The organism is Gordonia amarae NBRC 15530, assembly GCF_000241345.1.
In the GTDB taxonomy this organism is placed as follows: domain Bacteria; phylum Actinomycetota; class Actinomycetes; order Mycobacteriales; family Mycobacteriaceae; genus Gordonia; species Gordonia amarae.
The window spans coordinates 1-112,388 of record NZ_BAED01000006.1 but is presented as its reverse complement, the minus strand read 5'-3'; the positions used below and the strand labels follow the sequence as shown (position 1 = coordinate 112,388).

The following is a 112,388-nucleotide window of genomic DNA, read 5'->3' as shown; positions in this document are numbered from 1 at the left end:
TGGCCCGAACATCACCCGATTGCGCGGAGTCGGCCCCGGATAGGAATGGGCGGCAGGATCGGGCCACGGTCCGTCCTCCGGAGACCCGTACGCCTCGACCTCGACGATCCGCGCGACGACGTCCCCCACCGTGAGGATCGAACCGAGCACCCGGCTCGCCGCGGTGACCGGGTCTGCGTCCTGGAGGTCCTCAACATCCACGCCGCCATATTCTGCCCGGTCTCATCCGCAGCCGCCGCCACCACCGCAGTCACCGCCGCCGCTGAATCCCCCACCGCCACCACCACCGTCGCCGCCCAGCACTTCACGTCCGGTGAATCGCGTGATGTGGATGGGTACGACGAACGCCACGTAGAGCGCGGCGATGGCGAGCACCACCGCCCCGGTGAGCTGGGCGTCCGCCGCGACGGTCCACCGCTCCTCCCAACCGACTTCCAGGAGCGCGGCGGCGCCGGCACCCAGGAAGCTGAAACCGAGTAGCCACGCGACAATCAGCGCGATGTGGATCATCATCCACTTCACGCCACGTCGATTCTTCCGGACCATACCTGATCGAATGTACGCCGCCGGCACACAGCCGCAACCCCACGCAGTGCCACAGAAGGCAAGAAGCCCGCTGCAAGCAGCGGGCTTCTTTCTGCTCCCCCAACTGGACTCGAACCAGTCGTGGTATACCTGGTCAAGGCGATAAACAGCAGGTCAGAGCGTTGTAGTACCCGCACGATAGTGCAAGATTCCGCACGTTTTGGCATCCTGAGTACCGCACGAGTACCGCGACCGCGCGGCACTCGCCCGACCGGGAGGACATCGCAGGTGGCACGCGAATCGTGGGGCATCATCGACAAGCAGCGCAGCGGGCGATACCGCGCGCGCTACACCCACCAAGGCGAGCGCCACACCGCCCCGCACACCTTCGACACCAAGGACGCGGCTCGGACCTGGCTCTCTCGACAGCGCATCGCCATCGCCGACGGGACGTGGGTCCACCCCGAGGAGGCCAAGAAGCGGGCCGAGACCGAAGCTGCCGAGGCCGCGCGCAAACAGATCACCGTCGACGAGTACGCCGAGCAGTACATCGAGCGCCGCTTCAACGCTGGCAAGCTCGGCGGCAAGACGGCCTACGACTACCGGCTCTACTGGCACGGCCCCCGGCCGAAGTCCAAAGGCCAGCGCGCCACCGCAGGCGGCCGCCTGCACCACTTCGCCGGTTGGCCGATCGGCGACATCGCCTACGAGGACGTCTGCGACTGGCACGACGAGCAGATGGAGAGTGGCGCGCTCACCCAGGTCACCCGCTGCTACGAACACCTCAAGACCGTGATGCTCGACGCGGAGGACCGCGGGCTCATCGACCGCAACCCGTGCCGGATCAAGGACGCCAAGGTGGCCACCGGCAAGAAGCGCACTCCACCCACCGACGCCGAGCTGCCCATCGTCATCGACGCCATGCCGCTCAGCCTGCAACCGCTGGTGATCCTCGCAGCCGCAGTGGGCGGTCGATTCGGCGAACTGACCGCCTTCCGCAAACGCGACTTCACCGTCGAGTACGACGACGACGGCGCGGTCGAGTGCGTGCGGGCCACCGTCGCCAAGGCGATCACCTACGTTCCCAAGGAGGGCCGCTCGGAGAAGGGCCCCAAGACCGAGGCCGGTAACCGCCAGGTGCCGTTCTTCGGCCACGACGCGCTCATCTTCGCCTCACACCTGTCGACCATCGACGATCCCGACCAACTGCTGTTCACCGACGCCACCGGCGACGCCCCGCTGCCCCACGGCAGCTTCACGTGGCACTGGATCAAAGCGAGAAAAGCAGCGAACCGCCCTGACCTCCAGTTGCATTCGTTGCGCCACTACCACGGCAGCAGGTACGCGCAACTGTCCGGTGCTTCGCTAGCCGAGGTGATGGCTCGACTCGGCCACGTCAGCGTCACTGCAGCGATGCGGTACCAGCACGCTGGGACACGGGCCGACGAGCTGGCCCGCCGCGCCGCCCGATAATGGTTGTGCCACAGTCGATTTCGTCGGTACAATCGACGCTATGAGCACCCGACCGACCGCGCCCCGCGAATCCGCCGTCGAGCGGCATCTCGTCCAGCGCTGCGCCGAGATCGGCGTCCTCTGCTTGAAGTTCACGTCACCAGGACACGTCGGCGTCCCCGACCGAGTCCTGATGGGCCATGACGCCAACGGCGACTCGGTGACCCTGTTCGTCGAGGTCAAGCGGCCCGGCGAGGTGCCCCGCCCCAACCAGGTCGCGACGATCCAGAAGATGCGCGACCACGGCCAGCACGCGGTCGTCGCCGACAGCAAGAGCCAGGTCGACGTCCTGCTCGACGACTACTTCACCCGCCCTGCGGTTCCGATCACCGAGCGCGACCCGCACGACGCGCCTCTGCCCGGTCGCGCTGGCCACATTGTCACGTCCTTGTATTAACTACCCATAGTGGGTATATTGAAGGAGTCACATTCATTCCACCACAGAGGGATTCAGCGCTATGGCACGCAAAACGTGGGACGTCTACCGGTACGAGTGGTTTGCGAGCGACGGAAAGGCGTGGCGCAACCAGCGCGTCACCGCCTACCCCGCCCGCTGGGCCGCGGTGACCGAGCACGTCGACTACGACCCCGACGACCAGGCGGCCCTGCGCGCTGCCACCGACCCGCTCAAAGCCACGATCGACGCCGAGCGTGGGCGCAAGGGCGGAAACAACCGCCCCTACGCCTATTCGCGTCACTTTGAACGCATCGCGTCGGTGCGGACGCGAAAGGAGGCGCAGCGCCTGGCCGATCTGTACAGCCGGCTCTACGCGGGCTCGCTGCAACCCGCGCGCTATGCCGCAATCCTGAAGCGCTCCGGACTGAAAGATTTTGCGGCCCTGGTCGATCCGGCGAACCGCTCGATCGTCCGAAAGGCCAGCCGCGCCTTCGCGGAGGCGCTTGACATCCATGGCGCCGACCTGGGTTACGCCACCACGCAGGCCGCCGCCGACGTCGCGTGAGCCCGCGAGGCCGTCAGCCGTTCGAGCCCACCCCACCGCAGCGCCACCTGCTGCGGCGGGTGGAGCGGGCCGCAGCCCGCCTGCGCACCGCCCAGACCGCCAACACCGATGCGGTCCGGGCGGCCTTGGACGACGGCATCCCGGCACAGGTGGTCGCCGACGCGGCCGGGCTGGGGGTCAACACCGTTCGGCGGATCAAATACCAAGCGGGGGTTGACGATTGAACACGATCCCTACACCAAGAATGACCCGGCCGGAGGCCGGGTCATTCTTGGTGTTACATCCCCGCTACGCGGGGAAGAGGTAGTGCTATCGGATAACCACCACACTGCGTGGCAATTTCGATTCATCCCCGAGTGACGGGGAAAGTTCATCCGCTCCTTGAGTGGAATGCCATTATTGTAATTCATCCGGGGCCATCCATGCAACTGTTCGGCGTGCCTCGCCTCCAAACCAGGCGGCATAGCCGCCGGCAGCTGGCCTCCTCGACCAATCGAGGAGGTCTTCTCATGTCCGCACCCACCACCATCACCGACCCCTGGATCGAGCGCTTGATCCAGTCAGGCCATCTGGCCCCAGGCGCTCGCGGGCTCACCCGCGAGGCCGCAGCGCGCCAGTACAACGAGGCCAACGCCCTGACCCCCGAGGACGACGACTACCTCTACACCCCGGGGCAGGCCCAAGCGACCGCCCGCGACGCGCTGGCCGTCATCGGCATCGACGTCGATCCCGACACCCGCGTCGTGCTCACCGACGGTCGCGCCGGCCCCCGGGCCGGCGCGTACCTGCTCAACGTCGGCCAGATCGAGTTCGCCGTCGAGCAGCATCGCCTCACCACCGGCGAATCCCTGTCCGCCGACGCGCTGATCGAGGCTCTGCCGTGGGAATGACCGCCACCGCCGCCGAGGACCTCATCACCCGCGCCTGGGACGTCGCCGAGGCGCGCCGCCTCACCGGCGATCATCGCCTCGTGCAGGCGATCTGGGCGCTGGAGGACGCCATCGACCACAACACCACCGACCCTGGCCACGCGGCCCAGCGCGTCGAAGCAATGATCGGAGAATTGCCATGACCGCCACCCACAGCCCACGGATCGACGAGCCGCGCGTGTGGATCGGCTGCCTCGCCTGTTACAACGAGGGCCGTTTGCGAGGCGACTGGTTCTCCGCGGCCGAGGCCGCCGACGTCGCCCCGCGCCAGATCCACGGCGGCCGGACCACCTCGCACGAGGAACTCTGGGTCTTCGACCACGACAACATCCCCGTCGACGGCGAGTTCGCACCGATGGACGCGACCGGCTGGGCCGAGGCCTACGACGAGCTGGACAGCCCCGAACAGTGGTCGGCGCTGTGCGCTTGGGTCCGCTCGGGATCATACGTCGCACAGGGAGATACTGACCTCCCGTGTGTCGGCGATTTCGAGGAGCGGTACGCGGGAGAGTGGGACTCGTTCCGCGACTACGCATTCCAGCTCGCTGAGGATCTCGCATTGTTCGACGGCCTCGATGACGACCACGTCGCCGTCAGGTACTTCAACTGGGACTCGTGGATCTCCGATCTGGAGAGCGACTTCACCGTCGTGCCCACAGGTCGCGGAAGCCGCTTCATCTTCCGCGACCTCTGACTGTCGTACCCCCGCGACAGGATGGCGCGGTGCCGCCCGTACTGCTCACCGTCGCTGCCCGCGACCTGCGCGTCGGGGACCGGATCGTCGACTTCACCGACGACGCCGACGCCGGGATCACCGACGTTGAGGTGATGGCCAGCGGCGGCCTCATGCTGTCGCTGGTCGTCATCGACCACGACGGCCAGGACATCGCTGGCAGCACTGCCTTCATCGCCCATCCCGACACCGCGTACACCGTCCAGCGCCGCGTATCCCGATAGAGGAGGCAATTATATTCTGCGAGAGTGCATTCCAGCGAATCAAGTTCGCAGAATTGCGCCGGGGCGACGTACTGATCGACATCCCTAACATGCTGGCCGTCGTGACCATCGCCGGACCTGTCCGCGTCGACGGCCCGGGCCCGGGCCTGGCCCTGATCACACTCAGGACCTACACCCCCGGCGGGGCGAGGATTGGCACCCGCGACCAGGCCATCGCCATCGTCGACGACCTCGACGCCACCCGCCTCGTCGCGGTCCGCGACAGTCCGCGATGGCGGCCGGACCCTCGGATCGCCACCATTGACCATTTGATGGCGCGCATCGGGCCGATCGACCCGACCGGCACGAGGAGTGAGGAGTGACTGATGGGAACCTTCGACGAGCTTGAGATCGACGGAATCCGCTGGCAGACAAAGGCATTAGGCAAGCACATGGGCGTCCGCCGCCCCGGCGACGAGGTCGAGGTGCGGCGGGTGGCCGGCCCCGACGATCCCGCAGACGTCGCCGCCTACGCCTACGACGACCTGCCCGGGCGCTACGTCGTACAGGTCCAGGCCATCGAGTACGCCCTGGTCGAGAACGGCCGCTTGGTTGGCCTGGCCACCGCCGCCGACCGCGAGCAGCTGAGTGACGCCACCTTCGACTGCCACGGCCGTGACGAGCATGACCTGCTCACCTACGACGGCCCGTTCGACCCCCGCCGCCCGCGCCGGGCGATGACCCCGGTTCACCGGCGCCCGCTGCCAGGATCGCCGGAAGACACTGCCTTCGAACAGGCGCTCGACGAACCGACCGGTGACGACGCACCCGACGCGTAGGATCGAACTCGGAATCACCGGTACCCCCTTCACCGGCTCGCGAAGGCCCCGACCGCAACTCGGTCGGGGTCTTCGTCACTCCGATCGTTCTTGCACTTAGGCGTGTCGATGCCCGCGTCCCACAACTCGCGCTCGCATGCCGGGCACCAAGTCATCCACGCGTCCAACCGCACATCGGAGGGAACACCATGTCCGACATCACCGCACCGACCGGCATCGACGCCGCCGAACTCACCCTGCTCGTCGGCGAGCCCGGCGCTCGCGCCTACGACGCCTACCCGATCGACCTAGCCGACCGAGCTGAAGCTCAGCAGGCACTGTCCGACCTACCAGCGGAGGCCACAGCGCTGGTCGGCATCGAGTTCGACGATCCCGAGGAGTCCGGCAACCGCATCGTGCTTGCCGACGAAGGTCTCGACGCTGCACGGTTCGTCGACAACCATGGACACCGCCTGGCTCCGGATCACGTGCTGCCCCGACTCGACTCGCTGAGACGAGTCGTCCTCACCGCCGCGCGATGACCCAGACTGGCTGTCGACCCCCGTTCCGAAATCAGTGCGAGAGCCGACTTTCCACCCTCTCGGGCGACATCGGGCGTACCGCACCGCTCCTGTCGGTGCAGTCCACTACGGTTAGCGCATGAGCAGCACCATCGCCACCACGTCGAACAGGACGGGCAGCCTCAACGCGGCGAAGAAGGCCAAAAACGACGAGTTCTACACCCAGTGGGCCGACATTGAGCGGGAGATGAACGCTTACCTCGACTACGACCCGGACGTCTTCCGCAACAAGACGATCCTACTGCCGTGTGACGACCCGGAGTGGTCCAACTTCGCCAAGTACTTCGCGCTGCACTTCCACGACTACGGCCTCAAGAAGCTCATCGCGACGTCCTACGCACCGGACAGCAACCCTGACCTGCTTTCGTACCAACCCACGCTCTTCGAGACCGAGGCGCCGCAGTTCGACGAGGTCAAGACGCATGCCAATGGCAAGCTATTCGTGCTCGACCGCGACCTCAACGGCGACGGCATCATCAACATCGACGACCTGCAGTGGGACTACCTCGCCGGTGACGGCGACTTCCGCTCGGCCGAGGTCACCGCGCTGCGGGACGAGGCCGACATCATCATCACCAACCCGCCGTTCAGCCTGTTCCGCGAGTTCGTGAGCTGGCTCGTCGCCGCCGGCAAGCAGTATTCGGTCGTGGGCAACAGCAACGCGACTACCTACGTCGAGATTTTCCCGCTCATTCAGCGCAACGAGCTGTGGAAGGGCGCCACTGCCAACAACACCGACATGGTGTTCGGCGTGCCCAAAGGGGCTCCGGTGAAAGAGTCCGACCGGCTCAAGGCCGAGAAGCTCGGCTACCCGCCGACCGACGACTACGACTTCACCCGACTGGGTAACTCCTGCTGGTTCACCAACATCGACCACGGCCGCCGCCACGAGCCCCTGCAGCTCATGTCGCTGAGCGACAACACGAAGTTCTCCAAGCACAAGGAGATCCGCGGCGTCGGCTATGAGCACTATTACAACTTCCCCGAAGCCGTCGAGGTCCCCTTCGTCGACGCCATCCCTTCCGACTACGACGGCATCATGGGCGTTCCGATCACCTTCCTGGACAAGTACAACCCTGACCAGTTCGAGATCCTCGCGCACGGCGACGACATGGAGGGGTTGCGCAAGCTCGGCGTTGGCACTCTAGGTGAGGATTTCGTCAAGACCTACTACGCCCAGGGCGGCACCGGCGGCAACAGCCCCGGCCACCGCAGGCTCGGGCTCACCAGGCCCACCTACCACACCGCCTACAAGCGGATCATGATCCGCCACAAGGCAGGCGCCTGATGAAGACGACACTGCACCAGTTCACCGTCGCGACGGTTCTCGAAGGCTTCCACTTCAACGAACTGGAGGGCAAAGGGCTCTACGGTTTGGCCGGCAAGCTCACCATCCAGCCGGAGTACCAGCGCAACTACATCTACGGTGAGACGCCTAAGGAGAAAGCAGTCATCGACTCGGTGCTCAAGGGGTACCCCCTGGGCCTGCTCTACTTCAGCGTCGCCGATGACGGCCAGCTCGAAGTGCTCGATGGCCAGCAGCGAATCACCTCGCTCGGCCGGTTCACCACCGGCCGGTTCGCGATCCAGTGGGAAGGCAAGGAGCAGACGTTCGGCTCCCTACCCAAAGAACTTCAGGACCGGATCAACGAGCACAGTCTGTTGGTCTACGAGTGTGAGGGCACCGAGCCCGAGATCAAGCAGTGGTTCCAGACGATCAACATCGCCGGCGTCCCACTGAGCCCGCAAGAACTCCTCAACGCCATCTATTCCGGCGCATTCGTCACAGCGGCCAAAGCGGTCTACTCCAACTCCGCCAATGCCAACATGCAAAAGTGGCTGAGCTACGTCAAGGGCGACCCCAAGCGCCAGGAGGTGCTGGCCACCGCGCTGGCCTGGATTTCCGCTCAGCAGGGCGTCGAGATCGACGGGTACCTCGCCGCCCACCGCCACGACACCGACTGCGCCCAGCTCCAGGCATACTTCAACGAGGTCATCTCCTGGATCAACCAGGTCTTCACTCGCTCACCTGACCCTGAGATGCGCGGCCTGGAATGGGCGAGGCTCTACGAGGCCTATCACAGCCACCACTTCGACCCCGCCGTCGTTGACGACCGCATCGAGGCCCTGCGCGCCGACGAGGCGGTCAAGCGCAAGCGCAACGTCTACGAGTACGTGCTCACCGAACTTGCCCCCGGCGTCGACCCCGCCACCCAGCTCCTGGAGGTGCGGCTGTTCGACGCGGACGTCAAGAAGGCTGCCTACGGCCAGCAGACTGCTGCGGCCAAGAGTGCCGGCATCTCGAACTGCCCGACCTGCGCCGCCGGCAGCAACGCCAATGCTAAGCGGATCTACAAGCTCGGCGAAATGGAGGCCGACCACGTGACTGCGTGGAGCAGGGGCGGCGCCTCCACGCTGGCCAACTGCGAGATGCTCTGCATCGTGCACAACCGCGCGAAGGGGAACAAGTAATGACCCGCCGCCGTTCCTCCGAGCCATCGGTTCGTAGCCGAGGCGGCCATGCCTACTAAGGGTGACAGCCTGCCCACAGTGTGGAATCAGCCGCCGCACACCAAGGTCAAGCACGACATACTCACTCGCTACCTAGCGGCGTGGTTCGGCATATTCGGGTCGTCTCGCCGACACAGCGCTGTGAACGTCCTGGACGGTTTCGCCGGCCCAGGCTGCTACGAGGACGGCGAACCGGGCTCTCCGGTGCTAGCGCTCAACACACTTCTCAACCACCAGTCCTTCGGCAATTTCGACACCACGCGGTTCACGTTCGTCTTCAACGAGTGGGACCCGCAACGCTTCGCCTCGCTCCGGGAGGTCCTCGCGGAGGCGAAGGTGTCGAAGTCCCCGTGGCCGGCAAACGTGCACGTCCTTGAGAGCAACCAGAATTTCCAGGACCTCGCCCGTCAGCTGCTGGACTCCGTCGGGCCCAACAAGCAGCTCGCGCCCACATTCGCGTTCATCGACCCGTTCGGGTACCGCGACGTGCCCATGTCCACGATCCGAGACCTAGTCAGTCACCGGTCGTGTGAGCTGTTCATCTACTTCGACTTCAACAGCGTCAACCGTTTCGCCACCGCTGGCAACGTCGACGAGCACTTCTCAGGACTGTTCGGGTGCGACGAATTCAAGAATGCCCCGCCCGAGGGCCTCGCGCGCGCCCAGTTCATCCACGACCTCTACGAGAAGCAGCTGCGCAAAGAATGCGACTTCGCCCATGTCTGCAGCTTCAGGATGATCAACTCCAGCGGGCACACCGGCAGCTACCTCTTCTTCTGCACCCGTGACGACCAGGCGTACGACAAGATGAAGCAGGCGATGTGGGCGCTCGCGCCCGGAGGTGCCTACGCGTTCGACGACCGCCTCGCCGGCCAGGAAGTCCTCTTCGGCAACGACGCCAACACCGGCCCACTCCAGGACGAGCTGGCCCAACACTTCGCGGGCCGGACGATCCCCGTCGAGGAAGTCATCCGGTACGTCGTCACCCAGACACCGTTCCACAGCGGCCAGGTCAGGACCAAGACCCTCAAGCCGATGCAGAAGGCCGGCCGCATTACCTCGCCGAATCAGAAGCGCAAGAACACTTTCCCCGACGGGACCCTGATCATCTTCCCGGTGCTGGACTGATCAGGCCGAGACGCTCGCCAGCTCCGGCATGTCGTCCCATGTGCGTCCGCCCAGTTCGCGACCGTTGGCCTTGGGCGTACGCCCGCCCCACTGCTTGAAGAAGAACGCCACCCCCGCCTCGACGCACTGGTCGCGGATCTCCTCGACCCACGCCGGGTCCATCGGACGCGCTCGCGGGCCCGACTCGCCGCCAGCGATCACCCAGTCGATCCCGCTGAGGTCCAGACCCGGCAGCGCGGTCAACAGGGGCTCGCACGAGAGGAACCTCGTCGCCGCCGGCACTGACCGCAGATGGTCGATGCGATCGACGACGTCTGCAGATTCCACCGACACGCCCATCCAGAGGTTGTCCGGCCAGTCGAGCCTGTCGGCGACGCGCGCGAGGCGGTGCGCGCGCTTGGTCAACACCTGGTAGGTGTGCTGCGGAGTCGCACGGATGACGTCGAACACGTCCTCGATGAAGTCCAGCGGCACCTTGGCATGGAACAGGTCGCTCATTGAGTTCACGAACACGACCTTCGGCGCCCGCCAGCGCAGCGGCTGCTCCAGTGCGCGCGGATGGATCGCGACACCGAATCCCGGTCCTGAGGTCCGCGGATCGCCATCGTTCTGGTACTTTTCGGCGCCCATCGCCTTGAGCCGCTTCGCCAGGGCGAGCGCATAGCAGTTGTCGCACCCCGCGGCCACCCGGTCGCAGCCCGTGACTGGGTTCCAGGTGACCTCGGTCCACTCGATCGCACTGTTGGTCGCCACAGCCCCACCTTTCACACCAGTCACAGGAAGTCTGTACGGCATCCGCCCATCTGGCAACCCCCGGGAGCGCCCATGCCGCGCGCCCGAGTCGAGCGACGGGTACGGGTCAACGCAGGAATGCGTCGTCTATCCAATCGTCGCCGCGGTAGATGGCGTCGGCCATCATTCCCATCGACGTAAACCCCGTCGCCTGCAGCGGCCCCTCGTCGCCCGGCTCACCGTCCGACACGAACGAGTCCTGCTCAACGTCAGCTCCGCGCCCGACCTTCAGGAACTTCATCCGGCCGGCATCGCGGATGTGTACCGCCACGGTCCCGCCGTCAGGGAAGTAGTGCTTCAGCCTCTCAACCACGACGTCGTCGGCGGGATCATCGTCGATGCACGTCACAGTGTTGCGCACCCACGGATACTCCACGTCGCGGAACTCCGCTTTGCGATTGTGCTGCGCGAACCCGAACGTTGCGACAGTGCGCGGGTCCCGCGTCACGTGCCGAGCGTCCCATTGGTTGGCGAGCTGCTTCATGAAGTAGTCGTAACCGGAGTCCACCAGGTCTCCGTCGCCGGCGTAGAGCTGCCTGACGACGGAGGTCTCGACGTCGTCGGGACCGGGCCCCGTGCGCACTCGGTTCACCACTGCCCCCGGCTCGACCGAGAAGGAGTCCATCACGTACCGCACCGGGGGCTCGCCGGTGGCACGGAAGGAGTCGACGTCGCCCTCGCGCGCGACCAGCTCGATCGTCCAGTCGTAGTACTTGCCGCCGCGGACCCCGTACCGCACGTGCAGTTCGGTGTTCACCGAGTTGTCGTTGCCATAGGGACCCAGCGACCCGGCGAACTCGTTGTACTCCATGCCGGCTGTCGGCACCTTGTAGGGCTTCTTCTCAGTCACGCCTCGAAGGTAGCGCTGGCCACCGACAATCACCGGCCCGCACCGTCCGCAAGCCGGTCGTTGACCGAGACACGTCAACACGCACTGCCCGGCCGGCGAATCCGCAGGCCGGACAGTCTCATAAGACCCGTACGGACACAGTCGCGCTGAGGGTACCTCTAACGTACAATGGACCCATGAAGATCGGCTACGCGCGCTGCTCGACCGACGAGCAGGACCTCACCGCCCAGATCGATGCTCTCGCCAGGCTCGGCGTCGAAGAGGCGCACCTCTACACCGACCCCGGCTACACCGGCACCAATCGCGACCGCCCCGGGCTGCGCGAGGCCCTGGCCGCTGCGAGCCGCCCAGGCGACGAGCTGGTGGTGACCAAGCTCGACCGATTGGCGCGCAGCGTGCCCGACGCCCGCGACATCGTGAAAGGTCTGACCGAGAAGGGCGTCAAGCTCCGAATCGGCGAGAGCCTGCACGACCCCGAGGACCCGACCGGGCGACTGCTGTTCAACGCGCTGGCCATGGTCGCCGAGTTCGAGGCCGACCTGATCCGCGCTCGTACGCGCGAGGGCATGGCTGTCGCCAAGGCCAAGGGCCGGCTCAAGGGCAAGAAGCCCAAGCTGCCGATCAACCAGGAACGCCGGCTCGTCGAGCTGTTCCGCGCCGGTGATCACACCGTCGGTGAGCTGGCCGAGGACTTCGGCGTCAGTCGGGCGACGGTGTACCGGGCCGTCGAGCGGGCGGTCGCCGCGACATGACCACGGACGACCAGGAGCCGCTGGGATCGCGAGTGCCGTTGCCAGAGCCTCTCCGGCGGCAGCTCGCCGAGGTTCAGCGGCAGCTCGCCGACATCGCGCCCAAGATCACCCTTGTCGACAGCGCCGTTCGAACAGCGATTCAACCGCTCATCGGGAAGCACTCGCCGTTCGCCAAGTACGTGGAGGAGCAGAACGCGATTCTGGCCAGGAGCATCCAGCCCTTGATCGACGCGCGAGCGATCTGGGGCGAACAGCTCGCTGCGCAGCAGCAAGCGATCTCCAAGAGCCTCGGCCCAGCGTTCGAGGCCATGCGGCGGTACTTCCTGCCACCGAACCTGCAGCACATCCAGCACTTCGACGTCGATCAGATCAAGGCCGTGGTGAGCGATGACGGCATCGCGCTGTACGGGGTGCCGCGGCTGGCAATCGCCAAGGCAATCATCGACGCACCCGATTCTGCTGCCCGTCGGAAAGTCCTCGAAGACCACTGTTCGGAGATCTCCGTGGATTGCCGCAACCTCGCCGAGAACTACGCATGCGAGGCCATCGTCAAACTCCAGCCTTACGCGATCGAGGCGCTGGACGCGTTCGATGCCGGGCTACACGCCGCCGCGCAATCGCTGGCCGCCAACCTGGTCGAGTCCGCGCTCAACGTCCGGTTCGGCGACGACAGGTACAAGTACACGCCGAGCAAGAAGAACACGACCAAAGAGGCTTACGACGAGTTCACTGTTCGCGAGTTCATCGCTTTCGGCCCGGTATGGGAGACCTACCAGCAGTACTTCGTCCGCAACGGTGATCCGGTACCCGAGACATTCAGCCGCAACGCTACCGCGCACACGGTCGACGAGGTTCAGTACACCAAGGTCAACGCCGTCCAAGGACTTATGATCGCCTGCGCCCTTCTGTACCGACTCGACGAGGAGAACGCCGCCCTGGAGCAGACCGCAGCAGGGGTGACAGGGCAGCTACGTGACTGACTCGCCGTCCGTTTCGGAGCTTTCCGGTTCAGCGGTCGGTTCGGAAACCTCACTCAGTGCCATTGCCTTGACTGCCGCGATCTCTGACACGTCGGCACGCATGGCCTTCTCTGCGTTCTCAACCCACGTCTGCAGTTCGGAGGCGACAAAGCCCTGGACCGTCCGCTCCTTCTTGTCCTTCCTGTCCTTCTTGTCAAGGTGCTCGATTCTGTAGTCGCCCACGAGTGACAGCGCGTCTTTCGCTCGCTGCCATGCTCCGCCTTGACGCCCCGCGGGCTCATAGATTGGCTCACCAGGGTTTCCGTCGGTCGTTGTCGTCGGCGTCGTCTCGCACGTAACGCTGACAAACCACATCACCCACGCGATGTGAATCCCGACGTGCCAACCCAGCAACTGGCGATACCGCAACGACTGGCCGAGCCAGTAGTTGCGCTTCGAGTACTGGTTGAGAATCAGCGTCAGCTGCGCGAGCGAGGCGTCGACCACGTAGAACTGCTTGAACAGCTCTGGGTCGATCTTCGCGATCGCTTGCCCTTCGATTCCCCCCGAGCCTGCGTCTCTCTCCTCCTCGGTGTCCGATCGCCCTTCCGGCTTCGTGCGTGACGGCGAGCGCCCGTACTCCCACCACTCGAACTCCGCGTCCGAGAGCGCCGACCGCGCATCCGCGCCCACGCCAGACGTGACCGCGCGATGAACCTCTCGCGCCTCCTTGTTCCGGGCACTCCAGCGACCGACCAGGAACAGCGTCAACGTGAGAACTGCAGGCGTGACCAGAGCCACGAGGGGCCAGAGATATGAGTCCGCAAGGTTTCCATCGGCAGCAAGGAGCATGCCCTATTTGACCAACCTCGCGATCGCGGCGCCTCGGAACGCTGCTTCCAATCCTCCGCCCCCGGCGCAGCCGTCGACGGGCAAGGATCGGAGCGGTCACGAAAGTCACAGTCGCATAACGGATTTGGACCCGTGTGGTAGGATTTGGCGCGGTTTTGGAGCAGAGGGCAGAGCTATGCCTTCAGCACGCCCCTCCGTCGCGATTCCAGCCCTGGCATACTCCTTCTTTCGCCGGTAAAAACTCTCCATGCACGCATCAGCGCAGTTCATCAGGGTTGTCCGGTCCTTCGAATAAACGACCTGAATACCCCTGACGCTTGCGCCCGACCGATCGGGCAATATGCTGTTGCTGTTGTTGAATGTCGGCCTAGGCCGACATTTGCCCATGTGAAGACGAGGGGAGACATGCAGGGGGTCTACGAGACGAGCCTCATGGGACGATGGATCGGTGCCAGCACCCGCCCATCGCCTCACCTCGCAGCAAGTGCGGGTGCGCGCCGTGCGTCGTGAGGCGCTCGGGACGGCGATCCGCGAGGCGCGCAAGGCCAAGGGGCTGACCCAGGCGCAAGTCGCCGAGGCGGCCGGGCTCGCCCGGTCGACGGTCATCGAGGTCGAGCGGGGACAGAAGTCGCTCTCCTCGGACGCGCTCTGGAACCTGGCCGTCGCGCTGGACACACCGCTCTCGGCGATCATCGCCGCGGCCGAGGCCGACCCCGGCCTCAAGGCCACGCTCAAGCCCGAGCAGTAGACCCACCCCTGCGATTCTCCCCTCCTTCCGACCGAAGGAGGCACGACACATGCTGGTCGAACTGCCGCCCTCGGCGCGGCGTCACCACGAACACCCCATCACCAACACGACCCGCTGCGCGGCAACAGCTTCCGCGCTGCGCGAGGCGGCGCCCTACATCGCCGCCATGCTCACCGCCGCGGTCCTCGGCTTCGCCCAGCTTCTCGTCATCGACGCCTGGGGGCAACGTCGCGGGGCCGACCTGCGCGACCTGCTCGGCAAATGGGACGCCGACTGGCTCACCGGCATCGCCGACCACGGCTACCTTCGAGTACCCGGACGAGACCCGTTTGAGTCGGTGGCCTTCTTCCCCGGTTACCCGACACTGGTCCGCGTCGTTGCCGCACCGCTGGTGATCTTCGACGTCGGCGACGCGACGTTCCTTGCCGCCATGATCGTCTCGATCACCTCGTCGATCCTGCTCGCCGGCGGGCTGGCCCGCCTGGTCATCGACGTCGCCCAGCGACTGCGGCCATGGCCGCTCGACGTCGGGACCCGGGTCGTCCTGTCGGTCGCGGCCACCGCCATCACGTTCGGTGCGCCGATGAGCGTCATGTACTGGATGCCCTACAGCGAGGCGATGTTCACCGCGCTGGCGGTGTGGGCGCTGGCCGCGATCCTGCGTCGCCGATACCTCGCCGCCGGCATCCTGGTGCTGTTCGCCGGGCTCACCCGGCTGACCGCCCTCGCGCTCATCGCCACCCTGTGCGCCGCCGCGCTCGTCGAGCTGTGGCGCTACCTGCGCTACCGAAAGGCGTTCGCACCAGCACGGTTTCCCGTGCCCGCGGTGATCGCGCCGGTGATCGGCTCGGTCGGCATCGCCGCCTACCTGTCATGGTCGAGCTACCGCACGAGATCGGCCGGCGGCTACTTCGCCGTCCAGGACAAGGGGTGGGGATCTGGCTTCGACTGGGGAGGCTCCACCTGGGAATGGCTGCAGCACAACACAATCATCCCCGCCACCGACCCGAACTCGATCGGCTTCGCGATCTCGTCCTGGTCGATGATCCTCGCTGCCGCGCTCTGCGCGGTGACCGTGTGGCCGCTGCTGCGCCGTCGCCTGCCCTGGCAAATATGGGTAACTGCCACCGCGGCGGCGGCCATCGTCCTCGGCTCCGGCGGCACCATGCACGCGCGCCCCCGGCTGCTGCTGTTCGCCACCATGCTGCTGCTCGTGCTCCTCGCGGTCCTCGCGATCGACTGGCTGACACGTCAGCACAGCTGGAGGCTGCACGTCGGCGTCGCCTCCCTCACCGCGGCCATCGGCCTATGGAGCGTCCTCGGCTTCGCCGCGTCCGGCCACATGCTCATCGACTTCGACTACGGAATCTGACAGAAGAAGAGGAAACACATGCCCGGAATCGACCTGTACGCGATCTACAACCTCGACAGATCCAGGCCACCTGAGGTGCTCGCCGCGCAGTTGACTGACGCGTTGAACCGCACCGATCCACGAGATACCGTGCTCCGCAATAGGATCGAGACGGCGCGCGCAGTCCTCGGAGATCCGCAGCGTCGGGCGCACTACGATCACCGGCTGACCCGGCCCCAGCCCGTCACCGAGGAGGAACTCTCTCGGATCGCTGGCCGGCCGGTGCCTACCGCACCCCGGACCGGTCTGGCCGCCGCGTTCGCCTCGACCCAGGTTCGCCTGCTCGCTGGAGTCGCCATCGTGCTGGCCGTGGTCCTGGTCGTCGTCGTCGCTGTGCTCGCCAGCGGTGGCGACGACGCGAGCACGACTCAGGCATCCGACCGAGGTGCCACGTCAGCGAGCCCCACCCGCGCGGTCGAGTCCTCGGCGAGCCCAAGCAGTGCGACTAGCGCCGACCGGTGGAACTGCCGCCCCGTTCCCGCCAACAAGGTGTACGACACCCTGAACGAGGCCGTACCGAGAGCGACGTTCGTCATCGAGCGCACCGTCGACCTTCCATCCACCTTTAGCGGACTGCGTCGGGTCACCTTCAGCGACAACGGCGACTTCAGCGACAGGTTCAACTACGAGGGCCTCAACCAGCTGGCCGACGGCTCTGTCGCCGTCAGCCTCAACCAACCACCTCAGACCGTCCTCAATATGTACCGCCAGGAGCGGGCGGCAGTGGCCGTCGTGACACCAGACGGCAGCGTCGCAGACCGTGGAGTCGTAGCCGCCGACGCACGCCCGCGGCGCGCGGCCGGAGGCCATTCTCAAGTTCGGGCGCAATTGGACATCGCCGGTCAACCCGCCGACTACACCAGCTACGGCGGTCGAATGATCGGCGCCATCAACTCGATCACCGACCCGTCGGTCGTGTTCGTGTTGCTGCCCGAGTCCGACAAGCTCTACATCGGCGGACTGTTCGACCTCGGAAGCACTCCGATCAGCGATGCCGTCGCGGCGTGCCACCAATGACACCCCTCATAAGAGTCCATCAACAAAGGAATGAGATGAATACTCAGAGCAGATTCCGCAAGACCATCACCGCCACTGCGGCAGCCGGAGCCATCGCCGCCGGCACCCTGGCCGGCACCGCCCTCGGGGCCGGTGACGCCGCCGCCCGCGTCAACGCCGGGAAGTACACGTGGACCGTCACCAAGTCCATCAACGGTGCGCGGGGCGCCTACCCGGTGACGATCCGAGGCAACGTGCTCACGCTGAACTTGCCCGGCACGATCATCGGGGCCTCGAAGCGCGCGCGCCTGCATCCCACGCGCACCGGTGCATGGATGGACTACGGCGGAAATCGATATACTTTCTCCCGCAAGGGAAATCGGTACGTTGGCCAAGAACTGTGGCTGACCATCAACGGCGCCGTCGTCGGCACCACCACGCTGACCCCGCGGCGCTGACCGCATTCCGCACAAAGCAGAACCCCCGCACCGAGATCCGGTGCGGGGGTTCTTGTCTCGCTGGTCAGCGCAGGTGCGCCCACGTGCTGCCGTTGATGGTGACGCTGTAGATGCCGTTTTCGCCGTCGTGCAACCCGACCGACTGGCCGGCAAGGGTCGTGCGCGCGCCGTCCGCCGTCGGCGCGAGGCGGCCAGACAGCCCGGCCACGCTCAGGACGCCGTCGCGGACGGTGACCGGCACCGTGGCCACCGGCGGCGACGTGACGGGCGGGACCGGGTTTACGATTTCCGCGACATAGTGCCCGTCCGGCACACCTGCTGTGTCGGCGGCGGCAGTGCCCGTGCCCAGCGCCAGTGCACCTGCGGCAGCGCCGGCCAGAGCGGTGGCGGCGACGATGTTCTTCATGTTCTTCATGTGATTCTCCTTGAGACAAGTTGCTAGTGCGTTGATTTCGGTGTGCGGACCGGCGCGGCGTCACTTGCTCGGGACGGGGCTGCTGCTGGCCGCATCACCTCCCTCCGAATGCTCGCGCGCCTGTGCCGGCGTCTGCGCGACCCGCAGACGCAGAAGTTCTGTGCCGTCGGCGTTCACGGCGTACACCACGCCGTCCTCACCCGCCGCGGGTTTGAGCATCAGCAGCTTCGTCGGCGCGTCCGGTGCCTCTTCGGCGCCGTCAGCCATGACCAGATAGCCGCCCTCCGGCACTGACTCGCACGCTCCGCGCATGTCGCGATCGGTGCCATCGCCCTGGCCGTCGCCGATGACTGCCGGTTCCTCGCCGGTGATTCCCACGGTGGTCTTCCACCACGTGCTTTTACCGCTCTGGGAGTCGACCGACGTACCGCTGACATACACACCAAGGCGGGGGTCGCTCAATTGGAGCATGACGATTTCGCGGGGCTCGCCCTTCTCGCGTTTTGCCACCCGTTCGCGAAAACCCGCTGGTAGAGCGGTCTTTCCGACGGTTTGCAGTTGGTATTCGGGCAGCTCCTCGCCGTCCCACTGCGCGCCCCTCACCGCGGCGATCGGGCAGCGCTGGCCGGTCAAGAACTCACCCTTGGCGCTGATCGCTTCGGCCTTCTTGCTCTCGACGGCCGACGAGACGGCCACCGACTTTGAGCTGATCGCCGCCTTGACGTCGTCCGTGGTGTTCTGATTGCCCAACTCGTGCATGCCGTACGCGACGCCGCCACCGACCAGCAGGACCAACGCGGCGGCACCGGCGATCAGACCCTTCGGCACCTTCGACCCGCTCGACGCGGGTGCGGTCACCGGTGCGGGGGAGGCATTCTCGGCCGCCGGCTGCGCTGGCGCGGCAGCAGGCGCCTCGACCACTTCCTCCTCGACGATTTCGACGTCGTCGCCCAGTGCGGCGACGTCCTCGGCAGACAGCTCGTTGCCATGCTCGTCGACATACTCGAACTCGTTGTCAGGCATCGGGATTCCCCTTCTTGATGACTCGGCGCACGACCTTCTTGACCGGTGCGGGTTGTGACTGTGCGACAGACGCGGGCTGCGGCGCGACCACCGGGGCCGGCACCGACGTCTGCGCCTTGAGCGCGTCGGGGTTGATCACCCCACGCTTCTTGAGCGGGTCGACGTAGGCCTTGAGGAAGTTCGGCATAACGATGAACGCGCCGATCAGCGCCGCACACCCGGCCGCGATGTAGAGGTTCTTGAAGACCGTCAATGCCGAGATCATTCCGGCCCGCAGGACCAAGAAGGCCACGGCGTACGCGAAAGCCAGCACGACGATGCGCAGCATCCCCGCTCCGGTCATCCACGCCCGGTACTCGCCCGCGACGCGGGCCAGCATCCCCTTGGTCTCGGTGAACGCGTCCGCGCCGGGATCTTTGGCCGGCGCGGTGATCGCGCCCTTCGCCCAGAGCATCTTCGCGATCTGCACGATCATCACGGCCACACCGGTTCCCGCCAGTTCGGCGTAGCCGGAGTCGGCCACGCTCCACGCCAGCGCCCCGACGCCGGCGAAGAACAGGATGACCGCGACCAGGCGCACGACCTCGCTCGCGCCCGAGGTCATGTTGATCTCGATCTGCTGTGGTGCGGTCATCGTTGGTCCTCCTCAGTTCCTTTGTCGCCCTTGCCATCCACGACCCCCGGCACCACGATCGCCGCGATGCCGACCGCCACCGCCGCGCCCGACGCCCACCGCCACGGCCCGCCCAGGGCAATGCCGAGCACGATGGCGGCGATGCCCGCGAGCACGGCCAGCGCGATCAGCGCGCCGAGCCAGAGGGATTGTGGCGCTTGTGGTTTCATGTCGTCCCCGTCCTTCTCCTGGTCCTCGATCGGTGTGGTCGTCGGTAGCGGTTCTGCAGTCCCGAGCAGTTCAGCGAGGGTCGTCATGCCCGTCCTCCTCGTCGTCGTCATCGACGGTCGGCAGGTCCGCGTCGAGGTGATCGGACAGCGACACGTCCTCGTCGTCCTCGTCGTCGACGGACAGCTTGGCCACCGGAATCTCACGCTTCGGCGCCACCGGCTCGGTCGTCGGCTGCTCGACCGGATCGCCCTCGTCCTCGGGAGCGAGCTTGTGCTTCTTGGTCGGCACGTAGAACGATCCGTCCTTGTTCTTCTCCGGCGGGGCGACGGCACCCTTGGGCACCGCGGCCCAGCCCCAGGCCCAGATCAGATATGCCACGGCGCCGACCGCGACGGTGAGCTGGAAGGTGGCCCACGCGACGATCCCGCCGACACCGATCCAGTCGCCAGGGAAATACCGTCCGACCCCGAGCCAGATGCCAATTCGCGGCCAGTCGGTGGCGAACCACCGCACGAGCACCGCCACCGCGGCCACCGCCGCCCACGGCCACCAGATCAGCCGGCCGACCCGCGGCGAGACCCACCGCACCAGAGCCTCATAAACCCACCGGCCCACGACGAGGCCGACGCCGGCGGCCACCGCGACCAGCGCCGCGCCGAACAGCAAAGCACCCTTGGCGACCCAGCCGCGACCTTCTTTGCCCATCACCCTGCGCCACAGCGCCGGTGTGATCTCGTCCTGGGCCACCGCCTCGCCCACCCCGACGTCGCTGCGCGTCGCTCGCCGCGCCTCGCGGGCGAGGATCTCGGCCCGGCGACGGGCACTGGTGCCGGCCCGGCTCTTACCCATCAGATATGCCGCGCGCTCGCGGTACCACGGTGCCGCGCTCATCGGGCGACCCCCGCTGTCGACGCCTGTGCGCCGCACGATCCGTCGGTGCCGTCGGCGATGCCGCCGCCGACCAGCATCCCGACGACGAAGATCGCCGCGGCCATCGCCAGCTTGAGAGCGGTGCGCCCGCTCACCCGTCGACGTTGCTCCTTCGCCATCTCGTAGCCTTCCTTTCGATACCCCCTCGGGGTATGGGTCAGTGATGACCCAAACATACCCCCAGGGGGTATAATCGTCAACACAAAGACCCCCTCTGACCTGGGGAAACTACTGAAAGGAAAAGTCCATGACTCTCGACGCCCGGCAAGTTGTGCCGCTGACCAGCGACGACCTCGACGCCCTGCGAAGCGCCGCGGAAACTCGCGAAATTACGGCGGGACTGTTCGCCCGCGCGCTGGTCCGATACGCCATGGCGCGCCTCGACGACCCCGACCTCCATGCGGTGATCGACGCCGAGAAGACCGAAGCCAAGGACCGCATCTCCGACGGCGCCCGCCGTGCCGTCAGCCAGCGATGGGCGAAGTGAGATGGCACTCGCTGATGTCCCGTACGCCGGAATGGTCAACGGCAGGGCCGTCGAACATGATGCCCCGCACCTGCTGGTGTCGGGCCGGACCGGATCAAGCAAAACTCGTTCGGTGCTCTCGATCCAGGCGGCCACCTGGGGCCGACGCCCCGTTGTGTGCGTGTCGTCGAAGGGCGACCTGGCGGCGATGACCGCCGGGCAGCGACGACGGTACGGTCCGTGCTATCTCATGGACTTGGCCGGTGAGGTCACCGACGCCGAGGTCGACTGCCTCGGCCTGACCCGTGTGTCCAGCGACCCGTGCGCCCTCATCACTGATGACGACAGTGCTATCGACCTGGCCGGGCTGCTCCTGGAGATCGGATCGCTGGGTGCCGGCGACGGTAAGAGCGGCGGGGGAGACAGCTTTTGGATGAGCCTGGCCGAAGGACCGCTCGCAGCAATCTTGCAAGCGGCCGGTTGGTATTTCGACCCCGAGACCGGCAAGGACGTCTGGGGCGGCGGCATCCGGTGGGCGCGCGCCGCGGCCCAGACCATTGGCCTGATCACCGATACTCCACCCGAGGAAGACGCTCCGCTCGACCTCTCGACCCCATCATGGGACACCGCGGTCCTGCGCTGCGCCACCATAGACAGCCTGCACGGAGACTCGCTCGTCGCCGCCAAGTCGCTCGACCCGAAGCAACGGGACAGTATCGGCATCAACATGCGCGTGGCCACCAAGGCGTGGTCACTGCGCCGTGTTGCCGGGCAAGGCGACCTGCCACCGTTCACACCCGACATGCTCCTGACGCCCAATGGGCCGGCGACCCTGTATGTGACCTCACCACTGACCGGTGCCGCGGCACCCGCCGCGACCGCCACCCTGACCTCGATCGTCAACCACTGGCGCCTGGCCGCGGGCAAGATCCCGACACTGCTCATGGTGATCGACGAGTGCCCCTCGACAGCGCCGTTGCCCAGGCTCGGCGCCTGGATAGCAGATCTCAGGAGTTATGGCGTGCGGATCGTGGCGGCCTGTCAGGCGAGTTCGCAGTTTGCCCCGAGGTGGGGTGACGCCGGACTGCGCATCCTGAGGGACACATTCCCCGGCGTCCTCATTCTTCCCGGCGCGCCCGAGAAGGAAATCCTCGAACAAGCCGCGTGGAGCACCTTGCCCGAAGAACGGACCACTGCGTCCGTCGACGCCGGCGGTCGTGCGTCGCACGCCCGCGACCGCACCCAGGGCGTCGAGGGCTCCGAGCTGCTCCCCAGGGAGAGGGGCACCGCGTTGCTCATCATCGGCGGGATGCCCAAGACGATGGTCGATCTCGTCGACATCAGCCACACCGACGTCGCACCGTAGATCGATCACCGACAACACGAGACCCCGGCACCAATGCGGTGCCGGGGTCTCGTCCTCTATGTGCTCTGCTCACATGCTCAGCCCGGCCTCCTGGGCCTGCGCTTGCCGCTGCGCGGCCACCTTGTTGGCCGCCGCGACCTTTTCCCGTGCCGCGGCCACCCGTTCGGCCCGGGCATCGGCACCCGGTGTCGACCGGGTCGACTGCGGGTCCTGGCCCCGGACTTGGCCGGCCTCGTCGCGCCGCTGCGCCTGTGTCCGCTCGACCTTCTCGGCCTCCTCGCGGCGCTGCGCCGCACGGTCACCACGGGCCCGGTCCTCGGCCTCGGCGACCGCCTCCTCGCGCATCCGGCTCTGCCGTTCACGCGATGCGCGGAGCTGCTTCTCGGCCTGACGGTATTCGTCGCTGTCCGCCGCGTCCTCGCCATAGCGGTGCGCGACCGCCTCCGCACCGCCTGGCTGCGCGAGCATCTGCCGAATGCTCGACACCTTCTGCGCGTCCAGATCCTCGATCGTCGCCATGACTTCTATCCCTCCTCGTCGGCGCGGGCCCGAGCGGCCTGCACTCTGTACTCGGCGGCCTTGGCACGCAGCGCCTTCGCCTTGCGCCGATAGTCGTCGGCGGTGTCCAGGGACCGAATGAAATTCGGACTACCACCCCCGTACCACCGCGCGCTGCGCTCATAGCGCGCGTCCGCCTGCGCCTCATAATCAGCCGCCTCGGCGTCCAAAAGCCGCGCTTCTGTTTCTAACGAGTGCCTCACCATGTCGTCTTCCTAATCCTGTCCGTATGACTGGTCGTGGTCCTGCTGCCCGGCGATCTTCGCCGCGTCGGCGTTCTTTTCCTGAGCCGCGGCGGTCTTCTTCAGGGCCGCCTCCCGTCGCTCACCCTCGGTCTGCCTGAAGTTCTTCGGCCCCGCCCGCCCGAGCGCGTGCTGGCGCTGGTAGTTCGACTGCCCAATGTCGGCGAAGTGCTGCAATGCCGTATGCGGCGCAAACGTCCTCTCGTCGGCCTTCATCGCACCCAAGATCCAGCGGTTCATGCCGCGCTCGGCCGCGTCGCGATCGAACGCATTGACCTCGGCCCACCGCGTCTCGACCTCCTGACGCTTACGCTCCAGCTCGTCGTCGGTCTTGCCATTGGCTTCCTGACCTCGACGGACCGCCGCTTCGTTGAGTTCAAGCTGGCGCTCGCGGTCGGCGAACCCCGCCTCGACCTCGGTACGGACTGTGGTCCGGTAGGCGTGACCGTGCTCGCGCTCCCACGCCTCGGCGCCGGCGGTAACGCCCTCAGCGTGCCCCGCCGCGTATCCGTCAATACGAGCCTGACTCCTGATCCGCTCCGCCGCAATGTCGGCGTCGGCGACAATCGTCTGCGCCGCGGCGTGCGCGGTGGCGGTGATCCCACCCGCTTCGGCGTGCGCTTCCTGCATGACGACCATGGCCTCGCCCTTCGCCTCCTCCGTGATCAGTGCGAGCCGGGCCACCTCGGCGTCGATCCCGGCCTCGCGCTGGTCCAGCGCCGCGGTGCGGGTGGCCACCGCGGCCTCGCCACGAGTCAACCCCTCGACATAACCGCTCTCGGTCGCCGTCTCGTGGGCGGCGACGAGATCACCCTCCGCCTCCGCCGCGCGAATGCTCGCCTCGACCGACTCGTCACGCATCGCCTCGGCCTCGCCCATCACCGCACCGACGTCGGCCATCGCGTACTGGACCTCGGTCTTGGCGTGCTGGAGATCCTTGTAGTCGGCAAGCCCAAGATGCCGATCGTGGCGCGCCTCGTCCCGTTCAGGATCGACCTCGTATCCGCGCGCGACCATGTACGCGCGAAGCCCCGCCTGATTGCGCGTCATCTTCGCACTGGGGCCGTCCTTGACCATCTTCGGTTTGCCATCGTCGCCCATCACGGGCTGACCCGACTTGTCGAGTTGCGGGACCATCGGGTCCTTCGGATGTCGGCCGAATGCTCGGCTGTAACCACTCTTCAACGCGTCGGGGTTCTTCTTGCTGGGGTAGGGCTCGAAAGGGTCGGAGAGCAACTGGATGTGCGGTCGGCTCTCGTCCAGATTGATGCTGTAGCCGTGCATCGCGTCGTGCCCGCCCGGCAGAACTTCCGCTTGAAAATCAAGCCAGTCGCGGAAGTACCGCATCGCTTCCTCGCGGCGATCCTCGCGGATCTTGTAGCGGGGGAGCATCACCGGCTGCCCGGCTCGCGGACCCTCGGTGTAGACCTTCGGCGTCCCGTTCCCGTCGACGGCCTGATACTCGGTACCGTCCGGTTCGCAATACGCCCAGGGGAGCTGTCCGACCGTCGTCAGCGCCACGCGGTTGCCGTCCTTGGGCGCTGCGCTCATCCGAGCCACACGGTCGTCGCCATACTTGACGACTTCGGCGATCGACCTCGTCTCGCGCCATCCGCCCGCGCCGTCGTTGACCCGATCGATGTTGTGCTTCGTCATCGCCGTGTTTATCGCGGGGTTTCCCGCGGCGTACTGCGCGATGGCCTTCGGCCCCGCGGTCTTGCGCTGCGCCTCCCAAGAGATGTTCGCCCGCGCCGCCGAGTCTGACGCAGCGCCCTCGCTGCACACCTCGGCGTAGTTCATGCTCGCCGCGCTGCGCTGGCCCTGGCCTTCGGCCATGACGCCTCCTCACTACGTTCGTCGTCGGCACCGTCCGGTGTGGTGGGGCCCCGCTCCGCTATCGCTACGCCCCCCACCACGCCTGCCGCCGCGAAGCTCCGCTCCGGGCGGATACCGGCGGCAGGCGCACCATCGGCGGGGACCCCTGGCCCCACCGATAATACCCCTACCCCCTACCGGTATCAACGCCCGAACCGGACCTTCCTATGCGCCGTAGGAGGGGTCGGTCGCTTCGCTCCCTGCTCGCTTCGCTCGCCCCTCCCCGTCGCCCCTGCGGGGGGCGGCACGTCCGCGCTGCGCGCGGAAAGGGCATGGGGCGCACCAACCCTCGATCCCGGCCTATTCGGCGGGACCATCGGGACCTGTGCTCAGCCCGCTGGCCGGCCTCGACCACTCGCTCGCTCGCGGTCGTCGGCAGGCCACCGGCGGAGAGGCGAGGCCCTGCGACGTCGGGCTGTCCACCGCCGCACCGACTCTCGCCACGACCACCGGCACCGGTGCGCCGACCCGGCCCGCCCGCGTCGCCCGGGTCGTGACGGCGGCATCGGAACGGTCGTCGTGGACTGGGCTCGGAGAGCCGTTGCGAGACGGCGGAATTGAGCACCGAACTTTTCTGACGAGTAATTTCGGACAGCCATGTCGGCTACGTTGGCCTCCACTGACGGCTGTTGATAGCCGATTATGTTGGCTATCAACGCCTTCACACAACGATGTTGGCTACGTTGGCCTTTCGTGGCGGCTCTCAATGGTCGACACTGTTGGCTATCAAGGCCTCTACCGCAACACTGTTGGCCACGTTCGCCTCTACTGTCGACCCTCGGTAGGCGACAATGCTGTCCCCGTTAGCCTCCACCGTCACCGAAAACTGTGCCACGACAGCTGAAAAGACCCCCGCCTGCCAATCGGCCGGCGGGGGTCTGACGGTCTCGGGGGTCTACCGCACCGCGGTCAGCGCCGGCCGGTCGGCGCCCAACCCGATGGCCGTGGCGTAGTCGGACCGCTGCTTGGCCGCTTTGAGCCACGCCGCCACCGGTGTTCGGCTCGGTCCGTCCGGGGCCATCGCCTCGCTGATCCGGCGGGCACTCAACCCGTCCAGGCCCAGACGCAGCGCCCGTTCGACGATGGCCGGTTCGGCTGACGTACCGACCTCGGCGATGACAGCCACTGTCACGGCGGACAGGTCCAGCCCGGTGCCATCGCCGGTGTCCATGACAGCTGCCTTGACACCGGTGTCCATGACAGGCGAGGTGTCAGCCGTGACACTCATCTCGGTGTCACGGACACCCCCATCGGTTGTGTCAGGAACACCGGTGTCAGCCGTGACACCGGTGTCAGCCGGGGTCGTCATGCTCGACATGGCAAGGTCGGTGAGGGTGTCCACGCCCAGGTCAACAGCCTGGACACTCGGTACGGGCGCGGTGTCAGGATCTGTGTCCAGCACGCCGGTGGACACCTGGACACTCGGCCTGGATGCCGTCTCAGGATCTGTGCCGACCACCGTGTCCACCGGCCTGACACCAACAGTGTCAGGGCTGAAGCCGTCGTTGACGGCCTGTCCACGGACAGATGTCACGGGCACCGGCCCCGCGGTGTCCAGGTGTCCACCAGCGGGCCGCCCGGCCGCCGCGGCCTCGCCGCCAACCTCATCGCCCGAAGTCGCCGCCACCCCGACGGGCGCGCCGACGGCGACCTCGTCGGGCCAACTCGACGGCAACTCGTCGAGCTTCATCTTCACCTCGGCGAGCACGACGCCGAGCGTGCCGACGACGATGCCGGTGTCGGTCAGCACCGGCAGCATCCAGGCGTCCGACGCCGGCATGGCCAGCCGCACAGCCATCTCGGTCAGCGCGTTGAAGCTGCGCCAGAACGCGACGATGAGCATCACGCCGCTGGCGGTCACCAGCAGCCCCTGCATCGCGGTCACCCACCACCGGCCGGTGCGCCACGAGCGGATCATGATCAGCACTGCCTCGGTCATCACCAGACCGGCGAACGGGAAGAAGCCGGCCACCGCGACGGCGAAGGCCCTCATCCACGCTGTCGCCCCGTCACCCATCGCGTCGAGCGCGTGCGCACCGTTGACGACGACCGAGGACATGGTGAACAGCCAGACCAGCACCCACATGAAGATCCGGCCATGATCGGCGCGCAGTCGATCCCACAACGTCACGGCGGCCGCCTCCTTCATCTCGTTGCTCATGCCAGCACCGCCGCTCGGGTGGCCAACCCCTTGATGCGCTCGGGCCGGAACCCCGACCAGTGCTCGTCGCCGGCCACCACGACCGGTGCCTGGAGGTATCCCAGCGCCATGACGTAGTCGCGGGCCTCGTCGTCCTGACTGATGTCGACGACGTCGTAGTCGATGCCGGCCTTGGCCAGTGCCGCGTATGTGGCAATGCACTGACCGCAGGCCGGTTTGGTGTAAACGGTGATCATGCTGTGCTCCTTCAGGCGTAAGGATCGCTGGTCGGGACCTCGGCCAGGGGAGGCAGATCGGGGGGCCACAGCGTCGCCGCCGGTGCGTTCACGTCGACCACCACCGGCTCGGCTACCCGAGTGGGTTTGTCCGGTACGGCCGGGACGATCGACCGCGGATCGATGAGGACAGGCGCCAGCGGCGTCGACGGTCCGTCGGCTGCCGTCCGTACCGAACCCCACTTCGGTCCAGGCGTCGGTCCCGGCACCTTCGGCGCCGCAGCCGGCGGTTCCGGCGGCTCGACCATCTCCCACGCCTTACGGACCTGCTTGCCCATGACCCGGCGGCGGCCATCCGCCCGCCGGTATCGCGGGTGCGCGTCCATTGCGGCCTCGATCTTGGCGACCGTCGGCGCGTCACGCATCGAGAGCTTGTTAATGTCCGACAGCTCGTGGATGTAGAGCAGGAGCAGATCGACGGACACCATCGATACGTCGACCGGAGTACCGGTGTGCCACTCGCCGCGCAAACCCTGCCCGAACGCCGCCTCGGACACCTCCGCCGAAACCCTCGGCTCGTCCAAAAAGTCCCACACGGCCGCGCGCACCGGGTCGTCGAGGTGACGGTCGCGCACCGCCGACGCCTGCGCCTCGTACTCGTCGCTGTAGTCCAGACGCTCGCCGCGCCGGTACCGGTCGCGCGCCTCGGCCAGAAGCAGATCCATGCGTTCACGGCACAGGTATTCATCGGTGATGACGTCGGTCACCACGAGAATCCAATAACGCCGGTTGCCGGTCGCATCGAGCAGGAATTCCTCGAGATTGGTCGTGCCGGCCAGGATGAATTGACGGCGGACCGTCTCATCGACCTTTCCGTATGGGGCGCGCCACGTGTCCGCGCGGCCCGTCACGAACGCCTTGATCGCAGCCTGATCGGCTTTTTTCCGCAGCTTGTCCAGTTCGTCGATCAGCGCGATCGCCGCTTCGTGGGCCGTCGCCAGCAGATCCTTGTTCTCCGAGGCGCTCGGGACCTCAGACAGCTCGGCGATCGGCAGATCCGGCGGCGGAATCGACCGGAAGAACGAAGTCTTCCTGAAACCTTGTGCGCCATGCAGCACCAGCATGCTGTCGACCTGGCAGCCGGGTTCGTAAACCCTCATCATGATCGACAGCCAAAAGTTCAGAAACGTCTGTCGCACATACGCACTGCCCGCGTCGGCGACCATCGGCAAACACTCCGGGATGCGCTCGACGCCGTCCCACGCGGGTAACGCGTCGATGTGGTCGCGCCACGGCGAGAAGGGATGCGACCCCGCGTGCGCCGTCCGCGCCGTGTTAATCGCGCGCTCCGACAGCGACGCGTGTTCGCCGCCGAAATACCCGTTCATCACCTCCTCGATCTTGGCAAGATCGTGGTTGTCGACCGGCCGCAGGATGCTGCCCGCCGGCCGCCACGGCGGAAGCGCTCGCCAGGCCAGACGGTGGCCCATCTCATTCACACCCAGATGCTTGAGCACCGGGTCGCGTTCGAAGATCAGCGAGGTATTTGCGTGCGAACGGACCACCTCCGTCCGCTTGTCATCGCCGGACCCGACGGTCTTCGTCTTCAGCGCCTTCGTGATCGCCGCGCGCTCGCGCTCGATTTCCGCTTCGGTGTATGGTGTCATTGTCTTTAACGTCCTTCCCTGGACACCACGGAGCCCGTCGCCAAACATGACTCCGTAGAACGCCACCCATGCGGTGGCGTTCTGTCGTTTCGCTATCTATGTGTCGCGCGGCGGTTTACGCCGCGGTGCTGCGCTGCTTCATCTCCTCCACGGCCGAGGCTGGAATCCGGAATCCGTGATTTGGTGCCACCTGGTACGCGCCCGGCACCAAGCCCTTCCTGAGCCACTCCCACGCGGTATAGCGGGCGACGCCCATGCGCCGCGCGAACTCGGGCGTGGAGATCGTGTCCGTGTCCTGCGCCATCTCGATCACCTCCTTCCGCTGCCGGTGTCTTACGCCGTCGACGCTAGGCAACACGACCCACATTGTCCACCGACCGCGAACATAACCGCGCAGGTCAGGACCCATTTTCAGCGCGCCATCACCCCCATTCAGGGGCCTCGATCGCGCGCTGCGAGTTTCTCGTTCACCCTGTTCGTCATGCGCCGAACTTTTTCCAGGGATTCCGCCCCACGGCCGCAGTCGACCCGCTCACAAACACGCTGTGTGATTTGCATCACACGTCGGAGGTGGCCGAAGACGCGGGGCGGCCGCCGGCAGATCCGGCCACCCGCCCAGCCCCGGGGGCGGGGCTTCGCCCCGCCTGGGTCTAGTTCAGAGGTGGTCGACACAGAAGGAGATGCGACCGGGCTTCGATCGCGGTTGAGGTGGTCGACACAGAAGGAGTTGCGACCGGGCTTCGATCGCGGTTGATGCGGTCGACACAGAAGGAGTTGCGACCGGGCTTCGATCGCGGTTGATGCGGTCGACAGAGAAGGAGTTGCGACCGGGCTTCGATCGCGGTTGATGCGGTCGACACAGAAGGAGTTGGCGAGACACTGAGACACGGTGTGACAACGGTGTCTCACCTCGTGTCTCACTCATCGTCGCAGGTCAGAGGCCAGAAACGACGCTACTGAGCCACCTGAGACGCATTTTCCCTATAAACCCAAATGACGACCGCATCGAACGACGGCATCTATCGACTTCTGTATGAAGTCTTGGGAAGTGCGTCTCAGGTGGCTCAGTAGCCCAGAAATACCGAACTACCTGCAGCAATACCTGAGACACCGATTGTCTCAGGGGTGGCACAGGTGTCTCACCACACGTCACAGAGATTGACTCGAATCACTTCAGCCTCAACCGCAGAAGGAGTTGAGATCGGCCATCGAGGTGGTCGACGGTGTCCTCGACGCGACCCCCCGAGGCCCTTTGCTTCGGGGGGTGGTCACTCGCCGAGTCTCACTCGCCGTAGATGTACGCCCTCAACGAGGCCGCCGGGACCTGGACGACGACGCCGCGCTTGCGCGGGCGCAGCGTCTGCAGGTCGCCAGCGGCGATGAGCCGGTCGACGGTGTCCTCGCTGATGGCCAGCCGCTCGGCGACTTCGCTCTTGCGGAACACGCGCAGATCATCGGTGTTGGAAATGGGTTGCATCGGACGACTCCGGTAACAACCTCGACTCGCTGATCGAGGTGCTACCGGGGCCAATCGGTGCCCCGGCCCGGCGACGCTCGCCTTCTGGCCACGTGTAGCGGGCCGGCTCCGTCGCACCGGTCCGTGACGGCCGAAGGCCGCCAACCGCGCAATCCACACCGCGGTCCAGGCAGTCCCTCCGGCCGCGAAGGATGGTCGCGGCCGATGCGTGCGCATCATCAGGACTCTTCCACTATACCGAGAATCCGCAACTTTCGGTGTCTTCCGAGTACCGCAGGAGTACCGCGGTCGGTACCGCAAGTCGCCCCAGAAAGCAGAAAACCCGCCGTCACCAGCGGGTTTGTCTTGCTCCCCCAACTGGACTCGAACCAGTAACCGTTCGATTAACAGTCGAATGCTCTGCCAATTGAGCTATGGGGGATTGTGTTGTCGATCCGTGTAGCTCCGGCGCTCGCCGGTGTCACCCGAACCGAGAGATGACTCTAGCCTATGGATGATCCAGACAACAAAACGCCTGTTCAGAGTTGATTTTCAACCGCAACGCCCGACCGGGGTACGGCACCGGCAGCCGACGAGCCCCGAAGCCCGGGGAGCCCACATTGTCAGCTCACCGGGTTTCGAGGCTCGCAGCCTCACACCTCAACCACCGGGGCGGGCGCGTCATGGTGGGGAGTGCGGGGCTTGAACCCGCGACCAATCGATTATGAGTCGACGGCTCTAACCAACTGAGCTAACTCCCCAGGCATCGACACAGTACCGGACACCACGCCACCGGCCCCGCACCCACTCCCCCGCCCGACCGTCCACCAGGCCGGGAACCCGCCGGATCGAACCTTGTGACCCTGCTCTCTCCGACCGCCCGTGCGTGATGTCGTCCTTCGTGAACTGCGCGTAGACGGTATGCGCCGCACACTGACAGCACTGGTTGACGCCCCAGCCCGGGCGGCCGGTTCTGGAGGGAGACAGCATGACCGGAACGATCAACTACATCTGGGGGAAAGTCCGCCCGACACCCGATCAGTGCACCGGACAGCACACCTACGCCGGGGGTTGCGTGTACAACTCCGACGACCCGCACCGGCCGATGTTCCCGGAGGAACTGCGGCCGGGTATCCGGTCGTCGCGGGCGGCCTGACAGCCGCCGAGAACTCCCCGCTCCAGCCTCCCCGCAGGCGGGTGCCGCGGTCCAGTGGCGGACGCCGTTGATCCTTGAGGACCTTCGGCGGGCGTCGCCACGGCCAGAGGTCACGAATCGCCCGCGAGCGCATATGCCGACCACCGGACGGCGCACGATGAGACCAGCCCGACCTTACGAGGGTCGACGTCCAGATGCGCAACAGTCGATCGGAGGAGGCAACATGACACTCGCCGGGACACCAGTCAATGGGACATCAACCGCGGGGACATCAACCGCGGGGACATCGACCGCGGGAACATCACGCTCAGGGACCTCACGGCCGGGGTCGGGACTGGTTCGCCGCTTCTCCGACCTGACCCTCGCCGACGCCGACGACGCAGGCGGCAAGGGCGCCAACCTCGGTGAGGTTACCGCCGCGGGACTCCCCGTGCCGCCGGGCTTCGTCCTGCTCACCGAGTGCTATCGGCATTCGATGGCCGCGGCAGGTGTCGACCGCAGGCTTGCCGCACTACACACCACCGCGCTCGGCGCGGCCACCGACGAGAAGCGGCTGCGGCAACTCTGCGCGCAACTGCAGGACATCGTCGCCCAGGCGGGGGTGGCACCCGATGTGCGTGAGCAGGTCGTCGCCGCCTATCACGACCTCGGTGACGACACACCGGTTGCGATCCGCTCGTCGGCCGCAGGTGAGGACGGCAAGGACGCATCGTTCGCCGGAATGAACCGAACCCTGACCAATGTCGTCGGCCCCGACGCCGTCATCGGCGCCGTGGTGCAGTGCTGGATGTCGCTGTTCGGGCCGCGCGTCGTCTCCTACCGCGCGGGCCGCGGTTTCTCCGACGAACCCGCGATGGCGGTCGTCGTGCAGAAAATGGTTCAGTCACAGCAGGCGGGCGTCGCCTTCACCGCCGATCCCAGCAGTGGCGACCACGACAAGCTCGCCATCGAGGGCGCCCTCGGCCTCGGCGAGGTGGTGGTGTCCGGGTTGGTGCAGCCGGACACCTACATCGTCGCCAAGGACGGTCTGACCGAGTTGTCCACCCACGTCGGTCACCAGGACTTCCGGCTCGTTCGCGGCAACGACAGCACCGATCGCCGCGAAGATCTGCCACCTGAACTCGCTGACCGCCAGGTGCTCGACTCCGCGGAGTTACGTAAGGTCGCGCACCTGGCCGTCGACGTCGAGAACCACTACGGCAGTCCGCAAGACCTCGAATGGGCGGTCGACACGGCCGACGACGTGTGGCTGTTGCAGACCCGCCCGATCACCGCCCTGAACGACTCCGCGACCCCCGACGGAACGGTCCTCGTCCGCGGTATGTCGGCGGCGCCGGGCACCGTGGCCGGCAGGGTGCATGTACTGCATGATCCATCCGAGGGCAGCGACCTCGCCGACGGCGAGATCCTGGTGGCGCCGATGACCAATCCCGACTGGCTGCCCACGTTGCGGCGGGCGGCCGCCATCGTCACCGACGCCGGCGGCATGACCTGTCACGCCGCGATTGTCGCCCGCGAACTGCGCATCCCGTGCATCGTCGGCACTCGTAGCGCCACAACAGATCTCGATGACGGATCGATGGTCACCGTCGACGGCGCGCACGGCCTGGTGCGTTCCGGCGACGTGACGAAGCCGGCACCCACCTCACGGGTCACCGTCACCGAAGCGGCAACCCCCGCGGCGCCCATCACCGGGACGAAGGTATACGTGAATCTCGCCATGCCCGACACCGCGGAGTCCGTTGCGGCACAGGATGTCGACGGCGTCGGATTGCTGCGTGCCGAGTTCATCCTCACCGAATCGCTCGGCGGCCGTCATCCGCATGATCTGATCGCCAGGGGCGAGGGCGACACCCTCGTCGATGCCCTCGCCGAGTCAGTCGGCCGGATCGCCACGGCATTCGCCCCACGCCCGGTCATCTACCGCACCAGCGACTTACGCAGCAACGAGTACCGATCGCTGATCGGCGGCGACGGCTACGAGCCGGCCGAACACAATCCGATGATCGGCTTCCGCGGCTGCCTGCGCTATGTCACCGATCCCGCACTGTTCAACCTCGAACTGCGGGCGCTGGCCCGGGTCCGGGAACAGTGCCCCGAGCTGGGCCTGATGACCCCCTTCGTCCGCACCAAATGGGAACTCGAACGCTGCCTTTCGCTGATCGACGACAGCCCCTTGGGCCGGCAGCGCGGCCTGCGGCGCTGGGTGATGGCCGAGGTGCCGTCGGTGGTGCACTGGCTGCCCGAGTACGTGGGCATGGGCATCGACGGCGTGTCCATCGGCAGCAACGACCTGACCCAGCTGATCCTGGGCGTGGACCGGGACTCGGAGATCTGCGCCGACGCCTTCGACACCGCCGATCCGGCAGTCATGGACGCGATCGGCCAGATCATCTCCACCGGGCGCCGACTGGGCATCACCACCTCGCTGTGCGGGCAGGCCCCGTCGACCGACCCGGCGTTCGCCGAACGGCTCGTCGAACTCGGCATCACGTCGGTCTCGGTGAACCCCGACGCCGCCCCGGCCGCCCGCCTGGCGATAGCCCGCGCGGAACAGCGACTCCTGCTGGAGGCGGCGCGGCGCTGATCACCTCGACAACAAATCCTGGGTCACGAGGCCCCGGCCGGCACCGTGTCCGGGAGGGCGGACGAGCGTCGCACACAACTCCGACAAGTCCGGCACCCGGCCTGTGAGTTCCGTCAACAGGCTGGAATTCGCCGAATCGGTAAGCGTAGCCTTCGCTTCATGCACACTTCGTTCACACCTGCTCGCCGGGCCGCGACAGCCGTCCTCGCCACCGGCATCGCACTCGGCGGACTCGTCGCCGTCGACTCGGCGGCCGACGCCGCTCCGCGCCCTACGGTCTCGGTGTCCAAGACGAGCAACCTCAACCCGAACGGCGAGTGGCTCACCGTCAGCGGCAAGGGCTTCTCGGGCAAGAACTTCGGCATCTATGTCGGCCTGGCCCAGGACAACAAGTACGGCCCCACCAAGCAGAACTCGTTCGGCGAGACCAAGTGGCTCAAGCCCAACGAGATCCGCGGCGGCAAGTTCACCACCCGGATCAAGGTGAAGGCGGTGTCCGGCAAGATCAACTGCAAGGTCAACCGCTGCTCGATCCGCACGCTGTCGGCGCACGGTGTGCCCGACCGCACCCAGGACACCAAGACCCCGGTCAGCTTCCGGGCGTTCTGATCTCAGCCCGCCGGCGACCACGAGCACAGCGCGCGGTCGCCGGCGGCTCAGTCCCCTTCGAGCAGACTGCGCCGGTACGACTCGAGCGCGACGAGATCACCGAACACCGCGTTGTAGCCGTCGGGGTCGTCCCCCGGTGACATCCGGCGCAGGCGCGACTTGATGTCGGCGATCTGCGCGCCCACCCACACCTCCTGCAACCGGGCGAGCACGCCGGTGACGTACCGCGGGATCGCCGACTCGTCCACCGCCATCGACTCCACGGCGAGTTCTGTCACCAGTGAACCCACCACCGGGTCGTCGACGCGGTGGGTGACGGCGTCGGTCCACTCCACCCCGCTCAGTCCCGCAGCGCAGCCCCCCGATTCGGCGATCGCCGCCCGGATCCGCGCGTACGACGGATCGGTGAAACAGTCCTCGGGCAGCGAATCGAAGATGGTGCCCGCAATCCCCGGATACTGCAGCGCCGCCTTGAGACCCTCGCGCTGCGGCCACAGCCGGGGGTCGTCCGAGCGTGGTGCGACCCCCATCGGCATCGTCTCGGCCTCGGGCCGGGCAGTGCGACCCCGAGCCGGACGCTGATCCTTACGCCCGCCCGCCTTGCCGTTCTTGGTGCTCTCCTGCCGCACCCGGCGCAGGACCTGGGCCACGTCCTCCCAGCCCACCCAGCCCGACAACTGGCGCGCGTACTCGTCGCGCAGGCTGACGTCCTTGATCCGGGCGACCACCGGCACGGCGTCGCGCAGTGCGTGGACCCGCCCCTCGGCCGTATCCAGATCATGTTCGGACAGCAGCGCTTTGATCGCGAACTCGAACATCGGCACCCGCCGGGCGATCAGATCCCGCACGCCACCGTCACCGCTGCGCTGGCGCAGTTCACACGGGTCCATCCCGTCGGGTGCGATGGCGACGAAGGTCTGCCCCGAGATACTCTGTTCACCTTCAAAGGCTTTGAGCGCGGCAGCCTTTCCCGCATCATCACCGTCGAAGGTGTAGATCACCTCGCCACGGAAGTACGAGTCGTCCATCATCAGCCGGCGGATCAGCGCCAGATGTTCCTCGCCGAAAGCCGTGCCGCAGGAGGCAACCGCGGTATTCACGCCGGAAAGATGCATCGCCATCACATCGGTGTAGCCCTCGACGATCACCACCTGATGCCCCTTGGCGATGTTCCGTTTGGCGTGGTCCAGACCGAACAGCACCTGAGACTTCTTGTACAGCATGGTTTCCGGCGTGTTCATGTACTTGCCGAGATTGTCGTCGTCGAAGAGTTTGCGGGCGCCGAAACCGATCACATCGCCGCCGAGATTGCGAATCGGCCACAGCAGCCGGCGCCGGAACCGGTCAACCGGACCCTTGCGACCCTCGGTCGACAGACCCGCCTCTTTCAGCTCTTCGAACGTAAACCCCTGTGACAACATCGCTTTGGTCATCGTGTCCCAGCCATCGGGGGCGTACCCGCACCCGAAGTCGCGGGCCGCGCCCGCATCGAAGTCGCGTTCGGTCAGGTAGTCGCGGGCCTTCTGCGCGGCCGGGGTCTGCAACTGTTCGGCGTAGAACTTCTGCGCGGCGGTGTTGGCGGCCACGAGACGGGCCCGGGTGCCGCGGCTGACGGCGATGGCGGTGCCGCCGCCCTCGTAGTTGATGCGGTAGCCGATCCTGTCGGCCAGTTGCTCGACGGCCTCCACGAACGTGATGTGTTCCTGCTTCTGCAGGAAGGAGAAGACGTCGCCGCCCTCCCCGCAGCCGAAGCAATGAAACAGGCCGCGGTTGGGCCGGACATGAAACGACGGCGACTTCTCGTCGTGGAACGGGCACAGCCCCTTCATCGAGTCGGCGCCTGAGCGCCGCAGTGCCACATAGTCGCCGACGATCTCCTCGATGTGTGTCCGCTCGCGGACCGCGGCGATGTCACGATCGGGGATTCGTCCAGGCACGCCGCCCATTGTAGGACCCGCGCCGACGCCTCAGACCGCGTGCCGGTCGGGTGACCTGCACCACACAACCCGACCCGGGGGGCCACGCCACACGATACGGTCTTACCCGTGCCCGATAACACCCCGAACGCATCCGATCTCACCGTCGAAGAGCAGGCCCAGCTGACCAGTGGACAGGACTTCTGGACCACCAAGGCGGTTGCGGGAGTCCCGTCGATCATGGTCACCGACGGCCCGCACGGCCTCCGCAAGCAGGAAGGCGCCAGCGACCACCTCGGCGTCTCCGGGAGCATGCCCGCCACCTGCTTCCCGCCGGCCGTGGCGCTGGCCCAGACGTGGAATCCCGACCTGGCCCGCCGGGCGGGCAGCGCCATCGCCGACGAGGCACGGGCACAGGACGTCTCGGTGCTGCTCGGCCCCGGCATCAACCTCAAACGCTCCCCCCTCGGCGGCCGCAACTTCGAGTACTTCTCCGAGGATCCGGTGCTCACGGGCCACATGGCCGCAGCCTTCGTCGACGGTGTGCAGAGCCGGGGCGTGGGTACCTCGCTCAAGCATTTCGCCGCCAACAACCAAGAGTCCGACCGGATGCGGGTCAGCGCCGACATCGACGAACGCACCCTGCACGAGCTGTATCTGCGGGCCTTCCGCCACGTCGTGCGCACCGCGCAGCCGTGGACCGTGATGTGCTCGTACAACAAGATCAACGGGGTGTACGCGTTCGAGAACCGCGAACTGCTCACCACCATCCTGCGCGACCAGTGGGGCTTCGGCGGGCTGGTGGTCAGCGACTGGGGTGCCGTCGCCGACCGGGTGACCGCCGTCGCGGCGGGCCTCGATCTCACGATGCCGTTCGGCGGCGAGGACGGTGATGCGAAAGTCGCCGCGGCCGTCGCCGACGGAACGCTGCATGCCGGCGATCTGCTCGCTTCGGCCGGCCGGGTGATCGAGCTGGCCGTCAAGGCCCGCGAGGCCGCCGCGGCCGTACCCGGTTCCGGCGCCGTCGATCTCGACGCCCATCACCGACTGGCCCGCGAGATCGCGGCCCAGGCCGTCGTGTTGCTGCGCAATGACGACGACCTGCTCCCGCTCCGGCCGGACGCCGACATCGCCGTCATCGGCGCACTCGCCGCGCAGCCGCGCTACCAGGGCGGTGGATCCTCGCACGTCAACGCCACCCGCGTCGACGCCCCACTCGACGCGATCCGCTCGGTCACCGGCCGCGACACCCCGTTCGCCCCCGGCTACAGCACCGGTCCCGACGCCGCGCCTCTGCTCGCCGACGAGGCGATCGCGGTGGCCGGGGCCGCCGATACCGTGGTGCTGTTCCTCGGTCTGGCCGAAGGACAGGAATCGGAAGGCTTCGACCGCACCACCATCGACCTGCCCGCCGACCAGATCGCGCTCGCGGTACGGGTTCTCACGGCCAATCCGCGCACCGTCGTCGTGCTCTGCCACGGTGGGGCGCTGCAGGTCTCGGTGATCGACGCACCCGCGGTCATCGATGCCGCCCTCGGCGGCCAGGCGCTCGGCTCGGGCCTGGCCGACGTTCTGTTCGGCGCTATCAACCCGTCCGGGCGACTCACCGAGACCCTGCCCCGCCGCATCGAGGACACGCCCACCTACCTCAACTTCCCCGGCGAGCACGGCCACGTCACCTACGGCGAAGGACTGTTCATCGGATACCGCTGGTACGACGCCCGCGCCCTCGACGTGACCTACCCGTTCGGGCACGGACTGTCGTACACCACCTTCGACTACGACGGCCTGACGGTCGACGCCGAACCGGATGGAATCCGGATCACGTTGCGGCTCACCAACACAGGCACCCGCGACGGCCGCGAGATCGTGCAGGTGTACCTGTCCGCCGACGACTCCGCGGTGACCCGCCCGCCGCGCGAACTCAAGGGTTTCGCGAATGTCGGGGTGGCCGCGGGCGAGTCGGTGCCGGTGTCGGTGTTCATCCCGCGCGACGATATCGCCTACTGGGACACCAGGGTTCACCGGTACGTGGTCGAATCGGGTTCGTATACCGTGCATGTCGGTGCGTCGAGCCGCGACATCCGGCTCACCTCCACCGTCGATGTCACCGGTGACGTGGTGCGGATTCCGCTGACCCTGCAGTCCAGCATCGGCGAGGTGATGGCCGACCCCGGTGCGGCCGAGGGCATCAGACCGATCACCGACGCCATGTTCGGGGTCACCGGTGGCCCCGAACAGGACGGTGAGGATCACTCCGGTGCGGCACTGGGCGTCGACATGGTCAAGATGATGTCGTCGGTGCCGATCGGCCGTCTCGTCGACTTCTCCGGCGGCCTGCTGCCCGTGGAGTACCTCCAGGGCATCCTCGACAGTGCCAACAACCCCGAGGCGAACAACCCCGACCAGGCCGATCAAGTGAATGACGGCCCTGTCGCGACGTCCGATTCGGGCGTATAGCGGAATCATGAGCAACACGCGACTGATGATCGCCCTCGGTGCCACGACCGTCCTGCTGATGGCAGGCTGCACCAGCGACGACGGAAGCTCCGGCGGCCCGTCGACGGTGACGGTGACGTCGACGCGGGACGGCACCGTCACCCCGAGCGACCCACCGCCGGCGACGGGGATCGGTTCGGGCACGGGCACCGCCGAACCCGCCCCCACGGGCTCGGTGCCGGTCTCGCACCCCGCGTCGAGCGGTGCGCGACTGAGCGTCACCGGGGTCCGTGTCGGGCACCACAACGCATTCGACCGGGTCGTGTTCGACCTCGGCGGCACGGGGACCCCCGGCTGGCGGGTCGACTACACCGATTCACCGGCCCAGCCGGGCAGCGGCAAACCGATCACCGTCAGCGGTGACAGCGTGCTGCAGGTGATTCTCACCGGGCTCGGCTATCCGATGGACACCGGCGTCGAGGAGTACTCCGGCCCCAACCCGATCACCGGGGTTCACAACGTGCCGCAGGTACACCTGACCGGCGTGTTCGAAGGTGAGGCCGTCGGTTTCATCGGCATCAACGGCGAGAGGCCCGCCGTCCGGGTCACCGCGCTGACCAACCCGACCCGGCTCGTCATCGACATCGCCCACGCCGGGTAGGGCTCGGCAGCACTATCCCAGGTGCGCCTGGGCGCCCGAGTTCTGTTTGTCGGTGCGTTCCAGGCGGCCCTCGGTCATCGACGCGATCTGGTCGACGATCACCCGCATCCGCGCGGTGTCGTTCTCGGCCGCCTCCCACATCGGGACGAGGATCGGGTCGAGGCCGCCGGGTGCGGCGACGGTCAGCCATTCGGCGACGCGGTGGATCCGTTCGCGCTGGCGAGCCTGATTGGCCTTGTGCCGTTCGTTGGAGAAGATGTAGCGCAGCGCAAGGGTTTTCAGGGTCGCCACCTCCGCCGCCACCAGCGGGTCGACGACGAGGTCGGCCTCGTAGCGGCTCACCGGTTGCCGGTCCACCGCAGCCCGGGTGCCCTCGATGGCCGCGGACGCGAACCGGCCGATCAGTTCACTCGTGAGCCGTTTGAGTGCCACCGACGCGTCGAGCGAGGCGTCGAACGCGCCGACCGCCTTGACGATCTCCATCTTCGACAGCCGTTGGGAGGCGTCGATCAGGGCGTTCTCGTCGAGACCGTCGAACTCCATCATCCCGATCTCGGCGAGCGCGCGCTGATCGCTCGGGTCGGCGAGGGTGCGCAGGTCGATGCGGTTGGCGAGGATGCCGTCCTCGAGGTCGTGGACCGAATAGGCGACGTCGTCGGACCAGTCCATCACCTGTGCCTCAAGGCATTTCTTGTCGGCCGGGGCGTCCCGGCGGATCCAGTCCAGGATGTGCTTGTCGTCGTCGTAGGCGCCGAACTTCACCTTCGGCGGACGCCGCGTCCACGGATACTTCAGCGTGGCGTCCAGCGACGCCCGGGTCAGGTTCAGACCCGCACTGGCACCGTCGGCGTACAGGATCTTGGGTTCGAGGCGGGTGAGGATCCGCAGGTTCTGCGCATTGCCCTCGAACCCGCCATGGTCCGCCGCGAACGCGTTGAGCGCACGTTCCCCGTTGTGCCCGTACGGCGGATGCCCGATGTCGTGGGCCAGACCGGCGAGTTCGACGAGGTCGGGTTCGCAGCCCAGGCCGATCGCGATGCCGCGACCGATCTGGCCCACCTCCAGCGAATGGGTGAGCCGCGTGCGGGGCGTGTCGCCCTCCCGCGGACCGACCACCTGGGTCTTGTCCGCGAGCCGGCGCAGGGCCGCGCAGTGCAGGACCCGGGCCCGGTCACGGGCGTAGTCACTGCGGTGGTCGGTGCGGGTGCCCGGAAGGCTTGCCACCTTCGCCGCCTCCGGAACGATCCGTTCGACGGCCTCCTCGCCGTAGAAGGCGGTGGCCGGTGCGCCGGGGGCGAGAGCCGGATTAACCATGCCCCCAGTATCCACGTCTGTCGGTATCCATAACCCGGGCCGTCACCGCCCGGGTGCACCCTGCCGTCAGTCGTTCACCCAGCCGCGGGCGACGACGAAATCGGTGACCCGGCGCCGGATCGCCACGATCTGCGCGGCGGTCAGGTCGTCGGCCGAATCGAGCAGCAGCTCGGTGATCTCCTCGGAGAACGCCGCGGCGTCGAGCGAACCGCCCCGTTGCCGGCGCGGACCGCGGTCGTGGCCCCTGTCGTGTCCCCGATCGTGATTGCGGTCGTGGCCGCGGTGGCCGCCGTCGCGCTCCTCGCGACGGTGCGCACGAGCACCGGCGCCGTCGTCGGCGGCGGGTTCGGTCACGGCCACATTGGTCGCCTTGGAGCCGCGGTCGGTGTCTTCGACATCGAACGACACCTTGGCGCCCGGCTTGAGCAGACCTTCATCGATGTCGATGTCGTTGATGTGCAAGAACACATCGGCACCACCTGAGTCCGGCGCGAGGAATCCGAAACCCCGGTTCGCGTCGTAATGGACAACCTTGCCGCTCTCGGCCATAACTCACTCACTCACTCTCACAATGTTGCGGACACCACGGACCCCTTGTCCTCCGCAACACCGGCATCAGGATCAGAAACTGCTGCGTCAACTATGACAGAATACCGTCGGCAGCGGCGACTCAACGATTCTCAAAATGAGACACCGCCGCGCCGGCGTGTGGTCGCGAACCCTCAGGCCCCGACGAGCTTGCCGCCGAGATACTCGACGACCTTGTCGAGTGCGACCCGCTCCTGACTCATGGTGTCGCGTTCGCGGACCGTGACGGCCTGATCGTCAAGGGTGTCGAAGTCGACGGTCACACAGAACGGTGTGCCGATCTCGTCCTGGCGGCGGTACCGCTTGCCGATGCCCTGCGCGTCGTCGAATTCGACGTTCCAGTGCTTGCGCAGCTCGGCCGCCAGATCGCGGGCCTTGGGCGAGAGCTTCTCGTTGCGCGAGAGCGGCAGCACCGCGGCCTTGATCGGCGCCAGCCGCCGGTCGAGCTTGAGCACGGTACGGGTGTCGGTGCCGCCCTTGGCATTCGGCACCTCTTCCTCGACGAGGGCGTCGCACAGGAAGGCCATCAGCGAACGGGTCAGGCCGGCCGCGGGCTCGATGACGTACGGCGTGTACCGGTCGCCGGAGGCCTGGTCGAAGAACGACAGGTCCTCGCCGGAATGCTCCGAATGTGTCGACAGGTCGAAGTCGGTGCGGTTGGCCACGCCCTCGAGTTCGCCCCACGGATTGCCCGCGAAACCGAACTTGTACTCGACGTCGACGGTCCGCTTGGAGTAGTGCGACAGCTTCTCCTTCGGATGCTCGAACAGGCGCAGATTCTCCGGGTCGATGCCGAGATCGACGTACCAGTTGAAGCGCTGATCGATCCAGTACTGATGCCACTGCTCGTCGTCGCCCGGCTTGATGAAGAACTCCATCTCCATCTGCTCGAACTCGCGGGTGCGGAAGATGAAGTTGCCCGGGGTGATCTCGTTGCGGAAGCTCTTGCCGATCTGGGCGATGCCGAACGGCGGCTTCTTGCGGGCGGTGGTCATCACGTTCTTGAAGTTGATGAAGATGCCCTGCGCGGTCTCGGGCCGCAGGTAGTGCAGACCCTCCTCGGTCTCGATCGGGCCGAGGTAGGTCTTGAGCATCATGTTGAAGTCGCGGGGCTCGGTCCACTGGCCCTTGTTGCCGCAGTCCGGGCACACGATCTCCGACATCGGCACCGACTCGGGATCGTCGATGCCCTTCTTCTCGGCGTACGCCTCCTGCAGGTGGTCCTGCCGGTGCCGCTTGTGGCAGTTCAGGCACTCCACCAGCGGATCGTTGAACACGGCGACGTGTCCGGAGGCCACCCACACCGGGCGGGGCAGGATCACCGACGAGTCCAGGCCGACGACGTCCTCACGGCCGGTGACCATCGACCGCCACCACTGGCGCTTGATGTTCTCCTTGATCTCCACGCCCAGCGGGCCGTAGTCCCAGGCGGAGCGTGTTCCGCCGTAGATCTCACCGCACGGGTACACCAGGCCCCGGCGTTTGGCGAGATTGACGACGGCATCGACTTTCGACTGCGGGGCCACGGTTAACTGATCTCCGATGGGTAGTGGGGTGAACGGCAACCCATACAGGGTACCGCCCGATTCTCCGGCCCCGGCCCGCACCGTCCCGGATGAAAATCATTTCCTTTAAACTGGTCGGAGCACCCCACCCGACCAGCCCGGAAGGATCTGCGATGAGCACCTCGGCAACCCCGGAGGACCTGGCCGCCCGTGAGGCGGCAAGCGAACTGCTGCGCGCCCTGGCCTCGCCCACCCGGATCGGGATCGTGCTGGCCCTGCGTTCGGGGTCGAGGTGCGTGCACGAACTCGTCGGCGCGCTCGGCCTCAGTCAGCCGCTGGTCAGTCAGCATCTGCGGGTGCTCAAAGATGCCGGCGTGGTCCGCGGCCGGCGCAGCGGCCGGGAGATCATGTACGAACTCGTCGACGATCACCTCGCGCACATCGTCACCGACGCCCTGATCCACGCCACCGAACCCCGCGACCCCGCCGACGGGGCGGCAGCCGGTGCCACGGGGACGCGGACTGCCGGGACACGAGCGCACAAGTGACCACTCCCGGCAACAGCGATCCCGACACGGCCAAGTCCGGTCCGGTCACCGGTGTGCGCTCCACCCGTCAGCGGGCGGCGATCGCCGACGCCCTCGCGGCCTCCGACGATTTCCTGTCGGCGCAGGAGTTGCACGAACAGCTCAAGCAGCGCGGTGAATCGATCGGGCTGACCACGGTCTACCGCAACCTGCAGGCCCTGAGCCAGGGCGGGCAGATCGACGCACTGTGGGACGGCTCCGGCGAGACCCGCTACCGGCACTGCTCGGCCGGTCACCACCATCATCTGGTGTGCCGATCCTGTGGCACCACTGTCGAACTGCAGGCCGATCCCGTCGAGGAGTGGGCGGCGCGGGTGGCCGCCGAACACGGATTCACCGGCATCAACCACACCGTCGAGGTGTTCGGCTGCTGCCCCTCGTGCAGCGAGGCGCTCTAGCCCGGTACCCCTACCCCAGCACCCCTAGCCCAGCATCCCTAGCCCAGTGCTTCTGCGAGATCCGCGCCCGAGGACAGCACGATGTGCAGCAGGGTCAGCAGCGCGTCGTCGTCGAGGGTCCCGGCCGGGAACGTGTAGTACAGCAGGACGTCGGTGATCGGTTTGCCGGGGTCCGAGCGCCGCAACGCCCCGAAACTCAGTCGCGCGTCGGCGGTCTCGACCATGTCGCGCAGCGTCTCGGAGTTGGTGACCCGATCGGCCACCAACTGGATCACGCTCACCACGTCGAGTCCCGGTGCCAGCGACAGCGCCCGCAGCGAGGCACGCGTGTGGCCCACCGTCAGCACCACGGACTCGGCGTCGGCGCTCACCACCTCGCCGAGCTGATCGACGATGGCGGCAACCCGGTTCACCAGGCCGCCGATCTCGGTATCCCCCACTACAACTCCCCCGTCACTTCTTGACCCCGCCGAAGCGCCGGTCGCGTTCGGCGTATTCCAGGCACGCGGCCCACAGGTCGCGGCGATCGAAATCGGGAAACAACTTCTCCTGGTACACCATTTCGGCGTACGCCGACTGCCACAGCAGGAAGTTGGAGATCCGCTGCTCCCCCGACGGCCGTAGGAACAGATCCACGTCGGGCATGTCGGGCTCGTCGAGGTATCTCGCGAACGAGGCCTCGGTGATCCGTTCCGGGTCGATCTCGCCGCGTGCCGCCCGGCGCGCGATTTCCCTTGCGGCGTCGGCGATCTCGGCCCGACCACCGTAGTTGACGCACATCGTCAGCGTCATCACGGTGTTGCCGGCGGTCAGTTCCTCGGCCACCTCGAGTTCGCGGATCACGCTGCGCCACAACCGGGGCCGACGTCCGGCCCAGCGCACCCGCACCCCCATCTCGTTCATCTCGTCGCGGCGGCGGCGGATCACATCCCGGTTGAAGCCCATGAGGAACTTCACCTCGTCGGGGCTGCGCGACCAGTTCTCCGTCGAGAAGGCGTACGCCGACAGCCACTGCACCCCGAGCTCGATGCAGCCGCATACCGCGTCCATGAGCACGGCCTCGCCCCGCTTGTGTCCCTCGGTACGCGGCAGGTCGCGGTCCTGGGCCCAGCGGCCGTTGCCGTCCATGACGAGCGCGACATGGCGGGGCACGAACTCGGCGGGGATCGCGGGAGCCACGGCGCCGCTGGGATGCGGGTCGGGCGGCCGGACCTGCCTCACGGGTTCAGTCACCCGCCGCCCCGGACGTAACGCCATCTTCTCGGCTCCTCTCCTGGCGTCCTAAACCCCACCGATAGCCGTCACCATCGCAATAATTGACGTGCCGACCCGTATCGGTGGGGTTTACGACGGCTCGGACCCCACACTATGCGGCGCCGACCGTTCGATGAGCGGCAGGGTTCGCAGCTGCCGCTCCAGATGCCACTGCAGATGCGCCGCGGTCAGCCCGCTCGCCTGCCGGCGCACCGAATCACCCACCCCGGCGGTGGCCTCCCAGTCGCCCCGGTACAGCGCCTCCATCAACTCCAGTACGCCTGACGCCGGCGTCGCGGCACCGGGCGGACGGCACAGCACGCACACCGCCCCGCCCGCGGCCACGTGGAACGCCCGGTGCGGCCCGGGACGCCCGCAGCGCGCACACTCACCGAGCGAGGGCATCCACCCCGCATACGACATCGCCCTCAGCAGGAAGGCGTCGAGGATCAGTTCCCGCGGCCGCCGGTCCTCGGCGAGCGCCGACAACGCCCCCACGGTCAGCTGGTGCAGCCGCGCCGCGGGGGCACGTTCCTCACCGGCGAGCCGCTCGGCGGTCTCGACGATCGCGCAGCCGGTGGTGTACCGGCCGTAGTCGGCGGCGAGTTCGTCGCAGAACCCGTGCAGCGTGTGCGCCTGGGTGATCGTGTCCAGGTTCCGGCCCGGATACAAGTGCAGGTCGACGTGCGCGAACGGTTCGAGCCGGGCCCCGAACTTGGACCGGGTACGCCGGATGCCCTTGGCGACCGCCCGGACCAGTCCGTGCTCGCGGGTGAGCAGGGTGATGATCCGGTCGGCCTCTCCCAGCTTGTGGGTGCGCAGCACCACCGCCTCGTCCCGGTAGAGCCGCACGGCTCAGAGTCCCCAGCGCCGCACGGCTCAGAATCCCATGCGCCGCAGCTGTTTGGGGTCGCGCTGCCAGTCCTTGGCCACCTTGACGTGCAGGTCCAGGTACACCTTGGTGCCCAGCAGTTTCTCGATCTGCGTGCGGGCGACGGTGCCCACCTCCTTGAGGCGGGCACCCTTCTTGCCGATGATGATGCCCTTCTGGCTGTCACGCTCGACGTACAAGATGGCGTGCACGTCGACCATCGGCGGCTGGTCGTCGCGGCGGTCCTCGCGGTCGATGACCTCCTCGATCACCACCGCCAGCGAATGTGGCAGTTCGTCGCGGACGCCTTCGAGGGCGGCCTCACGGATGAACTCGGCCATCAGGACCTGTTCGGGTTCGTCGGTCAGTTCCCCGTCGGGGTAGAAAGCCGGGCCGGGTTCGACGAGCGAGACGAGCAGGTCGCTGAGCACGTCGAGCTGTTTGCCCGACTTCGCCGACACCGGCACCACCTCGCTGTCGGGGCCGAGCAGCTCTGCCAGCGCGATGAGCTGCTCGCCCACCTTGTCGGGGGTGACCCGGTCGATCTTGGTGACCACACCGAGAACCGTTGTGCGCGGGGCCATCTCCCGGACCTGCTTGACGATCCAGCGGTCGCCCGGGCCGATCGGTTCGTCGGCCGGGATGCACACCCCGATCACGTCGACCTCCGAATAGGTGTCGCGCACAAGATCATTGAGCCGCTGCCCGAGCAGGGTGCGGGGCCGGTGCAGGCCGGGGGTGTCCACCAGAACAAGCTGGGCGTCGTCACGGTTGACGATGCCGCGGATGGTGTGCCGGGTGGTCTGCGGCCGGTTCGAGGTGATCGCGATCTTCTCACCGACGAGCGCGTTGGTGAGCGTGGACTTGCCCGTGTTGGGCCGGCCCACGAAACAGATGAAGCCGGACCGGAACTCCCCGGACGTCGGTTGCGGACCGGTCATCGCGGTGCCACCTCCGTCACCACGGTTCCCGCCGGATCGGTGATCAGCGTGTACGCGGCCGGGCTGATCTCGGAGACCAGCTCGAGCCCCGGATCCCCCTCGTCGCCGCCGACGATCACCGCCGCCTCGAACGCCCGCGCGCCGCTCGACAGCGCGGTGGCCGCCGCCACCTGCAGCGCGGTGAGCGTGAGGGCGGCGGTCGTCACCGGTGCACCGGCATAGGTCCGGCCGTCGCCGTCCCGCACCGCGGCGCCCGAGCCGGCCTCGGCGCGGGCGAGCGCGCCCCGGGCCAGCACGATCAGTTTCTCATCCTCCGGGACGGGTGTGCTCATCACTGTTCCTTGCTGTCTACGCGATCGCTGCGGGAGTCGGCCTCGGCAGCCTCCCGGGAACGCTCCTGATCGGTGGTGTCGTCGGAGTCGGGTGCGTGCACGCGGCTCACCAGAACTGTGGTGATGCGTTGGCGTCCCTGATGATTCGGTCCGCCCTCGGCCGTCAGCAGCAGCCCCTCGGCCTCCACCTGGGCGCCGGGCAGCGGCACCCTGCCGAGCTTGAGACCCACCAGACCGCCGACGGTCTCCACCTCGTCGTCATCGATGTCGAGGTCGAACAGTTCCCCGAGATCCTCGACAGGCAGGCGGGCCGAGACCCGGTACTCGCCCTCGCCGAGTTCCTCGATGGGCGCGACCTCGTCGGTGTCGTACTCGTCGGTGATCTCGCCGACGATCTCCTCGAGCACGTCCTCGATGGTGACCAGCCCGGCGATGCCGCCGTACTCGTCCACCAGCAGCGCCATGTGATTGCGGGTGCGCTGCATGTCGGCGAGCACCTTGTCGAGCGGTTTGGAGTCGGGGATGAACTCTGCCGGCCGCATCAGCTCCGACACCAGGACCGGGGATCCGGGGACGAACTGGTCGGTCGGCCGGATTCCCACCGGACCACCCGAGGCGGTCAGCGAGTGGGCCACCAGGTCCTTCAAATACACCACGCCGAGGATGTCGTCGGGATTCTCCCCGATTACCGGTATCCGTGAATGTCCTGATCGCACAGCCAGATTCGCCGCCTGCGTCACGGTCTTGCCGGCCTCGATCCAGATCATCTCCGGACGCGGAACCATCACCTCACGGGCGTTGGTGTCACCGAGATCGAACACCGACTGGATCATCCGGCGCTCGTCGGCGGCCACCACACCGCTGGCCTCGGCCATGTCGACCACCTCGCGCAGCTCCACCTCCGTGGCGAAGGGGCCGTTGCGGAATCCCTTGCCGGGGGTGAGCGCGTTGCCGACCAGGATCAGCAGCCGGGTGATCGGCTTGAACAACACCCCGAGTGTCTGCAGCAGGAACGCCGACGCCAGCGCCAGCGAGTAGGCGTGCTGGCGGCCGAGGGTCCGCGGTCCCACCCCGACGGCCACATAGGAGATGACCGACATCGCGGCCACCGTCACCAGCAGGCCCCAGCCGACTCCGAGGCCGGAGTCGGTGAGCACCACCGCGATCAGGGCGATGGCCGTCGCCTCGCACGCCACCCGAAGCAGGACGGCCAGTCCCACGTAGACGCCGCGGGCGTCGAGGATCTTTTCCAGCCGCGCGGCGCCGGCCCGCTTGTCCTTGACCAGGTCCTCCACCCGGGCCGCCGAGACGGTCGACACGGCGGCGTCGATGGCGGCGAACACTCCGCCGACCCCCATCGCGATCACCGCCGCGACGACCAGCCATAAGTCGCCGGGCGCGCTCACCGCCGGTCCTCTTCTGTGGACTGGCCGGCGGGGGCGCCGTCGGCGCCCGAGGTGAAGCCGATGTTGTTCAGCAGCCGGTCGTCCTTGGCGGACTGCCGTGCGCGTTGTGCCACCCGGTGCCGTTCGGCGTAGAACTCGTCGATGATCTTGGCCTGCAGCCCGAACATCTCGCGTTCCTCGTCGGGTTCGGCGTGGTCGTAGCCGAGCAGGTGCAGCACGCCGTGCACGGTCAGTACCGACAGCTCGTGCTCGAACGAGTGCCGGGCCTCCTTGGCCTGCCGGGCCGCGAACTCCGGGCACAGCACGATATCGCCGAGCAGCGCCGGTCCCGGTTCGGAGCTGTCGGGTCTGCTGCCCGGCACCAGCTCGTCCATCGGAAAGCTCATCACGTCGGTGGGCCCGGGCAGGTCCATCCACTGCACGTGCATGTCGGCCATCGTGTCCAGGTCGACGCACAGCACCGACAACTCGGCCGCCGAGTTCACGTCAAGGGCTGCGATGGCGAACCGGGCCGCGTCCAGGATCAGCTGGTCGGGCACCTCGACGCCCGACTCGTTGGCGAATTCGATGGTCATGGGCGCCGTCCCTGATTTGAGGCGCGTCGCGCCGCACGATTGCCCGACAGCTGCGACTCGGCCCGGCCGTAGGCGTCGACGATGTCGGCGACGAGCCGGTGCCGGACCACGTCGGCGCTGGTGAGCTGGGAGAAATGGATGTCGTCGATGCCGTCGAGGATGCGAGTGGCCGCGGCCAGTCCGCTCTGTGAGGCACCGGGCAGGTCAACCTGGCTGATATCGCCGGTGACCACGATCTTGGAGCCGAAACCCAGCCGGGTCAAGAACATCTTCATCTGCTCGCCGGTGGTGTTCTGCGCCTCGTCGAGGATGATGAACGAGTCGTTGAGCGTGCGCCCGCGCATGAACGCCAACGGTGCCACCTCGATGACCCCTGCCTCCATGAGCTTGGGAATGTTCTCCGGGTCCATCATGTCGTGTAGCGCGTCGTACAGCGGCCGCAGGTACGGGTCGATCTTCTCGCTGAGGGTGCCGGGCAGGAAGCCGAGCCGCTCCCCGGCCTCGACGGCGGGCCGGGTCAGGATGATGCGAGTGACGGCCTTGGACTGCAGCGCCTGCACCGCCTTGGCCATCGCCAGATAGGTCTTGCCGGTGCCGGCGGGGCCGAGCCCGAACACGATGGTGTGCTTGTCGATGGCGTCGACGTAGTGCTTCTGGTTGAGCGTCTTGGGCCGGATCGTCTTGCCGCGCCGCGACAGGATGTCGAGCGAGAGCACCTCGGCCGGCGAGTCACCGGTGTTCTGCGACAGCATCGACACGCTGCTGCGGACGAGATCCGGGGTCAGCGGGGTGCCGCGCCGCACCAGGTCGAGCAGTTCGGTCAGCACCCGCTCGGAGCCGGCCACATCCGCGGGGGCACCACTGAGCGTGACCAGGTTGCCGCGGACATGGACGTCGGCGGGCAGCAGCTTCTCGAGTGCGCGCAGGTTCGCGTCGTTGGTGCCGAGCAGAGCGAAAACTACGTCAGGAGCTATTTCGGTGGTCGACGTGACCGCAGACGGCCGGTCGGTGTGTCCGGACGAATCGGGGTTGTCGTCACTCACGTACTGAATCACTCCTTGAGAATCTGCTGCGAAGAATCTGTTGCTGTGCGGCACTGACGAAGGCCAGTCTAACCCCCGTCAACGCACAACCCGGACTCAATATCGGCGCTCAATAGCGGCGTGCTCAGATACCGAGCACACGTGCGGTTTCCCTGTTCGCGCGGCTGCGCGGATCACAGAACGCGCTGTGTCCCTCACCGGGAACCACCACCAGTTCGGCGGACTGCCCGCGCTCGGTCATCAGCTCGACGTAGCGCCGGCTGACGATGAGCGGGATCGCCTCGTCGTCGGCGGTGTGGATGGCCACCACGTGCGCGCCGAACGGTTCCTGCGCCGACGGCGACGCCTCGCGGTACAGGTGCGGCGCATCCTCGTACGGCCTGCCGATCAGGGCCTGGACCGACTCGCTGCCGCCCCGGGCCGCGGCCTCCAGGTTCAGCGCCGCGGACTGGGCGACCACCGTGCTGATGGTGCAGTTACGGGTCCGCGCGCCGAGCTGAGCCGTCGACCAGACCGCGAGCTGACCGCCCGCCGAATGCCCCACGACGGCGACCTGCGACCAGTCGACCCGCAGGGCGACCCGCGCGTCGAGCGCGGCCAGGACGAGGTCGTCGAGCGCTTTGATCGCGGCGAGCACGTCGCGCCCGGTGCCCGGCCAGCCGCCGCCCGGTTCACCGACCCGCCGGTACTCGATGCTCCACACGAGCGCGCCCAGCTCGGCGTACTGCCGGGCGATGGCCGACTGGATGGTCAGCGAGAACTCATCGGACCAGTAGCCGCCGTGGATCAGCACGATCGGCCGGAGGCGCCGCGTCCCGTCGCCCGCGTCGGCGGCGTGGTAGAGGTGCCCGAACTGCGACGGGGCGTCGCCGTAGACGACCTTCACCCGGGTGACGGGTGTCCGGTCCGCGCTCATCGGCGTTCCTCTCTCATCTGGGCCACCTGGGTGTCATGACCCCGATCGCGCCCAGCGCGACGGCCGCCGCGGTGGCGGTCCGCAGCACCTCTGGGCCCAGCAGGACGGCAATGGCCCCGAGCGCCGTCAGATCCGCCAGCTCGGTCTCATCGATCCCGCCCTCGGGGCCGACGACCAGCACGATCTCCTTGGCCGAGGCCAGCGGCAGCGATGCGAATCCGGTGGTGGCCTCCTCGTGCAGCACTGCGACGACCCCGCCCGCGGCCATCACGGCCGCGCACCGGGACCGCACGTCGGTGGTGCCCGCCAGGTCGGTGATCTCCGGGACCCAGGCCCGCCGGGCCTGCTTGGCGGCCGCCTCGGCGGCCTGCTCCCACTTGCGGATCCCCTTGTCGGACTTGCCGGTCCAGCGCGAGACGCACCGGGCGGCCTGCCACGGCACGATACGGTCGGCGCCTGCCTGGGTGGCCAGATCGACGGCCAGCTCCGAACGTTCGGCCTTGGGTAGCGCCTGCACCACCGTCACCGTCGGCCGCGGCCGGTCGGCGTAGGTGAAGGTACGGACCACGGCGCGCAGTTTGTCCTTGCCGGCGACATCGACGACCTCGCAGTCGCCCACGGATCCGCGGCCATCCCCGACCCGGATCGTCTCGCCGACGCGCACCCGCGCGACGGTGACCGCGTGCCTGCCCTCCGGCCCGCTCAGCAGTACCTCGGCACCGGCGGACGGCACCGAGTCCACCCAGAACAGTGGGGCGCCCATCGGGTCAGCGGGCCGCGAACGCGTTGCGCAGGCGCGAGAAGAAACCGCCGGGCGCGGTCGCGACCGACGCGTCGACGACGGCCGGTTCGACACCGCTCAGGTCCTGGAACGCCCGCAGCGCGTCGGCCTGGGCCGCATCGAGCCTGGTGGGCACCACCACGTCCAGGTGGGCGTGCAGGGTGCCCCGGACACCGGTATTCAGGTGCGGCATGCCCTGGCCGCGCACCTTGACCACGTGCCCGGGCTGGGTTCCCTGCGGGATGGTGATCTTCACCGGATCACCGAGGATCGACTCGACCGTGACCTCACCGCCGAGAGCGGCGTCGGCGATCGGGACGGTGACGGTGCAGTGCAGGTCGTCCTTGTCGCGCACGAACACGTCGTGACGTTTCTCGGCGATCTCGACGTACAGGTCACCCGCGGGACCACCGCCGGGCCCGACCTCGCCCTGGCCGCTGAGGCGCACCTGCATGCCGGCCTCGACACCCGCCGGGATCTTGACGGTCATGGTGCGCCGGGACCTGACGCGCCCGTCGCCGCCGCACTTGCCGCATGGATCGGAGATCACCTCACCGACACCGTGACAAGTGGGGCATTCGCGCACAGTCATCACCTGGCCGAGGAAGGAACGCTGCACGGCCTGGATCTCACCGGCGCCGTGACAGATGCCGCAGGTCACCGGCTTGGAGTCACCGGCAGTTCCGGCGCCCTTGCACTGGTCGCACAGGATCGCCGTGTCGACGGAGATCTCCTTCTGCGCGCCGGTGGCGCATTCGGCGAGGTCGAGTTGCACGCTGACGAACGCGCGCTCACCGGGACGGACCCGGCTCTTGGGGCCGCGGCTGCCGCCGAACCCGCCTCCGCCGCCGCCGAAGAACGCCTCGAACACGTCGCCGAGGCCACCACCGGCGAAGCCGCCCCCGAAGCCGCCAGCGCCCGGACCGGCCAGTGGGTCACCGCCGGCGTCGACGATGCGCCGCTTCTCCGGATCGCTCAGCACCTCGTAGGCGGTGCTGACCTCTTTGAACTGCTCCTCCTGGCCCGGATTGACGTCGGGATGCAGTTCGCGTGCCTTCTTGCGATAGGCGCGTTTGATCTCCTGATCGCCTGCGTCCGGAGAAACCCCCAGGATTCCGTAGTAGTCACGTGCCACGGTTGTCTTCGCCCTCAGTTCTTACACAGTTGTCTCGGTGCCCGGCATGCGGAAGGGCCCGGATGTCTCCGCGCCCCGGCCGGGTCACCGCTCGGCGAGTACCTCGCCCACGTATTTCGCAACGGCTGCCACCGATGCGATTGTTCCTGGATAGTCCATCCGTGTGGGGCCGAGCACACCCACTCCGCCGAACACGGTTCCCGATGCACCGTACCCGGTGGACACGACGGCGGTGCCCCGCAGGTTCTCCGTCTGCGTCTCCTCACCGATCTGCACGGTGACCCCGCCCACCTGCTGGGTGTGGGCGAGCAGCTTGAGCACCACCACCTGCTCCTCGAGGGCTTCCAGGACCGAGTCCATGCCGCCGAGCAGTGGGGTGAAATCCGAGGCCGACCTCGCCAGGTTGGACGTGCCGCCGAGGATGAGCCTGTCGTCACCGCGTTCGACGAGCGTCTCCACCAGCACGGTGGCCACCCGGACCACGTGCTGGCGGATATCGTCGGGCGCCTGGTTGGCCAGTTCGGCCACGGCCGCCGACGCCGCCTCCAGGCGCTGACCGTGCAGTGCCGTGGAGAACATGTCGCGCAGCCGGGAGCTGTCCTGTTCGTCGATGTCGCAGGAGAGGGTCACCATGCGCTGCTCGACCCGCCCGTTGTCGGTGATGACCACCAACAGCAACCGCGACGGTGAGAGGGAGACCACCTCGAGGTGGCGGACCGTCGCCGCCGACAGCACCGGGTACTGGATGATCGCGACCTGCCGGGTGAGCTGGGCGAGCAGCTTCACCGACCGGCGCAGCACGTCGTCGAGGTCGACGCCCGAGTCGAGCACCGACAGGATGGCGCGGCGCTCGGCCGGGGAGAGCGGTTTGACCTCGCTGATGCGGTCGACGAACAGCCGGTAGCCCTTGTCGGTGGGGACGCGACCGGAGCTGGTGTGCGGTTGCGCGATGTACCCCTCGGCCTCAAGGACGGCCATGTCGTTGCGGACCGTGGCGCTGGACACGCCGAGCTTGTGGCGGTCCACCAGGTTCTTCGACCCGACCGGCTCCTGGGTGGAGACATAGTCGGTGACGATCGCACGCAGGATCTCGAACCGCCGATCATCGGTTACCGACACCGCACCAACCTCCTCGCCCTGCCTCGCCGAACCGCTCCGGCCGCACCCGGCCGGAGCGCAGCCAGACCTCCATCTTACGAAACGGCACCAGCACCGCCGGTTACGTACACTCCCCAGTGACCGGGCAACCGTGACCGAGACGAGGAAGGAGCACAGGGCGCAATGATCTTCAAACGGGTTCGGGACGGTAAGCCGTATCCCGACCACGACGTGTCGGGGCGGACCTGGGCCAGCATCCCGCCGCGTCAGTTCCGGCTCGACGAACTGTCCACCACGACGACGGTGCTCGCACTGGACCGGCTGCTCAGCGAGGATTCGACGTTCTACGGGGACCTGTTCGCGCACGTCGTGAAATGGCAGGGCGAGCTGTATCTGGAGGACGGGCTGCACCGTGCGGTGCGGTCGGCGCTGCGGAACCGGAACGTGATCCACGCCCGGATGCTCGACCTCGACGCCTTCGACCCGACCAATGGCCCGGTCGAGGAGCAGATGCGCGAGGCCGACACCGGTCCGGTGGTCCGTCCCCCACGCGCCGCCCCGGCGCAATCGCGCGCAGAGCAACTGCCCGCGTCCGACAAGCGCCGCATCCGCCGCGGCTGGCAGACACCCAACTGGTGACCGCCGGGCCGCCGCGGCCGGTGGTCACCGCTCGCCGCGGCGGGCGAGCAGCCGAATCCAGTCCCGGGAGGCAGCGGGGTCGATCACGTCATCGATCTCGTAGGTGGTTGCCGCGTACAGCGCCTTGCCCCGCTCGTAGGCCAGCGCCACCAGGTTCGCGAACAGCGCGTCTCGTTCGGCCGGATCCGCCGCCTCGAGTTCCTTGCGGAAACCGAGCCGCACCGCCCCTTCCAGGCCCATCGGCCCCACTTCGCCGGTCGGCCAGGCGACGGTGAACTCGGGGGCGTGGAACGAACCGCCGCCCATCGCCATCGCCCCGAGCCCGTAGGCCTTGCGCAGGATGATCATGCCGAACGGCACGGTCAATCGGGCCCCGGCGACGAACATGTTGCCGAAGCGGCGCACCGTCGCCTCGGTCTCCGAATCCGGACCGACCATGAATCCCGGTGTGTCACAAAGCATCACCAGAGGGATCCGGTGACCTTCACACAGCTGCAGGAAGTCGGCGGCCTTGTCGGAGGCCTCGGCATCGATGGCGCCGCCCAGATGCAGGCTCGAATTGGCGACGACGCCGTAGGCCACCCCCTCGACACGGATCAGCGCGGTCACCACACCGACGCCGTAGTCGCGCCGCAGTTCGAGCACCGAGCCGGTGTCGGCGATCGCGTCGATGACGGCGCGGACGTCGTAGGCGCGCAGCCGGTTCTCCGGCACCACATGACGGGCGTGCCTCGGGTCCGGGGCGGTCCAGTCGGCCACCGGCCCCTGGAAGTAGGACAGGTATCTGCGGGCCACGTCCACCGCCTCGGCCTCGTCTTCGGCGACGACGTGCACCACCCCACCCCGCACCTGGATGCCGATCGGGCCGATCTCCTCGGGCCGGTGCCGGCCGAGGCCGCCGCCCTCGATCATCGCCGGACCGCCCATCCCGATGTTCGCGTCGGGGGTGGCGATCAGGACGTCGCAGGCGCCGGCGAGCGCGGCGTTCCCGGCGAAGCAGCGGCCGGAGACCACCGCGACGGTCGGCACCACGCCCCGCAGCCCGGCGATCGCGCGAAAGGTGTTGAGGTCCAGCCCGAATGCACCGTTGGCGTCGGTGTCGCCGGGGCGCCCGCCGCCTCCTTCGGCGAACAGGACGAGCGGGATCCGTTTGCGCCGCGCCACCTCGAGCAACCGGTCGGTCTTGGCGTGGTTGCGCATGCCCTGGGTGCCCGCGAGCACGGTGTAGTCGTACGACATCACCGCCGTGGTGGCCGCGTCCGTGCCGTGCACATCGGCACCCACTGTGGCGACGCCCGCGACGAATCCGTCGCCGGGGGTGTTGGCGATCAGATCCTCCTCCGACCGCCTGCTGCGCTGGGCGGCCAGCGCCAGCGCCCCGTATTCGACGAAGCTGCCCTCGTCGATCAGATCGTCGATGTTCTCCCGCGCGGTGCGGCGCCCGGCCGCGTGCCGTTTCGCCACCGCCTCGGGGCGGGCCGCGTCGGTGGTCTTGTGGCGGCGGTCGAGTGTCTCGGCGAGATCGGGCCGGATGTGGTCGAGGTCGAGGGCGGCGACGGCCGAATCCTGCCCAGCCGCATCGGCCACGTGGGCGACGGCGAGCGGATCCCCCGCCCGCACGGTCGCACCGGCCGCCACCAGCGACTCGATGATCGTCACCGGCTGCTCCGCCATGACCACATGCTGCATCTTCATCGCCTCGAGCACGGCCACCGGATCACCCGCGGGCACCGTCGTCCCGCCGACGGGGGCTTCGACCACGACGCCGGTCAGGTGCGCCCGTACCACTGTGTCACCGGTCGCGGCGTCGACGACGGGTTCGGGTCGCGACGCCGGCGCAGCCGCCGCGATGTCCCCGATCCGCCGCTGCAGGTATGCCGTCGTCACCGGGCCGGAGGTGAACTCGCCGTCGACCAGGACCGACTGCAGCGCAGCGATATTCGTCTCCACCCCGGAGATCGTGAAGTCGGTGAGGGCACCGGCGGCCTTGCGGCAGCACGCGCCGAAGTCCGCTCCCCGGGTGTGCACGATCACCTTGGCCAGCAGCGAGTCGTAACGCGCCCCGATCGCCAGTCCCGGCCGACCGAAGGTGTCGACCCGGATGCCCGGGCCGGTCGGCGGGCAGAAGCCGGTGAGCGTTCCCGACGATCCGAGCACCTCACCGTCGGCGGACATCGTCTCGGTGTTGACCCTGGCCTGCACGGCGATGCCCCGGGCTGCGGCGGGTGTCCCCGACACCGATCCCGGTCGCGCCGAAACTCCTTGCGGCAAGGATAGTTCCGCTATTCCCGCACCGAGCGCGATCCGCAGGCCCGCCTCCACCAGGTCCACCCCGGCCACCTCCTCGGTGACGGTGTGCTCCACCTGGATCCGCGGGTTGACCTCCAGGAAGACGAACCTGTCACCGGCAACCAGGAACTCGACGGTCGCCAGACCCCGGTACCCGTTGCGGGCACACAGGTCGGCCGCCGCCCGGTGCAGCGCGGCCCGCAGTTCGTCGGCGAGCCACTGCGCGGGGGCGACCTCGATGAGCTTCTGCCGCCGGCGCTGCACGCTGCAGTCCCGGTCGCCGATCGCCACGGTCACCGTCTCGCCGTCGGCCCCGGGTGCCGCCACCACCTGCACCTCGATGTGACGTGCCTCGGGCAGCAGTTCCTCGGCGAACAGGTCGCCGTTGCCGAACGACGCCCGAGCCTCGGCCGCGCACATCCCGAACGCCGCGGACACCTCGCCGGCGGCGGTGACCGGCCGCATGCCGCGGCCACCCCCACCGGCGACGGCCTTGATCATGATGCCCGCGGGGTGGGCCACCAGAAACGCGGTCGCGGCGGCCTCGTCGATGCCGGACGCGGTGGCGGCCAGCACCGGAACCCCCGCGTCGACAGCCGCGGCGCGGGCACTCACCTTGTCGCCGAAGGTGCGCAGCACCCGCGGATCGGGCCCGACGAACGTCAGGCCAGCGTCGGCACAGGCCACGGCGAAATCGGCGTCCTCGCTGAGGAATCCATATCCCGGGTGCACCAGATCCGCGCCGTGGGCCCGGGCGGCGGCAACCAGCGCGGCCCGGTCGAGATAGGCGGACGGACCCGAACTCTCCAGCGCCACAGCCGTTGTCGCGGCGGTGACGTGCGGCAACCCCGCATCGTCGGCCGCGTAGACGGCGACGGTGTCCATCCCCAGTTCGGTTGCGGTGGCGATGATGCGCAGCGCGATCTCACCCCGGTTGGCCACCAGTACCCGCGACATCCGTTCTCCTCATCTGCTCCGCTGGGTGACGGTCCGCCACCCTTGAACTTGAAATCAGCCTCAACTAACATTCCAGTCTAGTGGGTGACTTATGTCACTCGCCCGGATCATCATCCGTAGCACCCACCTTCGGGGCACTGTCGCCGACCAGATAGAGGGTTCTCCACAAATGAGCACAGTTCAGACCGTCACCGGTTCCATCGACTCCGCCGACATGGGCAAGACCTTTGTCCACGAGCACATCTTCGTCCTCGGCGAGGAATACCGGCAGAACTACCAGTACGACTGGGACGAGGAGCAGAAGATCGCCGACGCGGTCCGTGACCTCAACGAGCTCAAGGGCCTGGGTATCGACACGATCTTCGATCCCACCGTCATCGGCCTCGGCCGCTACATCCCGCGCATCCAGCAGATCGCCGCGCAGACCGACCTCAACATCGTCGTCGCCACCGGCCTGTACACCTACAACGAGATCCCGTTCCAGTTCCACTACAGCGGCCCCGGACTGCTGTTCGACATTCCCGAGCCGCTGGTCACCCTGTTCACCCGCGACCTCACCGAGGGCATCGCCGACACCGGCGTGCGCGCGGCCTTCCTCAAGTGCGCCATCGAGGAGCAGGGCCTGACCCCGGGCGTGGAACGGGTGATGCGCGCCGTCGGCCAGACCAGCGCGCAGACCGGCGCCCCGATCACCGTGCACACCAATCCGCACACCCAGTCCGGACTGGTCGCCCAGAAGATCCTCGCCGAGGAGGGTGCCGACCTCACCAAGGTCGTCATCGGACACTCCGGCGACTCCACCGACCTCGACTACCTGATGAAGGTGGCCGACGCCGGTTCCATCCTGGGCATGGACCGCTTCGGCCTCGACGTGCTGCTGCCGTTCGAGGACCGCATCAACACCATCGTCGAACTCGCCAAGCGCGGCTACGCCGACCGCATGGCCCTCGCGCACGACGCGTCCTGCTTCATCGACTGGTTCGACCCCGAGGCCAAGGCCCAGACCGTGCCCAAGTGGAACTTCCGGCACATCAGCGAGGACGTGCTGCCGGCGCTGACCGAACGCGGCGTCACCGACGAGCAGATCACCACGATGCTCGTCGACGTTCCCCGCCGCTACTTCGAGTGAGCCGTACGCTCCCCACACACAGCTACACACCAAGGAGTCATCGTGGCCAATCCTGTTGCCGCACTGTGGCGTAACGCCGAAGAAAGCCCCGACCTGGTCGCCGTCCGCGACGGTGAGCGCACGCTCAGCTACTCCGGTCTCCGCGACCGGATCGCCTGCCGCGCCCGCGAGTTCTCGGCGCTGGGCGTCAAGCCCGGCGACCGGGTCCTGTTCATCGCCCCCTCCGTGCCCGAGTTCGTGGTCACCTATTACGCGCTGCACACCGTGGGAGCCACCGTCATCACCATGAACGTGATGTCGACGGTGCCCGAGATCGACTACGTCGTCGACGATTCGGGACTGACGACGATCGTCGCGTGGCACGCGAGCGCCGAGGCGGCTGAGCATGTCGCGCGGGCCCGTGAGCTGCCGTTCGTCGAGGTCGGCGCGTTCGAGAACGATCCCGACACGCCCGCCGCCGACGCGGTGGCCGCGGGCTACGTCGAGCGGGACGAGGACGACGAGGCGGTCATCCTCTACACCTCCGGCACCACCGGCAAACCCAAGGGCGCCGCGCTGACCGTCAGCAACCTGAACTCGGTGCCGACCTCGTTCCACTCGGCGCTGGCGCTCGAGGCGGGTGAGCGGTGGGCCACCGCGCTGCCGCTGTTCCACTGCTTCGGTCAGGCCGTGGTGATGCACAACGCGCTCACCTGGAAGGGCACCCTGTCGCTGCTGTCCCCGTTCGCCCCCGACGTGTTCATGGACCGCTTGCGCGACGAGCACATCACCATCGCGTGCGGTGTGCCCACCATGTGGAACGCGATGCTGCAGGCCGCCGGTGACCGGCAGGCGAGCGATTTCGCGGATCTGCGCCTGGCCTGTTCGGGTGGCGCGTCCCTGCCGGGTGAGGTGCTGCGTGAGTTCTCCGAGCGGTTCGGGTGCACGATCCTCGAAGGGTACGGGCTCACCGAGACCGCCGGAGCCACCACGTTCAGCGACCTGAACGAGGGCCCCAAGGTCGGCACCATCGGCAAACCGCTGCCCGGCTACACCGTCGAGATCCGCGACCCCGACGGCAACGTGCTGCCCGCCGAGGCCGTCGGTGAGGTGTTCATCCTCGGGCCGTCGGTGATGAAGGGCTACTGGAACCGGCCCGACGCCACCGCGTCGACGCTCCAGGACGGCTGGCTCGCCACCGGAGACCTCGGATCCACCGACCCCGACGGCAATATCCGGATCGTCGACCGCAAGAAGGACCTGATCATCCGCGGCGGGTACAACGTGTACCCCAAGGAGGTCGAGGAGGTCCTGTACACCCACCCCGACATCGTCGAGGTCGCGGTCATCGGTGTGCCCGACGATCACTACGGTGAGGAGATCGCCGCAGCCGTCGCCCTGCGCCCCGGCGCCACCGGTGACAGGGATACCTTGCGCGCCTGGTGTAAGGAACGGCTCAGCGCCTACAAGGTCCCGCGCATCATCGTGTTCGTCGACGCCCTCCCCAAGGGTTCGACAGGCAAGATCCTCAAGCGCGCCATCGACATCGACGCCCTCACCTCCGCCACCTGACCTCCGGTCTCAGGGATCAAGACAGCTTGATCCCTGAGACCGAAACGACGAAGGAGCGAGGGTCTCGAAGGGTCCGGCGACCATTCGCCGCCTGACGCAACCAGCACGAGACCCGTCAGCCGGCCCCATCCGGCCGGCGCATACCGATGGCGTTGGCCCACAGTCGCGTCGCCGTGGCCACCAACTGATCGATGTCGGCTCCCGAACCGAGCGCGAACGCCTGATAGGCCATCCGCGAGACCATGCCCGACAACGCCTCGGCCGCCGACTTGGCATCGATGTCGGGATCGGCGAGACCACGCTCCTGCAGGCGGGCTATCTGACGGGCATTGCGCTCGGAGAACGCACTGCCGCGCATCAGGCGCTGCTTGCGGAACTCCGGGCTGTTGGCGGTGACCTGTTCCAGGACAAGCCGCAGCCTGGCGTTGCGGCGGTACGCCTCGAAGTACGCGCGGTTGGACGCCTCCAGCACCGCGATCGGGTCGGCGTCGTCATCGAGGTGCGGATAGCCGGGGTGCAACATGTCCTCGTGCGCCTCGCTGAACACGGCGTCGAGGATCTCTTCCTTGCTCTGGAAGTACGTGTAGAACGTTCCGGTGGAACAGTTGGCCTCGGCAGTGATGTCGGTGAGCCGCGATTCCTGGAACCCGTCCCGCTCGAAAACGCGGCGCGCGGCGGCGACCAGGGCATTCCTGGTTCGCTCGCCGCGCGCGGTCACGGGCTGTTTGGGCTTGTCCACCGACTGCCCTGCCAGCGACGGCAAAGGCCGCGTCGGTTCCGGCGCGCTCTGCGTTGTCATATCGGACATCATCTCAGTCCCCGCCCGTTATGAGAAACGCTCAGATTCCGGCAGCGTCGGCAACATCGAGTGCTGCTTCAAGCATCGAGTCGACGACGGTGTTGGTGGGCACGCCGCCGGCGGCCCGGTTCGACGCGTTGTCCTGCACCCGCTTGAGGATGCCCTGGGCGATGATCGCCACCTTCCACAGCCCGAGCGCCTGCCAGTACTTGAGCGCCTTCGGGTCGCGGCCGGTGCGTTCGACGTAGTCGGCGGCCAGCGTCGCGTGGTCGGGGAAGCCGTCGAGCAGTTCGACCGGCGCCGCGCTGAGCTGCGGCCCACCCCGCGAGGGCCAGTAGGCCAGGGTGCTGCCGATATCGGCGAGCGGGTCACCGAGCGTCGACAGTTCCCAGTCGAGCACCGCCTTCACCCGCGCGGCGGCCGGGTCGACCATGATGTTGCGGATGTGGAAGTCACCGTGCACGAGGCGCACCTCGGTCTGCGCCGGTGCGTTCGCCAGGAACCGCCGCGTCAGGTCATCGACGGCCGGGATGTCACGCGTCTTGGACTTCTCCCATTGCGAACTCCACCGTTTGATCTGACGCTCCGCGTACGGCTTGTGGCTGGCCAGGTCGGACAGCCCGACGGCGTCGAGGTCCACCTCGTGGATCTTGGCCAAGGTGTCGACCATCGACTTGCCGATGGAACGCCGCTGCTCCACACTCAGCGCCTCGGCCACCGGCAGACCGTCCAGGACGGTGGCCTCGACGTATTCCATCACCACCAGCGGGGCGGGACTCACCGCAGTGTCGGTGCACACCCCGTGGACGTGGGGCACGGGCACCGGCGTATCCGCGAGCGCCGACAGGATCCTCGCCTCGCGCACCACGTCGTGTGCCGACGCGAGGAGGTTGCCCACGGGCGGGCGCCGCAGCACCCACCGTGAGTCCCCCGCGGCGAGCAGATAGGTGAGGTTGGATTGCCCGATACCCACCCGGGTCACCGTCACATCGTCGGGAATGTCGATCGCGTTGCCGCGCGACCATTTCCCGAACTCCGCCGGATCCAGTTCCGGAATCGTGGCCAATCCTGCCGAACTATCGCTCACCGCGTCTCCCCATCATGATCACTTCCCACCTGTGTCCCCTACGGTGCCTGCTCAGTAGCGCGCCGACAAGACGTCGTCGGACACACCCGGCACCGTTTCGGCCTGCGCCTTGACGTACGGACGCAGTTCGCGCCGCGCGATGGCGCGCTTGTGCACCTCGTCGGGTCCGTCGGCCAGCCGCAGGGTGCGCAGGTGCGCGTAGAACGCGGCCAGCGGCACGTCGTCGGTCACGCCCATGCCGCCGAACACCTGGATGGCCCGGTCGACGATCTTGAGGGCCACATTCGGGGCTGCGACCTTGATCGCGGCGATCTCGGTGGCGGCCTGCTTGTTGCCCACGGTGTCCATCATGTGGGCGGCCTTGAGGGTCAGCAGCCGCACCATCTCGATATCGATGCGCGCCTCGGCGATCCAGTCCTGGATGTTGGCGCGGTCGGCGAGCGGGGCACCGAAGGTGGTCCGCGAGACGGCGCGCGCGCACATCAGGTCTAGCGCGCGTTCGGCCATGCCGATGGCGCGCATGCAGTGATGGATGCGGCCCGGTCCGAGCCGTGCCTGCGCGATCGCGAAACCTTCGCCCTCGCCCTTGAGCACGTCCGTCAGCGGCACGCGCACGTTGTCGAAGATCAGCTCGCCGTGACTTTCGCGGTCGACGTAGCCGAAGACGTTGAGGTTGCGCAGGATCGTCAGACCGGGGGCGTCGGTGGGCACCACCATCATCGACTGCTGGCGGTGGGTGGGCGCAGTCGGGTCGGTCTTGCCCATCACGATGAGCACCTTGCAGTCCGGGCGAACCGCGTTGGAGGCGAACCACTTACGGCCGTTGAGCACGTACTCGTCGCCGTCGCGTTCCATCCGCAGCTCGACGTTGGTGGCGTCCGAGCTGGCGACGGCCGGCTCGGTCATCGCGAAGGCCGAGGCGATCTCACCGTCGAGCAGCGGCTTGAGGTACTTCTCCTTGTGCTCGTCGGTGCCGAAGAGGGTGAAGACCTCCATGTTGCCGGTATCGGGGGCGTTGCAGTTGAACACCTCCGGCGACCACGGCACGCGGCCGGTGATCTCGGCCAGGTGCGCGTACTCGAGGTTGGTCAGGCCGGGACCCCATTCGGCGTGGGGGTGGAACATATTCCACAGTTCCGCGGCCTTGGCCTTCTTCTTGAGGTCGAGCAGGATCTGCGGGGTGGCGTGCGGGCTGCCCTGCGCGGCCAGCTCACGCATCTGCTCCTCATAGACGGACTCATTGGGGTAGATGTTCTCGTCCATGAATGCGAGCAGCCGCTGCCGGTAATCCTCGGCCCGTTCGGACGGTTCGAAAAGTGTGTTCACGTCGTCTCCCGATCTCCTCAAGTGGTGTTCAGTTGTCCATCAGTGTGTTCTGGTAGCGCTGCATGCCGCGCAACCAGCGGTCATAGTCGGATCCCTTGTGCCGGTACATATCCAGCACCTCCGCGTGCGGCAGGATCAGGAAGCGTTCGTCAGCGATCGCGTCGAGGACCGCGGTGGCCACCTCGTCGGTGGTGAGCACCCGGCCGGCGCTGGTGACCGCGCGCTGCATCAGCGCCTCGTCGGAACCAGCGGGCGCCTGCTCCTTGGGCCGCAGCAGGTTGGTGTCGACACCCATCGGGCACAGGCAGCTCACCTTGACTCCGCGCGTGCCGTAGGTGGCGCTGAGCCATTCGGCGAAGCCGACGGCGGCGTGCTTGGTGACCGAGTAGGTGGCGGACCCGAGCTGGGTGAGCAGACCCGCCGCCGACGCGGTGCTGACAAAGTAGCCACCGCCGCGTTCGACCCACCCCGGTACGAGGCGGCGGGCGGCGCGCACATGCGCCAGGATGTTGACGTTGAGCGCGGCGTCCCACTGCTCGTCGGTGGCCTGCAGTCCGGGGCCGCCCCCGATGCCCGCGTTGGCGAAGTAGTAGTCGACCGGCCCGAAGGTGCTCTCGGCGAGCGTGACCACCTCCTCGATGTGGTCGTCCGAGCCCGCGTCGCCGGAGGCGAAGGCCACGGTATCCGACGGCAGACTCGCCGCGACCCCGGCGACCGCATCCTTGTCGATATCGGTGAGGACCACTTTGGCGCCGCCTGCCACCAGCGCCCTGGCCAGACCCGCCCCGATTCCGCCACCTGCTCCTGTGATCACAGCTACTTTGCCGTCAACCTGCATGACGCAACCGTAGTTGAATCCACCTTCAAGTTCAATAGCGGCTGTGAAACACCTCACCGGGGCGTGTCGCAACGACCATTCGGTGGACCCGGTTACGCGGTGAGGATGTCGCGGACAATGCCGTCGGCGAGCAGTCGTCCGCGGTCGGTGAGCACGAGCCGGCCGGGTGCGGCCTCCAGCAGGCCCTCGCGCACGAAATCCTGTGCTCGCGAGTGCTCGACGTCCGTCAACTCATTGATAGGAAGTCCTGTGCTGCAACGGATCTTCAGCATCACCCGCTCGGTGTGCCGGTCATCGGCGGTGAGCGTCTCACTGTCGGCGACGGGCAGGACGCCGTCGGCGAGCGTGCTCGCATAGCGCGAGGGATGCTTGTGGTTCCACCAGCGCACCCCGTTCACATGCGAGTGGGCGCCCGGCCCGATCCCCCACCAGTCGGCGCTGTCCCAGTAGGCGATGTTGTGCCGGCACACCGACTCCGGAGCCGACGCCCAGTTCGACACCTCGTACCAGCGCAGCCCGGCAGCGGCCAACCGGGAGTCGATGAGCTGATAGCGACCGGCGAGCACGTCGTCGTCGGGGGCCGGCAGTTCGCCGCGACGCACCCTGCGCGCCAGCGCGGTCCCGTCTTCGACGATGAGCGCGTAGGCGGAGACGTGGTCGACTCGGGCGGACAAGACCGCGTCCAGGCTCGCACGCAGGTCGTCGTCGGATTCGCCGGGGGTGCCGTAGATGAGGTCGAGGTTGACGTGGCCGAAACCGGCGGCGCGCGCCTCGCGGGCGGCGGCGACAGCCCGGCCGGGCGTGTGTGTGCGGTCCAGGACGGCCAGCACATGCTGAGCGGCGGACTGCATACCGAGCGAGATCCGCGTGTAGCCGGCCTCGCGCAGGCCGGCGAAGAACTCCGGCGACGTCGACTCCGGATTGGACTCGGTGGTGACCTCCGCGCCGGGGGCCAGCTCGAAGGAGTTCCGGACGTCGCCGAGCAACCGGGCCAGCCCGGACGCCCCGAGCAGCGAGGGGGTGCCGCCGCCGACGAAGATGGTCGACACCGGCCGGGCCGGGCGCAGCGTCGCGGCCGCGATGTCGAGCTCGCACGCCACCGCCTCGTGCCACGACGCCGGGGAGGCCGACGATCCGAGCTCGCCCGCGGTGTAGGTGTTGAAATCGCAGTAGCCGCAGCGCGAGGCGCAGAACGGGACGTGGAGATAGAGCCCGAAACCCGTCGACGCATCGGCCGACCCGCACGCCGCGGCGACCTCGGGCACCACGGGTACCGTGATCTTGTCGACGGTGGCCTTGTCGACGGTGGCCTTGTCGATGGCAGAACTCACCCGCCCATCATGCGCCGAGTCCTGCGACTATCCCCAATCCCGCGCCTCGCCCGCCCCGATCTGCCTTTTGCATCATCGTGAGGAAAAATAAGCCCAAGTAGACGCAGCGGGGCCTCGCGTGGCACCATGGAGGGCGTGACTTCCCCCGGGGTGTGGCTGACCATGCGTCGCCACATTGATCTCAAGCGCGTAGCCAGCGCATCCTGTCGTCCTTAGACGACGTGTGACTGTCGCGGACTCCGCACGCTGCCAGGCGCAGCGCCTCGTGATTCACCACGACAGGTTATCGGCCCCGAACTGTCCCCCGCTCGCGGGATGCCGCCACGTGATCTCAGCCCATTTGATCGTGACTTGATACGGCGCTGCGCGCCGACAGGAGAATTCATGACGTCGACCACGGATGCCCTCACGGCTTCGGACAGCCCCGAGCCCGCCGACGGCACCCCCGCGGACGCCGGTTCGGCGTCCGATACCGCCGCTGCCGGGACCAGGCCACGTACCCGGCCCCGCGCCCCGCGTACCGCCGCCAACGGTGACACCCCGGTCCGTCAGCGCACCCCCCGCACCCCTGCCGCCGACGGCGAGGCCGCACCTCGCACCCGGACGCCCCGCGCCCCGCGCGCCGCCGCCGACGGTGACGCGCCCGCCCGCAAGCCCCGCCCGGTCAAGCGCCGCGCCGAGGGCCAGTGGAAGCTCGGCTACCGCGAGCCGCTCAACCCCAACGAGCAGGTCAAGAAGGACGATCACCCGCTCAACGTGCGCGCCCGCATCGAGAACATCTACGCCAAGAACGGTTTCGACTCGATCGACAAGCAGGACCTGCGCGGCCGGATGCGCTGGTGGGGCCTGTACACCCAGCGCCGCGAGGGCTACGACGGCACGTTCACCGGCGACGAGAACATCGATCTGCTCGAAGACAGCCACTTCATGATGCGGATCCGCTGCGACGGCGGCGCGCTGTCGGCCGAGCAGCTGCGCACCCTCGGTCAGCTCTCCACCGAGTTCGCCCGCGATACCGCCGACCTGTCCGACCGCGAGAATGTCCAGTACCACTGGATCCGCATCGAGGACGTCCCCACCATCTGGGAACGCATCGAGGCCGTCGGACTCAAGACCACGCAGGCCTGCGGCGACTGCCCTCGCGTGGTCCTGGGGTCACCGCTGGCCGGTGAGGCCGTCGACGAGGTCCTCGACCCCACCCCGGCGATCGATGAGATCGTGCGCCGCTACATCGGCGACAAGAACCTGTCGAACCTGCCCCGCAAGTTCAAGACCGCCATCTCCGGCCTGCAGGACGTGGCCCATGAGATCAACGACGTCGCGTTCATCGGCGTGGTCCACCCCGAGCATGGCCCGGGCCTGGACCTGTGGGTCGGCGGCGGCCTCTCGACCAACCCGATGCTGGCCCAGCGGGTCGGCGCGTGGATCCCGCTCGACGAGGTGCCGGACGTGTGGGAGGCGGTGGTCTCGATCTTCCGCGACTACGGCTACCGGCGCCTGCGCTCCAAGGCGCGGCTGAAGTTCCTCATCAAGGACTGGGGCATCGAGAAGTTCCGCCAGGTCCTCGAGGACGAGTACCTCGGCCGCAAGCTGATCGACGGTCCCGCACCCGAGCCGCTCAAGGCCCCGCGTGATCACGTCGGCGTGCAGAAGCTCAAGAACGGTCTCAACGCCGTCGGTTTCGCCGCCATCGCCGGCCGCGTGTCGGGCACCAAGCTCACCGCCATCGCCGACGCCGCCGAGCGGGTGGGTTCGGACCGGATCCGGTTCACCCCGTACCAGAAGCTGATCGTGCTCGACGTGCCCGACGACAAAGTCGACGAGCTGGTCGACGAGCTCGCCACTCATGGCCTGTCCGGCCGCCCGTCCAACTGGCGCCGGAACCTCATGGCGTGCAGCGGCATCGAGTTCTGCAAGCTGTCGTTCGTCGAAACCCGCAAGCGCTCACAGGATCTCGTGCCCGAGCTGGAGCAGCGCCTGGCCGACATCAACGACAAGCTCGACGTGCCGATCACCGTCAACATCAACGGCTGCCCCAACTCGTGCGCTCGCTCGCAGATCGCCGACATCGGTTTCAAGGGCCAGCTGGTCGAGGACGACAACGGCGGGCAGACCGAGGGTTTCCAGGTGCACCTGGGCGGAAGCCTCGGACTGGACTCCGGTTTCGGTCGCAAGCTGCGCCAGCACAAGGTGACCTCGGCCGAGATGGGCGACTACGTCGACCGGGTCGTGCGCAATTTCATCGAGCAGCGTGAAGAAGGTGAACGGTTCGCGCAGTGGGCCGTTCGCGCGGACGAGGAGGCACTGCGATGACCACCGGAACCATCACCCGGACCGGACGGCGGCACAGCGAGGATGAGCTGCGCGCGCTCGCCGAGCAGGGCGCCGCCGAACTCGGCCCCGACGCCACCCCCGAGGAACTGTTCGCCTGGACGGCGAAGACTTTCGGCGACAACTTCGTGGTGGCCTCCAACATGCAGGACGCCGTGCTGGTCGATCTGGCCGCCAAGCATGTCGACGCCGGCCTGCTCGACGGCCACAAGCTCAAGATCCTGTTCCTGGACACCGGCTATCACTTCGCCGAGACCATCGGCACCCGTGACGCGGTGGAGCAGGTGTACGGCGTGGAGATGGTCAACATCCATCCCGAGCACACCGTCGCCGAGCAGGACGAGCTGCTGGGCCGCAACCTGTTCTCCCGTGACCCCGCCGAATGCTGCCGGCTGCGGAAGGTGGTGCCGCTCAAGGCGAATCTGGCGCGGTACGACGCCTGGGTGACCGGCATCCGCCGGGTCGAGGCACCTACCCGCGCCAACGCCCCGCTGATCACCTTCGACGAGGGCTTCGGGCTGGTGAAGATCAACCCGATCGCCCCCTGGTCCGACGAGGTCATGCAGGACTACATCGACACCCACGGTGTCCTCGTCAATCCCCTTGTCGACGAGGGTTATCCGTCGATCGGCTGCGCCCCCTGCACGGCCAAGCCCGAACCCGGATCCGACAAGCGCAGCGGCCGGTGGGCCGGCCGCGCCAAGACAGAATGTGGGCTGCACGCATGACCACCATCGATACCAACAGGGCAGGCGCCGACGTGTTCATCGACGACGTAGAGAACGACGAGTTCACCACCCTGGACGCACTCGAATCCGAGGCCATTCACATCTTCCGTGAGGTGGCAGGCGAATTCGAGCGCCCGGTGATCCTCTTCTCCGGAGGCAAGGACTCCACCGTTCTGCTGCACCTGGCGCTCAAGGCCTTCTGGCCCGCGCCGCTGCCGTTCGCGCTGCTGCACGTGGACACCGGCCACAACCTGCCCGAGATCATCGCGTTCCGTGACGAGATCGTCGAACGGCACAACCTGCGCCTGCATGTGGCCTCGGTCGAGGAGTACCTGGCCGACGGCCGGCTCACCGAGCGTCCCGACGGCATCCGCAATCCGCTGCAGACCATCCCGCTGCTCGACGCGATCACCGAGAACCGGTTCGACGCGGTGTTCGGCGGCGGTCGCCGCGACGAGGAGCGTTCGCGCGCCAAGGAGCGGATCTTCTCGCTGCGCAACGCCTTCGGCCAGTGGGATCCCAAGCGTCAGCGTCCCGAGCTGTGGAACCTGTACAACGGCCGGCACGCGCCGGGCGAGCATGTGCGCGTGTTCCCGCTGAGCAACTGGACCGAGCTCGACATCTGGCGGTACATCGCCCGCGAGCAGGTGCTGCTCGCCCCGCTGTACTACGCCCACGAACGTGAGGTGTTCGAACGCGACGGCATGTGGATGACGTCCGGTTCGTGGGGCGGCCCCCGCGAGGGTGAGACCGTCGAGGTCCGCAAGGTGCGCTACCGCACCGTCGGCGACGGCTCCACCACCGGCGCGATCCTTTCCGACGCCGACACCAACGAGGCCGTCCTCGATGAGGTCGCGGCGTCCCGACTCACCGAACGCGGTGCCACCCGCGGCGACGACCGCGTCTCCGAGGCCGCCATGGAAGACCGCAAACGCGAAGGATACTTCTGATGAAACACGTCCCCGATCTGCTGCGGATCGCCACGGCGGGCAGCGTTGACGACGGCAAGTCCACCCTCGTCGGCCGGTTGCTGTACGACACCAAATCCGTTCTGGCCGACCAGATCGACGCCGTGACCCGTGCGTCCGTCGACCGCGGCCTCGACGGCCCGGACCTGTCACTGCTGGTCGACGGTCTGCGCGCCGAGCGCGAGCAGGGCATCACCATCGACGTGGCCTACCGCTACTTCGCCACTCCCGCACGCTCGTTCGTCCTCGCCGACACCCCCGGGCATGTGCAGTACACCCGCAACACCGTGTCCGGCGCATCCACCGCACAGCTGGTGATCCTGCTGGTGGACGCCCGCAACGGCGTCGTGGCGCAGACCCGCCGCCATGCCGCGGTGATGGCGCTTCTCGGTGTGCCGCAACTGGTTCTGGCGGTCAACAAGATCGACCTGGTGGACAATCCCGCCGAGGTTTTCGCGCGGATCTCGCAGGAGTTCGGTGAACTGACCCGCTCGCTCGGCTGGGCCGACGACCAGATCATCGAGATCCCGGTGTCGGCGCTGCACGGTGACAATGTGGCCATCAAGTCCGACAAGACGCCGTACTACAACGGCCCGACGCTCATCGAGCATCTGGAGACGGTGCCGAACGTGACCGACCGCCGTCAGGTGGGCCTGCGGTTCCCGGTGCAGTATGTGATCCGTCCCCGCACCGCCGAATACCCCGACTACCGCGGCTACGCCGGGCAGATCGCCGCCGGCCGGGTGTCGGTGGGCGACGAGGTGGTGATCCTGCCGTCGGGTACCCGCACCACGATCAGCCAGATCGACACGCCCGATGGTCAATTGGCCACCGCGCACACCGGGCGCAGCGTCACCCTGCTGCTCGCCGACGACGTCGACGCCTCCCGCGGCGATGTCATCGCCGCGGTCACCGACGCGCCCGAGCCGATTCAGCAGTTCACCGCCACGGTGTGCTGGCTGGCGGAGAAGCCGCTGCGCCCCGGCGCCCGGCTACTGCTCAAGCACGGCACCCGCACCACCCAGGCGATCGTCGGCGGCCTCGACGCCCTGTTCGATGAGCAGAACCTGTCGCTGGTCGACGCGCCGAACACCGTGGAACTCAACCAGATCGGCCGCATTTCGGTGCAGACCGCGGAACCGATCGTCGCCGACGACTATCAGGTGAACCGGGAAACCGGCAGCTTCCTGCTGATCGACCCGCAGGGCGGCAACACTCTGGCCGCCGGTCTGGTGGGCGACGCACTGTCGCCGCTGCACTTGCAAGAAGCCGAACTCGTCTGACCTGCTGTGCATTTCGAATCTCCGACACTGGTACTCGTCGCGCACGGCAGCCGTGATCCCCGGTTCGCGGCCACCGCGCGGCGGGTACGGTCGGCGGTCGCCGCGGCGATTCCCGGTATCGACGTCGAACTGGCGTATCTGGATCTCAACGATCCGGCGATCGGTACGGTGATCGCCGGGTCCGGCGATTGTGTGGTGGTCCCGCTGCTGTTCGCCGAGGGATTTCACTCCAAGATCGACCTGCCGGCGATCATCGCCGATCACGCCGGCACCGGGCAGCGGGTGATCCAGACGCCGGTGATCGGTGCGCGTTCGCTGACCCGCGCACTGGCCGACCGGTTGGCGGAAGCGGGCCTGGGTGCTGATGACGGTGTACTGCTGTGCTCCGTCGGATCCTCGGATGCGGGTGCCGACCAGCATGTGCGGCGCCGCGCCATCGAATTGTCGACGCTGCTGCACCGGCCCGTCGACGTCGTGTTCGCCACCAAACTCGGTGCGCGCGATCACGCGTTGAGATCGTCGGTCCGGCGCATGAAAGCGGCTGGGGCACAACGCATCGTGCTCAGCCCTTATTTCCTGTCCGCCGGCCTGCTCACCGAACGCGTCGACGCCGCACTCGACCGCCTGTGCCCCGACGCCCTGGTCGCCGGTCCTCTCGGCGCCCACCCCGCCGTCATCGACGCCGTCGTCGAACTGTACGCCGAGGCCACGGCCGTGTCCCGTCCCTTCGCCGGTGGCGACCCGGCTGCGGATGTCGCGGACGTGGTGCTCGCCGGAGGCTTCGGGACCTGCTGAGGTCCGGGGCCGGGAAGGCATAGGCTCACAGCATGCGGGATTTCATCGTCGACGTCGACGGCGCACAGCTCAAGGGCACCGCCTCCGACGCCCCGACTGTCGTGTTGGTGCACGGCATGGCCGGTGACCGGTACGACTGGGATGTCCTGGTCCACGCGCTCCCCGACCGATTCCCGCTATTGCGCTACGACCTGCGCGGTTTCGGCGAGTCGGCAGCGACCGACGGCGTGGAGTTCTCCCACTCCGATGATCTGATCGCCGTCCTCGACGCCCAACGCATCGACCGCGCCGTGCTCGTCGGAGTGTCGATGGGCGGCGCGATCGTCGCCAACACCGCCCTGAACCATCCGGACCGGGTGTCGGGACTGGTGCTGATCAGTCCGGCACTGACCGGCTGGCGCTGGTCCCGCGACTGGCGCACCCGCTGGAAAGACGTCGCCGTACTCGTACAAGCCGGCGACCTCGACGCCGCCCGTGACCTGTGGTGGTCGCACCCCATGTTCGACGCCGTCCGCGAGACCCCTGGCGCCGGTGATCTGCGGGAAGCATTGAACCGCTATCCCGGCCGCCAGTGGCTCGGCGACGACCAGCGCCGCGAACTCCCCGACGCCGAACGCCTACACGCCCTGACAACACCGACCGTCCTGTTCAGCGGCGGCCGCGATGTCGAGGACATGCGCCTGATCGCCGACGTCATCGCCGCCGCCGCACCGAACGTCGACCGCATCGACTTCCCCGACGCCGGCCACATGCTCCACTGGGAACGCCCCGCCGACGTCGCCGCCGCCATCCCGCAACTTGCCTTGACTGAACCCTTCGCCGGTTGAGCCCATTGCCGGTTGAGGTGCGAGGAGCGCTAGCGACAAGCCTCGAAACCCGGTGAGACAACACTGTCATCTCACCGGGTTTCGAGGCTCGCAAGCTCGCACCTCAACCGGCGGGGTGGTCCACTATTCGAAACAGGTGCGGGTCCTGCTCAGACCGCCGTCAGCGCGGGCACCTTCGTCGCGCGGGCGTAGATCTGTTCGCCCGTAACCAGATTCAGTGCGTTGGCGTCACCTCGGGTGATCTGTGCGGCGAACTCCTCACCGGAGGCCAGCGAGGTCAGTTCCACGCGGGTCTCAAAACCGAGATGCACGACGCGGTCGACGGTGGCCTTGATGACCCCGGTGTCGAGTTTGGCGTCGGCGGCGGGCAGCGCGAGTTCGGGGTTGCGGCCGATGCGGATGTCGTGCGGACGCACCAGTTCCCCGTTGAGCCGGACGGTCTGCCCGAGGAACGAGGCGACGAACTCGTTGGCCGGGCGGTCGTACAGGTCGTCGGGTGAGCCGACCTGCTCGATGCGGCCCTTGTTGAGCACCGCGATCCGGTCGGACACGTCGAGCGCCTCCTGCTGGTCGTGGGTCACCAGCACCGTGGTCACACCCACCTCCTCGTGCAGGCGGCGCAGCCACTTACGCAGGTCGTCGCGGACCTTGGCGTCGAGGGCGCCGAAGGGCTCGTCGAGCAGCAGCACCTGCGGGTCCACCGCGAGCGCCCGGGCCAGCGCCATACGCTGCCGCTGGCCACCGGAAAGCTGTGCCGGGTAACGCTTCTGGAAGCCGGCGAGCCCCACGATCTCCAGCAGCTCGTCGACCTTGGCGTCGACCTCGTTCTTGGGGCGCTTGCGGATCTTCAGACCGAACGCCACATTGTCGCGGACGGTGAGGTGCTTGAACGCGGCGTAGTGCTGGAACACGAAGCCGATGTCGCGCTTCTGCGGCGACGCGGTGGACACGTCGTTGCCCTTGATCACCACGGTGCCCGAGTCGAGGGAGTCGAGGCCCGCGATGGCCCGCAGCAGCGTCGACTTGCCGGAACCGGACGGCCCGAGCAGGGAGGTCAGCGAGCCGTCGGGGATCTCGATCGACACGTCGTCGAGTGCGGCGAAATCTCCGTAGCGCTTGTTGGCGCCGATCACCTGAATGGACATGTCACACACCTTCCTTGGAGCCGGCGGCCCCTGCGAGAACCGCTGTGCCGGCGGAGGAATTGTCGCCGCCCGATGCGGCGGATTCTGCTGTGCCCGCCGACCCGGTAGCTCCCGGGGTGGCGGTGTAGGACTGGCTTGCCTCGGCGAGGCGGCCCTTGGCGCGGTGTTCGATGAAGGTCATCGCGACCAGCACCAAGATGGCAACGAACATCAACAGGGTCGCGGCGGCGTACGCGCCGAACTCGTTGTAATCGTCGGTGTAGCGCGAGTGCACCAACAGGGTCAGGGTCTGCGAGACGCCCGGGAAGTTGGACGAGACCATGGTGACCGCGCCGTACTCGCCGAGCGAGCGGGCGATGGTCAGCACCACGCCGTAGGTCAGGCCCCACCGAATCGCCGGGAGGGTGATCCGGGAGAAGGTCTGCCAGGCGTTGGCGCCGAGGGTGGCGGCGGCCTGTTCCTGTTCGGTGCCGATCTCACGGAGCACCGGCTCCACCTCGCGCACCACGAATGGCAGGGTGACGAAGATGGTGGCCAGCACCAACCCGGGGAAGCCGAAGATGATGCGGAAGCCGAGACTTTCGATGCCGCCGAACCAGCCGCCGTGTCCCCACAGCAGGATCAGCGCGACACCCACCACGACCGGCGACACCGCGAACGGCAGATCGACGACCGCCTGCAGGAAGCCCTTGCCGGGGAACTTCCCGCGGACCAGGGCGAGCGCGGTGGCGATACCGAAGATCACGTTCAGCGGCACCACGATCACCACGATGAGCAGGCTCAGTTGCAGCGCGGAGATGGCGGCGGGGGTGGTGATCCAGTCCCAGAATTGGCCGAAGCCGTGTTCGAAGGAGCGCCAGAAGATCAACGACACCGGCACCACGAGCAGAATGAACAGGTAGACCAGGGCGACGGTCCGCAGACTCAGGCGGACCCAGGGAGCGATTTTCACTGGTCCTTCTCCTCTCGGACGGACTGCCGCCTGCCGACGATCCGCAGGATGAGCAGTGCGATGAACGCGATGGCCAGCAGGACCACCGAGATGGCGGCCGCGTTGACCGGCTCGTCGACCTCGATCTGCTGCTGGATGTACTGAGAAGCCACCTGCGTCTCGCCGGGGATGTTGCCGCCGATGAGCACGACCGAACCGAACTCGCCGATGGCCCTGGTGAAGGCCAGGCCCGCACCGGTGAGGATCGACGGCAGCAGCGCCGGCAGCACGATCTTGGTGAAGGTGGTGATGTTGCTGGCGCCGAGCACCGCCGCGGCCTCCTCGACGTCCTGGTCGAGTTCGAGAAGCACCGGCTGCACCTGCCGCACCACGAACGGCAGCGTGACGAACGTGAGCGCGACGACGAGAGCGGGCTGGGTGGCGTTCAGCTGGATGTCGAGCGGGCTGTTGGGTCCGTACAGCGACAGCAGCACGAGGCTGGCGACGATCGTCGGCAGCGCGAACGGCAGGTCGATGATGGCGTTGACAAAGGCCTTGCCGGGGAATTCGTCACGCACCAGCACCCACGCGATGAGGGTGCCGAAGACCACGTTGATCAGCGCGACGATCAGCGACACCCACACGGTGATCCGCAGGGCGTCGACGGCGGCGTCGTCGGTGATGGCGTCCCAGAAACCGCTCCAGCCGTTGTCGAAGGACTGCACGGTGATCGCGGCGAGCGGCAGCAGGACGATGACGCTGAGCCACAGCCAGGCCACCCCGATCTGGGCGGGCGAGACACCGCTGAAGGTGCGTACCCTGCCCAAGAAGCCTCCCGGTACGCCGGATCCTCCCGGTGCCGCCGCACCGGCGGATGTGTGTTCGGTTGCGATACTCACAGTCGCCCTCCGGAGTTGTAGATCTTGGTGATGGCACCCTTGGAGCCGAACAACGCGCCGTCGACCGCTTTCCATCCGGTCAGGTCCTTGCCGTCGTTCTTGGCGGCGGTTCCCTGGCCGAGGACCTTGCCGAGTTCGTCGATGGTCCACAGCGTGTCGATGTGGCCGGGGAACAGGCCCACCGTCTCGGTGACGATCTCGGGCACGACCGGCCGGAAACCCTGCTTGGCCCACAGGCGCTGCGCCTCGGGGGTGAACAGGAAGTCGACGAACGCCTTGGCGGCGGTCTTGTGGTCGGAGGTGTTCACCACGGCCACCGGATTCTCGATCTTGAAGGTCTGGGGCGGCAGCACATAGTCGACCTGCTGGCTCTTCGGCGATGTCGCGTTCTGCCGCTTCAGCATGATCGCCTCGTTCTCGTAGCTGATCAGGACATCACCCTGGCCCTGCTCGAACGCGGTGGTGGCCTCACGGCCCGACTTGGGCACCACGGTGACGTGGTCGCGGATCAACTCACTGACATAGTCGAGGCCGGCCTGCACGTTCTGGCCGCCGTTGCTCTTGGCCGCGAACGGCGCGAGCAGGTTCCACTTGGCCGATCCCGAGCTGCCCGGGTTGGGCGTGACCACCTGGACACCCGGCTTGAGAAGATCGTCCCAGTCCTTGATGTTCTTGGGGTTGCCCTTGCGCACCACCAGCGACACGACGGAACCAAACGGCGTCGACTTGTAGGGAGCCTGGTCCTGCCAGTCCTTGTCGACGACGCCCTCCTTGACCAGGCGGGTGATGTCGGGTTCGACGGAGAAGTTCACCACGTCGGCCGGCACTCGTCGCGCCACCTTGCGCGACTGGTCACCGGAGGCGCCGTACGACTGGGAGAACCCCACCTCGCGGCCTTCGTCGGTCTCCCGGAATGCGGGGATGATCAGGTCGAACCCGGCCTTGGGGACGGCATAGGCGACGAGATTGACGTGCTGGCTGCCGCTGGAGATGTCCTCCCCGCCCGGCTCGTCGGTCGATCCGCCGCCACAGGCGGTCACGGCGCCGGCCGCGCAGAGCGCAACCAGTCCGGTCGCCATGGCACGCCATGATCTGGCCCTTCTGTTCATTGCTCTCCTCACCGGCGATCGGGCCCCCACCGTCGGGGACCCACTGAAGACTGATGCCGATACAAGCTAGCAATGTCGGCGCCGGACGCGGCGCCTTGAAATCATGCTGAACAGAACCCCTGTGACCAGGGAATATCAGCGGGTGAGCAACCAGGCGATGATCACCAGAACAATGAGGGCGACCAGCGCCATCGTCACACGTGAACGGATCATCGGCTACAGCCCAGTCCCATCGTCGTCGAGAAACCGCCGCCGGTCGACCAGACCGGTCACCGCCCCCACCAGCAGGTTCAGCAGCACCGCGGCCCCGACGGCCAACGGCACCACCACGACGAGAGTCACCAGCAGCTGCGGCACGAACGACAGTCCGGTCAGCCACTCCTCGACGCCGTCCCACCAGTCCAGGAAGGAACTCACGTCATCTCATCTCGTCGGTCCGCTTCCGGGCGGAGGTTTCACTCATCCTGATTGCAACACCGGCCCGCCGAGTGGCAGTCCGGTCGCTGGCCATGATACTTCCACCCCGACCACCCATCGTGATCCCTGAGCCCGACGCAACCCGAAGCACCGCAACCACCCCTCTCGATCCCCGACACCACAGCGACAACAGTCACCGCAACCACCCCTCTTGATCCCTGAGGCCGAAGCGACGAAGGAGCGAGGGTCTCGAAGGGTCCGGTGACGTGACGTCCTGACGCAGCCACCTCGCACGAGCCGCTCCTCAGGAAACGGCCAGCCCCCGGCGCCGGAGCAACGGATCGATGCCCGGCGTCCGGCCGATCAGCTCGCGGTGCGCGACCAGCGGATCCACACTGTCCCCACGCGACAGCGTCGAGGCGACGAACCGGCGGCCGTTCTCCCGCCGCAGCCCGCCCTCGGCGAGGAACCACTGTTCGGTCTCGGCGTCGAGGATCTCCGACCAGATGTACGAGTAGTAACCGGCCGAGTATCCCCCGCCGAAGATGTGGTTGAAGTAGGCGGTGCGGTACCGGGGCGGCACGAGTTCGGTGGCGAGCCCGGCGTTCTCCAGCGCCTGCCGCTCGAACAGCTCCACGTCGGTGACGGCCTCGGCCTCCTCGGAGGTGAGCCGGTGCCAGGCGAGGTCGAGCACAGCGGCCGCGAGATATTCGACGGTGCCGTGGGCGCTTTCGGTGTTCGCTGAATCCCGTGCGGCCTGTGCCAGTTCGGCCGGGATCGGCTCGCCGGTGCGGTAGTGCCGGGCGTAGTTGGCCAGTACGTCGGGGTGCAGCGCCCACATCTCGTTGACCTGCGACGGGAACTCCACGAAGTCACGCGGCACGGACGTGCCCGATTGCGACGGGTACTCCACCGACGACAGCAGCCCGTGCAGGGTGTGCCCGAACTCGTGGAACAGCGTCGTCAGCTGGTCGGTCGAGAGCAGACACGGCTCGCCGTCGTCGGGCTTGGTCAGGTTCAGCACGTTGACGATGACCGGCGTGCTGCGCAGCGCCGCCGACTGGTCGACGATGCTGTTCATCCACGCCCCGCCGCGTTTGGACGGCCGGGCGTAGAAGTCACCCAGGTACAGCCCGACACCGTTGCCCGCGTCGTCGTGGACCTCCCACACCCGCACGTCGGGGTGGTAGCCGCGCAGGTCCGGTCGCGGGGTGAACCGCAGCCCGTACAGCTTGCCCGCGGCGTAGAACACGCCGTCGTTGAGCACCCGGTCGAGTTCGCAGTAGTCGGTGAACACGCTCAGGTCGACGGGAGCCTTGTCCTTGCGTTCCTGGGCCAGCCAGTAGGTGACGTCGGCGGGGCCGAGAGCGCCACCAGCAAGTTCGGTGAGCCGGTCCAGTTCGGCCGAGCCCGCCCGCATCGCCGAGGCGGCCAGCTCGGCCAGCAGTTCATCGACGGCCGCGGGATCGGGCGCGGTCTCCTCGGCGATCACGTAGTCGGCGTGCGTCGCGTACCCGAGCAGTGCGGCGCGCCGTGCCCGCAGCCGCACGATCTCCAGCACGATCTCGCGGGTGTCGAAGTCGTTGCCGCGCAGGCAGCGCCGCACCGAGGCGTCGAAGACCCGTTGCCGCACCGCGGGATCGGTGAGCGAGGTGAGCACCGACTGACTCGTCGGAAGTTGCAGCGCCAGCAGGTACTTCCCGTCATGCCCGGCGTCTGTGGCGGCGCGGGCGGCCGCGGTGATCTCCCCCGCCGACAGTCCGTCGAGTTCGGCCGCCGAGTCGACGAGCACCGCCGAGTCGTTGGTGTCGTCGAGCAGCAACTGCGAGAAGGTGGTGGTCAGATAGGCCAGCCGCGAGGAGATCTCGCGCATCTGCGCCTGCCCGCCCGCATCGAGTCCCGCTCCCGACCGGACCGCGCTGCGGTACTGCTTGTCAAGGAGCCGGCGCTGCGATTCGGTCAGCCCGAGCTCGTCGGCCCGCTCGTGCAGCGACGAAATCCGGGCGAACAGCTCGGCATTCATGGCGATCGTGTTGGCGTGATCGGTGAGCGCCGTCGACAGGTGCTGCGCGATCTCGTTGCGCCGCGGATTGGTGTCCGGGCCGACGAGGTTGAAGAAGATCCCGCTCGCACGCGCAAGGTCCCGCCCGCACAACTCCAGCGCCTCGGCGGTGTTGGCGAACGTCACCGGTTCCGGGTTGCCGGCGATCGCCTCCACCTCGGCGAGCTGCGTGGCCATGGCCGCGGTGAACGCGGGCAGGAAATCGTCGTCGGCGATCGACGCGAAGTCCGGCAGACCGTGCGGCAGCTCCGACTGTGCGAGAACGGGATTCATCTCACTTGCCCTTCGGCTTGTCGCCGGACTGATCGGTCGAGAGCGCGGCGACAAATGCCTCCTGCGGCACGTCGACGCGGCCGATCGTCTTCATCCGCTTCTTTCCTTCTTTCTGCTTCTCGAGCAGTTTGCGCTTACGCGAGATGTCACCGCCGTAGCACTTGGCGAGGACGTCCTTGCGGATGGCCCGGATGTTTTCGCGCGCAATGATCTTGGATCCGACGGCTGCCTGGATGGGCACCTCGAACTGCTGACGCGGGATGAGCTCTTTGAGTTTGAGCGCCATCTTGTTGCCGTAGGCGTAGGCGGCATCCTTGTGCACGATTGCGCTGAACGCATCCACCGCCTCGCCTTGCAGCAGGATATCGACCTTCACCAGATCCGCCTCCTGCTCACCCGCCTCCTCGTAGTCGAGGCTGGCGTAGCCGCGGGTACGCGACTTGAGGGCGTCGAAGAAGTCGAAGATGATCTCCGCCAGCGGCATCGTGTACCGCATCTCCACGCGGGTCTCCGACAGGTAATCCATGCCGCCGAGATCGCCGCGCCGGGACTGGCACAGTTCCATGATGGCGCCGATGAACTCGCTCGGCGCGATCACCGTCATCTTTACGACGGGTTCGAAGATGGTGCGCGACTTGCCTTCCGGCCAGTCCGACGGGTTGGTGACGACATGTTCGGAACCGTCGTCCATGATCACCCGGTACACCACGTTGGGTGCGGTGGAGATCAGATCCAGGCCGAATTCGCGCTCGAGGCGTTCGCGGGTGATCTCCATGTGCAGCAGCCCGAGGAAGCCGCACCGGAAACCGAAGCCCAGCGCCACTGACGTCTCCGGCTCGTAGGTGAGCGCGGCGTCGTTGAGCTGCAGTTTGTCCAGGGCCTCACGCAGCACCGGGTAGTCCGAACCGTCGACCGGGTACAGACCCGAGTACACCATCGGCCGCGGTTCGCGGTATCCGGTGAGCGCCTGAGTGGCACCGCCCCTGGCGGTGGTGACGGTGTCACCGACCTTCGACTGCCGCACGTCCTTCACACCGGTGATGAGGTAACCCACCTCGCCCACGCCCAAGCCTTTGGACGGTTTGGGTTCGGGCGAGACGATGCCCACCTCAAGCAGTTCGTGGGTGGCGCCGGTCGACATCATGGCGATCTTCTCGCGCGGCACGATCTTGCCGTCGACGACGCGCACGTAGGTGACCACGCCGCGGTAGGTGTCGTAGACGGAGTCGAAGATCATCGCCCGCGCCGGCGCGTCCGGGTCGCCCTCGGGTGCGGGCACCTGCCGGATCACCTCGTCGAGCAGTTCGGCCACGCCCACACCGGTCTTGCCCGACACCCGCAGCACGTCCTCGGGTTCGCAGCCGATGATGTGCGCGATCTCACCCGCGTAACGGTCGGGATCGGCCGCGGGCAGGTCGATCTTGTTGAGCACCGGGATGATGGTCAGGTCGTTGTCCATCGCCAGGTACAGGTTGGCCAGCGTCTGCGCCTCGATGCCCTGGGCGGCGTCGACGAGCAGCACCGCACCCTCGCACGCCTCCAGCGCCCGGCTCACCTCGTAGGTGAAGTCGACGTGCCCGGGTGTGTCGATCAGGTGAATGACGTAGTCCTCGTCGCCCACCTTCCACGGCAGCCGCACGTTCTGCGCCTTGATGGTGATGCCACGTTCGCGTTCGATGTCCATCCGGTCGAGGTACTGCGCGCGCATCGCACGCTCCTCCACCACGCCGGTGAGCTGCAGCATCCGGTCGGCCAGCGTCGACTTGCCATGGTCGATGTGGGCGATGATGCAGAAGTTCCGGATCCGCGATGGGTCGGTGAAGGTGGTGTCGGCGAAGTTGGGAATCTCTACTGCTCCTTCGGCGGGTGCCAGTTCTGGCACAGGTCGCCGTCCAGTTTCCCACACCCGGCCGCGAGGTCGCCGCATGACCGATCCCGTCCCCATAGCCTGAGGCCGGAAACTCCGCGTTTTGTAACGCCAGGCGACACAAAACGCGGAGTGTGCAAGGTATTCACAGGACTGAGCTGCCGTATACCCGTAGCTCGCGGTAGGCGACCCGGAAGCGGGCGCGGGTATGGAGGTCGCCCTCCTCGCCGTCGTGGGCGACGCGGAAAGGTTCGTCGGATTCGATGGTCACCACGGGTGCCTGCAATTCGCGATAGATCTTGGAGTTCCGGAGCCGGCCGCTGATCCACGAGGCGAGCAGCCGCGCCGTCGCGTTGCGATGCCCGTCTTCGAGGTAGCGGACGTCGAGTACGCCATCGTCGAGACGGGAGCGCCGGCCGGGAACGAAGCTCGGCGACCCGTAGACCGAGTTGCCCAGAAAGAAGAACGAGACCGTGGCCGGGCGGCCCTCGATGCGCACGTTCACCGGCGACGAGTCGCGCAGGACCTTGAGCGCCGCATGCATGGTGGCCACGGGTCGTTCGATCCGGCGGCGCTGATAGCGCGAACGTGCGCGCACGAACTCCGGGTACGCACCGATGCTGGCCGTGTTGAGAAGCAGCGTTTCGTCGTTGAGCCAGACAACGTCGACACGCGCCACCTGGCCAGACTGAATCGACTTGACGGTGGAGGCAACTTTGGCCGCGTCGATGTCCTTCGCAAAGTGGTTGAACGTTCCCGCGGGAAACACCGCCAGCGGCTTGTCCGCGGCGATCGCATGCCGGGCGACGGTCGCAACCGTACCGTCACCGCCTGCGACGCCGATGTAGTCGGCGCGTTCGGCGACGTCGGCGGCGACCGCATCGATATCGGAATCGGTGTCCAGTTCGACGATCTCGGCCGCGGGAAGACTGTCCCGCAATTCGTCGGCGACCCGCGCGCCCGAACCGTCGCCGGAGGCCGGATTGAGTACGACGACGAGTCCGGCGCCGTCGGGATTGGGGCCCAGGTCCTCGACGGACGGCTCAGGGATGAGGGTCCGGCTGTCGTCGACCGGCGGGACCACCCGCGCACCCGCGACCGCGACGCCCGCGCCCACCGCAAATCCGGCCAGCACATCACCGGGAAAGTGCGCGCCCGTCGCGACACGGGAAAGCCCGACAGCGCCGGCCAGACCCGCCAGCAGATAGCCCGCGGTGCGATTCTCCAGCCCGACACCGATCGCGAACGCGGCCGCGCTGGCGGAATGACCGGACGGGAAGGAGTTGGACGTGGGTTGACGTCGCAGCCGGGAGAGCGGCACACCCGCGAACAGCGGGCGGTTGCGTGGGTAGAGCCGCTTGAAGCCCTGGTTGACCACCAGGCTGGTGACGCCGAGAGTGACCAGGCCGCGCACCGCACCGCGCCGCATCGACAATTTCCCCGATGACCCCAGACCTGCGGCGATCAGCACCCACAGCTTGGAGTGGTCCGCGGCCGAGGACAGCGGGCGCATGGTGAGGTCAAGCAGGGGGCTCGGTGACTCGGCGACGGCGTCGAACAACCGACGGTCGAGGTCATTGAGTCCCTCGGTGAGGGTCCGCAGCGGGTACGAGCGAGAACGCGGCATGAAATCGAACGTACCCGCGGTAGTAGGCACGCAGAGCTCTGTGTTCTGTCGCGCCGAGCACCGCAGGTCGCAGACTCCGCGATGTGTCGCGCCAGTCGACACAAAACGCTGAGTCTGCGATGGCTTACCGTGGGCAGCGTGACTGTGGTGGCGGAGGTGCATCGGCCGGATGGGGCGGCGCGAGGGGTTGTGGTGTTGGCGCACGGGGCCGGCGGGAACCGGGATGCGGCCATCCTGCGCGCGTACGCCGAGGAATTGTGTTCGCGCGGGGCGTTCGTGGCGCGGATCGATCTGCCGTATCGGCAGCAGCGGCCGAAAGGGCCGCCGAGTCCGTCGAAGGCCGCCGCCGACCGGGACGGCATGAGAGAGGCGTGCGAGAAGTTCCGTGGCGAATCGGACGGACCGCTGATCGTCGGTGGGCATTCGTACGGTGGTCGGCAGGCGTCGATGCTGGTCGCCGACGACCCGGACATCGCCGACGGTTTGCTGTTGTCGTCGTATCCGCTGCATCCACCAGGAAAGCCGGAACGGATGCGTACCGAGCATCTGCCCAACATCATCGTGCCGACGCTGATCGTGCACGGCACCCGCGACCCGTTCGCCACCAGCGATGAACTCGCCGAGGCGGTCGCACTGTTCACCGCGCCCGTGGAGGTGGTCGAGGTGGCCGCGCCGCACGACCTCAAACCGGACAAGACCGGGGTCGCCGCACTCACCGCCGATGCCGCCGACACCTTCCTCCTCCTTCTCCACGACCGAAAGGCCCCCTCAGTGAGTCCCGCTCCCCGACCTCACCGCACCGCGGACCTCGCGCGCGTCGTCTGCTACTCGCCCGACCTCGACGGCGACGCCGATCCCGGCGAGATCGTGTGGACGTGGGTGCCGTACGAGGACGACCCGAACCAGGGCAAGGACCGTCCGGTGCTCGTCGTGGGCCGCGACCGCCGCGACGACGATCCCGACCACGTGCTCGGGCTGATGCTGTCGAGCAAGGGCCATCGCCGCGACGACGAGCACTGGCTGGCCATCGGCACCGGCGAGTGGGACGCCGAACACCGCGACAGCTACCTCCGGCTCGACCGGGTGCTGCTCATCGTCGACGACGACATCCGCCGCGAAGGCGCCGTTCTCGATGAACGACGCTTCGCGGCGGTGGCGAATGAGTTACGCGCCCACTACGGCTGGCGCTGATTCGTCGGCGCGGCGGCGGAGCGACAGCGGTCAGGCGAGGCGGGTGATCTCCACGACGACGTCGAGGTCGGTGGCACCGCCGCCCGTGTACACCCCGCGCAGCGGCGAGACGTCGGCGTAGTCGCGGCCCACACCCACCGACACGTGGCGTTCGGTGATCGGGGTGTCGTTGGTGGGGTCGTACCCCCACCAGCCACCCGTCCATGCCTCGATCCAGGCGTGGCTCTGTCCTGCGACCGTCTTGTCGATCGGCGCCTCCGGGTCCGGGTGCAGATAGCCGGACACATAGCGTGCCGGGATGCCGAGCGACCGCAGCATCAGCAGCGTCAGGTGCGCGTAGTCCTGACAGACGCCTTTGCGTTCGTTCCAGGCGTCGACGGCGGTGGTATGCACCCCGGTGGTGCCGGGCACGTACTCCATCTCGTCGTAGACGAACTTGCAGATCGCCTCGACCGCCTCCTCCGGGGTCTTCCCCTTGGCCAGACGCTTGGCGGTGGCACCGAGACTCCGGTTCTTCGGGACGTACGCGGTGAAGGTGAGCATCTCGTCGTAGCGATCCTCGATGTACTCGGTGTGCAGGTCGTCCCACGAGGCCTGCTCGTCCGGACGCTCACCCGCATCGGTCTCCACCACCGACATGCCCGACACCTCGAGCTCGTTGTGCGGGGCGTGCAGGTCGAACGCGGTGACCGCCGAACCCCAGTAGTCGGTGTACCGGTAGGCGCGGGACGACGGCACCGTCTCCACGCGGTTGACGATCACGTTCTGCCGGTGGTCGCTGCGGGGTGTCAGCCGGGCCTCGTTGTACGACGAGGTCACCGGACTCTTGTAGGCGAAGCCCGTCGAATGGACCACCCGCAGACGCCAGCTCACAGTTCACTCTCCTCGATTGCGAGTACCTCTCCGTCGCTCACCCGAGCGTCGGCCCACGCGACATACGGTGACACGTGGAAGTACTGGTTGGTGACCGCTTCGTTGACGGCGCGGCAGGTGTCCTGCAGATCCAGCAACCGTTCCTCCAGACCGTCGAGCAGCACCCCCGAGTCCAGGAACTCCAGCGAGCTTCGCGCCCGCCCCAGCAGCAGCAACGCCTGAGCCTGCGCGCCGACACGGCTCGGGCCCTTTTCCAGTTCGGACAGATTGTGTTCGGCGACGCACAGCGCGTGGAACACCGACCGCGGGAAAAGCCGGTCCAGCAACATGAATTCGAGCACCTTCTCGGCGTCGATAACGCCTCGGTAGGTGCGCAGGTAGGTGTCGTGCGCGCCCGCCGACACCAGCACGCTCACCCACTGCGGCGAGGTCACCCGCTCACCGGCGCGGGAGAGCAGCATGCGGATGGTCATGTCGACGCGTTCGATGGACCGTCCGAGCAGTAGGTACCGGTATCCGTCGTCGTGGCTGAGTGTGGCGTCGGCGAGGCCGGCGAACATCGCCGCACGATTCTTGACGTACGAGAGGAACTCGTGCGGACCGAGTTTGCGGGCTCGCTTCTCGGCGTCGGCGAGTCCGTTGTAGGTGGTGTTGAGGCACTCCCACATCTCCGACGAGGTGACTTCTCGTGCGCCGCGGGCGTTCTCGCGGGCGGCGTGAATGAGATCGACGATCGATCCGAACGAATCCTGGTCGTAGGCAACGCGTTCGGTGAGCATGAACACATCCGCCGGTACCCCGGCGTCGGGCGCCTTCAGGCCGAGGACCTGGATCACGCGCCGCGCCGACCTGTCGACGTCGACCGTGGAATCCTCCAGGATCTGATGGATCGCGACGTCGAGGATGCGCGCCATGTCATCGGCGCGTTCAACGTATCTGCCGATCCAATACAGGGATTCGGCATTTCTGGCCAGCATCATCGCCCGCCGCCTTCCTGTCCGGTGCGGACCGCCTTGGGTTCGGGCGTCGTCCCGTGTTGTTGCTGTTGCTGCGTCTGGGTGTGCACCGGTTCGGGGGCGCTTTCCGCGGGCCGGGCCGCGACCCGGCTCGACACCACCTTGGCGCCGGCGAGTTCACGTTCACCCTCCGAACCGCGGGCCGCCAGCACCCAGGTGTCCTTGGAACCGCCGCCCTGACTCGAGTTGACCACCAGCGAACCCTCGGGCAGCGCCACACGGGTCAGACCACCGGGCAGCACCCACACCGACTCACCGTCGTTGACGGCGAACGGACGCAGATCCACGTGCCGCGGCCGCACATAGTCACCGGCCTTGGTCGGGACCGTCGACAACTGCACCACCGGCTGCGCGATCCAGCCACGCGGATCGTTGCGCACCTTCTTGGCAAGGACGTCGAGTTCGGCCCTGGTCGAGTCGGGACCGAAGACGATGCCGTAACCACCCGATCCCTCAACGGGTTTGACGACGAGCTCATCGATGCGGTCGAGTACCTCCTCGCATTCGGACGGCAGCCAGCAGCGCAGGGTGTCGACGTTCTTCAGCGACGGCTTCTCGCCCAGGTAGTACTGGATGATCTCCGGCACGTACGTGTAGATGAGCTTGTCGTCGCCGACGCCGTTGCCCACGGCACTGGAGATGACCACGTTGCCGGCACGTGCGGCGTTGAGCAGGCCGGGCACACCGAGCATCGAGTCGGGGCGGAACTGCATCGGGTCGAGGAAGTCGTCGTCGATGCGCCGGTAGATGACGTCGACGCGCTGCTCGCCCTCGGTGGTGCGCATGTACACCACGTTGTCGCGGCAGAACAGGTCGCGGCCCTCGACGAGTTCGACACCCATCAGCCGGGCCAGCAGCGAATGCTCGAAGTACGCCGAATTGGCAACGCCCGGTGTGAGAACCACGATGTTGGGGTCGGCCTCGTTGAATGCGGCCGATGCCCGCAGCGCGCGCAGCAGATGACTCGGATAGTCACCGACGGCGCGCACCTTGTGCGAGGCGAACAGGTCCGGGAAGACCCGCGCCATGGTGCGCCGGTTCTCGATCACGTACGACACACCCGACGGCGACCGCAGGTTGTCCTCCAGCACCCGGAACTCGCCCTGCTCGTCCCGGATGAGGTCGATGCCGGCAACGTGGATGCGAACACCGTTGGGCGGTCGGATGTTTGCCGCCTGACGGTGAAAGTGCTCACACGAGTGGACAAGTCGCTTGGGCAGCACGCCGTCGCGCAGGATCTCCTGTGTCCCGTACACGTCGTCGAGGAAGAGTTCGAGCGCCTGCACGCGCTGGGCGATGCCGCCTTCGAGCTTGTGCCATTCGGCCGCCGAGATGACCCGAGGGACGACGTCGAGCGGGAACGGACGTTCCTTGCCCGACAGCGAGAAGGTCACCCCCTGGTCGATGAATGCCCTTCCGAGAGCGTCGATCCGGGTTTCGAGGTCGGCGCGGTTGGACTCGGCCATCGCCTTGAAGATGCCGCGGTAGGCGGGGCGTACCTCGCCGGTGGCGTCAAACATCTCATCGTAGGGTTTCCCGAACGACGGGGCGCCGGTGTAACCGTCGAAGATCGTGCCCTCCATCGCCCGCGGCTGGGTTGTCGCGGGCTTCGCACGTTTGGCCGGGGTTCTGGATTTGGTGCCCTTGGCCGGTGCGGCTGCTGCCGACTTGGTCGCGGGCTTGGGCGCGGCAGCCTTGGCGGGGGTCCGCTTGGCGGCCTTCGTTGTCGACGCGGGACTCATAACTTGACATGGTGCTACAAAAACCCGAACTCGGCAGGACTGTTGAGTGACTGCCTTGCGACGCACCGCCCACCCGCGGCCCGGTTCGGTCGCGCTACCGGAGTCTTCGCGTCGCTCCGATGGCGCGACGCCGGCCCCTGCGCACCACATTCGCCGCCCGGGTCTGCCAGCGGGGACGCACCTTCGGCAGCGGGGCCGCCTGCACCAGCGCCGCGACGGTGTCCAACGCCACGTCGAGCACCTCGGCTTCCGTCGGCTCCGCGGCGCCACCACCTGTCGGGTCGACGGCGAGATCGCTCAGGTCACCTGCCACCCGGTAGCCGGCGGTGATGATCTCGTCGATCATGGCGGCGCTGCGCTCGGCAGCCCACCGCAGCTGCTCACCCGACAGCCGCTGGGCGTCGCCCTCGCGTTCGGCGAAAAGGATCTCGCCGATGATCTGTCCCTTCATCACCCGTTCGTAGCGCCGCCACTCGATGTCGTCGGGTTGCAGCCGGGTGTTGAGCCGCCGCACAAACTCGGTCTGCGCCGCCGACAGCGACGAGTTGAGGTCGGGCACCGGGATGGTCAGCGCCGCCGGGTCGACGCCGATGACCGACAGGAAACGCTCCCACAGATCGTCACCGGTGCGGGTCCGCGGCACCGTGACCACATGCACCCGTTCCGCCCCGACGAACGGCGCCCAGGTGCGCAGGATCCGCACATAGTCCTGGAACTCCCAGAAGGGCTCCTCCCTGCCGGTGGCCGGTTCCGGTGCGCCCGGCGCGTGAGCACGCACGGAGTCGACGAACTCACCGATCGTCGCGGTGCGCTGATTCTTCACGTTCTCCTGCCACACCGACGGCAGCTGCCGGCCCAGATCGCGGACGGTCACCACCACATGCACCTCGTCGGCGAAACCCAGATCGCCCATGAGTTTCTCGATCTGCGGCGCCGTGGCGGTCGCGAACAGTTCGTGGCTGACGAGCGCGCGCTGCGGCCACGCCGTCATCTGCGCCACCATCGTCGGCCACGCCGACACGTGTTCCGGGTCCACCCAGTCGAGATACCGTTCGGGCTGCAGATGTGCCGCCGCGTGGAAGTGGTCGGCGATCTCGTTACCCGGATACAGCAGGCCCGACGAGTCGAGCGCGAGGTCACGGTTGCGCCAGAGCCGATCTTGCAGGTGGGTGGTTCCGGTCTTGGGCAGTCCGATGTGGAGATATACAGCTGACATGATGATCTGAGCCTATTGCGTCGGTTCGGCGAAACCCTTGACTCATGACGATTTGGGGGGGTTGCGGGCTGTCAGGTAACGTAGACCGCTGTTGCACACCGCCCGACGGCAGGTGTGATCAGGCGGTGACAACCGCCACACAAGACAGTTGACAGCTTTTACACCGCACACACAGAGGGAACCCGCGTGGCAAACATCAAATCGCAGATCAAGCGCAACCTGACCAACGAGGCGCGTCGTCAGCGCAACCAGTCGGTGCGTTCGGCGCTGCGGACCTCGATCCGCAACTTCCGCGAGGCCGTTGCCACCGGCGACAAGGACAAGGCCACCGAGCTGGGCAAGGCAGCGAGCAAGAAGCTCGACAAGGCCGCCAGCAAGGGCGTCATCCACGCCAACCAGGCCGCCAACAAGAAGTCGGCCATCGCGCTGGCCGTCAACAAGCTCTGATCTGTAGCTGACGCAAACCCGGCGATCTCCACGCGATCGCCGGGTTTCTGGCGTACTCAACCCTTCCGCCGACCCGAACCACCCCTCGCTGGTCGAGGTGCTCGCTGGTTGAGGTGCGAGGAGCGCTAGCGACGAGCCTCGAAACCCGGTGAGATAACAATGTCGTCCTACCCGGTTTCGCACAGTCGAGACAGCGGCCTCACCGCCCCCGCGACCGCACATCGGGCCGCAACCCGGCCACCGTCGACACCGCGTGTTCCAGGGCATAGTCGGCGTCGGCCGCCTGCCCTTTCACGTCACCGTTGAGCTGGGCGACGACGATCATCGCCTGCGCGATCGACGACGAGTCCCACGCCCGCGCCTGCCCTTGCACTTTCTTGACCCGGCCGGGCGGCATGCCGAGTTCCCGCGCCACCGAGTACTGGTCGCCCGATACCCCCCGCACCCGGGCGATGGCGTGCACGGCCTCTGCGAGCGCATCCGCGAGCAGCACCCGCGGCACCCCGTGGTGACAGGCCCAGGCGAGTGATTCGAGCGCCCCGGCCCGGTCTCCGGTGACGGCCTTGTCGGCCACCTCGAAGCCGGTGACCTCCGCACGCCCCTGGTAGTAGGTGAGCACCACCTCGCGGGTCACCTTGCCGCCGGTGTCGGTGACGAGCTGGCTGCACGCGGCGGCCAGCTCCCGCAGTTCCCCGCCCACACTGTCGACGACCTGCTCGACCACATCACCGCTGACCCGCGCCCCGAGCCGCTTGAACTCGGCACTGACGAAAGCCGCCTTGTCCGACGGCCACTTCGCCTTCTCGCACTTGTGTTCCACCGCGCCGGCCTTCTTGAGCGCGGCCACCATCGACTTGGCCCGCCCACCGCCGGTGTGCTGCACAGCGAGCGTGATGCCTTCGGGCAGCGCTTTCGCGGTGGCCACGATCAGCTCCGCCGGCGCCTTCCCCGCATCGGCCGCGGCCTCGACGACGATAACCCGTTCCTCGGCGAACAGCGACGGACTGAGCAGCTCGGCCAGCTCGTGGTCGGTCACCTCACCGGCCCGCACCCGCGTCACCGGCACATCAGTACCGACTTCCGCCGACTTCTCCACGACGATCGACTCAACGACACGTCCGGTCAGAAAATCGTCATCCCCCAACAACAAGTGCAGGTGTTCACTCACGGCCACTATCGTGCCAGATCATCGAATTCTCCAGACCTGCCAAGCCATCGGTCTATCGGGTGCCGCCGCGCCGGATGATCGTCCCGATCTGGTCAGGCGGTCAACAGGCTTCGCATGGTGAACTCCATAACTCGCGCACAGTGGTCGTACGCCTGGTTCAGTCTGGTGTGCAGCAGGTTCCAGGCCTCGGAACTGACGGTGATCGTCAGCGCGTCAAGCAGCGCCTCGGGATCGGCAGCAGAGGCGATCTCGCCGCCGAACGCCTCCTGCAACTCGGTGCGGGTGCGGGTGAGGTGCCGGGCACGGTCGGCTTGCAGCACCGGGGACAACGGTTCGTGGACCGATGCCGCCAGGGCAGCCGGGGCAATGCTGACCAGACGCCGGCTGCGATCGCTGCAGAACCGGACAAGGCGGTCTTCCAGGGGTAGGTGCGGGTCGACCGGTGTGCGCAGCTGTACGTCCAGGTCTGCCCAGTAGGCGACGGTGGCGCTCAGCAGCCCCTCCATGTCGCCGAAGCTGGACCACAGGGTTCGTGTCGACACTCCCGCCCGCTCCGCGATCTGCGCCGCCGTAGGCCGCAGGACACCGTCACGAAGCAACGCGACATGAGCGTCGACGATCTGCGATCTGGTCCGGATACCACGCCGTAGTCGGCCGTCGGTTTGCCGGTATTGCACCATTGCCCCACCCCGTCCCTGTATCGTGACCCCAATCACAATATACTTGCACTTCATGTGCAGTTAAGTTGTGATCCATATCACCTAGACGGCGGGGTTGTTGCCGTAACTGGGTAGCCCACCGATCTGCGAAACATGGAGCCTGCTGATGACCCACCTCACGACCTATCCACCACTCCCCGAGATCGGCGGATGAGCGGCGGACTCGTCGTCGACAACGTTGGCGTGCGCTTCGGCGGACTCGTCGCCCTCGAAAGCGTTTCTTTCGACGTGCCCGAGGCGACGGTCACCGGAGTCATCGGCCCCAACGGCGCCGGCAAGACGACCCTGTTCAACGTCATCAGTGGGTTTATCAAGCCGACCAACGGTTCCTTGACGTGGGAGGGAAAGGCCTTCTCCCCCAAGCCCAACCACTTGGTTCGCGACGGCGTGGCACGGACCCTGCAGGGTGTGGGCCTGTTCCCGTTGCTGACCGCCGTCGAGAACGTGATGCTCGGTGCGACCATCCGCCGCAAGGCGGGCTTCGGTTCGGCACTGCTGGGTCTGCCCAGGAGCGACCGCGACGAAGCGGCACTGCGCAAGGAAGCTCATGAGTGGCTCGAGCGTCTCGGCGCCACCGACGTCGCCGGTCGGCCTGCCGGCACTCTGGCATATCCGGTACAGAAGCGCGTGGCTCTGGCCCGCGCGTTGATCAGCCGACCTCGCCTGCTGATGCTCGATGAGCCGGCCGGTGGTCTCGGCGCCGAGGACCTCGGCCCACTGGCCGAACTGATCACGACGCTGCCGCGCGAATGGGACACCCCGTGCTCGGTCGTGCTCGTCGAGCACCACATGGACTTGGTGATGAAGGTCTGCGACAAGGTGGTCGTTCTCGACTTCGGTCGCTGCGTCGCCACGGGCACTCCCGCGCAGGTGCAGTCCGATCCGGCAGTGGCCGCAGCGTATTTGGGCGAAGAGCCACCGGAGGAGTCCGCACTCACCGAAGAGAGCACGTCATGACGAACCTGCTGGAAGTGGCGAACCTGGAGGGCGGTTACGGCCGGCTGAAGGTGCTGCACGATTTTTCGGTGACTGTCGAGGAGAGCACGATCACGGCGGTGCTGGGGGCCAACGGTGCGGGCAAGTCGACGATGCTCAAGACGATCTCCGGGCTGGTTCCGCCCCGCGGTGGCACCATCACCTTCGCGGGCGAGGACATCACGCACCTGCCGGTCGAAGAAATGATCGTGCGCGGCCTCGCCCATGTGCCCGAGGGCGGCGGCGTCATCCCGGAACTGACCGTCGAGGAGAATCTTCGCCTCGGTGGCCTTTGGCGTGGTACGGCCGGCGCCAAGGTGACGACCGAGGCGATCAAGGAGGTCTACGACCTGTTCGAGCGCCTCGGCGAACGTCGCACCTTCCACGGTCACCAGTTGTCCGGCGGCGAGCGGCAGATGCTCGCACTCGGGCGTGCGCTGGTGTCCAAGCCCAAGCTGCTACTGCTCGACGAGCCGTCGCTGGGCCTGGCCCCCCCGATCGTCGCGCGGATCATGGCGCTGTTGCGCGACCTGCGCGACGAGATGGGCATGACGGTGCTGCTGGTCGAGCAGAACGTCGGTAGTGCCTTGGGAATCGCCGATGAGGGGGTGGTGATCTCGGTCGGCAATGTCGTCGCGCGTGGTCACGCCGCCGACCTGCAGTCCGATGTCAAACTCCGACACGCCTACTTGGGTTTCTAAGAGGATCTGATGGAACGTTTCATACTCTTCACCGTCAACGGCCTGGCATTCGGCGCGGTTTACGCGTCGGTGGCCATCGCCCTGGTGATCATTTTCCGCTCCACCCGATTGGTCAACTTCGCCCAGGGTGCCCAGGCCGCCGTGTCCGGGTACCTGGCGTACTTGGTGATCGACGGGACCGGATCGTACTGGCTCGGGTTCGTGGTGGCGCTGGTGAGCGGCATCATCTTGGGTGCACTGGTCCAGCAAACGGTCTTCCGCTACGCCGAAAAGCTGCCCGAACTGAGCAACGTCATCGTCGGTGTCGGTTTGCTGGTCTTCATCCAGGGCGCCTTAGGCCTGTTCTTTCCGCCGAAGTCCGGTGAGCAGCGCGTCATCCCCGAGGCGGTGGACACCAAGAAGTGGTACATCGGTGATATCCCCTTCGTCTCTCCGCAGGACCTGTTCGTCCTGGGCGGAGTGTGCGCGATGATGCTCGGCCTCGGTTTCGTCCTGACGAAGACGCCGATCGGTTTGCGCATGCGCGCTGCCGCCTTCGCACCGGATACGGCGCGGCTGATGGGCGTCAAGGTCAACAGGATGCTGACCCTGGGCTGGGCCATGGCCGGTTTCGCAGGCGCCCTGGCCGCGATGTTGGTCATCCCGACGTCGGCAGAACTCACCCCACAGGTGATGGACCCGATCTTTGTGCTCGGCTTTGCCGCCGCGGTGATCGGCGGTCTGGACAGTCTGGTCGGTGCAGTCGTGGGCGGTCTTGCCGCCGGCCTGGTTTCGGCCTACACGACCGGGTACATCAGCGCTGACCTCACGTACGTATCCGCTCTGGTTCTGCTCATGGTGATTCTGCTGGTCAAACCCGAGGGTCTGTTCCATGCGACCAAGGCGAGGAGGGTCTGATGTCCACCGTGCTCGACAAACTTCCCAAGAATACTTCACTCCGCCATGGCATTTGGGTGATCCTGTTCGTGGTGGTCGGCTTCACCGCCGTCTACTGGGTCAGTGAGTTCGACACCAGTTTGATCATCAATCTGTGTGTCTACATGTGTGCCGTCATGGGTTTGACGGTTCTGGTGGGCGGCAACGGCCAGATCTCGCTGGGCCATGCGGCACTGATGGCGACCGGTGCTTATACGGTCGCCAAGTTCGTCCCGACCCAGGCCGACAATATCCGCCAGGCATCGCTGGGCGTGATCATCGTCGGTCTGCTGCTGGCAGTCGTCGTGACCATGATCGTGGGCGTGGTCATCGGACTGGCCGCGTCGCGACTGCATGGTCCGTACTTGGCCGGCGCGACCTTGGCCCTGGGAGTGGCGCTGGCGGGAATCACCGTCTACTTCCACGACTTCCTCGGCGGCGAGCACGGCGTCGAGTCACCGAGCGTGGCCGTTCCCGCCGCGCTGTCGGATTCGGGGTGGACAAACCAGCGCTTCGTCGCCCTGATCGCGGTGATCGCGGCGGCCATAGTCCTGTTCTTCTTGGCGAATCTGAAGTACTCGGGCTTCGGACGGCAACTGGCAGCGGTCCGGGACAACGAGATCGCCGCGCAACTGTGTGGCGTGTCGGTCCGGCGTGAGAAGGTCAAGGCGTTCGTCTTGAGTTCGGCCACAGCCGGACTCGCCGGCGGCGTGCTGGCGTTGTCCATCGGCCGGGTCGAGCCGCTCTCCTTCTCGCTCGTCATGTCGCTCGCGGTCCTGGCGGCGGCGGTCATCGGCGGACTGGGGAGTCTGCGGGGTGCGATCTGGGGCACGATCATCGTCGTCACGCTCGACCGGGTCTTCAAGACCAACTTGGATCTGAACGACAACGCACCCGCGATGGCCTACGGCGCGCTGCTGATCGTCGTGATCTTGCTGGCCCCCGGTGGCATCCAGTCGCTGCTGGTCCAGTTGGGCCGGAAGATCTCTCGCTCGTGAACCCCTCGTCCACAAGTTCTTGCAACAACTAGGAGGAAATGCATGAAAAGCACCATCGGAAGGCCGCGCTGGCGGCGCAATGCCGTTGCTGCGATGACCGCGAGCCTGGCGCTGGTGGCGTCAGCCTGTGGTGGTCCCGGCGGTGGCGGATCAGGCGACGGCGACGCGACCGGTGTCACCGATGACACGATCAAGATCGGCTCGACGCAACCGCTGACCGGCCCGGCAGCTCCGGGCTACGCGCCGATCTCGAAGGCGATGAAGGCCTACTACTCCTACGTCAACGACAACGGCGGCGTCAACGGCCGCAAGATCGCGTTGACCGTCGAAGATGATGCCTACAACCCGGCCCAGACGCTGGAGAAGACCCGGAAGTTGGTCCAGCAGGACAAGGTCTTCGCGATGGTCGGCTCGCTCGGTACCGCCCCGCACTCGACCGTGCTGGATTTCCTGAACGAGAACAAGGTCCCGGACCTCATGGTCTCCTCGGGCAGTATGTCGTGGAACCAGCCCGAGAAGTACCCGTGGACCTTCGGTTGGCAGGTCGACTACTGGCGCGAGGGCAAGATCATGGCGAACTACGTCAAGGAGAACTTCGCGGGCAAGAAGTACTGCACCTTCGGCCAGAGTGACGACCTGGGTTCGGATGGCGCCGCCGGTGTCGAGTCGGTCCTGGGCAAGGGCGCTCTGAAGGTCAAGGAGCAGTACTCCGCGACCAACCAGAACGTCGCACCGCAGATCGGCAAGCTGCAGGCGGGTGGCTGTGAAGTCATCTTCAGCTTCGCGATCCCGGGCTTCACCTCGCTGGCTCTGGGCACCGCGGCCAAGCTGGGCTACAGCCCCCAGTGGGTCATGTCCTCGGTCGGTGCTGATCCGGTCGCGCTGAAGGGCTACCTGGGTGCCAATGCCGAGGCGCTCCTGAAGCCGACCATCGGTATCTCCTACATGCCGCTGCTCGATGATGACAACCCGTGGATCGACTTGTTCAAGGAGATTCACGAGAAGTACAACAAGGGGCAGGTGCTGGACATGACGACCCTGCACGGCTACATGATGTCGTACGCGGCTCTTCAGCCCATCGCTGCTGCGGGCAAGGATCTGACCCGTGAAGGCGTCATCGAAGCTCTGGAGAAGGGCATCGATCGCGGTCCGTCGAGCACACCGTTCGCCTACTCGAAGGACAATCACGCAGGTCAGACCGGTGCATTCATGACCAAGCTCGAGGGTCTGACGCCGGTGCGCATCACTCCGACGTACGTGACCGACGATTCTGACGGTCCGATCGAAAAATTCGAGGACGATCCGGAGCCGGTGAAGAACAAGGGGATTCCCACCGCCGACTGATTCCTGATGCACAACCAACTCAGCCCACGAGATGATTCTCGTGGGCTGAGTTGGTTCAGCGCCTCGCGGAGGTTCCGATACGCGCCCGTCGGCGCAAGCCCATTGCAAGCACAATCGTGGCGGCGGCGGCGAGGAGCGCGCCCGGAACACCGTCGGGGACGGGTATCGACGCCCAGGCCCAGCCGCCGAGGACGCCGGCGCAGGTGACCATCCACCACAGGGCGGGGCCGAGGATACGGGCGAGCAGTTCGGCGATGATCCAGCAGAATCCGCCGGGCCCGCCGATCGAACCGACCAGCGCCGCGGCGGTGCCGACGATGCTGATCGCCGCGACGACCGGTACCACCAATATATTGGCGACAATCGCGACGATGCTGAACCGGCCGCTGATCAGGGCGATGATCGGCGCGGTCACCAGTTGTGCCGCGATCGCCATCGCGAGGACCTCGGCGAGTCCCGTGGGAATTCGGTAGTCCCACAACCAGTCCCGGATCGCCGGTCCCCACAGCACGATTCCGGCGGTAGCGGCCACCGACAACGCGAAGCCGGGGGCGAGTGCGAGTTCGGGCCACCACAGCAGGCCGACGATCACCGCGGTACCGAGCGAGGGCAGTGCCTGCGCCTTGCGGCGGCTGAACATCGCGAAGAGTCCGACCGCCCCCATCAGCGCCGCCCGCAGCACGCTCGGCGACGGGCGGACCAGGATCACGAACCCGACGATCACCGCCAGCCCGAGGATCGGTAGATACCTTCGGGGACAACCCAGTAGCGCCAGAAGTGCCAGCACGGCACCGCAGACGATCGCGAAGTTGCTGCCGGATACCGCGGTGAGGTGGGCGAGTCCGGCATCCCGGAAGTCTTCGCGCACATTGTCATCGAGACCGGAGATATCACCGAGAACCAGGCCGGGCAGCAATCCGGACTCGGGAGAACCCAATGCTCGTGCGCTGACGGTGCGCAGCCGGTCCCGGATGTGCGCGGCCACGCGCTGATGTGCCGGTGGTGCGCCGACGAGAGTCGGTGTGCCGACGGCGGTCAGCGACGCGACCAGCATGGTGTGGTCGGGAGGTGGGCGGACCCGCACCAGGACGCGGACCCGCTGCCCCGGAACCAGCTGCGCCCATTCCGATGTCGACCCCACCAAGTGTGCCCCTGCCGCGCGCACCGCCCGCTCCCCGATCGCCACGACGTCGACGCGGACCCGAGACCGCCCCGACGCCGCGGGCCGCAGCGGCACCGGATCATCGACCACCCGCACCGTGACGGTGACCTTGCCACGGTCATCGTGAAGCGGAAACTGGTGGATCACCGCCACTCTGAACGACAGTGCGATTCCGGCCGTGGCCGCCATACCGAGCACCAGCACTGCAATACCCACGGAGCGCCACGACAGCAGCCGCAACCCCACGGCCCCCGAAACTCCCACCCCCGCAGCCACACACACGATGACGACAGTTCTGATCGCCGATGGTGCGAGCAAACCCACGATGGTGGTCGACCACACAGCCGCGGCGGGCACGACCAGTCGCAGGTCGCGCACCGACGTCACACGGTGACCTTGTCCCGCAGCTTTTCCAACCGGGCCGGGCCGATCCCGTCGACCTCGGTGAGCTGGTCGACGGAGGTGAACCGTCCGTTACGTTGCCGCCAGTCGAGGATCGACTTGGCGGTCACCGGCCCCACGCCGGGCAAGGTTTCGAGTTCGGTCTGCGACGCGGTGTTGAGGTTCACCGTGCCGGATCCGGCTGCCGGGGACTCACCATCCGGCGACGACGGTGCTGTCGGTTTACCCGCCGCGGGTGGCGCACCCGTGGAGCCGGGACCGACGACCGCACTGCGCATCGACAACTCACCGCTGCGGCCGGCATAACCGACAAGCACCTGGTCGCCGTCGCGCAATTGCTGGGCTAGGTTGAGCGACAACAGGTCCGCGTTCTTGCGCGCTCCCCCGGCCTGCTTGATGGCGTCTCCCACCCGGCTACCCGCCGGCAGCCTGATCAGACCCGGCCTGGCCACCAGCCCGACAACGCTCACCACCATCGAATCCGCCTGCGGTGCCGGCGTCTTCTGTTCCGATCTTGCCTTCTCCGGACTCTCGCCGGTGGTTGGTGCGTGGTCACCGACGGGAGCCTGTGCCCCGGTCGGTATCGTCGATGTGTTGGCCGCTGCCGGAAAGTCGACCACCGGTGCGGGACTGTCACCCTTCCACAGCGCGAAACCCGCTACCACGCAGGCGACGACGCCGACAAGGATCAGCGCGATCGCCGCCGGTGGTGCGACCGCGAACCGGGATCGGGGCCGACCACCCGAAGGCTCGTCGTCATCCCACTCCCAGTCCTCGTCCGGCGCGTCCCATCCGCCGCTCCCCCACTCATCGACACTGAGATCGCCTGCGCCCGAATCAACATCACCTCTATCACGCCCCCGTGACTCGGAATCCTGTACCGGTGGCGGTGCGGGCGGAGCCGGCGGCGCACCCGACAGCCACGCGGGCACACCGACGGCGTCCCAGCCACCGCCGGCCGCCCGCCCGGCGTTCCGATCACCGGCCCCTTCCCCCGCAACCGGCCTTTCGCGCGATCCTGTGGTCGATTGATCATCCTCGGACACAACATCATCCATCCCGACGAGAATGTCCGGGTCAGTGCCGTCGCCCGCTGCCGGTTTACTCGGCGGTGCCGGCAAGCGGACGATCGGTGCCGGTCCCGCGGATGGGTCAGAGATGTTCACCGGCGCGAGTGAGGGAGGCTCCGGCACCACATCGCCACGTACCGGGGCCGGCGGCGCGGTACGCAACCGATCGAGCGGACTCGTCTGCGAGGAACCCCCGCGCGATCCGCGCGGCCGTTCACCGGTGGAGGTGCGGGACGACTGGTCGCCGGTCGTGGAAGCCATGCACCGACCCTAAGGCCGGAAACTCGCTACGGACAGACGAAAGTGCTTACCACACAATATCTGTGGATAGATCCCCGATGGGCGACACCCTGAGGATGACGCACTTGACAGGCGTCGGCAGCTCAGTTCCCGGGAATGCCCTCGATCGGGTCGAGGTGGGTGCCGATGACAACACCGACGGCACCGGGTCCGACGTGGCAGCCGAGGACGGGCGAGATCTCGACGATTATCGACGAGGTGAGCACCTTGAGTCGCTTGCGCAGGTCGTCGGCCACCTCGGCGGCCAATTCCGGTGCCTCGCAATGCTGTACACCGAGCGTGACGGCGCGCCCGCCGGCCGATTCGAGGGCTCCGTCCTTCAACTTGGCGATGGCTTTGGAGAAGGTGCGGTGCCGTTCTTTCAGCGTCATGGTGCCGTCGACCATGTGCAAGATCGGCTTGATCGACAGAGCCGAGCCGAGCATCTTGCCTGCCGCACTGATGCGGCCACTGGCACGCAGGTTGTCGAGAGTGGACACGCAGAACATCGAGTCGAGTGTCGCCGCCTGCCGGATCGCGGCCTCGTACACGCGGTCCCGGTCGGCACCGTCGGCCGCGGCCTGGGCGGCGGCGATCGCCGCGAACCCGACGGCCAGACCCACTGAACGGGAGTCGACGACGCGCACCCGGCCGGAGAACTTCTCCGCCGCCAGCCGGGCCGCGCCCCAGGTGCCCGACAGCTTCCGTGAGATGTGTACGGCCACCACGCCGGCGCCGTCGCTGGCCGCCACCGCCTCCTCGAACGCCTCGCCGAGTTCGTGCGGGTTGGCGCCGGAGGTGTTCACGCCGGGGGTCGTCACGAGATTCTCGGGCACCTCGTCGACACCGTCGCGATAGTCGACGCCGTCGGCGCTCAGGTGCAGCGGGACGGTCCGGATCGCGTAATGCCCGGCCACCGACAGTGGCAGGCAGGACGAGGAGTCGGTGACGACGACAACAGGCACGGCGTCTACGTTAGCCCGTCGGTACCGGCGGCCGGCACGCCCAGTGCGTCACGCACGACCGGGGTGACCAGCGCGGCGATGTCGCGATGGCATTGCAGCCCCCAGTGGATGCCGTCCGGGTTCATCTGCTGATCCGGGTCGGCGAACGCGTCCCGCGTCGTCGGATAGAAATCTACGGTCGGAAATGATTGCGCCCGAGCGTAATCGGCAATCGCACCCGTGGTCTCCAACCGGCCCTTGTGCACGAATCCGTAGTAGGGGCTCGCATGGGTCGGCGGCAGGCACACCACGATCGGCAGGTCCGGCCGCAACTGCTTGATCGATGACCCGATCTTGTCCCAGTATTCGGCGGTCACCGACCCCGGAAGGGCCAGCGGCTTACCGAGTTTCGACGCGCGCGGCTGCACCCACTGGTAGCCGTCGCGCACCGTCTGCCGCAGCCAGTTGGGCCGGATGTAGCGGATCTGCTCACGGAACGCCGTCGGCAGCGGCGACGGCAGCGAATCCATGCCGCCGAACGCCATCACGACCACCTCCGCGTCGGGGATGGCCGCCCAGATGTTGGGGTCCTGGGTCAGTGCCCACCACACGTCGCGACTGGTCCAGCCGATCCGGCCGAACAGCTTGAGTTCGCGGTCGCAGTCGCGGGCCACGATCGACGGCCAGATTCCCGGGTCATTGGCTGCCAGACCGCCTTTCGGTCCGAAAAAGGCCAGCGAATCCGACAGGACGACGATGCTCATTGCACTCCCGGGTCGGCGTCCTCGGCAGACGCATTCCACACGTCCAGACGCCACCTCGGCGCCTCACCCGGCACCCCGTGGCCGGACAACTGCACCCAGCTGGTGTTCGCCAGACCCCCGAACACCGGCCACGACCCGATCGGCAGATCGAGCAGCGCGGCGGTCATCGCGGCGATCACCCCACCGTGTGCGACGAGCACCACCGGGGCGTCCGGGTTGTCCCCGGTGCCCCACTGCGGCAGCGCCGCGACCAGTTCGGTGACCACCGGCACCGCGCGGTTGGCCACATCCACCCGCGTCTCGCCTTCGGGCGGCCCCCACGTGGCGTCGTCGCGCCAGATGCGCCGGGCACCCGGGGCGATCTCGTCGACCTCGTAGTGGGTCATGCCCTGCCACTGTCCGAGATGCGTCTCCCGCAGCCGGATGTCGGTGGTCACCTCCAGGCCCGACTCCTGTCCCAGCGCCAGGGCGGTGTAGTGGGCGCGCCGCAGGTCCGACGACCGGATCAGCAGCGGTGACCGCTTGGCCAGCACCGTCGCGGCGGCGGCGGCCTGCCGCACACCGAGCTCGGACAGATCGGTGTCGAGCTGCCCTTGCATCCGGCTGCCCGCGTTGTACTCGGTCTGCCCGTGCCGCAGCAGCAGCAGCCGGCGCGCGATCGGTGTCAGGCGTTCGACTGAGGTGTCATGGGAGTCCGGTCCGCCGCTCATAGACCCTCAATCTCGATGACCGGGCAGTCCTTCCACATCCGGTCCAGGGCGTAGAGGGTGCGTTCCTCCGCATGCTGGATGTGGACGACGATGTCGACGTAATCGAGCAGCACCCACCGTCCCTCACGGGTGCCCTCCCGGCGGGCCGGTTTGTGCCCGGCCTCGCGCAGCTTGTCCTCCACCTCGTCGACGATCGCGTTGACCTGCCGCTCGTTGTCGGCGGAGGCGATCACGAACAGGTCGGTGATCACCAGTTGCTCGGACACGTCGATGACGGTGATGTCGTGTCCCAGTTTGTCGGCGGCCGCTAGGGCGGCGACCTCGGCCATTTTCAGGGATTCAGGCGCGGCGCTCAATGGCGTCCCCTCTCACTGTTTGATCGAATTCGTCCCACCGCCGGTTGAGGTGCGAGGAGCGCTAGCGACGAGCCTCGAAACCTCGTGAGATGACATTGTCCGCTCACGAGGTTTCGAGGCTCGGTCGCCGGGCGACCTCGCACCTCAACCGGCGGAGTGGGAGTCATGGTGCGCTCACCCCGCGGGAGGCGCGCGCACGGTAGAGGCGCCGTTTGGCGATGTACTGCACCACGCCGTCGGGCACGAGGTACCAGACTGGCCGGCCGGTGGCGGCGCGTTCGCGGCAGTCGGTCGACGAGATCGCCAGCGCCGGGATCTCCAGGGTTTGCAGGGTGTCGGCGGGCAGCTTCGCCAGGTGGTCGGCGAGGTGCTCGGCATGCAGTTCGTAGCCGGGCCTGCTGACACCGACGAATTTGGCGAGGGCGAACAACTCCTCCCAGTGCTGCCACGACAGGATCGATTCGAGCGCGTCGGCGCCGGTGATGAAGTATAACTGCGCGTCGGGCAGGATCGCCCGCAGATCGCGCAGGGTGTCGACGGTGTAGGTGGCGCCCTCGCGTTCGATGTCGACGCGGCTGACACTGAACCGCGGGTTGGACGCGGTCGCGATGACCGTCATCAGGTAGCGGTCCTCGGCGGGGCTCACCGACCGGGGCGCGGTGCCGCTGGCCTCGGTGCCAGACATCTTCTGCCACGGCTGCCCGGTGGGCACGAAGATGACCTCGTCGAGTTTGCACCGGTAGGCCACCTCGCTGGCCGCGACCAGGTGCCCGTTGTGGATGGGGTCGAAGGTTCCGCCCATCACACCGATACGGCGCACGCGGGGGCGGTCGGAGGACATGAAGGGTGAGTCTACCGGTGCCAAGTACCAGGACTGCCGGAGCCTAGACCGGGAGCAGGTCGGCGATGACCTCGCCGAGCTGGGTGACGTTGCGGCATTCGTACATCTGGATCACCTGCGCGTACTGCGGTGCCGCAGAGTCGCCGGTCCCCCACACCGATTCGGCCTCCGGGTTGAGCCAGTACGAGTTGCGGACCCGGTCGACGAGTTCGCTGAGGGCGTCGATGCGGGCGTCGTGGTAGTTGTTGCGGGCATCGCCGAGGATCAGCAGCGCACCCCGGTGGGTCAGGGATTCGGCGTATTCGGCGGCGAATCCGCGCAGCATGTTGCCGTAGTCCGAGTGCCCGTCGAGGGTGGAGATGCGGGCCTCGGAGATCATCTGGTGCATGGCGGCACCGAAGTCGCCGTCGTCGGTGTGTCTGTCGAAGTACTCGGTGACCTCGTCGACGGTGTCGACGAAAGCGAACACCCGCACCTTCGAGAACTGTTGCCGCAGAGCATAAACCAGCCGCAGGGTGAACTGTGAGAAACCGGCGACCGAGCCGGACACATCACAGATGATCACCAGCTCGGGGCGGTGCGGCCGCGGTTTGCGGTGGATCAGGTCGATGGGCACCCCGCCCGTGGACATCGATGCCCGCAGCGTCTTACGCACATCCACCTGCCCGCGATGCGAGCGGCGCCGGCGGATCTCGAGTTTGGCCGCGAGCAGCCGGGCCAGCGGTTCGATGGTGCGCCGGATCTGCGCCTGCTCCCGTGCCCCTGCCGACAGGAAGTTGATGTTCTCCGGCAGGTTCGGTACCGCGTAGTCGGCGACGGTGTCGCGGCCGTTGCGCATCGCCATCCGCCGCTGGGTTTCCGATTCGATGGCCGCCCGCAGTCCGCCCGCACGCGCCCGGGCGGCGGCCCGGTAGCGTTCGGCGGTCCCGGCGCGGCCCGCGCTGCCGTCGTTGCCGGAGTCCATCGCGGCGGCGATCTTGGCGATGAGGGTTTGCGGACTCACCACCGACATCGCCTGATATGCCGAGAACGCCTCCCCGCGGGTCGACTCGTACCGGCCGAGCTGGTCGACGATCTGTGCCACCAGCTCGGCGAGCCGACCGTCCCGTTCGGCGTCGTCGTCGGCGAGCAGGTCGGCGATCATGTCTCGCGTCGCCTCCACGTCGATCTCGCCCTCGACGTTGTGAGGCAGCTCGAACGTGGTGGTCCGCACACCCGGTGCGGGCGGAAACCACAGGTCGAAGAGCTTGTCGAAGACGATGCGGTGGTTCTGCTCGGTCAGCAGCGTCGCCGCCAGACCCTCCCGCAGGCTGGTGCGGTCGAGCAGGTCGAGCACCGACATGGCTCGGCCGGCGTCGATCAGTGCCGACGGGTTGACCGGCATGCCCTTCCCGCGCAGGGCTTCGACAAACCCGGTGAGCTGACCCACCAGGGGCACGTCGTCGAGCGGGGTGGGCGCAACTCTGCCTTCAAGGGAGGTCTCGCGACGGGCCATCAGCCGAGTTTGAGTTCTTTGATCGCCGTCTTCAGGTCGGGGCGGTGTTTGAGCACCACTCCGAGCGTGCGGGCGATCAGTCCGTCGTCGAGGGTGGCGCGGCGACCGGACACGTCGTCGCCGGCGCCGAGCGCGAGCAGCGTGTTGGCCCAGTCGATGGTCTCGGCGACCGACGGCTTCTTACGGATGTCGAGAGTCCGCAGCACCCCGATGATCCGCACGATCTCCGCCGACAACGCGTCGCCGAGTCCGGGTACCCGCGACGACAGGATCTCCCGTTCGCGGTGCGCGTCGGGAAAGTCGATGTACAGGTACAGGCAGCGCCGCTTGAGCGCCTCGGACAGTTCGCGGGTGGCGTTGGAGGTGAGCAGCACGATCGGCCGGCGGGTGGCGGCGACGGTGCCCATCTCGGGGATGGTGACGGCGAAGTCGCTGAGCACCTCCAGCAGCAGACCTTCCATGTCGACGTCGGCCTTGTCGACCTCGTCGATCAGCAGCACCGTCGGTTCGTCACGGGAGATGGCTCGCAGCAGCGGCCGTGGCAGCAGGAACTCGTCGGAGAAGATGTCGCTCTTGGCCTCGTCCCACGAGCGGGTACCGGTCGCCTGGATAGCGAGGATCTGTTTGGCGTGATTCCACTCGTAGAGGGCACGGGCCTCGTCGATGCCCTCGTAGCACTGCAGCCGGATCAGTTCGGCCCCGGTCGCCGTGGCCAGCGCCCGGGCGAGTTCGGTCTTGCCCACACCTGCCGGCCCCTCGACGAGCAGCGGTTTGCCGAGCCGGTCGGCGAGGAACGCGCTGGTGGCGGTGGCGTCGTCGGCGAGGTAACCGGTCTGCCGCAGCCGGGAGACCACCTCGGGGACGCCGCTGAACGACGGAACGATCGCGCTCATGCCGGACGCACGTGGCCGTCGCCCCACACCAGCCATTTGGTGGAGGTCAGTTCGGGCAGGCCCATCGGTCCGCGGGCATGCAGTTTCTGCGTCGAGATGCCGATCTCGGCGCCGAATCCGAACTGCTCGCCGTCGGTGAACGCGGTGGAAGCGTTCACCATCACGGCCGCGGCGTCGACGCGGGTGGTGAACTCACGGGCAGCGGCGAGGTCGGTGGTGATGATGGCCTCGGTGTGTCCGGTGCCGTAGGTGTCGATGTGTGCGACGGCGGCGTCGAGGTCGTCGACGACCTTCATCGCGATATCCAGCGACAGGTACTCGGCGTTCCAGTCATCCTCGGTGGCCGGGACCATGCCGGGTTCGTCGCCGTGGATTGTGACGCCCTGCATCTGCAGCGCCTGCGAGATCTGCGGCAGTGCGTCGGCGGCCACGGCCTTGTCGATGAGGACGGTCTCGGCGGTGTTGCACACGCTCGGCCGGCGGGTCTTGGAGTTGAGCACCACGCGGGTGGCCACGTCGATGTCGGCGAGGGCGTGCACGTAGACGTGGCAGTTGCCGGTGCCGGTCTCGATGGTGGGCACGGTGGCGTTGGAGACGACGGCGTTGATCAGGCCGGCGCCGCCGCGCGGGATGACCACGTCGACGAGGCCGCGGGCCCGGATGAGTGCGGTGACGCTGGCGCGGTCCTCGCTGGGCAGCAGCGACACGGCGTCGGCGCTGACGCCCTTGGCGACCAGGACCTCGCGCAGGATGCGGACGAGTTCGGCGTTGGAGCTCGCCGCAGAGGACGATCCGCGCAGCAGCACGGCGTTGCCGGATTTGAAGGCGATGCCGAACGCGTCAACGGTGACGTTGGGGCGGGCCTCGTAGACGATGCCGACGACGCCGAGCGGCACCCGCACCTGCCGCAGTTCGAGCCCGTTGGGCAGGGTCTTGCCGGAGACGACCTCCCCGATCGGGTCGGCGAGGGCAGCCACCTGACGCAGGCCGTCGGCGATCCCGTGCACGCGGGCCTCGGTGAGCCGGAGCCGGTCGATGAGGCCGGCCTCGGTGCCACTGGCTTCGGCGCGGTCGACGTCGGAGGTGTTGGCGGCCAGGATCGATTCGGCATTCGCCTCGATGGCCTCGGCTGCGGCGAGGAGCACCTCGTTCTTGGTGGCGGTGGTGAGTCCGTTGAGGCTGCGCGAGGCGGCCTTGGCGGCGGTCGCCAGCGACAACACCGCGCTCTCGATATCGGTCCCGACCGATTCGGCGGTGGGTGCGCTCATGAATCCTCGCTTGACGTCGGCAATCAGTTCGGTCACCAGGGTAACGGAGGAGGGTTGTCGATCCTTCCGAGGCTCATTTCCGTCCGGTCCGGCTCAGCAGTCTTCCAATACCTCGGCGAGGGCCTGGGCTGACGGTTTGTCGAGTGTCAGGCCGTAGGCGCCGGTGACGGCGACGAACTGCACCGAGTACTGACACCGGAACCGCTTGAGCGGCGGCATCCAGCGCGCCGGCTCGGCATCGCTCTTGTCCTGATTGGAGCGGGCATCAACCGCAACCAGATTCGCCGGGTCGTTGGCGAATGCGTATCGCCGCGACGCCGGCCACGAACTCGCACCCATCGACCAGGCGAAGGCAAGAGGAACAATGTGGTCGATCTGCACCGCCGATGCCGCCCGCTCCCGCGAAAACACAATGAACTCACCGGTATACGGACTCCGGAACTCCCCCGACATCACCGCCCGCGCACATTTCGACGTGATGCCGGTGGTGATGTCGGACAGGTCGCGGGCGAGGATGTCGTTCCGGGTGTCGCAGCCGTTCCCGCCGCCGGTGACGCTCACCGCGTCGGTCCATGCCGCGCCGAACTGCGCGCGTTCGTAGGTGCCGTCAGCACCGGGCCGGCTGTCGGTGAGCGGAATCCGGGACAGCGTCGCGGCGGCCCGATGCGCGGCCTCCCGCAGCGCCGGATCGATGTCTGCGGCACTGACCGACAGCACCGCCCCGATCGCGACGGTCACCGCGGTCACCGCCGCCGCCCACACGGCCAGCCACCGCCGCAGCGGCCACGGCGACGACGACACCCGGCGTCGCAGTCGCCGGTAGTGCAGCCCAATTACGGATTGCCGCGCACAACGGCAGGTACGGCAATGGTTCTCCGATCGCGAAACATCCCGCATCACAACGACCTTCGTCAGCGCCGGGTGTCGCCACCGGAATCGGAATCGCCCTCCCGCTCAGCATCTTCCGAGTCCCCCGGATCCCAGTCACCGAGCACCGGCGGCGCCACCAGAGGCAACGACCCGACCAATTCCTCCCCGTTCCCCCGCGTCCGCAGATAGCTCGCCACGGTGTGACCGCCACCACCGTCACGGGAACCGGAGGTGCGGGAACCCGGCGGCACCGCCCCACCGCCCATCGTCCGGGCAGCCGACGTACCCGGCACCGCCGACGTCGTCGACGTACCCGACGTCGTACCCAGCGGCGCCACACCCCGTGGCGACAGCACCGACCGCGGCCCACCTGTCGTGATCGGCACCGACCCCGATCGCGGCACCGAACCCGGAGACCCCGGAGTCCCGGTGGGAGTGTTCAACCCCGGCAACGACAGTGGCGACGACAGATTCAGACTCCGGTTCCCCGGCCCCGCCGGTGTCGGTCCCGAAGTGTTCGGACCCGAGCCGTTCGGAGCGTTCGTGGTCGGCACAGTTGTGTCCCGGGTGGGTGTCACCGTGGGATCATCACGGTTGCTATCCACGGTATCCTGAGTCGATATATCCGTATCTTCTTGCCGGGTAACTGTATTTGGTATATCGCCGATCGACTTGGACGATTGAGTAGACGACTTGGTCGTGTCCGCCGCCGTCGACGTCCCTGGCTGTCGGACCGTGTTGTTGTCCTGCCGCGTCGACACCGGCACGGTTCCATTGTTGGTCGAGACCGTTTGCGTCACAGGCGATACCCCCACGGGACGGTTGGCGGTGGTCGGAACTATACCCGACAGTTCGTTGCTGCCGGACGTTGAGTTTGCAGCATCTGCGGTAGTAGTCAACGACAACAACGAGGCCATTCGATCGTCAGCGTCACCCAGATCATTCGTCGCCGCCACCTGAATGCCCGTAATGGGATGGGTATACGTCGAATTCATCAGATCCTGAACGTAAGAACGTATGACTACCGACTGCACACGACCCGACACCGTGCCCGCATACTCTCGCAGTTTTTCAAGCTCGGCTTCTCGCCCGGTTGTCGCATCGATGACCTCATGCGCCGTACTCATCGAGTGGTGCCCCACCGAAACTCTTTCTGTCCGGACATTCACAGTCCAGCCCAGTCGATCCCCCGCATCACGGCACGCCGACGCACCGAGGCCTTTCGCCCCCGTATCCCTGAAATCAGCTATCAGCACATTCCCAATCCGCAGGGCCTCTGATATGGCCGTTCCCAATGCCTGCACATCACCAGAGGCGTCCCCACCATTCATCGACCGGACGATCACCAGCACCTCACCCATGCTCATCGAGCCCCACGGACTCCCCGCCATGGCTACCCCCGAATTTTGTTCACAACCCTCACACGCTCTGGACAGCAGGGACTCTACCGTGTTGACTGTGACGAGTTAAGCAATCCATCAACAGGTTTCATATCGCGAAGGTTGTTCAACACCACAACACACACAACACAGGGGGAAGCATGGCAGGCGATAACGAACCGCAAGGCCAGCACTACAACTTCGACACCGGCGACCTCGTTGAGTCCAGCGAGACCTGGTGGAAGGCGCGAGCCAAGACAGCAATAGCTGCAGCAGACGAGTTGGAAGCGCTTGCCAGCCGCGTCGACAATCTGTTCACCGCAAACTACTGGGGAGACTGCATTGAAGGGAGAACAACTCACCAACTGTTCCGCGAAGTTGTCGACACTTGGGTCGCCAACTTGAAGGAACAGGCAATTTCTGCACGGAACCTCTCAACCGCATGCATTGATGCAACCCGCACGATCACTTCCGCTGATAACAATGCAGCACAATCGGTCGCGTCTACGTGATACGTCGTCAACGTAGTCGAGTGGTATCGACTTTCAGTGTCTATTGTTCGATTCTTTGTGCCAGTGGACTGTGCGCGGTAGCTGCCTGCACGACGGATGGCCAACCACAATCGACGGTTGAAAACCCAACGGCGATACGCCAGGCCGATGACCAAGGTCGCAAGTTACCGTTTAAGACCCTGTTTCCGAACCGATGGTCCAAAAACAACAACGGAACCAGCTACGAGCCCTGCACGGCGCTCACAAACGACGATCTCGCTTCCGTTGGTGTCGACCCATCATCAGCCGAGGATGTCGCTCTGGCGGATCATCAGACCGCACGTGGATGCCTCTGGAGGTATGTGGGAAATAACATGGGCCGCATAAGCCAAGCCACCGGAAACAGGCCTTCGTTTGAGGAGAACATTCGTGATCGCGGGTGGTACAAGATCTCATACAACCTAACCGTTGGTGATCGGTTAGTCCTCGTTAACTCACGTGACCGCTTCACATGTATGACGACCGTGAAGTCCGCGCACTCCCCGGTACACACGACCGTGATTCAAACCTCTCACCCACCTGAGACTTCCAAGCTGTGCGCACGGGCGATAAGTTTCACGAAACTCACCATCCCGGAAATGCCGTTACCAATCCCTTAGCCTCGCGGCGCACCCCAGACTACGACTTGTCGAGGTAGGCGACCTTCTGGGGGGCAGGATGCCGTCGACCAGGTCAGCGAGGGTGCGATGGTCGGCCAGTGGAAGATCCACGGACACAACCTCTTCGGCGATCTCGCGGGCGTCGGCGATTACGTCGGGTCGTCGAGCAGTGACAGGAAGTGCAGGGAGCACTTGCCACCGGATTACAGCGAGCCGAGCACGTCACTCTCGCGGCGTTGCTGGAGGTCGATGCGGGCGAGTTCGAATCCGTCGACTGAAATCGACCGTCGGAAGAACCCCCAGCCGCTACCGTGGATATCGCGGTACCGAGCGCCGCGACTTTGCCGGAGTCCTCCCCGCCACTCATCGACCGGACAACCACAAGTTGGTCGAGCTAGTGACCGTTGGCTGGGATGGCACCTAACCGAAACTCATCGACGCCCGCGGACTCCACGGCCACCCCCAGATCTGTTCACAACCCTCACACGTGCTCTGGACAGCAGGGACTCTACTGTGTTGACTGTGACGAGTTAGGTAATCCGTCAACAGGGTTTCGCTTCGCGAAGATTATTCGACGCGCGACACAACACAGGGGGAAACATGACAGGCGACGACGAACCGTTGGGGCAGCACTACAACTTCGACACCGGTGACCTGCTGGAATCCACCGAGGGATGGTGGAGGGCGCGAGGTAAGTCAGCCGACGAAGCATCTGAACAGTTGGAAATGCTGGCGCGGCAGGCGGATCGTCCGTTCTCGACAAACTATTGGGGCGAGTGCACAGAAGGGCATACCACTCATGATTTGTTCCGAGGCGTTATCGACACCTGGGTAGCAGATCTCCGCGAACAAGCAGCATCGGCACGAAACCTCTCCAGTGCATGCTTCGGCGCAGCCCGCACGATCGCGAATGCCGACCAGGATTCGGCTGATGACATCGCGCCATTGTGATCACATTCCGGCTATCGATGGCACACAATTCACACCACCTCACATCGCCGATTCCTTGGTGGACAGGTTACGTTGCAGCATCGATTCTGGTATTAACGGCATGTTCCTCCACACCTGCAGCCCACTTTTCTGGAACGGGTTCAACTTTGATGCCACCATCGAGCACCATCCGCCAAACCGACAGTCTTGGGAAGGCATTACCATTCATCACAGCCTTCCCTGATCGATGGTCTGCAAACAACGATGGAACTACCTACGAACCGTGTACGTCGCTGTCCAGCAGCGAACTCG

Annotated in this window: 116 protein-coding genes, 2 tRNA genes and 2 pseudogenes (1 of these 120 running past the window's edge); 51 read left to right on the top strand and 69 right to left on the bottom strand. The window is 67.1% G+C overall.

What is annotated here, in order from left to right; translation table 11 throughout:
- Positions 1-201 carry the 5' end (the start) of a DNA-3-methyladenine glycosylase gene (locus tag GOAMR_RS02340; protein ID WP_005182258.1) on the bottom strand. Its footprint begins 414 nt before the window's first position, so the window shows 201 of its 615 coding nt (coding positions 1-201); its start codon is at positions 199-201; its stop codon lies beyond the left edge, outside the window.
- Positions 202-222: 21 nt separating this feature from the next.
- A complete protein-coding gene (locus tag GOAMR_RS25290) occupies positions 223-546 on the bottom strand; it encodes a hypothetical protein (protein ID WP_005182256.1) in 324 nt (107 codons plus the stop codon).
- A gap of 267 nt (positions 547-813) precedes the next feature.
- Here GOAMR_RS25290 and GOAMR_RS02330 point away from each other — a divergent pair, with 267 nt between their 5' ends.
- From GOAMR_RS02330 to GOAMR_RS02265, 14 genes are all read left to right on the top strand, one after another.
- On the top strand, positions 814-1,998 hold the full coding sequence (locus GOAMR_RS02330; protein ID WP_005182255.1) for a tyrosine-type recombinase/integrase: 1,185 nt from the start codon (positions 814-816) through the stop codon (positions 1,996-1,998).
- A gap of 40 nt (positions 1,999-2,038) precedes the next feature.
- On the top strand, positions 2,039-2,434 hold the full coding sequence (locus GOAMR_RS02325) for a VRR-NUC domain-containing protein (RefSeq protein ID WP_005182254.1): 396 nt from the start codon (positions 2,039-2,041) through the stop codon (positions 2,432-2,434).
- Positions 2,435-2,495: 61 nt separating this feature from the next.
- A complete protein-coding gene (locus tag GOAMR_RS02320) occupies positions 2,496-2,999 on the top strand; it encodes a hypothetical protein (RefSeq protein ID WP_005182253.1) in 504 nt (167 codons plus the stop codon).
- Entirely contained in the window at positions 2,996-3,223 is a 228-nt protein-coding gene (locus GOAMR_RS02315) for a hypothetical protein (protein WP_005182252.1), read from the top strand. The genes GOAMR_RS02320 and GOAMR_RS02315 overlap by 4 nt, the downstream gene beginning before the upstream one ends.
- Before the next feature lie 285 nt (positions 3,224-3,508).
- Positions 3,509-3,889 carry a hypothetical protein gene (locus GOAMR_RS02310; RefSeq protein ID WP_005182251.1) on the top strand — a complete coding sequence of 127 codons (381 nt, stop codon included), beginning with the start codon at positions 3,509-3,511 and terminating at the stop codon, positions 3,887-3,889.
- A complete protein-coding gene (locus GOAMR_RS02305; protein WP_005182250.1) occupies positions 3,886-4,071 on the top strand; it encodes a hypothetical protein in 186 nt (61 codons plus the stop codon). The genes GOAMR_RS02310 and GOAMR_RS02305 overlap by 4 nt, the downstream gene beginning before the upstream one ends.
- Entirely contained in the window at positions 4,068-4,622 is a 555-nt protein-coding gene (locus tag GOAMR_RS02300) for an antirestriction protein ArdA (protein WP_005182249.1), read from the top strand. The genes GOAMR_RS02305 and GOAMR_RS02300 overlap by 4 nt, the downstream gene beginning before the upstream one ends.
- A gap of 29 nt (positions 4,623-4,651) precedes the next feature.
- A complete protein-coding gene (locus GOAMR_RS02295) occupies positions 4,652-4,885 on the top strand; it encodes a hypothetical protein (RefSeq protein WP_005182246.1) in 234 nt (77 codons plus the stop codon).
- Between the two features lie 101 nt (positions 4,886-4,986).
- Positions 4,987-5,247, top strand: a complete 261-nt coding sequence (locus GOAMR_RS02290; protein WP_244427222.1) for a hypothetical protein — start codon at positions 4,987-4,989, stop codon at positions 5,245-5,247.
- Positions 5,248-5,250: 3 nt separating this feature from the next.
- The gene (locus GOAMR_RS02285; RefSeq protein ID WP_005182241.1) at positions 5,251-5,703 is read left to right on the top strand and encodes a hypothetical protein; all 453 of its coding nucleotides are present in this window, start codon (positions 5,251-5,253) and stop codon (positions 5,701-5,703) included.
- 188 nt (positions 5,704-5,891) lie between these two features.
- Positions 5,892-6,224 carry a hypothetical protein gene (locus GOAMR_RS02280; RefSeq protein WP_005182238.1) on the top strand — a complete coding sequence of 111 codons (333 nt, stop codon included), beginning with the start codon at positions 5,892-5,894 and terminating at the stop codon, positions 6,222-6,224.
- Positions 6,225-6,342: 118 nt separating this feature from the next.
- A complete protein-coding gene (locus GOAMR_RS02275) occupies positions 6,343-7,551 on the top strand; it encodes an adenine-specific methyltransferase EcoRI family protein (protein WP_005182235.1) in 1,209 nt (402 codons plus the stop codon).
- Entirely contained in the window at positions 7,551-8,735 is a 1,185-nt protein-coding gene (locus GOAMR_RS02270; protein WP_005182233.1) for a GmrSD restriction endonuclease domain-containing protein, read from the top strand. Before GOAMR_RS02275 ends, GOAMR_RS02270 begins: the two co-directional genes overlap by 1 nt.
- A gap of 48 nt (positions 8,736-8,783) precedes the next feature.
- The gene (locus GOAMR_RS02265) at positions 8,784-9,902 is read left to right on the top strand and encodes a three-Cys-motif partner protein TcmP (protein WP_005182231.1); all 1,119 of its coding nucleotides are present in this window, start codon (positions 8,784-8,786) and stop codon (positions 9,900-9,902) included.
- Here GOAMR_RS02265 and GOAMR_RS02260 read toward each other — a convergent pair whose 3' ends face one another.
- Entirely contained in the window at positions 9,903-10,697 is a 795-nt protein-coding gene (locus GOAMR_RS02260) for a DUF5131 family protein (protein WP_197502434.1), read from the bottom strand.
- A 64-nt stretch (positions 10,698-10,761) separates the two neighbouring features.
- Entirely contained in the window at positions 10,762-11,544 is a 783-nt protein-coding gene (locus GOAMR_RS02255; RefSeq protein WP_231895139.1) for a hypothetical protein, read from the bottom strand.
- Positions 11,545-11,720: 176 nt separating this feature from the next.
- Here GOAMR_RS02255 and GOAMR_RS02250 point away from each other — a divergent pair, with 176 nt between their 5' ends.
- Both GOAMR_RS02250 and GOAMR_RS02245 read left to right on the top strand, forming a co-directional pair.
- A complete protein-coding gene (locus GOAMR_RS02250; protein WP_005182228.1) occupies positions 11,721-12,296 on the top strand; it encodes a recombinase family protein in 576 nt (191 codons plus the stop codon).
- On the top strand, positions 12,293-13,276 hold the full coding sequence (locus tag GOAMR_RS02245; RefSeq protein ID WP_005182226.1) for a hypothetical protein: 984 nt from the start codon (positions 12,293-12,295) through the stop codon (positions 13,274-13,276). Before GOAMR_RS02250 ends, GOAMR_RS02245 begins: the two co-directional genes overlap by 4 nt.
- Here the strand turns inward: GOAMR_RS02245 and GOAMR_RS02240 are convergent.
- A complete protein-coding gene (locus tag GOAMR_RS02240) occupies positions 13,265-14,107 on the bottom strand; it encodes a hypothetical protein (RefSeq protein ID WP_005182225.1) in 843 nt (280 codons plus the stop codon). The genes GOAMR_RS02245 and GOAMR_RS02240 overlap by 12 nt on opposite strands.
- Before the next feature lie 448 nt (positions 14,108-14,555).
- Here GOAMR_RS02240 and GOAMR_RS02235 point away from each other — a divergent pair, with 448 nt between their 5' ends.
- From GOAMR_RS02235 to GOAMR_RS02220, 4 genes are read left to right on the top strand one after another with little or no spacing between them, the layout of a single operon-like run.
- Positions 14,556-14,855, top strand: coding sequence for a helix-turn-helix domain-containing protein (locus tag GOAMR_RS02235; RefSeq protein WP_005182224.1), 300 nt, complete (start codon positions 14,556-14,558; stop codon positions 14,853-14,855).
- Positions 14,856-14,904: 49 nt separating this feature from the next.
- Positions 14,905-16,227: a putative hexosyltransferase gene (locus GOAMR_RS02230; protein WP_005182222.1), complete on the top strand. Its 1,323-nt coding sequence runs from the start codon at positions 14,905-14,907 to the stop codon at positions 16,225-16,227.
- Between the two features lie 18 nt (positions 16,228-16,245).
- The gene (locus GOAMR_RS02225; RefSeq protein WP_005182220.1) at positions 16,246-17,283 is read left to right on the top strand and encodes a J domain-containing protein; all 1,038 of its coding nucleotides are present in this window, start codon (positions 16,246-16,248) and stop codon (positions 17,281-17,283) included.
- Between the two features lie 35 nt (positions 17,284-17,318).
- Entirely contained in the window at positions 17,319-17,720 is a 402-nt protein-coding gene (locus tag GOAMR_RS02220) for a hypothetical protein (RefSeq protein WP_005182216.1), read from the top strand.
- A 64-nt stretch (positions 17,721-17,784) separates the two neighbouring features.
- Here GOAMR_RS02220 and GOAMR_RS02215 read toward each other — a convergent pair whose 3' ends face one another.
- Genes GOAMR_RS02215 through GOAMR_RS25010 form a run of 6 tightly spaced genes read right to left on the bottom strand, consistent with a single transcriptional unit; the run spans position 17,785 to position 21,027 of the window.
- Positions 17,785-18,135 carry a hypothetical protein gene (locus GOAMR_RS02215; protein WP_005182213.1) on the bottom strand — a complete coding sequence of 117 codons (351 nt, stop codon included), beginning with the start codon at positions 18,133-18,135 and terminating at the stop codon, positions 17,785-17,787.
- Positions 18,136-18,195: 60 nt separating this feature from the next.
- Positions 18,196-19,158: a hypothetical protein gene (locus GOAMR_RS02210; RefSeq protein ID WP_005182210.1), complete on the bottom strand. Its 963-nt coding sequence runs from the start codon at positions 19,156-19,158 to the stop codon at positions 18,196-18,198.
- Entirely contained in the window at positions 19,151-19,792 is a 642-nt protein-coding gene (locus GOAMR_RS02205; RefSeq protein ID WP_005182207.1) for a hypothetical protein, read from the bottom strand. The genes GOAMR_RS02210 and GOAMR_RS02205 overlap by 8 nt, the downstream gene beginning before the upstream one ends.
- Positions 19,789-20,088, bottom strand: a complete 300-nt coding sequence (locus GOAMR_RS02200; RefSeq protein ID WP_005182205.1) for a hypothetical protein — start codon at positions 20,086-20,088, stop codon at positions 19,789-19,791. Before GOAMR_RS02200 ends, GOAMR_RS02205 begins: the two co-directional genes overlap by 4 nt.
- Positions 20,072-20,893 (bottom strand): hypothetical protein, encoded by an 822-nt coding sequence (locus tag GOAMR_RS02195; protein ID WP_005182202.1) that lies wholly within the window; start codon positions 20,891-20,893, stop codon positions 20,072-20,074. Before GOAMR_RS02195 ends, GOAMR_RS02200 begins: the two co-directional genes overlap by 17 nt.
- A complete protein-coding gene (locus GOAMR_RS25010) occupies positions 20,890-21,027 on the bottom strand; it encodes a hypothetical protein (protein ID WP_170319099.1) in 138 nt (45 codons plus the stop codon). Before GOAMR_RS25010 ends, GOAMR_RS02195 begins: the two co-directional genes overlap by 4 nt.
- A 152-nt stretch (positions 21,028-21,179) precedes the next feature.
- Between GOAMR_RS25010 and GOAMR_RS02190 the strand changes: the two genes are divergently transcribed.
- Together GOAMR_RS02190 and GOAMR_RS02185 are read left to right on the top strand one after the other, a co-directional pair.
- On the top strand, positions 21,180-21,419 hold the full coding sequence (locus GOAMR_RS02190; RefSeq protein WP_005182197.1) for a hypothetical protein: 240 nt from the start codon (positions 21,180-21,182) through the stop codon (positions 21,417-21,419).
- A 1-nt stretch (position 21,420) separates the two neighbouring features.
- On the top strand, positions 21,421-22,764 hold the full coding sequence (locus GOAMR_RS02185) for a type IV secretory system conjugative DNA transfer family protein (RefSeq protein ID WP_005182194.1): 1,344 nt from the start codon (positions 21,421-21,423) through the stop codon (positions 22,762-22,764).
- A gap of 69 nt (positions 22,765-22,833) precedes the next feature.
- On the opposite strand, the gene GOAMR_RS23425 is transcribed toward GOAMR_RS02185, so the two are convergent.
- The 10 genes from GOAMR_RS23425 to GOAMR_RS02130 all read right to left on the bottom strand — a co-directional run bounded on the left by GOAMR_RS23425 (position 22,834) and on the right by GOAMR_RS02130 (position 31,699).
- Positions 22,834-23,283, bottom strand: coding sequence for a hypothetical protein (locus tag GOAMR_RS23425; RefSeq protein WP_005182190.1), 450 nt, complete (start codon positions 23,281-23,283; stop codon positions 22,834-22,836).
- Positions 23,284-23,288: 5 nt separating this feature from the next.
- Positions 23,289-23,528, bottom strand: a complete 240-nt coding sequence (locus GOAMR_RS02170; RefSeq protein WP_005182187.1) for a hypothetical protein — start codon at positions 23,526-23,528, stop codon at positions 23,289-23,291.
- Between the two features lie 9 nt (positions 23,529-23,537).
- On the bottom strand, positions 23,538-25,400 hold the full coding sequence (locus tag GOAMR_RS02165) for a hypothetical protein (protein ID WP_005182186.1): 1,863 nt from the start codon (positions 25,398-25,400) through the stop codon (positions 23,538-23,540).
- A 934-nt stretch (positions 25,401-26,334) separates the two neighbouring features.
- Entirely contained in the window at positions 26,335-27,600 is a 1,266-nt protein-coding gene (locus GOAMR_RS23420) for a hypothetical protein (RefSeq protein WP_005182183.1), read from the bottom strand.
- Positions 27,597-27,836, bottom strand: a complete 240-nt coding sequence (nrdH, locus tag GOAMR_RS02155) for a glutaredoxin-like protein NrdH (protein WP_005182182.1) — start codon at positions 27,834-27,836, stop codon at positions 27,597-27,599. Before nrdH ends, GOAMR_RS23420 begins: the two co-directional genes overlap by 4 nt.
- Before the next feature lie 11 nt (positions 27,837-27,847).
- The gene (locus GOAMR_RS02150) at positions 27,848-29,482 is read right to left on the bottom strand and encodes a VapE domain-containing protein (protein WP_005182180.1); all 1,635 of its coding nucleotides are present in this window, start codon (positions 29,480-29,482) and stop codon (positions 27,848-27,850) included.
- 115 nt (positions 29,483-29,597) lie between these two features.
- Positions 29,598-29,786 (bottom strand): MerR family transcriptional regulator, encoded by a 189-nt coding sequence (locus GOAMR_RS02145; protein WP_005182178.1) that lies wholly within the window; start codon positions 29,784-29,786, stop codon positions 29,598-29,600.
- 978 nt (positions 29,787-30,764) lie between these two features.
- Positions 30,765-30,959: a helix-turn-helix domain-containing protein gene (locus tag GOAMR_RS02140; RefSeq protein WP_040514090.1), complete on the bottom strand. Its 195-nt coding sequence runs from the start codon at positions 30,957-30,959 to the stop codon at positions 30,765-30,767.
- 348 nt (positions 30,960-31,307) lie between these two features.
- Positions 31,308-31,380: transfer RNA gene (locus tag GOAMR_RS02135), tRNA-Asn, on the bottom strand.
- A 242-nt stretch (positions 31,381-31,622) separates the two neighbouring features.
- Positions 31,623-31,699 (bottom strand) — tRNA-Ile (locus GOAMR_RS02130).
- 227 nt (positions 31,700-31,926) lie between these two features.
- On the opposite strand from GOAMR_RS02130, the gene GOAMR_RS25005 reads away from it, so the two are divergent.
- The 3 genes from GOAMR_RS25005 (at position 31,927) to GOAMR_RS02120 (ending at position 35,290) form a co-directional block, all read left to right on the top strand.
- Complete coding sequence (locus GOAMR_RS25005; RefSeq protein ID WP_005182173.1) at positions 31,927-32,094, top strand: hypothetical protein; 168 nt, start codon at positions 31,927-31,929, stop codon at positions 32,092-32,094.
- 223 nt (positions 32,095-32,317) lie between these two features.
- Positions 32,318-34,681 (top strand): phosphoenolpyruvate synthase, encoded by a 2,364-nt coding sequence (ppsA, locus tag GOAMR_RS02125; RefSeq protein WP_005182165.1) that lies wholly within the window; start codon positions 32,318-32,320, stop codon positions 34,679-34,681.
- A gap of 159 nt (positions 34,682-34,840) precedes the next feature.
- A complete protein-coding gene (locus tag GOAMR_RS02120; protein WP_005182162.1) occupies positions 34,841-35,290 on the top strand; it encodes a hypothetical protein in 450 nt (149 codons plus the stop codon).
- A 47-nt stretch (positions 35,291-35,337) separates the two neighbouring features.
- Here the strand turns inward: GOAMR_RS02120 and dnaG are convergent, their stop codons facing one another.
- Positions 35,338-37,227, bottom strand: a complete 1,890-nt coding sequence (gene dnaG / locus GOAMR_RS02115) for a DNA primase (RefSeq protein WP_040514114.1) — start codon at positions 37,225-37,227, stop codon at positions 35,338-35,340.
- Positions 37,228-37,335: 108 nt separating this feature from the next.
- On the opposite strand from dnaG, the gene GOAMR_RS02110 reads away from it, so the two are divergent.
- Both GOAMR_RS02110 and GOAMR_RS02105 read left to right on the top strand, forming a co-directional pair.
- On the top strand, positions 37,336-39,666 hold the full coding sequence (locus GOAMR_RS02110; RefSeq protein WP_005182158.1) for a glycoside hydrolase family 3 C-terminal domain-containing protein: 2,331 nt from the start codon (positions 37,336-37,338) through the stop codon (positions 39,664-39,666).
- Between the two features lie 7 nt (positions 39,667-39,673).
- Positions 39,674-40,306 (top strand): AMIN-like domain-containing (lipo)protein, encoded by a 633-nt coding sequence (locus GOAMR_RS02105; protein WP_005182155.1) that lies wholly within the window; start codon positions 39,674-39,676, stop codon positions 40,304-40,306.
- 12 nt (positions 40,307-40,318) lie between these two features.
- Here GOAMR_RS02105 and GOAMR_RS02100 read toward each other — a convergent pair whose 3' ends face one another.
- The 3 genes from GOAMR_RS02100 to GOAMR_RS02090 all read right to left on the bottom strand — a co-directional run bounded on the left by GOAMR_RS02100 (position 40,319) and on the right by GOAMR_RS02090 (position 43,734).
- Entirely contained in the window at positions 40,319-41,620 is a 1,302-nt protein-coding gene (locus GOAMR_RS02100) for a deoxyguanosinetriphosphate triphosphohydrolase (RefSeq protein WP_040514088.1), read from the bottom strand.
- Positions 41,621-41,686: 66 nt separating this feature from the next.
- A complete protein-coding gene (locus tag GOAMR_RS02095; RefSeq protein ID WP_005182153.1) occupies positions 41,687-42,169 on the bottom strand; it encodes a cold-shock protein in 483 nt (160 codons plus the stop codon).
- A gap of 173 nt (positions 42,170-42,342) precedes the next feature.
- A complete protein-coding gene (locus tag GOAMR_RS02090) occupies positions 42,343-43,734 on the bottom strand; it encodes a glycine--tRNA ligase (RefSeq protein WP_005182152.1) in 1,392 nt (463 codons plus the stop codon).
- A gap of 152 nt (positions 43,735-43,886) precedes the next feature.
- Here GOAMR_RS02090 and GOAMR_RS02085 point away from each other — a divergent pair, with 152 nt between their 5' ends.
- Positions 43,887-44,261, top strand: a complete 375-nt coding sequence (locus GOAMR_RS02085; protein ID WP_005182151.1) for an ArsR/SmtB family transcription factor — start codon at positions 43,887-43,889, stop codon at positions 44,259-44,261.
- Positions 44,258-44,698, top strand: coding sequence for a Fur family transcriptional regulator (locus GOAMR_RS02080; protein WP_005182150.1), 441 nt, complete (start codon positions 44,258-44,260; stop codon positions 44,696-44,698). Before GOAMR_RS02085 ends, GOAMR_RS02080 begins: the two co-directional genes overlap by 4 nt.
- A 38-nt stretch (positions 44,699-44,736) precedes the next feature.
- Here GOAMR_RS02080 and GOAMR_RS02075 read toward each other — a convergent pair whose 3' ends face one another.
- The 12 genes from GOAMR_RS02075 to hrcA all read right to left on the bottom strand — a co-directional run bounded on the left by GOAMR_RS02075 (position 44,737) and on the right by hrcA (position 55,071).
- Positions 44,737-45,138, bottom strand: a complete 402-nt coding sequence (locus GOAMR_RS02075; protein WP_005182149.1) for a hypothetical protein — start codon at positions 45,136-45,138, stop codon at positions 44,737-44,739.
- Between the two features lie 13 nt (positions 45,139-45,151).
- Positions 45,152-45,955, bottom strand: a complete 804-nt coding sequence (locus GOAMR_RS02070) for an isoprenyl transferase (protein ID WP_005182148.1) — start codon at positions 45,953-45,955, stop codon at positions 45,152-45,154.
- 87 nt (positions 45,956-46,042) lie between these two features.
- Positions 46,043-46,804 carry a DNA repair protein RecO gene (gene recO, locus GOAMR_RS02065; protein ID WP_005182146.1) on the bottom strand — a complete coding sequence of 254 codons (762 nt, stop codon included), beginning with the start codon at positions 46,802-46,804 and terminating at the stop codon, positions 46,043-46,045.
- A 27-nt stretch (positions 46,805-46,831) separates the two neighbouring features.
- Positions 46,832-47,764: a GTPase Era gene (gene era, locus GOAMR_RS02060; protein WP_005182143.1), complete on the bottom strand. Its 933-nt coding sequence runs from the start codon at positions 47,762-47,764 to the stop codon at positions 46,832-46,834.
- Complete coding sequence (locus tag GOAMR_RS02055) at positions 47,761-48,096, bottom strand: cytidine deaminase-like protein (RefSeq protein ID WP_005182142.1); 336 nt, start codon at positions 48,094-48,096, stop codon at positions 47,761-47,763. The genes era and GOAMR_RS02055 overlap by 4 nt, the downstream gene beginning before the upstream one ends.
- The gene (locus GOAMR_RS02050) at positions 48,096-49,454 is read right to left on the bottom strand and encodes a hemolysin family protein (protein ID WP_083836809.1); all 1,359 of its coding nucleotides are present in this window, start codon (positions 49,452-49,454) and stop codon (positions 48,096-48,098) included. Before GOAMR_RS02050 ends, GOAMR_RS02055 begins: the two co-directional genes overlap by 1 nt.
- Positions 49,455-49,498: 44 nt before the next feature.
- Positions 49,499-50,077 (bottom strand): rRNA maturation RNase YbeY, encoded by a 579-nt coding sequence (ybeY, locus tag GOAMR_RS02045; protein WP_005182140.1) that lies wholly within the window; start codon positions 50,075-50,077, stop codon positions 49,499-49,501.
- Entirely contained in the window at positions 50,074-51,120 is a 1,047-nt protein-coding gene (locus tag GOAMR_RS02040; RefSeq protein ID WP_005182139.1) for a PhoH family protein, read from the bottom strand. The genes ybeY and GOAMR_RS02040 overlap by 4 nt, the downstream gene beginning before the upstream one ends.
- A 124-nt stretch (positions 51,121-51,244) precedes the next feature.
- Positions 51,245-52,036 carry an alpha/beta hydrolase family protein gene (locus GOAMR_RS02035; RefSeq protein ID WP_005182138.1) on the bottom strand — a complete coding sequence of 264 codons (792 nt, stop codon included), beginning with the start codon at positions 52,034-52,036 and terminating at the stop codon, positions 51,245-51,247.
- A 13-nt stretch (positions 52,037-52,049) separates the two neighbouring features.
- Complete coding sequence (locus GOAMR_RS02030; RefSeq protein ID WP_005182136.1) at positions 52,050-52,799, bottom strand: 16S rRNA (uracil(1498)-N(3))-methyltransferase; 750 nt, start codon at positions 52,797-52,799, stop codon at positions 52,050-52,052.
- Positions 52,800-52,803: 4 nt separating this feature from the next.
- On the bottom strand, positions 52,804-53,952 hold the full coding sequence (dnaJ, locus tag GOAMR_RS02025; protein ID WP_005182126.1) for a molecular chaperone DnaJ: 1,149 nt from the start codon (positions 53,950-53,952) through the stop codon (positions 52,804-52,806).
- A gap of 84 nt (positions 53,953-54,036) precedes the next feature.
- Entirely contained in the window at positions 54,037-55,071 is a 1,035-nt protein-coding gene (hrcA, locus tag GOAMR_RS02020) for a heat-inducible transcriptional repressor HrcA (protein ID WP_005182124.1), read from the bottom strand.
- Positions 55,072-55,233: 162 nt separating this feature from the next.
- Between hrcA and GOAMR_RS02015 the strand changes: the two genes are divergently transcribed.
- Positions 55,234-55,689, top strand: coding sequence for a type II toxin-antitoxin system VapB family antitoxin (locus GOAMR_RS02015; RefSeq protein ID WP_005182121.1), 456 nt, complete (start codon positions 55,234-55,236; stop codon positions 55,687-55,689).
- A 24-nt stretch (positions 55,690-55,713) separates the two neighbouring features.
- Here the strand turns inward: GOAMR_RS02015 and GOAMR_RS02010 are convergent, their stop codons facing one another.
- A complete protein-coding gene (locus GOAMR_RS02010) occupies positions 55,714-58,935 on the bottom strand; it encodes an acetyl-CoA carboxylase family protein (RefSeq protein ID WP_005182119.1) in 3,222 nt (1,073 codons plus the stop codon).
- Between the two features lie 169 nt (positions 58,936-59,104).
- On the opposite strand from GOAMR_RS02010, the gene GOAMR_RS02005 reads away from it, so the two are divergent.
- Both GOAMR_RS02005 and GOAMR_RS02000 read left to right on the top strand, forming a co-directional pair.
- Complete coding sequence (locus GOAMR_RS02005; RefSeq protein ID WP_005182116.1) at positions 59,105-60,064, top strand: phosphotriesterase family protein; 960 nt, start codon at positions 59,105-59,107, stop codon at positions 60,062-60,064.
- Between the two features lie 42 nt (positions 60,065-60,106).
- The gene (locus tag GOAMR_RS02000; RefSeq protein ID WP_005182114.1) at positions 60,107-61,615 is read left to right on the top strand and encodes a class I adenylate-forming enzyme family protein; all 1,509 of its coding nucleotides are present in this window, start codon (positions 60,107-60,109) and stop codon (positions 61,613-61,615) included.
- Positions 61,616-61,730: 115 nt separating this feature from the next.
- On the opposite strand, the gene GOAMR_RS01995 is transcribed toward GOAMR_RS02000, so the two are convergent.
- The 5 genes from GOAMR_RS01995 to hemW all read right to left on the bottom strand — a co-directional run bounded on the left by GOAMR_RS01995 (position 61,731) and on the right by hemW (position 66,945).
- The gene (locus GOAMR_RS01995) at positions 61,731-62,414 is read right to left on the bottom strand and encodes a TetR/AcrR family transcriptional regulator (protein ID WP_040514111.1); all 684 of its coding nucleotides are present in this window, start codon (positions 62,412-62,414) and stop codon (positions 61,731-61,733) included.
- A gap of 40 nt (positions 62,415-62,454) precedes the next feature.
- Positions 62,455-63,501, bottom strand: coding sequence for a phosphotransferase family protein (locus GOAMR_RS01990; RefSeq protein ID WP_040514087.1), 1,047 nt, complete (start codon positions 63,499-63,501; stop codon positions 62,455-62,457).
- 51 nt (positions 63,502-63,552) lie between these two features.
- Complete coding sequence (locus tag GOAMR_RS01985; RefSeq protein ID WP_005182106.1) at positions 63,553-64,827, bottom strand: acyl-CoA dehydrogenase family protein; 1,275 nt, start codon at positions 64,825-64,827, stop codon at positions 63,553-63,555.
- A gap of 28 nt (positions 64,828-64,855) precedes the next feature.
- Positions 64,856-65,665: an SDR family oxidoreductase gene (locus GOAMR_RS01980; RefSeq protein ID WP_005182103.1), complete on the bottom strand. Its 810-nt coding sequence runs from the start codon at positions 65,663-65,665 to the stop codon at positions 64,856-64,858.
- A 92-nt stretch (positions 65,666-65,757) separates the two neighbouring features.
- Positions 65,758-66,945 carry a radical SAM family heme chaperone HemW gene (hemW, locus tag GOAMR_RS01975; protein WP_040514110.1) on the bottom strand — a complete coding sequence of 396 codons (1,188 nt, stop codon included), beginning with the start codon at positions 66,943-66,945 and terminating at the stop codon, positions 65,758-65,760.
- A 177-nt stretch (positions 66,946-67,122) separates the two neighbouring features.
- On the opposite strand from hemW, the gene GOAMR_RS25850 reads away from it, so the two are divergent.
- The 7 genes from GOAMR_RS25850 (at position 67,123) to GOAMR_RS01945 (ending at position 73,928) form a co-directional block, all read left to right on the top strand.
- Positions 67,123-67,212: a putative leader peptide gene (locus tag GOAMR_RS25850; RefSeq protein ID WP_366852097.1), complete on the top strand. Its 90-nt coding sequence runs from the start codon at positions 67,123-67,125 to the stop codon at positions 67,210-67,212.
- Between the two features lie 168 nt (positions 67,213-67,380).
- Positions 67,381-69,309 carry a nitrite/sulfite reductase gene (locus GOAMR_RS01970; RefSeq protein WP_005182098.1) on the top strand — a complete coding sequence of 643 codons (1,929 nt, stop codon included), beginning with the start codon at positions 67,381-67,383 and terminating at the stop codon, positions 69,307-69,309.
- Positions 69,306-70,055, top strand: coding sequence for a phosphoadenylyl-sulfate reductase (locus tag GOAMR_RS01965; protein WP_005182095.1), 750 nt, complete (start codon positions 69,306-69,308; stop codon positions 70,053-70,055). The genes GOAMR_RS01970 and GOAMR_RS01965 overlap by 4 nt, the downstream gene beginning before the upstream one ends.
- Positions 70,037-71,005, top strand: a complete 969-nt coding sequence (gene cysD / locus GOAMR_RS01960) for a sulfate adenylyltransferase subunit CysD (protein ID WP_005182092.1) — start codon at positions 70,037-70,039, stop codon at positions 71,003-71,005. Before GOAMR_RS01965 ends, cysD begins: the two co-directional genes overlap by 19 nt.
- Positions 71,005-72,306, top strand: a complete 1,302-nt coding sequence (locus GOAMR_RS01955) for a sulfate adenylyltransferase subunit 1 (protein WP_005182084.1) — start codon at positions 71,005-71,007, stop codon at positions 72,304-72,306. The genes cysD and GOAMR_RS01955 overlap by 1 nt, the downstream gene beginning before the upstream one ends.
- Positions 72,307-72,312: 6 nt before the next feature.
- The gene (locus tag GOAMR_RS01950) at positions 72,313-73,101 is read left to right on the top strand and encodes a sirohydrochlorin chelatase (protein ID WP_005182081.1); all 789 of its coding nucleotides are present in this window, start codon (positions 72,313-72,315) and stop codon (positions 73,099-73,101) included.
- A 32-nt stretch (positions 73,102-73,133) separates the two neighbouring features.
- A complete protein-coding gene (locus GOAMR_RS01945; RefSeq protein ID WP_005182080.1) occupies positions 73,134-73,928 on the top strand; it encodes an alpha/beta fold hydrolase in 795 nt (264 codons plus the stop codon).
- A gap of 149 nt (positions 73,929-74,077) precedes the next feature.
- Here GOAMR_RS01945 and GOAMR_RS01940 read toward each other — a convergent pair whose 3' ends face one another.
- The 8 genes from GOAMR_RS01940 to GOAMR_RS01905 form a co-directional block, all read right to left on the bottom strand.
- On the bottom strand, positions 74,078-75,073 hold the full coding sequence (locus GOAMR_RS01940; protein ID WP_005182077.1) for a sulfate/molybdate ABC transporter ATP-binding protein: 996 nt from the start codon (positions 75,071-75,073) through the stop codon (positions 74,078-74,080).
- A gap of 1 nt (position 75,074) precedes the next feature.
- Positions 75,075-76,025: a sulfate ABC transporter permease subunit CysW gene (gene cysW, locus GOAMR_RS01935; protein ID WP_005182076.1), complete on the bottom strand. Its 951-nt coding sequence runs from the start codon at positions 76,023-76,025 to the stop codon at positions 75,075-75,077.
- Positions 76,022-76,897: a sulfate ABC transporter permease subunit CysT gene (cysT, locus tag GOAMR_RS01930; RefSeq protein WP_244427224.1), complete on the bottom strand. Its 876-nt coding sequence runs from the start codon at positions 76,895-76,897 to the stop codon at positions 76,022-76,024. Before cysT ends, cysW begins: the two co-directional genes overlap by 4 nt.
- Before the next feature lie 2 nt (positions 76,898-76,899).
- On the bottom strand, positions 76,900-77,982 hold the full coding sequence (locus GOAMR_RS01925) for a sulfate ABC transporter substrate-binding protein (protein ID WP_005182073.1): 1,083 nt from the start codon (positions 77,980-77,982) through the stop codon (positions 76,900-76,902).
- Between the two features lie 246 nt (positions 77,983-78,228).
- The gene (locus GOAMR_RS01920) at positions 78,229-78,429 is read right to left on the bottom strand and encodes a hypothetical protein (RefSeq protein ID WP_005182071.1); all 201 of its coding nucleotides are present in this window, start codon (positions 78,427-78,429) and stop codon (positions 78,229-78,231) included.
- 304 nt (positions 78,430-78,733) lie between these two features.
- Positions 78,734-80,764 (bottom strand): M3 family metallopeptidase, encoded by a 2,031-nt coding sequence (locus tag GOAMR_RS01915; protein WP_005182069.1) that lies wholly within the window; start codon positions 80,762-80,764, stop codon positions 78,734-78,736.
- Between the two features lies 1 nt (position 80,765).
- On the bottom strand, positions 80,766-82,709 hold the full coding sequence (gene lepA / locus GOAMR_RS01910; RefSeq protein ID WP_373278751.1) for a translation elongation factor 4: 1,944 nt from the start codon (positions 82,707-82,709) through the stop codon (positions 80,766-80,768).
- A gap of 67 nt (positions 82,710-82,776) precedes the next feature.
- A complete protein-coding gene (locus GOAMR_RS01905; protein WP_040514083.1) occupies positions 82,777-84,258 on the bottom strand; it encodes a bifunctional phosphatase PAP2/diacylglycerol kinase family protein in 1,482 nt (493 codons plus the stop codon).
- A gap of 81 nt (positions 84,259-84,339) precedes the next feature.
- Here GOAMR_RS01905 and GOAMR_RS25285 point away from each other — a divergent pair.
- Together GOAMR_RS25285 and GOAMR_RS25280 are read left to right on the top strand one after the other, a co-directional pair.
- Positions 84,340-85,002 (top strand): annotated as a pseudogene (locus tag GOAMR_RS25285) (alpha/beta hydrolase family protein); the annotation flags it as partial.
- A gap of 27 nt (positions 85,003-85,029) precedes the next feature.
- Positions 85,030-85,449 (top strand): type II toxin-antitoxin system PemK/MazF family toxin, encoded by a 420-nt coding sequence (locus tag GOAMR_RS25280; RefSeq protein WP_083836808.1) that lies wholly within the window; start codon positions 85,030-85,032, stop codon positions 85,447-85,449.
- A gap of 30 nt (positions 85,450-85,479) precedes the next feature.
- On the opposite strand, the gene GOAMR_RS01895 is transcribed toward GOAMR_RS25280, so the two are convergent.
- From GOAMR_RS01895 to GOAMR_RS01880, 4 genes are all read right to left on the bottom strand, one after another.
- Positions 85,480-86,322 carry a transglutaminase family protein gene (locus GOAMR_RS01895; RefSeq protein ID WP_005182056.1) on the bottom strand — a complete coding sequence of 281 codons (843 nt, stop codon included), beginning with the start codon at positions 86,320-86,322 and terminating at the stop codon, positions 85,480-85,482.
- Positions 86,319-87,302 carry an alpha-E domain-containing protein gene (locus tag GOAMR_RS01890; RefSeq protein ID WP_005182053.1) on the bottom strand — a complete coding sequence of 328 codons (984 nt, stop codon included), beginning with the start codon at positions 87,300-87,302 and terminating at the stop codon, positions 86,319-86,321. Before GOAMR_RS01890 ends, GOAMR_RS01895 begins: the two co-directional genes overlap by 4 nt.
- The gene (locus GOAMR_RS01885; RefSeq protein ID WP_005182050.1) at positions 87,299-89,080 is read right to left on the bottom strand and encodes a circularly permuted type 2 ATP-grasp protein; all 1,782 of its coding nucleotides are present in this window, start codon (positions 89,078-89,080) and stop codon (positions 87,299-87,301) included. Before GOAMR_RS01885 ends, GOAMR_RS01890 begins: the two co-directional genes overlap by 4 nt.
- A gap of 94 nt (positions 89,081-89,174) precedes the next feature.
- Positions 89,175-90,296, bottom strand: coding sequence for a hypothetical protein (locus GOAMR_RS01880; protein ID WP_005182047.1), 1,122 nt, complete (start codon positions 90,294-90,296; stop codon positions 89,175-89,177).
- Between the two features lie 186 nt (positions 90,297-90,482).
- Here GOAMR_RS01880 and rpsT point away from each other — a divergent pair, with 186 nt between their 5' ends.
- Positions 90,483-90,743 (top strand): 30S ribosomal protein S20, encoded by a 261-nt coding sequence (rpsT, locus tag GOAMR_RS01875; protein ID WP_005182045.1) that lies wholly within the window; start codon positions 90,483-90,485, stop codon positions 90,741-90,743.
- A 199-nt stretch (positions 90,744-90,942) separates the two neighbouring features.
- Here rpsT and holA read toward each other — a convergent pair whose 3' ends face one another.
- Both holA and GOAMR_RS01865 read right to left on the bottom strand, forming a co-directional pair.
- Positions 90,943-91,911 carry a DNA polymerase III subunit delta gene (gene holA / locus GOAMR_RS01870; protein WP_040514081.1) on the bottom strand — a complete coding sequence of 323 codons (969 nt, stop codon included), beginning with the start codon at positions 91,909-91,911 and terminating at the stop codon, positions 90,943-90,945.
- Positions 91,912-92,003: 92 nt separating this feature from the next.
- A complete protein-coding gene (locus GOAMR_RS01865) occupies positions 92,004-92,591 on the bottom strand; it encodes a TetR/AcrR family transcriptional regulator (RefSeq protein ID WP_040514079.1) in 588 nt (195 codons plus the stop codon).
- A 189-nt stretch (positions 92,592-92,780) separates the two neighbouring features.
- Here GOAMR_RS01865 and GOAMR_RS01860 point away from each other — a divergent pair, with 189 nt between their 5' ends.
- From GOAMR_RS01860 to GOAMR_RS01840, 5 genes are read left to right on the top strand one after another with little or no spacing between them, the layout of a single operon-like run.
- Entirely contained in the window at positions 92,781-93,587 is an 807-nt protein-coding gene (locus GOAMR_RS01860) for an ABC transporter ATP-binding protein (protein ID WP_005182037.1), read from the top strand.
- Positions 93,584-94,306 carry an ABC transporter ATP-binding protein gene (locus tag GOAMR_RS01855; protein ID WP_005182031.1) on the top strand — a complete coding sequence of 241 codons (723 nt, stop codon included), beginning with the start codon at positions 93,584-93,586 and terminating at the stop codon, positions 94,304-94,306. Before GOAMR_RS01860 ends, GOAMR_RS01855 begins: the two co-directional genes overlap by 4 nt.
- Before the next feature lie 9 nt (positions 94,307-94,315).
- On the top strand, positions 94,316-95,203 hold the full coding sequence (locus GOAMR_RS01850) for a branched-chain amino acid ABC transporter permease (protein ID WP_005182029.1): 888 nt from the start codon (positions 94,316-94,318) through the stop codon (positions 95,201-95,203).
- Positions 95,203-96,219, top strand: a complete 1,017-nt coding sequence (locus GOAMR_RS01845) for a branched-chain amino acid ABC transporter permease (RefSeq protein ID WP_005182027.1) — start codon at positions 95,203-95,205, stop codon at positions 96,217-96,219. The genes GOAMR_RS01850 and GOAMR_RS01845 overlap by 1 nt, the downstream gene beginning before the upstream one ends.
- 42 nt (positions 96,220-96,261) lie before the next feature.
- Entirely contained in the window at positions 96,262-97,563 is a 1,302-nt protein-coding gene (locus GOAMR_RS01840) for an ABC transporter substrate-binding protein (protein ID WP_005182024.1), read from the top strand.
- Between the two features lie 55 nt (positions 97,564-97,618).
- Here the strand turns inward: GOAMR_RS01840 and GOAMR_RS01835 are convergent, their stop codons facing one another.
- The 11 genes from GOAMR_RS01835 to GOAMR_RS01780 all read right to left on the bottom strand — a co-directional run bounded on the left by GOAMR_RS01835 (position 97,619) and on the right by GOAMR_RS01780 (position 108,509).
- On the bottom strand, positions 97,619-99,112 hold the full coding sequence (locus GOAMR_RS01835) for a ComEC/Rec2 family competence protein (protein WP_005182021.1): 1,494 nt from the start codon (positions 99,110-99,112) through the stop codon (positions 97,619-97,621).
- Positions 99,109-100,185, bottom strand: a complete 1,077-nt coding sequence (locus GOAMR_RS01830; RefSeq protein ID WP_083836803.1) for a ComEA family DNA-binding protein — start codon at positions 100,183-100,185, stop codon at positions 99,109-99,111. Before GOAMR_RS01830 ends, GOAMR_RS01835 begins: the two co-directional genes overlap by 4 nt.
- 395 nt (positions 100,186-100,580) lie before the next feature.
- On the bottom strand, positions 100,581-101,441 hold the full coding sequence (locus GOAMR_RS01820; RefSeq protein ID WP_005182015.1) for a DegV family protein: 861 nt from the start codon (positions 101,439-101,441) through the stop codon (positions 100,581-100,583).
- A gap of 5 nt (positions 101,442-101,446) precedes the next feature.
- Positions 101,447-102,184, bottom strand: a complete 738-nt coding sequence (gene octT, locus GOAMR_RS01815) for a diglucosylglycerate octanoyltransferase (protein ID WP_005182012.1) — start codon at positions 102,182-102,184, stop codon at positions 101,447-101,449.
- The gene (locus tag GOAMR_RS01810; protein ID WP_005182009.1) at positions 102,181-102,894 is read right to left on the bottom strand and encodes a histidine phosphatase family protein; all 714 of its coding nucleotides are present in this window, start codon (positions 102,892-102,894) and stop codon (positions 102,181-102,183) included. The genes octT and GOAMR_RS01810 overlap by 4 nt, the downstream gene beginning before the upstream one ends.
- A complete protein-coding gene (gene rsfS, locus GOAMR_RS01805) occupies positions 102,891-103,223 on the bottom strand; it encodes a ribosome silencing factor (RefSeq protein WP_373278752.1) in 333 nt (110 codons plus the stop codon). The genes GOAMR_RS01810 and rsfS overlap by 4 nt, the downstream gene beginning before the upstream one ends.
- Positions 103,224-103,413: 190 nt before the next feature.
- The gene (nadD, locus tag GOAMR_RS01800; protein WP_005182002.1) at positions 103,414-104,091 is read right to left on the bottom strand and encodes a nicotinate-nucleotide adenylyltransferase; all 678 of its coding nucleotides are present in this window, start codon (positions 104,089-104,091) and stop codon (positions 103,414-103,416) included.
- 43 nt (positions 104,092-104,134) lie between these two features.
- Entirely contained in the window at positions 104,135-105,586 is a 1,452-nt protein-coding gene (locus GOAMR_RS01795; protein WP_005182000.1) for a vWA domain-containing protein, read from the bottom strand.
- On the bottom strand, positions 105,586-106,479 hold the full coding sequence (locus tag GOAMR_RS01790; RefSeq protein ID WP_005181998.1) for an AAA family ATPase: 894 nt from the start codon (positions 106,477-106,479) through the stop codon (positions 105,586-105,588). Before GOAMR_RS01790 ends, GOAMR_RS01795 begins: the two co-directional genes overlap by 1 nt.
- Positions 106,476-107,747, bottom strand: coding sequence for a glutamate-5-semialdehyde dehydrogenase (locus tag GOAMR_RS01785; RefSeq protein WP_040514099.1), 1,272 nt, complete (start codon positions 107,745-107,747; stop codon positions 106,476-106,478). The genes GOAMR_RS01790 and GOAMR_RS01785 overlap by 4 nt, the downstream gene beginning before the upstream one ends.
- 93 nt (positions 107,748-107,840) lie before the next feature.
- Positions 107,841-108,509, bottom strand: a complete 669-nt coding sequence (locus GOAMR_RS01780) for an HNH endonuclease family protein (protein ID WP_005181995.1) — start codon at positions 108,507-108,509, stop codon at positions 107,841-107,843.
- A gap of 339 nt (positions 108,510-108,848) precedes the next feature.
- Between GOAMR_RS01780 and GOAMR_RS01770 the strand changes: the two genes are divergently transcribed.
- From GOAMR_RS01770 to GOAMR_RS25845, 3 genes are all read left to right on the top strand, one after another.
- Positions 108,849-109,232 carry a hypothetical protein gene (locus GOAMR_RS01770; protein WP_005181991.1) on the top strand — a complete coding sequence of 128 codons (384 nt, stop codon included), beginning with the start codon at positions 108,849-108,851 and terminating at the stop codon, positions 109,230-109,232.
- 925 nt (positions 109,233-110,157) lie between these two features.
- The gene (locus GOAMR_RS23945; RefSeq protein WP_005181989.1) at positions 110,158-110,508 is read left to right on the top strand and encodes a hypothetical protein; all 351 of its coding nucleotides are present in this window, start codon (positions 110,158-110,160) and stop codon (positions 110,506-110,508) included.
- The gene (locus GOAMR_RS25845; protein WP_373278750.1) at positions 110,505-111,146 is read left to right on the top strand and encodes a DUF3558 family protein; all 642 of its coding nucleotides are present in this window, start codon (positions 110,505-110,507) and stop codon (positions 111,144-111,146) included. Before GOAMR_RS23945 ends, GOAMR_RS25845 begins: the two co-directional genes overlap by 4 nt.
- A 19-nt stretch (positions 111,147-111,165) precedes the next feature.
- On the opposite strand, the pseudogene GOAMR_RS25425 reads toward GOAMR_RS25845, so the two are convergent.
- Positions 111,166-111,424, bottom strand: a pseudogene (locus GOAMR_RS25425) (ATP-dependent DNA helicase RecG); the annotation flags it as partial.
- 322 nt (positions 111,425-111,746) lie between these two features.
- Here GOAMR_RS25425 and GOAMR_RS23930 point away from each other — a divergent pair.
- Positions 111,747-112,097, top strand: coding sequence for a hypothetical protein (locus GOAMR_RS23930; protein ID WP_005181986.1), 351 nt, complete (start codon positions 111,747-111,749; stop codon positions 112,095-112,097).
- Positions 112,098-112,388 lie beyond the last annotated feature (291 nt).

Excerpts from the sequence above, each read along its gene's own strand:
- GOAMR_RS02325 (WP_005182254.1), top strand. The coding sequence starts at position 2,039 with ATGAGCACCCGACCGACCGCGCCCCGCGAATCCGCCGTCGAGCGGCAT.
- GOAMR_RS02095 (WP_005182153.1), bottom strand. The coding sequence starts at position 42,169 with ATGGCCGAGAGCGGCAAGGTTGTCCATTACGACGCGAACCGGGGTTTC.
- GOAMR_RS01995 (WP_040514111.1), bottom strand. The coding sequence starts at position 62,414 with ATGACAACGCAGAGCGCGCCGGAACCGACGCGGCCTTTGCCGTCGCTG.
- GOAMR_RS01830 (WP_083836803.1), bottom strand. The coding sequence starts at position 100,185 with ATGGATGATGTTGTGTCCGAGGATGATCAATCGACCACAGGATCGCGC.
- GOAMR_RS02105 (WP_005182155.1), top strand. The coding sequence starts at position 39,674 with ATGAGCAACACGCGACTGATGATCGCCCTCGGTGCCACGACCGTCCTG.
- GOAMR_RS02050 (WP_083836809.1), bottom strand. The coding sequence starts at position 49,454 with ATGGGGGTCGGCGGAGTGTTCGCCGCCATCGACGCCGCCGTGTCGACC.
- GOAMR_RS02085 (WP_005182151.1), top strand. The coding sequence starts at position 43,887 with ATGAGCACCTCGGCAACCCCGGAGGACCTGGCCGCCCGTGAGGCGGCA.
- GOAMR_RS01845 (WP_005182027.1), top strand. The coding sequence starts at position 95,203 with ATGTCCACCGTGCTCGACAAACTTCCCAAGAATACTTCACTCCGCCAT.
- GOAMR_RS01885 (WP_005182050.1), bottom strand. The coding sequence starts at position 89,080 with ATGAGTCCCGCGTCGACAACGAAGGCCGCCAAGCGGACCCCCGCCAAG.
- GOAMR_RS02250 (WP_005182228.1), top strand. The coding sequence starts at position 11,721 with ATGAAGATCGGCTACGCGCGCTGCTCGACCGACGAGCAGGACCTCACC.
- cysD (WP_005182092.1), top strand. The coding sequence starts at position 70,037 with ATGTGGGCTGCACGCATGACCACCATCGATACCAACAGGGCAGGCGCC.
- GOAMR_RS02300 (WP_005182249.1), top strand. The coding sequence starts at position 4,068 with ATGACCGCCACCCACAGCCCACGGATCGACGAGCCGCGCGTGTGGATC.
- GOAMR_RS02005 (WP_005182116.1), top strand. The coding sequence starts at position 59,105 with ATGAGCACAGTTCAGACCGTCACCGGTTCCATCGACTCCGCCGACATG.
- GOAMR_RS01880 (WP_005182047.1), bottom strand. The coding sequence starts at position 90,296 with ATGTCAGCTGTATATCTCCACATCGGACTGCCCAAGACCGGAACCACC.
- GOAMR_RS02205 (WP_005182207.1), bottom strand. The coding sequence starts at position 19,792 with ATGACCGCACCACAGCAGATCGAGATCAACATGACCTCGGGCGCGAGC.
- GOAMR_RS02220 (WP_005182216.1), top strand. The coding sequence starts at position 17,319 with ATGAATACTCAGAGCAGATTCCGCAAGACCATCACCGCCACTGCGGCA.
- GOAMR_RS02030 (WP_005182136.1), bottom strand. The coding sequence starts at position 52,799 with ATGGGCGCCCCACTGTTCTGGGTGGACTCGGTGCCGTCCGCCGGTGCC.
- GOAMR_RS02185 (WP_005182194.1), top strand. The coding sequence starts at position 21,421 with ATGGCACTCGCTGATGTCCCGTACGCCGGAATGGTCAACGGCAGGGCC.
- nrdH (WP_005182182.1), bottom strand. The coding sequence starts at position 27,836 with ATGATCACCGTTTACACCAAACCGGCCTGCGGTCAGTGCATTGCCACA.
- GOAMR_RS01905 (WP_040514083.1), bottom strand. The coding sequence starts at position 84,258 with ATGCCGCGTTCTCGCTCGTACCCGCTGCGGACCCTCACCGAGGGACTC.
- GOAMR_RS01850 (WP_005182029.1), top strand. The coding sequence starts at position 94,316 with ATGGAACGTTTCATACTCTTCACCGTCAACGGCCTGGCATTCGGCGCG.
- GOAMR_RS02190 (WP_005182197.1), top strand. The coding sequence starts at position 21,180 with ATGACTCTCGACGCCCGGCAAGTTGTGCCGCTGACCAGCGACGACCTC.
- GOAMR_RS01980 (WP_005182103.1), bottom strand. The coding sequence starts at position 65,665 with ATGCAGGTTGACGGCAAAGTAGCTGTGATCACAGGAGCAGGTGGCGGA.
- GOAMR_RS02240 (WP_005182225.1), bottom strand. The coding sequence starts at position 14,107 with ATGCTCCTTGCTGCCGATGGAAACCTTGCGGACTCATATCTCTGGCCC.
- GOAMR_RS02010 (WP_005182119.1), bottom strand. The coding sequence starts at position 58,935 with ATGTCGCGGGTACTGGTGGCCAACCGGGGTGAGATCGCGCTGCGCATC.
- GOAMR_RS02145 (WP_005182178.1), bottom strand. The coding sequence starts at position 29,786 with ATGGCGCAGGACACGGACACGATCTCCACGCCCGAGTTCGCGCGGCGC.
- GOAMR_RS01860 (WP_005182037.1), top strand. The coding sequence starts at position 92,781 with ATGAGCGGCGGACTCGTCGTCGACAACGTTGGCGTGCGCTTCGGCGGA.
- GOAMR_RS23420 (WP_005182183.1), bottom strand. The coding sequence starts at position 27,600 with ATGAGCAACGAGATGAAGGAGGCGGCCGCCGTGACGTTGTGGGATCGA.
- ybeY (WP_005182140.1), bottom strand. The coding sequence starts at position 50,077 with ATGACCATCGAATTCGCCAACGAGTCGGGCGTCGAGGTGCCCGACCAG.
- GOAMR_RS01790 (WP_005181998.1), bottom strand. The coding sequence starts at position 106,479 with ATGAGCGCGATCGTTCCGTCGTTCAGCGGCGTCCCCGAGGTGGTCTCC.
- GOAMR_RS02245 (WP_005182226.1), top strand. The coding sequence starts at position 12,293 with ATGACCACGGACGACCAGGAGCCGCTGGGATCGCGAGTGCCGTTGCCA.
- octT (WP_005182012.1), bottom strand. The coding sequence starts at position 102,184 with ATGAGCATCGTCGTCCTGTCGGATTCGCTGGCCTTTTTCGGACCGAAA.
- GOAMR_RS02195 (WP_005182202.1), bottom strand. The coding sequence starts at position 20,893 with ATGAGCGCGGCACCGTGGTACCGCGAGCGCGCGGCATATCTGATGGGT.
- GOAMR_RS02070 (WP_005182148.1), bottom strand. The coding sequence starts at position 45,955 with ATGGCGTTACGTCCGGGGCGGCGGGTGACTGAACCCGTGAGGCAGGTC.
- GOAMR_RS02120 (WP_005182162.1), top strand. The coding sequence starts at position 34,841 with ATGCACACTTCGTTCACACCTGCTCGCCGGGCCGCGACAGCCGTCCTC.
- GOAMR_RS02225 (WP_005182220.1), top strand. The coding sequence starts at position 16,246 with ATGCCCGGAATCGACCTGTACGCGATCTACAACCTCGACAGATCCAGG.
- GOAMR_RS25290 (WP_005182256.1), bottom strand. The coding sequence starts at position 546 with ATGGTCCGGAAGAATCGACGTGGCGTGAAGTGGATGATGATCCACATC.
- GOAMR_RS02320 (WP_005182253.1), top strand. The coding sequence starts at position 2,496 with ATGGCACGCAAAACGTGGGACGTCTACCGGTACGAGTGGTTTGCGAGC.
- GOAMR_RS01890 (WP_005182053.1), bottom strand. The coding sequence starts at position 87,302 with ATGATGCTGGCCAGAAATGCCGAATCCCTGTATTGGATCGGCAGATAC.
- GOAMR_RS02140 (WP_040514090.1), bottom strand. The coding sequence starts at position 30,959 with ATGCAACCCATTTCCAACACCGATGATCTGCGCGTGTTCCGCAAGAGC.
- GOAMR_RS01955 (WP_005182084.1), top strand. The coding sequence starts at position 71,005 with ATGAAACACGTCCCCGATCTGCTGCGGATCGCCACGGCGGGCAGCGTT.
- GOAMR_RS02210 (WP_005182210.1), bottom strand. The coding sequence starts at position 19,158 with ATGCCTGACAACGAGTTCGAGTATGTCGACGAGCATGGCAACGAGCTG.
- GOAMR_RS01970 (WP_005182098.1), top strand. The coding sequence starts at position 67,381 with ATGACGTCGACCACGGATGCCCTCACGGCTTCGGACAGCCCCGAGCCC.
- GOAMR_RS23425 (WP_005182190.1), bottom strand. The coding sequence starts at position 23,283 with ATGGCGACGATCGAGGATCTGGACGCGCAGAAGGTGTCGAGCATTCGG.
- GOAMR_RS02270 (WP_005182233.1), top strand. The coding sequence starts at position 7,551 with ATGAAGACGACACTGCACCAGTTCACCGTCGCGACGGTTCTCGAAGGC.
- GOAMR_RS25850 (WP_366852097.1), top strand. The coding sequence starts at position 67,123 with ATGGAGGGCGTGACTTCCCCCGGGGTGTGGCTGACCATGCGTCGCCAC.
- GOAMR_RS02035 (WP_005182138.1), bottom strand. The coding sequence starts at position 52,036 with ATGAGCGCGGACCGGACACCCGTCACCCGGGTGAAGGTCGTCTACGGC.
- lepA (WP_373278751.1), bottom strand. The coding sequence starts at position 82,709 with ATGGGGACGGGATCGGTCATGCGGCGACCTCGCGGCCGGGTGTGGGAA.
- GOAMR_RS23930 (WP_005181986.1), top strand. The coding sequence starts at position 111,747 with ATGACAGGCGACGACGAACCGTTGGGGCAGCACTACAACTTCGACACC.
- GOAMR_RS01965 (WP_005182095.1), top strand. The coding sequence starts at position 69,306 with ATGACCACCGGAACCATCACCCGGACCGGACGGCGGCACAGCGAGGAT.
- GOAMR_RS02215 (WP_005182213.1), bottom strand. The coding sequence starts at position 18,135 with ATGAAGAACATGAAGAACATCGTCGCCGCCACCGCTCTGGCCGGCGCT.
- GOAMR_RS02285 (WP_005182241.1), top strand. The coding sequence starts at position 5,251 with ATGGGAACCTTCGACGAGCTTGAGATCGACGGAATCCGCTGGCAGACA.
- GOAMR_RS02170 (WP_005182187.1), bottom strand. The coding sequence starts at position 23,528 with ATGGTGAGGCACTCGTTAGAAACAGAAGCGCGGCTTTTGGACGCCGAG.
- GOAMR_RS02230 (WP_005182222.1), top strand. The coding sequence starts at position 14,905 with ATGCTGGTCGAACTGCCGCCCTCGGCGCGGCGTCACCACGAACACCCC.
- era (WP_005182143.1), bottom strand. The coding sequence starts at position 47,764 with ATGACCGGTCCGCAACCGACGTCCGGGGAGTTCCGGTCCGGCTTCATC.
- GOAMR_RS25005 (WP_005182173.1), top strand. The coding sequence starts at position 31,927 with ATGACCGGAACGATCAACTACATCTGGGGGAAAGTCCGCCCGACACCC.
- GOAMR_RS01865 (WP_040514079.1), bottom strand. The coding sequence starts at position 92,591 with ATGGTGCAATACCGGCAAACCGACGGCCGACTACGGCGTGGTATCCGG.
- GOAMR_RS02150 (WP_005182180.1), bottom strand. The coding sequence starts at position 29,482 with ATGACACCATACACCGAAGCGGAAATCGAGCGCGAGCGCGCGGCGATC.
- GOAMR_RS02200 (WP_005182205.1), bottom strand. The coding sequence starts at position 20,088 with ATGACGACCCTCGCTGAACTGCTCGGGACTGCAGAACCGCTACCGACG.
- GOAMR_RS01855 (WP_005182031.1), top strand. The coding sequence starts at position 93,584 with ATGACGAACCTGCTGGAAGTGGCGAACCTGGAGGGCGGTTACGGCCGG.
- GOAMR_RS02015 (WP_005182121.1), top strand. The coding sequence starts at position 55,234 with ATGATCTTCAAACGGGTTCGGGACGGTAAGCCGTATCCCGACCACGAC.
- GOAMR_RS01945 (WP_005182080.1), top strand. The coding sequence starts at position 73,134 with ATGCGGGATTTCATCGTCGACGTCGACGGCGCACAGCTCAAGGGCACC.
- GOAMR_RS01915 (WP_005182069.1), bottom strand. The coding sequence starts at position 80,764 with ATGAATCCCGTTCTCGCACAGTCGGAGCTGCCGCACGGTCTGCCGGAC.
- GOAMR_RS01785 (WP_040514099.1), bottom strand. The coding sequence starts at position 107,747 with ATGAGCGCACCCACCGCCGAATCGGTCGGGACCGATATCGAGAGCGCG.
- GOAMR_RS02265 (WP_005182231.1), top strand. The coding sequence starts at position 8,784 with ATGCCTACTAAGGGTGACAGCCTGCCCACAGTGTGGAATCAGCCGCCG.
- GOAMR_RS02280 (WP_005182238.1), top strand. The coding sequence starts at position 5,892 with ATGTCCGACATCACCGCACCGACCGGCATCGACGCCGCCGAACTCACC.
- GOAMR_RS01925 (WP_005182073.1), bottom strand. The coding sequence starts at position 77,982 with ATGGCGACCGGACTGGTTGCGCTCTGCGCGGCCGGCGCCGTGACCGCC.
- GOAMR_RS02055 (WP_005182142.1), bottom strand. The coding sequence starts at position 48,096 with ATGAGCACACCCGTCCCGGAGGATGAGAAACTGATCGTGCTGGCCCGG.
- GOAMR_RS01940 (WP_005182077.1), bottom strand. The coding sequence starts at position 75,073 with ATGTCCATTCAGGTGATCGGCGCCAACAAGCGCTACGGAGATTTCGCC.
- GOAMR_RS01840 (WP_005182024.1), top strand. The coding sequence starts at position 96,262 with ATGAAAAGCACCATCGGAAGGCCGCGCTGGCGGCGCAATGCCGTTGCT.
- GOAMR_RS02260 (WP_197502434.1), bottom strand. The coding sequence starts at position 10,697 with ATGCCGTACAGACTTCCTGTGACTGGTGTGAAAGGTGGGGCTGTGGCG.
- GOAMR_RS02310 (WP_005182251.1), top strand. The coding sequence starts at position 3,509 with ATGTCCGCACCCACCACCATCACCGACCCCTGGATCGAGCGCTTGATC.
- rsfS (WP_373278752.1), bottom strand. The coding sequence starts at position 103,223 with ATGGCCGAGGTCGCCGCCCTAGCGGCCGCCGACAAACTGGGACACGAC.
- GOAMR_RS01810 (WP_005182009.1), bottom strand. The coding sequence starts at position 102,894 with ATGAGCGGCGGACCGGACTCCCATGACACCTCAGTCGAACGCCTGACA.
- GOAMR_RS02165 (WP_005182186.1), bottom strand. The coding sequence starts at position 25,400 with ATGGCCGAAGGCCAGGGCCAGCGCAGCGCGGCGAGCATGAACTACGCC.
- GOAMR_RS01795 (WP_005182000.1), bottom strand. The coding sequence starts at position 105,586 with ATGGCCCGTCGCGAGACCTCCCTTGAAGGCAGAGTTGCGCCCACCCCG.
- GOAMR_RS02305 (WP_005182250.1), top strand. The coding sequence starts at position 3,886 with ATGACCGCCACCGCCGCCGAGGACCTCATCACCCGCGCCTGGGACGTC.
- ppsA (WP_005182165.1), top strand. The coding sequence starts at position 32,318 with ATGACACTCGCCGGGACACCAGTCAATGGGACATCAACCGCGGGGACA.
- GOAMR_RS02275 (WP_005182235.1), top strand. The coding sequence starts at position 6,343 with ATGAGCAGCACCATCGCCACCACGTCGAACAGGACGGGCAGCCTCAAC.
- nadD (WP_005182002.1), bottom strand. The coding sequence starts at position 104,091 with ATGTCCTCCGACCGCCCCCGCGTGCGCCGTATCGGTGTGATGGGCGGA.
- GOAMR_RS02100 (WP_040514088.1), bottom strand. The coding sequence starts at position 41,620 with ATGGTTAATCCGGCTCTCGCCCCCGGCGCACCGGCCACCGCCTTCTAC.
- GOAMR_RS23945 (WP_005181989.1), top strand. The coding sequence starts at position 110,158 with ATGGCAGGCGATAACGAACCGCAAGGCCAGCACTACAACTTCGACACC.